This is a genomic window from Sulfitobacter sp. SK011, from assembly GCF_003352065.1.
Lineage (GTDB): Bacteria > Pseudomonadota > Alphaproteobacteria > Rhodobacterales > Rhodobacteraceae > Sulfitobacter.
Genome location: NZ_CP025803.1, coordinates 1997661 through 2110845, shown reverse-complemented (window position 1 = coordinate 2110845; position 113185 = coordinate 1997661). Strand labels below are relative to the sequence as shown.

Genomic DNA, 113185 nt, shown 5'->3' with positions numbered 1-113185 from the left:
TGTCGGACAGGTCAGTTTTCATCCTCATCGCCTTGAGATGCGCACGCACCCGGCTTGGGTCCTCTTGACTGCACAGGCCTAGCCGCGCTGACAATTCAAACGCCAGCGCACACCCGATCGCGACGCCCTCGCCGTGCAACAAACGGTCCGAATATCCGGTTGCCGCCTCAAGCGCATGACAGAACGTATGGCCAAGGTTCAGCAATGCCCGATCGCCCTGCTCTGTCTCGTCGCGCATCACAATGTCGGCCTTCATCTGCACCGACCGCCGCACCGCTTCGACCCGAGCGGCCCCATCACCGGCTGCCAATGCCGGGCCTTGGGCCTCAAGCCAGTCAAAGAATGTCGCATCCCCCAGCAGCCCGTATTTGACCACCTCACCGTAGCCCGCCAGAAAATCGCGGGCCGTGAGCGTGCCCAGAACGGCTGTGTCCGCCAGCACCAATGACGGCTGATGAAACGCCCCGATCAGGTTCTTGCCCTGTGCTGCATTGATCCCGGTCTTGCCACCAACAGAGCTGTCGACCTGTGCCAGCAGCGACGTCGGGATTTGCACAAACCGCACCCCACGCCGCAGGATGGCTGCGGCAAAGCCCACCAGATCACCCACAACGCCGCCGCCAAAGGCGATCACCAGATCGCGGCGTTCCACCTTTTGATCCAGCAGCCAATCACAGCAGATGTTCAGCTGTTCCCAGCTTTTCGTCGCCTCGCCGGGCGGCAGCGTCATCGCCGCCATCTCAATCCCGGCGGTCGCCAATCCAGCACGCAGCGTTTCCAGATGCAGGGCCGCGACATTTGCATCCGAAATCACCGCGACCTTTTTGCGGGCCAGCATCGGGGCGAGATATGCGCCCGCCTCTGCCAACAGATCAGGGCCGATCACCACATCATAGGCGCGGCCCGGCAGATTGACGTTCACGGTCTCACGCATCGCGTCTCTCCAACACATCCGGCCTGCTCAGCAACGTCTCAATCACCCGTTCCGCCATGGAATCAATGGTAATTTTCGGCGCGCAAAGCACGGAAAGATCTGACTTTTCATAGATCGGCACCCGCACCTGATAGAGCGCCTGAAGCGTTGCTTTGGGGTCTTTCGTGTGCAGCAAAGGCCGGGTGTCCTTGTGGCGCACCCGGTTCCACAGCAGATTCAGATCAGCATTCAGCCACAGCGAGACACCGCGCGCGCCAATCATTTCGCGGTTCACCTCAGCCAGAAAAGCGCCGCCGCCGGTCGACAGGATACAAGCGGTCCCATCCAACAAGCGCGAAATCACCTCTGTTTCGCGCTTGCGAAAAAAGGCCTCGCCATCCCGGGCAAAGATTTCGGGAACACTCAGGTTTGCTGCCGCTTCGATCTCACTGTCGCTGTCCAGAAATGGTACGCCGAGCTTTGTGGCGACGGCACGGCCCACGGCGGTCTTGCCAGCACCCATCATCCCCACCATGGCCACGGTCTTTTTCAAGACGTACCGGGGGGCGGACTTGCCTGCATCGGCTTGTGTTTGCTCAATTCCGCTCATTTTTATCTGAATGACGTGATATTGGGGAAAAGGCCATATATAGAATGGGTAAAGAATACAAAAAACGAACGGGCATTTTTCATGGGCAAACTGATCAAGCTGCTGATAATTCTATTGATTCTGGGCTTTATCGGGCTTGTTGGATATGCGTATCTCGGTCCGTTCTTTGGTGTCGATTTTTCCCCCGATCAGGTAGAAACGCGTGAACCCGTGACATTGATTGCGCAATAACATGCGGATGATGCGGATGGCCAATCTGGGAATTTGGGTGTTTGTACCGGCATTTATGGCCTTTAGCGCCCACGCCCAGACGCAAGAAATGCCGTCCGGCCAAACCCCGCTGTCGGTGATTGACTGGCTGGGCACGCAAGGCCCTGCCACGACGGGCCAGCTGCCCTCGCAGATCCCTGAAGGGCAGCAATCAACCGAACCGCCCGTGACCAAAAGCGGCACGCCACCGGTCGTGACAGTCGCACCCCTGGGCGAAGGCAGCCCGCGCGAAATCGGATTGGTGCCAACGGCCGTGACCGGGTTGCCAACCGACATCTGGGCGGGCAGCGACGCAGATCAGATCATCAAGAAAATCAAAGACCTTGCCGATCCGACCCTGCCTGCCGCACAGGCGCTGCTTTATACGGTCTTGCTGGCCGAGGCGCAGGCCCCGCGTGGCGGTGTGGCGGCGGGGGACGCCCTGGCGCTGGCGCGTGTTGAAAAGCTGGTGACGCTGGGCGCGCTTGATCCGGCCTTGTCGCTGATCGAACAGGCCGGGGTGACGACGTCGCCTGATCATTTCGATTTATGGATGCAGATCAGCCTGTTGAACGGAACAGAAGACCGCGCCTGTGCCACCTTGGCAGGTGCACCGCATCTGACCCGCGACTATGGCACCCGGATTTTCTGTGCGGCACGGGCGGGCAACTGGGACAATGCAGCGCTTACATTTGGGTCGGCGCAGGCACTGGGGCTGATGAGCGACGAAAAGCTTGATCTGATCGACCGGTTCCTGAACCCCGATGCCTATGAGGGCGCGCCGCCCCTGCGCGCGCCACGGAAAATGGACCCGCTCAGTTTTCGGTTGTTCGAAACCATTGGCGAGCCTTTGCCAACAGGCAATTTGGCCCGCCCATACGCTGTTGCAGATCTGCGCGATGTTGCGGGGTGGAAGGCGCAGTTGGAGGCCGCAGAGCGTTTGACGCGGCTGGGTGCCTTGCCGGACAATCGTTTGCTGGGCCTTTACACGGATCGGCAAGCCGCCGCTTCAGGGGGCATCTGGGACCGGGTTTCCGCCCTGCAACGGTTTGAAACAGCGCTTAACACCGGCAGCGCCGAGGCTGTGGCAAAAACCCTGCCAACGGTCTGGGCCGCGATGCATGAAGCAGGGCTTGAGGTGTCATTTGCCACGTTGTTTGCCGATCCGCTTGCGCAGATACCCCTGACCGGTCGCGCCGCTGACATCGCTTTTGAGATTGCCCTGCTGTCACCCGCCTATGAAGTGGCATCGGTCAATGCCCAGCAGAAATCACTGCTCACCGCGATTGGCATTGGTGAAATGCCCGAAAAAGCGCCGGATGATGTGATGGAACGGGCGGTGTTCGAGGCGTTTACAACGGCAACACCGCGCGCCGATCTGATCGCCGGTACCCGCCAGAAGCGGCTGGGCGAGAGCATCCTGATCTTGCTTGACCTTCTGCACGACGGGGCGGGCGGGGATGCCGGTGCGCTGCGCGATGCGCTTGCGACGTTGCGCGCTTTGGGTCTTGAGGACACGGCGCGCCGTTTAGCGTTGCAAACCCTTTTGCTGGAGCGGTGAGATCATGCAGACGCAGACTTTTCATTGGATTTCCAGCTTTCTAGAGGCGCAGGCGGCCGAATTGGGTGCCGCAACCAACACGCTGCTGGCGTATGGCCGCGATCTCAAGGATTTCGATGCGTTTCTGTCGCGCCGTGGCTCTGATTTTATGCAGGCCACAAAGGCGGAGGTTGAGGCATATCTGGTGTATTGCGATGCGCAAGGTCTGGCCAAGTCCACCCGCGCCCGACGGCTATCTGCAATCAAACAGCTGTACCGCTTTGCTTTTGAGGAAGGGTTGCGCACCGACAATCCCGCGATCCAGATTGCAGGCCCCGGTCAGGATAAACGCCTGCCCAAGATCCTTTCAGAGGCCGAGGTGGACGCCCTGCTTGAGGCCGCACGCGCCTCTGGCCGGTCACAAGCCGACCAGACCCGCAATACCTGCCTTATGGAACTGCTTTATGCGACGGGCATGCGGGTCAGCGAATTGGTCGGTCTGCCGATCAGTGCCACGCGCGGTGATCCACGGCTGTTGTTGATCATGGGCAAGGGTGGCAAGGAACGCATGGTGCCGCTGTCGCCCCCTGCCCGCACTGCGCTGGCTGAATGGCTGCTGATTCGCGACAAACAGGATGAGGCCGCGCAGGCCAAGCGTCTGCCTGTCTCAAGGCATCTGTTTCCATCGCGCGGCGCGTCAGGCCATCTGACCCGGCATCGGTTTTATCTGCTGATCAAGGAATTCGCGGTGGCCGCGGGCGTTGACCCTGCCAAAGTCACCCCGCACACGCTGCGTCATGCCTTTGCGACGCATTTGCTGGCGCATGGTGCAGACCTGCGCGCCATTCAGACCATGCTGGGCCATGCGGATGTGGCCACCACGGAAATCTACACCCACGTGCTTGAGGAGCGGTTGTCCGAACTGGTGCTCGAACATCATCCCCTTGCCAAAGAGGGCAAACGCAAATCGGCAGGCAGAATATCTTCGGACGGCCAATAGCCCGACTGCAATCCGCGCCTGTACCCGTCGGGCAGACCGGCATCCGCCATGTCACGCATCGCACCTGCCACGTCGTAATCCAGCCGATGGATCTGGACCTCACCGCCATCGAGTATCGCAAAGCGCGTCTGTTGACGCCCGTCATGGGGCGGCATCCCGATCACGCCGGCATTGATCCACCGGCCCTTCGGCGTCTTGCGGATAAACGGGATGCCACAATGGCCTGCGATGATGTGATCGACCGGGCCGATGTGATCCTCCAATGCCTGCCATTCGTGATCAAAGACAGAAGCATCCGAGCTGCCCCAGATAAATCGGGAAACATCAGTGACGCCACCATGTATCGCGGCGTACCGCGCGCCCTGATGGATGAAGGTGATGAAATCCGGCAATTGGCCCATCCATGCCTTGTCATCGGCCGAGAGGGCGGATGCCGCGAAACCATACCACCCCACGCTCAGCAGATCACAGGTTGATCCCGCGTCAAATCCGCATCCGCAACCCGGTGCACCGCTGGCCAACTGCACCTCGCAATTGCCCGCCACCACCGGGCAGGCCAGATCCCGCAGGCGCTGCACGCAGGGGCCGGGCGCGCCGCAATAGGCCGCAATATCGCCCGTACACATCATATGCCCGCGATCAATGCCACGTGCCGCTGCTGCCGCAATCACCGCATCCAAAGCCTGAACATTCGAATACGGCCCCCCAAACAGCAAAACAGGGCCATCCAATGCGCCCAGATCAGCATGTTTCATCGCCATCTACCCCGCCTGAACCCTTGAATGACACCGGTGGTATGCCCATAACCACATGTAAATTATATCACATGGATACTTTCACAAATGGAAACCGGCACTGCAATGTTTGATGGCGCTTTTTGGTTCAGTTCCGGGATCATTCTGTTTCTGCTGATCCTGTCAGGATTCTTTTCAGGCTCCGAAACGGCGCTGACCGCTGCGTCACGCGGCAAACTGCGCGCGCAGGCGGACAAGGGATCGCGCGGCGCAACCCGTGCACTCAAGATCACCGAAGACAACGAACGCCTGATCGGGTCGGTGCTCTTGGGCAACAACCTTGTGAACATTCTGGCCGCATCGCTGGCCACCGCAATGTTTACCCGGATGTTTGGCGAATCCGGTGTGGCACTGGCCACGCTGGTGATGACCCTGCTGGTGCTGATCTTTGCCGAGGTGCTGCCCAAAACCTATGCCATCACCAATGCCGAACGCGCCGCCGCGCTGGTGTCGCGGCCCATTGCGATTGTTGTGTTGGTCTTTTCGCCGCTGGTGGCGGCGGTTCGGTTTCTGGTGCGGGGCATCCTTGGCCTTTTTGGCGTGGCGATTGATCCTGACAGTAACATTCTGGCGGTGCGCGAAGAGATCGCCGGTGCCCTGCAACTGGGCCATTCCGAAGGCGTGGTGGAAAAAGAAGACCGCGACCGCATTCTGGGCGCGCTTGATCTCCGCGAACGCGCGGTTGAGGAGATCATGTTGCACCGCTCCGGGATTGAGATGATCAATGCGGCCAGCAATCCTTCGGAAATTCTGGGGCAATGTCTGGATTCCAACCACACCCGTCTGCCGGTTTACCGCGATGATCCCGAAAACATCATCGGCGTGATCCATGCAAAAGACCTGTTGCGCGCCATGTACAAGCTGATTGGCGGCCCCGAAGGCGATGCCGCCGCCCTCAAGGATTTCGACATCGCCGCCGTGGCGATGAAGCCGTATTTCGTGCCTGAAACCTCAACACTGGACGAACAGATGCGCCAGTTCCTGCGCCGGCGCACGCATTTTGCGCTGGTTGTTGATGAATATGGCTCGCTGCAAGGGTTGATCACGCTAGAGGATATTCTGGAAGAAATCGTCGGCGAGATTACGGACGAATTTGACCCCGACGCGGATCACCCTGTCAAAACCGCCGAAGACGGCCATCTGATCGTTGACGGGGCCATGACCATCCGCGACATGAACCGCGCCACGGACTGGTCGCTGCCCGATGACGAGGCCAACACAGTTGCAGGCCTGGTGATCCATGAGGCGCAGATGATCCCGACACCGGGTCAGGTGTTTTCGTTCCACGGCTACCGGTTTGAGGTGTTGGCGCGGGAAGGCAACCGGATCACGCAGTTGAAAATCAGACCACTGTAGCTTTCGCGGTGTAGTGCATGTTCAGGCAGCCACTACGCCACGAGGGGCGAACTTTCAGCCCGTTCTCAGGCGAATGCGCTTTCCGGCTCCCAAACCTCTGCCATAGGACAGTCGTGCGATTCCACCATTTCAATAATGGGCCCTTTGGGAGACTCGACAAAATAGAGAACCATATCGGATTGCGAAACAACGTCGCCCCGCCCGTCGATCTGGCTATAGCGGCCCGACACCCTGAAACGCTTGTTCTTGGGCAAGTCCATCGAAATCACGTCAACATCCAGCCGCACCACACCTCTGGAGGTCAGCACAGCCGCAATTCTTGCCAAGGCGTCAATGACCTCTGAATGTTTTCTTACATAAACAGGAAAACCATCGTGGTAGGCAACAAACGGCAAGTGGTAGTGCTTTGCCACCTCTTCAAATTGACCCTTGCACAGCAGCTCTGCGCGCTTTTGCAACAGGTTCTGAATATCGGCGTACATATGGAATTGCTTTCTTATTAATCCGTAATGAATATCTTTACAGTACGTAACCGCACCCCTGATCTAGTCAATGGCGTGCGGTGCGAAACTCTACGTCACAGCCGCATTGCCGTTATGCAGTGCCAGCATATCGACGATGGGGGTCCGCCATTCTGCGCCTTAAACAGGTGAAACTCTATCCACCGCGCATCCATGATGGGGGTCGGGGCAACAGACGCGTGCATGGGGCGCAGACGGCCCCATGAACAGCGTCACAACTACGCGCGCAGTTTTTCGCCCTTGGGATCGAAGGGCGGCTCGGCCAAAACCACTGCCTTATGGGACGTGCCCAGCACCATCACTTCAACCTCTTCACCTGGTTCAACACCCTTCACGAACCCAAGCGCCAGCGATTGCCCGACAGAATAGCCATAGGCCCCGGAGGTCACCCGCCCGATGCCCTTGCCGTCCTTGAAAATTGGCTCCCCCCCCGTCGCATCGGCATTTGACGCATCGGTCTGGGCCGGGTCCAGGGCCAGGATCACCAAATGTTCACGCGGCGCTTTGGCCAGGGTTTCGGCCACGGCTGCTTTGTTCAGAAACTCTTTTTCCATCTTGCACAACCGATCGAGGCCGACTTCCTGAGGCCAGTATTCAGGAGAATACTCGCGGCTCCAAGAGCCATAGCCTTTTTCGATGCGCAGCGACATCAGCGCGCGCGATCCGACAGGGCCTGCGCCCACGTCCTTGCCCGCCGCAATGAGTGCTGCGTAAAGCCGCGCCTGATCTGCGGTCGCACAATGCAGCTCCCACCCCAGATCGCCGGTGAATGACACCCGCAGCGCCAGAACATTGACACCCGCCAGTTCGATCCATTTGGACCGCATGAACGGGAAATCCGCGGTGGCCAGCGAGGTGTTGGTCAAACGCTGCAACATGTCCCGCGACTTTGGCCCGGCGACGTTAAAGCCGCACATCTTGACGGTCTGGCTTTCGAATGTTGTGCCGTCAGGCAGCGGTACCTCCTTAAAGAACCTCTGGTGATAGCGTTCGGCCATCCCTGATCCGATGATCCAGAACTCATCCTCGCCCAGACGTGTGACTGTAAAATCACCCGCAATGCCACCGCGCACACCGATCAGCGGCGTCAGGCAGGACCGGCCCACCGTTTTGGGCATGGTGTTGGCAAAAAGCGCATTCAGCCACGCCTCGGCCCCTGCCCCTTTGACCCGGTATTTGGCAAAGTTCGAGATGTCGATGATGCCTGCGTTATCGCGCAACATCTTACATTCGCGCCCGACAATATCCCACCAGCCCTGACGGGTGAAGCCATGGGTTTCATCCTTGGCCCCCACCGTATCACCGAAATAAAGCGGATGTTCCCAGCCATAGTTCAGGCCAAAGACGGCACCCATGTCCTTTTGCACCTCATAGACAGGTCTGGTACGCACCGCGCGGCCTGCATCGCGTTCTTCGTTCGGGAAATGGATTTTGAAGCGGTTGGCATATTGGTCGCGTACCCGCGCTTTGGTGAACGCCGCATCGGCCCAGTTGCCAAAGCGTGCCATATCCCAGGCGAACATGTCATAGCGTGTCTCACCGGTGACAATCCAATCCGCCGCCAGCAACCCCATGCCACCCGATTGCGAAAATCCCGGAATGATCCCGTTGCAGCAGAAGTAATTTGACAACTCCGGCACTGGCCCAAACAACACGTTGCTGTCAGGCGACCAGATCATCGGTCCGTTGATCACCCGTTTGATCCCCGCCTCGCCAACTGCCGGCACTCGGTCAATCGCGCGCATCATGTTGTCTTCAATCCGCTCCAGATCATCGGCAAAAAGCTCGTGGCCAAAACCCTGCGGCGTGCCGTCTTCGGCCCAGAACCGCATGTCTTTTTCATAGGCACCGACGAGCAGGCCCTTGCCCTCCTGACGCAGATAATATTCGCCGTCCCGGTCCGCGACGGACGGCAATCGCCGGTCCATCCCGGCAATCTCGGCAATCGTTTCGGTCACGAAATACTGGTGTTCGGTCGGTTGCAACGGCAGCTTCAACCCCGCCATTGCCGCCACCTCGCGCCCCCAGAGGCCTGCCGCATTGACCACCCACTGCGTTGCAATATCGCCCTTTTCAGTGCGCACAATCCACGACCCGTCTGCCTGTTGCTCGGTCCCTGTCACCGGGCAAAAGCGAATGATCTCAGCCCCGTTCTGGCGCGCACCAACCGCATAGGCATTGGTCACGCCCGAGGGGTCCACATTGCCGCCGTTTTCTTCGAACATGATACAGCGGATGCCATCGTAATTGACCAAAGGATGCAGTTCCTCGGCCTCTGCCCGGCTCACTTCGCGAAACGGCAAGCCGTAGTATTTCGCCTTGGCCGCCTGCAGGCGCAATTGATGTTCGCGCGCTTCGGTCTGTGCCAGATAAAGCGATCCGGGTTGAAAGACGCCGCAGGACTGCCCGGTCTCTGCCTCAAGCGCATTGTAGAGGTCCATCGTATAATTCTGAATGCGGGTGATGTTGTTGTTGTCATGCAGCCCGTGAATGTTGGCCGCCGCATGCCAGGTCGACCCCGACGTCAGTTCAGACCGTTCCAGCAGCACTACATCCGTCCATCCCATTTTGGTCAGGTGATACAGGATCGAGCAGCCGATTACGCCGCCTCCGATGACAACGGCTTGGGCATGGGTGCGCATGGGGATGGGTCCTGAGTGAGGGTTACGTTGCCTCGCAATCTGAACCCGTCACGTGCCGTCAGATTGCCCATCCGCGACATGTCTCGTCGCAGCGGGGCAAGTTGCGGTCCGAGATGTCACTCCCCCGCTTGGTCAAGCACTTCTTTTCGCAGTTCAGTGCACAAATCTGACGCCGCCGAGGACAACACACGCTCCCGGTCCGGTTCAAAATCAATAGCGCCTAACGTGCGGCGCAAATGCACCTCGGCTGCGTCGCGTGCGGCTTTGCACAACCCGTCATCTGGGTGCCGCATCAGGCCCGCCAACACCGATTGCAGGCGCTGTTGTACCTCAACAACCGCGACCCCATCGCGCGCAAGGGCGGCAAAACCATCCTCGACCAGGTCTTTGGGGTCTAGCGGAGCAACATAAAGCCGGTCCAGTTTGGTGTCTCGGTCTTGCGATTTTTCATCGGTATAGGCCGACAGGATACGGCCAATCCGGGTGATCACATCAATCGCTGTGCCGGGATCATTGACGCCGGGTGACAGGGCCTTTGACGCGACCTCGCCCATCACCACAAGACCAAAGCGGGGATCCTGATCATAGGTGCGCAGGTCGCCGAGCCGAACGTTGGCGCGCACAGCCGCTACAAGGCTGTCCCAGTCGTGGTCATCGTCTTCAGGCTTACCCCGATCGGCCACCATCAGCATCGGTTCATTGACAAAGGAAAAGTGGCCGATGTTCTTGATCAGATAAAGCTCGACACCATGCGCCTTGGCCGCCGCATCAAGCGCCTCAGGATAAATGTGCTGAATATAGCCGCTTTCCCAGGCGTGCAGTTCCTTTGCGCCTTCCGGCACCTCGCCGGTAAAGGCATTCGCCCCCAGACAGGGATTGTCCAACCGATCCTGAAACTGCGCCCGCGTCACGTCTTCGATCTGGCGGGTCGTGTCGATCAGGCTGCCAAAGGTTTGCAGATGCAAAACCCAGCGGATCAAATAGATCACAATCACCGCCAGCACCAAAACCGTCATCACGAACAGCACCAGCGCACGTTCATCGACATAAATGCCAAGCTCGCGCAGGATGATGGCGACCAGCGCATAGACATAGGCACCGATGAACACTGCCAATGTGTTCTGTGTCGTGCGGTCCTGAATGATCAGGCGATGCACCCGCGGCGTCCATTGTGTTGATGAGGCACGATAAACCGTGACCATCACGGTGATGGAAAACGTGGTAACGGCCAGCATTGCGTTTGCAATGATCTGCAACAGGCGGTCAGCGGCAGCGCCCGTCAGCGTCGTTCCCAACTCTTTGGGGATCAGCGCCTCGATTACCTGCGTGACCCCAAGGGCGACAAAGGCCAAGAGGCCCAGGAACACCACGCGCACCCATAATCTACGCGAATATTCGCGGGCTTTACGGATCAGGGTGTGCGGGATCATGGAATCAAAATTCATGATGCCAAGCTAGCGTGCTTTGCGCGCGCACCAAGGCCTTATTGTGGTCTAAAATACAGCCAGCGTGTAGTGTCTTGCCGCCCATCGCGATGCTGACCCGCACCGCGTCCCGTCATAAAAGCCAAAATCGACAGATCGTGTCGGAAAACCACATGAACGTTGCGCCCTGCTCGCGCAGTTTCGGGCAAACAACCGACCGGAGTTTCCCATGAAAACCACCACCCGCGCAGTGATCATCGGCGGCGGCGTCGTTGGCGCATCCGTTTTGTATCACCTGACCAAACTTGGCTGGTCTGACGTGATGCTTGTTGAACGCTCTGAGCTGACATCGGGGTCCACATGGCACGCTGCGGGCGGGTTTCATACCCTTAACGGCGACACCAACATGGCCGCGCTTCAGGGCTATACCATTCGTTTATATAAGGAATTGGAAGAAATCACCGGCATGTCCTGTGGTTTGCACCATGTCGGCGGCGTCACTTTGGCCGACAATCAGGACCGCTTTGACATGCTGCTTGCCGAACGGGCCAAGCACCGTTTCATGGGGCTTGATACCGAAATTGTCGGCCCCGAAGAGATCGCAAAAATCGCGCCCGTGACCAACCTCGATGGCATCATTGGCGGGCTTTACGATCCGCTGGACGGGCACCTTGACCCGTCCGGCACCACACACGCCTATGCGCGCGCCGCAAAAATGGGCGGTGCGACGATTGAAACCCACTGCATGGTGCGCGAAACCAATCAGCGGGCGGACGGCACCTGGGACGTGGTGACCGACAAGGGCACGATACATACCGAACATCTGATCAATGCCGGCGGCCTGTGGGCGCGCGAAGTGGGGGCGATGGCGGGCATATACTTTCCGCTGCACCCGATGGAGCACCAGTATATCGTCACCGAAGAGGTGCCGCTGATCGTTGACATGATGAAAGACGGCCATGAGCACCCGCATGTCATGGACCCGGCGGGCGAATCCTATCTGCGCCAAGAGGGTAAGGGGCTGTGCATCGGGTTTTACGAACAAAGCTGCCGCCCCTGGGCCGTTGATGGCACCCCGTGGAGCTTTGGTCAGGACTTGCTGCAAGACGATTTTGACAAGATCGAGGACAGCATCACCTTTGCCTACAAACGCTTTCCCGATCTGGAACGCGCGGGCGTCAAAAACGTGATCCACGGCCCTTTTACCTTTGCCCCTGACGGCAATCCGCTGGTGGGTCCGGTGCCGGGCGTGCGCAATTATTGGTCCGCCTGCGGCGTGATGGCCGGGTTCAGCCAGGGCGGCGGCGTGGGCCTAACGCTGGCGCAATGGATGATCGAAGGCGAGCCGGAACGCGATGTGATGGCGATGGATGTCGCCCGTTTCGGCAGCTGGATTTCACCCGGCTATACGCTGCCCAAGGTGATTGAAAACTATCAAAAGCGGTTCTCGGTGTCTTACCCGAACGAGGAACTGCCCGCCGCGCGCCCCAACCGCACCACGCCGATGTATGACATTTTCACCTCGATGGGTGCCGTCTGGGGGCAGCAATATGGCCTTGAGGTGCCAAATTATTTTGCCACCGGGAATGAGCCGACGTTCGAGACACCCTCGTTTCGCCGTTCTGATGCCTTTGCCGCCACGGCCCGCGAGGTGACTGCGGTGCGCAACGGCGTGGGCATCAATGAGGTGCAGAATTTTGGCAAGTACCGTGTCACCGGACCAAACGCGCGGGCGTGGCTTGATCGGATCATGGCCGGGCGCGTGCCAAAGCAAGGGCGACTTTCCCTGACACCCATGTTGTCGGAAAAGGGCAAGTTGATTGGTGATTTCACCATCTCCTGCCTGGGCGAAGAAGACTTTCAACTGACTGCTTCTTACGGCGCGCAGGCGTTTCACAGCCGCTGGTTTGAACAGCATCTCGAAGAGGGTGTGCAGGTCGACAATATCTCTGACCGCCGCACCGGGTTTCAGATTGCCGGACCGCATGCGCGCGATGTCTTGCAGGCCTGCACCCGCACCGACATTGGCGACATGAAATTTCTCGACGTGTGGAAAATGACCGTTGGCATGGTCGACTGCATCGTGCAGCGGGTCAGCTATACCGGCGATCTGGGGTATGAGATTTATTGTGATCCCATGGGCCAGCGGGCGCTTTGGACGGCGCTTTGGTCCGCCGGGCAACCACATGGCATGGTGCCTTTTGGCATGCGCGCGATGATGTCACTGAGGCTGGACCGGTTCTTTGGCTCTTGGATGTCAGAATTTTCGCCGGATTACACGGCGGCGGAAACCGGGTTGGACCGCTTTATCAGTTTCAAGAAAAACACCGCCTTTATTGGTCGCGCACTGGCCGAGGCGGAACGTGCCACGCCCCCAACCCGCAAGCTGACAGCTTTTGAGGTCGATGCAATCGACGCAGATGTGCATGGGTATGAACCGATCTGGCTGGGTGGCGAGGTGGTTGGGTTTTGCACCTCCGGGGGCTATTCGCACCATGCAGCCAAATCCATTGCACTGGGATTTGTGCCCACCGCCGCAGCCCAAGATGGCCTGCAGGTCGAGATCGAGATTTTGGGAAAAATGCGCCCTGCCACGCTCATTTCCACGCCGCTCTTTGATCCGGACGGAACCCGGATGCGGGGATAGCTTTCCCACCGTGCAGTGACAACATAAGGTGGCTTCATGGCCCATCTCATGTCCTTTCCAATTATCATTCTGGCCGCCGGGCAATCGCGCCGGATGCGCGGGCGTGACAAATTGCTGGAAGAGATTGACGGCGTGCCTCTGCTGCGACGTCAGGCGCAGATGGCCCGCGCGGTCACAGATGGAAAGGTGATTGTCGCGCTGCCACCGGCACCGCATCCGCGCTATGACGCATTGTCGGGATTGCAGGTGACCACGCTGCCAGTGGCGGATGCAGATGAGGGCATGAACGCCAGTTTGCGGGCAGCGATCATGGCGCTGCCGGCGGGTACAAAATGTGCGATGGTGCTGCTGGCGGATTTGCCTGACCTGACTGCGGACGACCTGATCACCGTCGCGCAATCCGTTGATTTAAAGACACAAAAATTGATCTGGCGTGGCGCGACGCAGGACGGTGCGGCGGGTCATCCAATTGTCTTCAAGGCTGATGTGTTTGCTGAACTCGCAGCATTGCGTGGCGACAGCGGCGGGCGCGAAGTTGTCGCCGCACATCAGGACCAGATGGTTTTGGTGCCCCTGCCCGGCACCCGTGCCCGTGGTGATTTGGACACGCCCGAACAATGGGCGATCTGGCGCACGTCGCGACAGGATCCCCCTTGATCCACAACGATCATGTCCCAGATTTTTGCGTCACGGTTCCTGCTAAGCCGTGAGCAGCTTTGCCTCATGGGCCCGCAGCAACCGGCGTGCGGCAAAATAATTGTTCAGACCTTGCGGGTTTTCCAATTCCGGGAACAGGTCCAGAATCTCGCGGCGCTGTTGCGATCGGATACCTGCCATTGAATGATCCCCCGGCTGAAAGCTTTCGGCCCAACACCCATCTGCCAGGATCACCTCGTGATTGTCGAACATCAGGTGAATATAGCTGACTGCAGGCACCTGAACGCTGTCCACGCCGTCAAGTCCGGTCAGATGTTTTGCCGCGACCAGCACTTCGCGTTCGCCAAACATAACCTCGGCCAAGTGCGACGTTATCAACATGCGGTGGTTTGGACTGACAAGCATATCGCGCCGGGGCGCGTCCTTGCCCAAGGCAGAATGCCGGATCAGGACGGGGCAATGTGACGGCATATGTGCCAGTTCAACCCGGTTCAAATCACGCCGCCCGATCCAGCGTAGCGGGCGCACGCCATTGTCGCGGGTGATGATCTGATCCCCTTCTTTCAACGTCTCTACCGCCACTTCGCCGCGAATGGTCGCGATGCGCGTGCCGGGGGTAAAGCAAATGATCACCTCTTCGATTTCAGAATAATCCGTGCGCCCGACGACGTTGCCCTGGGTGTCCAGAAATTCGATGCGACCTGCCTCGGGTGTTCCGGGGATGATCCGGTAGGTGCTGCGGTCAACGCCGGTGAGGTCCAGCGTGTCGATGTCAGATCCATCCGCGTCTTCGCCACCGATGATCACATGGTTGCCCGCCGCATCAAACGTGAACGTATCGCTGCCAAAGCCGCCCTCGGCCCGATCGTTTCCGGCACCTGAAACAATCGTGTCCATGCCAGCGCCACCAAAGATGCTGTCATCGCCGTCTCCGCCGACCAGCACATCGTCGCCATCCCCACCATCAAGGGTGTCGTCACCCTGACCGCCATCCAGACTGTCTGCGCCGCGCTGACCAAAGATCAGATCCTGACCATCGCCACCCAGAATAGTGTCGTTGCCGCCCGGCAGAGATGTCACCAAAGGATTGCCAATCGATTGGCCAGAGAGGGTAAACCCAGATCCCGATGACCGTGCCTCTAACGTGAATTCGATAAATTCGCGGTTTTCAAACTCTAGCGAAAACCACGCATCCTGATCGGATGGTCCGTTGATTTCTGTGCCTGCGGCGTTGACCGTGCCATTGCCCGTCGTGACGTTCAGCGATGTTCCGGCGCTGGTCGCAAAAGCGGTATAGCTGCTGGCGACGATGGACACCGATTCCTGATCGCCGGGGCTGTCCCGATCGAGATCGACAAATGTCCCTGTCGCATTCAAAGAGACGGGATTGCCCGTGGCAGGATCAAAGAATTCCAACCTGAAGGTCGCTGTTTCACCCTGATACCGCGATCCGCCGCCCCGATTGAGCAGGATTTCCGCGCCTGTACCGCCGGTCAGGTCGATGGGCATTTTGTCATCAGAGGTCGCAACCAGAACCAGACGGCCCCAGACCGATGTGCCATCCGCAAGGGTCGCCACGTCGCGGTACACCACACTGTCCCCAGCGTCGGCGCTGTTGCCAGTGTTCGCGGTGCGGTTGCCAAAACTCAGATTGAGCGGTGATGCGTTCTGACCCGGTGCGGTGCCTGCGCCAGTGTCCCCATAAAGCGTGTCATTGCCCGCGCCACCGTCAATCAGATCATCAGCGCCCAGCCCCGAAACGCGGTCGTCTCCGGCCCCGGCTGTGATCTGGTCATTCTCGAAAGTACCTTGAAGCGTGTCGGAACCCGGGGTTCCGTTAATGGTGGCCATGGCAGTGGCACCCCTCAAATTGGATCAACATTTACTCATGCGGGAAAAGGCTGCACTTCCACAACTTTTACAATATTTTTACATATATTTCAGGGGAAAAGACGGATATCGGCTGCAGATCGCTTAGAATGACCCGGTTTTCAACACAATCCTGTATCATTGTTTCGCTCTTGGATACAATCCATGATTGAATCTGCAAACCCGTTTCAAAACTGTCAAAAAACAGGGCAAAGGCTGGGCACCCCAACTGGATGGCCCGTTAACCATTCCCTCCGATAAGGAGATTCGGCGCAAAGGCACCTCACGGCCTTCCAATGACCTGATTGCGCAGGAATGTGGCACTCCGCCCCGTGTTCTATAAATTCTACTCCCCAATTGGACAGGGCCATCTCTATTCCCCGAGATCGATCCAACAAAGAATAAAATAGCCGAAAAATAATGGTAAATGCCGTGAACTTGTCCGGTTCTTTTTGTGAGAGATTCTGACCGTCAACGAGGAATAAGGTTAATTGTTTCCAAGTCCTCCGGGGCCCAGCTTCGCTCAGTTCGTTCATTTCTTGATAGAGACCCTGAGTGCGGTCACGCGACGCCAAACGCAAACTTGGTTAAGTGTGCTAAATCGGGAAACGGCCAACGGCACTCCTTGATCAGCTAAACTGTGATTTCTGCTTGGTCAGATTCTAGAATTATTCATCTCAACCGAAACAATGCTGCGAAACCGCCGATATTGGTTCTCGTTTCGCGCGAATGCTGAAATATTGTTTCCACTCAAATCGTAAACCCTCCCGCATCGCCAAAGAGTTTCTGCACCGCGGTCTGCTCATGCCTGATGGAAGGATATTCAATGGGGGATTGGCACATCCGGGCTGATCAATGCTCTTCAACCGACTGTCCGTCAAAGCAGGAATGTCTAATCAGAACGGAGACCTGAAAAACAGGGTGGTACCCAAGGCCGGACTCGAACCGGCACGCCTCGCGGCGGGAGATTTTGAATCTCCTGCGTCTACCATTCCGCCACTTGGGCACGAGGGGCATGTATCGCGCATCGCAGGGCTGGGCAAGAGTAATTTCATTCAAATGCCACGCGCCACTTGACCCCGGCCACCGCGCGTGCTGTTCCATCATCCAGCATAATCGGAGCCACCAACATGATCCAACGCTTGTATAATTGGACGCTCAGCCTCGCCCAGCATCCTCATGCGCTTTGGGCGCTGGCCTGTGTCGCGTTTGTGGAAAGTTCGGTGTTTCCGATCCCGCCGGATATCATCATGATCCCGATGATCATCGCACAGCCGCGTCGGGCATGGCTGATCGCCGGAGTGGCGCTGGTGGCCTCCGTTTTGGGCGGTTTGCTGGGGTATGCGATTGGGGCGCTGGCGTTTGATACCATCGGTCAGCCGATCCTTGCCTCGCTGGGCAAGGCCGACGCCATGGCCGAATTCTCTGAGCGGTTCAACGATATGGGGTTCTGGGCCGTTCTGGTCGCGGGCATCACGCCGTTTCCCTACAAGGTCATCACGATCATGTCCGGTTGGACAGGTATGCCGCTGGCGACGTTCGTGGCCACATCCGTGCTGGCGCGGGGACTGCGGTTTTTCATTGTTGCGGGCCTGCTGTGGCATTTCGGTGCCCCGATCCGGGATTTCATTGAACGCAGACTTGGGTTGATGTTTACCCTTGCTCTTGCGCTGCTGATTGGCGGCTTTGTTCTGGTAAAGTACCTATGACCCGCACGACCCTGATCGCACTTGCCACGCTTGGTTCTGCAGCGCTTTTGCTGGGGGCCTACGGATTTCAGCATATCGGCGGCCTGCTGCCCTGCAAGATGTGCCTGTGGCAACGCTGGCCGCATGCGGCTGCCATCGCGATAGGTGTGGTTCTGATGATTGGCGGACCACGGCCGTTGATCTGGGCGGGTGCCTTGGCCGCCGCAGCCACCAGTTTGATCGGATTTTACCACGCAGGCGTCGAATGGCGCTGGTGGCCGGGGCCATCGTCGTGCACCGGGGGCGGCCTTGATCTGGGTGCGATGGGCGGCAGCGATCTGTTGTCGATGGATGCGCCCACTGGTCTGGTGCTTTGTGACGAGGTTGTCTGGTCACTGATGGGCCTGTCGATGGCCGGTTGGAATGGGGTGATCTCGCTTGGCCTGGCGGCGATCTGGGTGCTGGCGGCGCGCCGCACATAAAACTTTCCTTCCCCGCCTGCTGACCCTAGGCTGCACGGGGGGGGCAAATCATGATCAATTCATTTCGCGACCTGCACGGTGGCCCCGGTGCCTTTGTCATTCCCAACCCGTGGGATGTCGGCAGCGCACGGATGCTCTGCGCCATGGGCTTTGCTGCGCTCGCCACCACAAGTGCTGGAATGGCATTTGCCATGGGCCTGCGCGAAGGTCAGGTGGACCGCGACGCTGTGTTGAACCACTGCCGCGACATTGTTGGGGCCACGGACCTGCCTGTGTCTGCTGATCTGGAATATGGGTTCGGCCACGATCCGGCCAATGCTGCCGAAACGATCCGCGCCGCTGCCGACATCGGACTGGCGGGCTGTTCGCTTGAGGATCACACAGGTGATCCCGACGCGCCGATCTATGATTTCAATCATGCCGTCGACCGGATCGCCGCCGCCAGCGACGCCGCCCGCGCCTTGTCCGATGATTTTGTCCTGACCGCACGAGCCGAGGGGCTTTTGTGGGGCAGCACCGATGTGGATGACATCATCCGCCGTCTTCAGGCCTTTGAAGCGGCAGGGGCGGATGTTCTCTATGCGCCCGGTCTGAAGGATCTCGACGTGATTTCCACCGTCTGCGCCAGCTTGAAAAAACCCGTGAACGTGGTCATGGGCATGCCCGGTGCAACTTTTACCGTGACAGAACTGTCAGATGCAGGCGTGCGCCGGATCAGCGTTGGCTCCGCGCTGGTGCGGCGCGCCTATGGGGCGTTCATTGACGCCGCGCGTGAGATTGCCGGTCAGGGGAGCTTTACCTATTCAGACAAGGCCATGGGATTTGCCGAGATTGAGGCGCTGTTACCGCCTGCGGTCGCGGGCAGACCGTAACCGACGTCATGCCGACGGTGCAAAGACGTCCCATTTACCCCGATTTGCGGGTTTTCAGAAACAGGCTTGTTTCGCTGGCCACCACACCATCCAATCGCCGGATGCGCGCCAGAACTTCGTCAAAGTGCTCCAGAGTCTTGGTGCCTATTTCCACGATCACATCCCAGCGTCCGTTGGTCGAATGGACCGCGCGCAGTTCCGGCATCAGGTTCAGTTGCCGGGTGATCCGATCCGCCCCGCGCCCTTCGATCCCGATCATCATCATGCCACGCACCGGGTCGCGCATCACATCCGAGCGGGTGACAACCGTAAACCCCACGATCTCACCACGTTCACGCAGCCGCGCGATGCGGGCCCGTACCGTGGTGCGCGACAGGTTCAAGGCCAGCGCCAGATCCGAAAGTGCCGTACGTGCATCGTGGCGCAGGGCCGCGATCAGCCGATGATCCGTTTCGTCCATAAGTTTTATCCATTTTGGTCAACCTCTCCCCAATATGGTCAGTTTGATCAATTGTCCACGGCCCAATATGTCGGATATGACAGTTCAACAGTTTCAAAGGAGCAGATGGATGACACAGCAAAACTGCATATTGGTGGGCGCGCCCATGGACAGTGGCAAGCGGCGCAAAGGCTGCCTGATGGGACCCGATGCCTACCGCACCGCGGGTTTGGCGGATGCGCTGCGCGGTCTGGGTCACACCGTCACCGATCAGGGTGATGTCGCCCCTGCCCCTTTTGAGGCCAAAGAACATCCAAGGCTGGTGCAGTTGGAGGAAACCATCGCCTGGACGTCCAGCCTCGCTGATGCGTCTGAGGCCGCGATGAATGACGGCTTGCCGATCTTCATGGGTGGCGATCATGCGCTGTCATTGGGCACTGTGCTGGGTGCGATGCGTCATGCGGATGCGGTGGGGCGCCCGCTTTTTGTGCTATGGCTGGATGCGCATACAGATTTTCACACACCCGATACCACCGACAGCGGCAATCTGCATGGCACACCCTTGGGCTATGTCACCGGTCGCGACGGATTTGTCGGGTTCCCAGAAATCGACGCCCCGCTGGCCGAGGAAAACATCGCCATCATCGGTCTGCGCTCGGTCGATGCCGCAGAACGCGCGGCACTACAAGACAGCGCCATTACCCATGTGGACATGCGCGAGATTGACGAAAGCGGCATCGCGCGTCCGTTGTCCGCATTCCTTGATAAGGTTGAGGCGGCGAACGGGTTGCTGCACGTGTCACTTGATGTGGATTTTCTCGATCCTTCTGTCGCCCCTGCGGTTGGCACCACTGTCCCCGGCGGTGCAACCGTGCGTGAAGGTCATCTGGTCATGGAAATGATCAGCGATTCAGGGTTAATGAGCTCGCTTGATCTTGTTGAGCTGAACCCGTTTCTCGATGAACGGGGCCGCACGGCAACCTTGATGGTTGATCTGGCCGCATCCGCATTGGGACGTCGGGTGTTCGACCGTCCGACACGCGCGTATTGATCAGATTGAAGGAACATCACATGACCAACCTCAAACCCTCCGCCAAAGCTCTTGTGCCCTTTGTCTCTGTCGAAAACATGATGAAGCTGATCAACCACATCGGCATTGAACCGATGCTGATCGGTCTTGCCGATTATATCGAGGCAGATTTCAAACGCTGGGAACTTTTTGACAAAACCCCTCGCGTGGCCAGCCATTCCGATGTCGGCGTGATCGAATTGATGCCCACCTCTGACGGGGATGTTTACGGGTTCAAATACGTGAATGGCCATCCTGACAACACGGCCGACGGGCTTCAAACGGTGACCGCCTTTGGCCTGCTTGCCGATGTTGCCACCGGTTACCCGGTATTGCTGACCGAAATGACCATCCTGACCGCCATGCGCACGGCGGCCACCTCCGCCGTTGTGGCGCGGTTGCTGGCCCCGAAGGGCGCCCATATCATGGCGATGATCGGCAATGGCGCACAGTCAGAGTTTCAGACCATGGCGATGAAGGCGATTGCGGGCATCGACGAGGTGCGCCTTTACGATATTGACCCTGCTGCCACCGCCAAATGCGCCGCCAACCTTGCGGGTCACGGCATCACTGTTGTGAGCTGCAAAACCGCAGAGGATGCGATGCTGGGCGCGCAGATCATCACCACCTGCACCGCCGATAAACAATATGCCACGATCCTGACCGACAACATGGTTGGTGCAGGCGTGCACATCAACGCCATTGGCGGCGATTGTCCCGGCAAGACCGAATTGGCCCCGGCTATCCTGCACCGGGCTGGCATTTTTGTGGAATACCCCGAACAGACACGGATCGAGGGCGAAATCCAGCAACTTGATGCCGATCACCCCGTTACTGAAGTCTGGCAGGTCCTGACCGGTCAGGCCGCAGGGCGGACCGACGACAAACAGATCACTCTGTTTGACAGTGTCGGCTTTGCGATCGAGGATTTCTCGGCGCTGCGTTATGTGCGGGACCAGATTGCTGAGACCAAGCTTTATCAACCACTTGACCTGCTGGCCGACCCCGAAGATCCACGTGATCTGTTCGGGATGGTCAAGCGCGCCCAGTGATCACGGCCTGCGGGTCACATCGTGCCCGTAGAGCCAGTTGAAGGCACCGATCATCCGTCCCGGCCCCAGTTTGCTGGCCAGCCGCAGCCCCAGATGGGCTGCGGTCCGCACCGGGCCGGGGCGCAGATGATATCGCGTGGCATTGCTTTGTGCGGCCGCAATCACCCGGCGCACGCGGGCCTCGCGGGTGCGCTGATACTGCGCCAGTGCGGCATCGCGCGGCAGCCGCGCAAGGTGATCGGCCAGCACCCATGCATCTTCGAGCGCCATGTTCGCGCCCTGTGCCAGAAACGGCAGGGTTGGGTGCGCGGCATCACCCAACATGACAACGCCATCACGCTGCCAGGTCGCGGCCACCGGATGACGGTGCAGCCCCCAGAGGGTCACATTTTCAACTGCGCTCAACATCTCCTTGGCTTCGGCACCAAATTCGGCAAAGGCCGCGCGCAGTTTTTGTGGGTCATCGCGATGGTTCCATCCTTCGGCGGCCCAGTCCGCGCGTTCCTCGACAGCGACCAGATTGATCAAATTGCCGCCGCGCACCGGATAGCTTACCAGATGTCGGCCCGGCCCCATCGTCACATGGGCCTCGTCAGGATGATTGGATGTGTTTGGCACAAGCGCACGCCACGCCACCTGCCCGGTGAAAGCTGCGGTATCAGCCCCGTTCAGCACGGGACGCGCCATTGAATGGATCCCGTCTGCTGCGACGACGACTTCGGCGCGCCGTGTTGACCCATCGGACATCTGCACAACCGGCAGTGCCCCCGGACGCAGCGTTGCCGCTTGAGCGTTAAGCTCGAAACTCACGTTCGCACGCTTGGCCGCCGCCACCAGCACTTCAATCAGATCGGCCCGGTGGACAAAGTAATACTGCTGATCTCTTGCCAAGCGCATCAGATCGAGGCGCGCAACGGTTTCGCCCGCCACATAATCGCGCAGGACAACCGCCTGCCCCCGGACAGCCCCGCGACCGCGCAGCGCGCCGTCAAGCGCAAGCGCGCGCAACACCGCCAGACCATTCGGGCTGATCTGCAATCCGGCCCCCACTTCGGCGATGTGTGGCGCCTGTTCCAGAACCGTCACCGCAACGCCCTGCCGCGCAAGCACCGTGGCCACCGCCAAGCCGCCGATGCCCCCGCCCACCACAATGGCGTTTGAAATGTCCACGCTCGTCCCCCAAAACAAAACGCCGGAGCATCCACCCCGGCGTTTCAAAAATCCTTGTCAGACCGAAAAAATTGCCCCGGCCTTACTCGTCGCGGTGGACTTTTTCGCGCCGCTCATGCTTTTCCTGCGCCTCAAGGCTCATTGTCGCAATGGGCCGCGCGTCCAAGCGCTTGAGCGAAATCGGATCGCCGGTGACCGAGCAATAGCCAAATTCGCCTTCGTCGATCCGGCGCAGGGCAGCTTCGATCTTGGTGACCAGTTTGCGTGCCCGGTCGCGGGTGCGCAGTTCAAGTGCCCGGTCGGTTTCTTCCGAGGCGCGGTCGGTCACATCAGGGATGTTGCGCGTACCGTCCTTCATCGTCTCAATGGTGTCACGGCTGCCGGCCAGCAACTCGGCTTTCCAGTTCAGCAACTTGCGGCGAAAGTATTCGACCTGCTTGTCGTTCATGAATGGTTCGTCCTCTGCCGGAGCGTAGTCGTCCGACAGGAAAACTTCCTGCTTCATAGTGTCTCCCTCGACAAATTTTGGACCTGGCATTTGAGGTTACTCCTCATTGATTGCCCCCTTGCCGCAGCGTTTAACTCAGCATTTGACGATTGTCACTACACAATGCTTGTGAATTTTGCTTAAAGGCGAGGCATCAACGCTGCGGCATGAGAGGTTGAAAACGCTATGAAATTCCAAGGTACCGCCGATTATGTCGCAACTGACGACCTGACGATCGCTGTAAATGCCGCTGTCACGCTGGAACGGCCCCTGCTCGTTAAAGGCGAACCTGGAACCGGCAAGACCGAATTGGCCCGCCAGGTGTCCAATGCCTTGGGTTTGCAGATGATCGAATGGAACATCAAATCGACCACCCGCGCGCAACAGGGCCTTTATGAATACGACGCAGTCAGCCGCCTGCGCGACAGCCAACTGGGCGAAGAGCGTGTGCATGACGTGAAAAACTACATCCGCAAGGGCAAGCTCTGGCAGGCATTTGAAGCGGGTGAAAAAGTCGTCTTGCTGATCGATGAAATCGACAAGGCTGACATCGAGTTTCCCAACGATCTGTTGCAGGAACTCGATAAGATGGAATTCTTTGTCTATGAGACCGGCGAGACCATCAAAGCGGTCAATCGCCCCATCGTCATCATCACATCCAACAATGAAAAAGAACTGCCGGACGCGTTTTTGCGGCGGTGCTTCTTTCACTACATCCGATTTCCAGAAATGGAGACGTTGAAAAAGATCGTCGAAGTGCATCATCCGGGCATCAAGGAAGCTTTGCTGACCACGGCGCTGACGCAATTTTATGAAATTCGCGACCAGCAGGGCCTCAAGAAAAAACCATCGACGTCAGAAGTGCTGGACTGGCTCAAGCTGCTGCTGGCCGAAGATATGGATGTTGCTGATCTGAAGAAAGACGGCACATCTGCGCTTCCCAAGTTGCATGGTGCCTTGCTCAAGAACGAACAGGATGTGCATTTGTTTGAACGTCTGGCGTTCATGGCGCGCGGTCAGCGATAACGCGCGGGACAGGTGTTTTCTGATCTGGGTCGTTTTTGAAACGCCCGACTAAGTCCTCAGATATTTTTTGTCGAAAATTTGGCTTTGGCGCTCCAAAAAATTTCAACGAGAATGCGGCTTTTTCCCCGTTTCCGGATGCCTTTTCGGAGTCGTCCTGACAAGAAAAACACCTTTACTTTTTCTCTGCCCAATTTGCCTCTTTTTTGCCTTAATTGCTCCCTACAAAGGTCGAGAAGGCGGGCAAAAAGACCCAAATCAAGACGCTCAAAAAGGGCAGGCAGGCAAGTATGATGATCCAAAACACACATTCCGTGTGCACGCCTTGCGTGGCAGCGCTACGCAATTCACTTTGCCAAACCCCTGATTTTATGGAAATTTCTGAATGAGAGCGCGCATTGTTCTGCCGCTTGTGATGTTGTTGAACGCCTGCGTTCCAGCCTCCCAGCCCGAGGTCGCGACACGCGCAATCAGCAGCACCAGCACCCTGCCCCCAATGAAGAGTTTTGGCGCAACACAGCCTTCGGCCCCGGTGCGATCCAACAAAGATCTGGCAGCCGATTTCATTGAATTGTCCTTCCAGATGGAAAGCGGGCGCGCCTTGCCGGTGCTGACCCGATTTGAAACACCCGTCACCGTACGCGTCACCGGTGCGGCACCTGCGACACTTGGGTCTGACCTAAGCCGCTTGATTTCACGCCTGCGCTCTGAGGCGAAAATCGACATCACCTATACCACGAATTCAAGCGCCAATATCACAATCCAGGCGGTCAGCCGCGCGGACATCCGCAGGGTCTTACCGCAGGCGGCGTGTTTCGTGGCCCCCAATGTCAGCACCTTGTCTGAATATCGCTCAGCGCGCAGACAGCCACGCACCAACTGGACGCTGCTGCAAAAGCGCGAACGAATGGCGATATTCCTGCCCAATGATGCAAGCCCACAGGAAGTGCGCGATTGTTTGCACGAAGAACTGGCGCAGGCGCTGGGACCGCTCAACGATCTTTACCGCCTGCCCGACAGTGTATTCAACGATGACAATGTGCACACGGTTCTGACCGGTTTCGATATGATGATCCTGCGCGCCTACTACGATCCAGCGTTGCGATCAGGCATGTCGCGGGGCCAGGTGGCTGCCGCCCTGCCCGAAATCTTTTCGCGTATCAACCCACGCGGCAATTACCGACCTGCCCGCGTCAGTACCCGCACCCCGCTGGCGTGGAGCCGCGCGATTCAGATCGCACTGGGACGCTCGGTTTCCTTTTCCAGCCGTCATGCAGCCGCAAGAGAGGCAATTCGCATTTCCACCGCGATGGGCTGGCAAGACAACCGCCGGGCGTTTGCCCATTACGCCATGGGCCGTGTCCTGCAAAACACCGACCCGCAAGGCGCACAATATCATTACGCAACCGCAGACCGCTTTTACGCGCAGACACCGGGTACGGCGTTGCACCGGGCCTATGTCGCGACGCAATTGGGCGGCTATGCCGTCAGCCAGGGTCAGGGGGATGCGGCCCTGCGTCTGATCGCGCCCCACATCGACATCGCACGCAAGAGCCAGAACGCAGCACTGCTTGCGACATTGCTGCTTTTGCGCTCCGAGGCGCTTGAGTTGGAGAACCGCACAGCCGAGGCGCGCAGCGTCAGGCTGGACAGTATCGGCTGGGCGCGTTACGGCTTTGGTCCAGACTGGGCTGTGCGGGCCAAGCTGCGCGAGATTGCATCGCTGAACCCGCTCAAAGGATAAAGCGGGCAAGCGTCATGATAGTAATCATATTGGGTATTCTTGGCGCATTTCTGGGTGGGCGCACGGCTCAAAAACGCGGCGGCAACCGCAAGGATATCGCGCAATATGCTGTTGGCTATGCCATGGCATTTGTGGTCGTCGGTATGATCCTGACTGTCATTCTGGACCGCCTGCTCAGCGGGACGTAAAGCGCATGTTCCTGCCCTTTTTCGAACAGATGCGCAAACATGGGTTGCCCGTGTCGATGCGGGAATTTCTGGCATTTCTGGATGGCATGGCAGCCGGGCTTGCCACCTATGATGTTGAGGGCTTTTATTATCTCGCACGGACCGCAATGGTCAAAGATGAACGCAACATTGATAAATTTGACCGCGCCTTTGCCGCAGCCTTTAAAGGCTTGGAAAACATCAGCTTGGATGACGTTCTTGAAGCCGTTGATATTCCCGGCGACTGGCTGAAAAAGATGGCGGAAAAACACCTGAGTGCTGCGGAAAAAGCCGAAATTGAAGCATTAGGTGGCTTTGATAAGCTTATGGAAACGCTCAAGAAACGGCTTGAAGAGCAGAAAGGCCGACATCAAGGCGGCAACAAATGGGTGGGCACGGCTGGCACCTCGCCGTTTGGGGCCTATGGGTACAATCCCGAAGGGGTGCGAATTGGGCAACAGGCATCGCGGCATCAACGGGCCGTCAAAGTCTGGGACAAGCGTGAATTCAAGAACTTGGACGACACAGTTGAACTGGGAACCCGCAACATCAAAGTTGCGCTGAAACGCCTGCGCCGCTGGGCGCGCGATGGCGCAGACGAAGAGTTGGATTTGGGCGGCACCATCCGTGCCACGGCCGAACACGGTTATCTCGATGTCAAAACCCGGCCCGAACGGCGCAATGCTGTCAAGGTGTTGTTGTTTCTGGATGTGGGCGGGTCAATGGACCCTCACATCAAGGTGGTTGAAGAACTGTTCAGCGCCGCCAAATCCGAGTTCAAGCATCTGGAATACTTCTATTTCCACAATTGTCTTTACGAAGGTGTGTGGCGCGACAACCGCAGACGGTGGGACGCACAGCAGCCTACCCATGAGATATTGCGCACCTATGGTCCTGATTACAAATGTATATTCGTTGGTGACGCGTCGATGTCCCCCTATGAGGTCGCCTATCCGGGCGGGGCCAATGAGCATTGGAATGCGGAGGCGGGATCGGTCTGGCTGAGCCGGGCGCGCGACCAGTGGCAAAGCAACCTGTGGATCAATCCCTTGCCCGAGAAGTACTGGCCTTACACACAGTCCATCGCGATGATCCAGGAGATTTTCGGCGCGCAGGCCATGGTTCCAATGACGCTAGAAGGATTAACGCGCGGGATCAAGGAACTGACCCGCTGATCGTCCCTTGCCCCTTTGTTACCGCGACCCCGGGAAAACCTGCTTTCATTTCACCCTTTCTTAAATACCGCTGCACACCGCTTGCCCCGCTCCCAAACGCCCCCATATTAAACCTATGATCCGTGTCCTCCCCATTTTGCTTGCCGTCCTCTACGCCCTCGCCATGTACCGGTTTTCCGCCTGGCGCACCGCCAAGGAGCTGGATGCAAAATCATCGCCTCTGATGGATCCCGCGCTGCGCGACATGAGCGCCAAGATGGCGACCGCCCTCGATCTGCCGCGCATCAAGGTCCATATTTACGAGATTGAACCGGTGAACGGGCTTGCCGCGCCGGACGGGCGCATCTTTATCACCCGCGGATTTTACAAGAAATTCAAAGCGGGCGAGGTCAGCGCCGAAGAACTGGCCAGCGTGATAGCGCATGAGTTGGGCCATGTCGCCTTGGGCCATTCGCGCCGCCGGATGATTGATTTTTCCGGTCAGAATGCCATGCGCACCGTGCTGGCGATGGTGCTGGGCCGCTTTATTCCGTTCTTCGGCATCTGGATCGCCAATTTGCTGACCACGCTTTTGGCAGCCCGTCTGTCGCGCAGCGATGAATACGAGGCCGACGCCTATGCCGCTGCGTTGCTGACCAAGGCAGGGATCGGTGTCGCCCCGCAGATATCCTTGTTCAACAAACTTGAAGCATTAACCCAGACCAATCACGGGACGGCCCCGGCATGGCTGTTGAGCCATCCAAAAACAGAGGAACGTATTGCCGCCCTTACCCGTCTACAGCAGCGGTGGAATACCTAGGAAGACAAGGCTTTCGCCAGACGTGGCAGCCGCGCTTTTTTGAGCAAGGCACGGATGTTCCAATCCTGTCCGGACAAACGCCGCGCTTCGTTCAGCACACGATCGCCAACACCTGCCACCATGTCAGGTTCGGCCTGCCAATGGCCCAACAGGAACGCATCGGGGTCAGCGCGCGCGATGCCTTCCTCGGCCAGTATGCCACGGGGAAAATCCTTGGCATTGGCGGTCACGATTACATCTGCATGACCCGCGATCGCGGCAGCTAGGACATGAATGTCGTTGTCATCAGGCAACCACAACCGCGCCTCAAGACCCGGTGCGGGCTTTACAGTTGCGTTTGGAAAATGGCTGCTGACAAGTGCAACATCGCCCCGTGCCAGCGCCTCGCCCTCAGGGCCAAGCTTGCGGGCGGCCAGCGCCCATTCCTCCAATATCCGTGCGGACCAGCGGGGTTCAAAAGCGCCAGTCGCGGCAACCCCTAACAGCACTTCACGCATCACCGTTGGAAACAGCACGCAGGCATCCAGCACGACCCGCATGGATCAGAGACGGAAGAACAGGGCTTTGAGGTATCCGCTTTCGGCAAGTTGCGGCAATTGCGGATGATCTGCCCCGGCAAATCCGGTGTGCAACAAGGTGGCCCGACGCCCTGCCCGTCCAATGCCGCGCACAGATACGGTTCGGAATTGCGCCAGATCAGCGGCATGGGAGCATGAACAGAGGCCCAGAATACCGTTTTCAGCGACCAGGGGTGCCGCCAATCGTGCGATGCGTTCATAGGCGCGCAGTCCGGCCTCCATCGCCTGACGGTTTGGGGCAAAGGCGGGCGGATCACAGATCACCACATCAAATTCCGCGCCCTCAGCCCTGAGCGCGGTCAGCGCGTCAAAGGCGTCGCCCTGACGGGTGGCGAATTTGTCGCTCATCCCCATGGCGGCGGCCCCTTGTGCCGCCAGTTCCAGTGCTGGTGCAGACCCGTCCACAGCCACCGCACTTTGTGCGCCTGCGGCCAATGCGGCCAGTGAAAAACCACCGACATGCGCGAACACATCCAGCACCCGTGCACCGCGCGAAACGCGGGCTGCAAAGGCATGGTTGGGGCGCTGGTCATAGAACAATCCGGTTTTCTGGCCGCCGATCAGGTCGGCCATATAGGTCGCGCCGTTCATCGGCACAGGGATCGGTGCTTCAGGTGCATTGCCCACCAAAACCGCAGAAACATCATCAAGACCTTCCAGCGTGCGGGTGCGCCCAGCTGCGTTCTTTAACACGGTGCTGACGCCTGTTACCGCGACAAGGGCGGCGCAGAGCGGTTCAAGATGCACATCAGCCCAGGCCGCGTTTGCCTGTACGACACAGGTATCGCCGAAGCGGTCAATAATCACGCCGGGCAAGCCGTCAGCTTCTGCGTGGATCAGACGGTAATAAGGATCGTCATAGATCAGCGTGCGCAGGGCCAGCGCACGGGTGATCTGGGCCTCGAACCACGCCTGATCAATCACCGCGTCGGCGTTTTGATCCAACATGCGGGCGATGATCTTGGAATTGGAATTCATCGCAACCACACCCATCGCCTGACGGTCGCTGTCTTCGAGGCGGGCAATGGTGCCGGGTGCCAATGCCTTGGTCCGGCGGTCGGTCACCAGTTCGTTGGCATAGACCCAAGGGAAGCCGTGACGGATGGCGCGCGCGTTGGCTTTGGGCAACAGGCGCACAACCGGAAGGTCGGGCGCGGGTGAGGCGGATGTGTTAAGGGGCGCTGTCATAGCGCCCCCTCTAGTCGTTTCAAAGCTTTTGTGAAAGCACAGATTTCCTATTTGACGCGAAAGGCCAACCGCCGCGCATTGTCCGGTTAGACCGGTTTTTGCAACTCCTGGCGGATCACCTGTGCCAGATACCCGGTCACACGGACCTTTTGTGTTTGGCCGCGGCGTTCTTCGGCAATTGCCTGCGCACCGCCAAAGGCCGGCAGGTTCGCTTCAATCTGACGTGTCGGGGCCAGTGGAAGGCCGGTCACAGCATTAAACGCCGTCAGACGGAATTCCATGTTGTGCACGCCGCCGACTGTATAACGGGTCTTTTCAGTCACCGAATGAAAACGGACAATTTCAACGTCAAGGATGACATCGACAGGACCTGTCATGTCACTGGTGCCTTGCGCAAACGCGGTTTCAAAGATCGACTGGATCTGGGCATGACGGTCACCGATTGGGTCACCGCGCCACACGATGTCTGCGCGTGGATAAAAAACATTCGCCTCTGACACCTTGAGAGTGCGCGGGACGCGGACGTTGATTGCAGTCACACGCATGGCCTGCGGCAACTGGGCTTGAACCTCAGGGGCAGCCAATGCTGCACCTGTTGTCTCAAACGGCGCATTACGGCTGGCGATATCGGGAACACTACCACAGGCCGACATAAGCGTGCCAAGTCCGAGTAGAGTTATCAGTTTCAATATGTTCATTTCGTCCTCGCTCCGTGCCTCGGTTGATGCCCATTCATTTCTTGATCAGGCTTTATTATTGTTCTGAGGATGGCCGGGAATTATGGCAAATTTGAGACAAAAAAGGAGTTTTCCGAAGGTCACTCAACAACCTTAACGTGTGCTCTCAGGGCTTCGAGGCTGTCAAAATGACGCGAAAAGACGTTTGCCAAAGCGTAGAATGGCCTTGGGATCCGTGTTTCCAGGTGCTGTAAACAGCATGGTTAGATGCTGATTTGATCGCCTTTTCGACAACGCCTTTATGCCGTGAAAAGTGCCAGACAGGGTCTCACCGACAGTCTCGACAATGCGCACAACACGCTAGAATTCCGACGCGGCCAGGTACCTGCGGTCCTCCGACTGCTTCAGATTTTCGGACATGCGCGCAACGATGAGTTTGGTCAGAAACATGCCAAATGCCGGGTCCTGAAGACAAAGCTGCAGGATATCATCATGATCAATCTCATATATTTCGCAGTCTTCTGAGCAGACGGCAGACGCCATACGCTTTTGGTCCAGCATGAAAATCCCGATCTCACCAAACAGGGTCCCAGGCTGAAGGTATTTTCCGATCTCTGGCACCAGAACCTGCCCGGTGTGCAACAGGAATATCTTGTGGGCCGCGTCATCCTTGAGAAACAGCACCGTGTCCCGCGGATGGCTCTTGAGCGTCATAAAGGGCAAGAGCGCGTCAACCTTGGCGCGGGCGGTTGAGGCATGTCTGACGCGCCGAAACAGATTTATCTGCTGGGTGGTGCGCCATATGTTCAGCGGCAGCAGGATCGCATGAAGCAATAGGACAGGCATCAGACCTGCAGTCAGGCCGTAGACGATAAATGCAATATTCGAGGCAATCGCAAGCATGCGCAGCGGGACGATGGTTTTCATCCAAAAGGTCAAAAAGACGAGGACAGAGGCCAGATAGCCTGCCATTTCGCTCCAATTTCCAAAGGATTGATTGACTTGCGTTATGAGCCAGTCGAGTGACATTCGTTTTGATATTTCCGTTCGTTGGTAGATTTTTGCCTGTTGCGATGAAGAACAATTCGGCCACTTGATGCCTGAGCCAGCGCCCGCCTCAACCTACAAGAGAAGCACGCAAAAACGCAAAAGGCTTTTGACACATCTGTTTGTGGCGGTGATTTAACGATAGGGCTTCGACCAAAGGCGCGTATCCCGGATGGCCGCATTAGTTCCGCGTGCGGCTCCGCCATCCGCCGCGCCTGCGCGGTGCGGCCATGCTGACAAGGCCCTCGTTCAGAACCTCGGTCATCGGGTGGTCTGGATTGTCTGGGCCGTATTGCGTCAAAAGATGCGAGATCGTCTTGCCGGTGTCATTCTCAATCGGCAGGCTCAGCGCCCAATCCAGGAATATCGTACGACACTCGGACTTCGAAATGCCGTCGATCCGGTAGGATTCGAATATCAACCCCTTGGGGTCATGCGCATCGCCCTTGATCATGCCGTGTCCTTCGTCTGGGGTCGTGTCTTTGCCTCTGCTTTGGGGCGCAGTGCGGCTGTGATGATCTGACCTGCTGCGGCGTAGGTCTGGTTCATCTGCGCCTCAAGTGCATCAAGGGTGTCGCAGTCAAGTGATCTGCACAGAAATGCCGCCCCCGCCTGACCCAGGGTGGCGCTGTCAATCGGGTTTGCTGACAACAACCGCGTGACGCATTGCAGCGCCCAACATTGCCGATAGGCCAGGACCAGCACGTCGCAGTCCGTGGACGAGATCACCCCGGTATCACGCGCTGCCGCAAGGCCATTTGGGATGTCGCGCGCGCCCTGCCCGGCGATCAATGCACCTGCCTGTGCCAGCAATTCGATATCCTGCAGCCGCCCAGGCCCGATCTTGGCATCCCAAACCCCATCAGGTGTCTTGGACGCCGCAATCCGGTCGCGCATTTCGGCGACGTCGCTCAGAACCTTGGCGCGGTCTTGATCGGTGGTTAGCACCTCCTGGCGCATCTTTTCAACGTCATCTGCCAGGGCCTTGGGCCCGGCGACCACCTGCCCTCGGGTGAGGGCCAGATGTTCCCATGTCCATGCTTCGGTCTTTTGATAGCTTTCAAAACTAGCAAGGCTGGTCGCTACAGGCCCCTGATTGCCCGAGGGGCGCAGCCGCATGTCGATCTCGTAAAGTCTGCCTTGCGACATCGGCGCGGTCATCGCGGTGATCAGCGCCTGCGTGAGGCGCGCATAATACAAACGGGACGCAAGGGGCCGTTTGCCATCCGAGCTTTCAACGCCATCAGCGTCATAGATCACCAGCATGTCCAGATCAGAGGTCGCAGTCAGCTGCCCCGCGCCCAGCGACCCCATGCCAAGGATCACCGCACCGCGCCCCGGTGGCGGGCCATGCCGGGTGGCGAACTGTTCAATCACCACCGGCCACAGTACTGTCAGAACAGCACTTGCAAGGTCGGCATATTGCACACCTGCCGTCTGCGCGTCGGTCAATCCACGCAACAGGTGCACGCCTATCCGAAAATGCCATTCGCGCGCCCAGCGTCGCGAGGCATCAAGGCGCGTCTCATAATCCGCCTCTGCCGCCAGTTCTTCTTCCAGGAGCTTGATCAATGCATCCCGCGCCGGCCAATCGCTAAAGAAGTCACCGCCGATCACGGCATCAAAGACCCCGGCATTGCGCGACAGGTGCTGTGCCAATGCCGGGGAGGTGGTGACGATATCGATCAGCAGGTCTGCCAGTTGCGGATTGGCCTTGAGCAGCGAGAAAAGTTGCACGCCGGCGGGCAGTCCGGCCAGAAACCCATCGAAGGCCTGCAAGGCCTCATCCGGTTTGGCCGATGTGGCAAGGCGCGCCAGCAAACCGGGTTTGAGCCGTTCGAAAATCTCGGCCCCCCGATCACTGCGCAGCGCCGGATAGCTGAGCCAGCGGTCAATCACCTGTGCATCAAATTGATGTGGGGCCGCATCCGGTTTGTCACCGGGTGCGCGTGACGCGGCAAAGAAACCTTCGGTCAGCTCATGCACCGCACTCAGACGCGCGCGAATGTCGTCCTGCATCGCTTGCGTGTCCATGTCCACCATACAGGCCAAGCGGTCAAAGCCTGCATCGGTTTTTGGCAAGGTGTGGGTCTGCGCGTCCTGAACCATCTGCAAACGGTGTTCTATGGTGCGGTGATGGCGGTAGTGATCGGTCAGGGTTTCGGCCACATCGCCGGGCACCCACCCCTTTTCAGTCAGCACACTCAGCCCGTCACAGGTGCCACGCACCCGCAGGTCCGGGTCACGGCCACCGGCGATCAATTGTCGCGTCTGGGTGAAAAACTCGATCTCTCTGATGCCGCCGCGCCCAAGTTTCATGTTGTGCCCCGGCAAGGTAATCGGCCCCCCCAGCCCTTTGTGTTCGCGGATCGCAAGGCGCATGTCATGGGCGTCCTGTATCGCCGCAAAATCAAGGTGCCTGCGCCAGACAAAGGGGCGCAGCGTCTTGAGAAACGCGTTCCCGGCTTTCACATCCCCCGCACAGGGCCGCGCCTTGATGTAGGCGGCCCGTTCCCATGTCCGGCCCAGCGATTCATAATAACGCTCTGCCGCTTCCATCGCCATGCAGACGGGTGTCACGGCCGGATCAGGCCGCAGGCGCAGATCGGTGCGAAACACATAGCCTTCGCCGGTCAGATCACTCAGCGTGCCGCTCATCGCGCGGGTGGCACGCACAAATGCCGTGCGCGCGTCGTGAAAATCAGCCGCATCAAAACGGGTCTCGTCAAACAGACAGATCAGGTCGATGTCCGAGGAATAATTCAGCTCTCGCGCGCCCATTTTCCCCATGGCCAGCACCACCATGCCTGCCGCATCATGCAGGTCATCTTCGGTCATGCCGGGCAGTTTGCCGCGTTTGATCTGTGCCGCCAGACCCGCCCGCAACGCCGCAGCGCAGGCAGCGTCAGCATAATCTGTCAGCGCCTCGGTCACCTGCTCCAATGACCACGCCCCGCCCAAGTCCGCAATCGCCGCCATCAGGGCGACCCGACGTTTGCCCTGTCGCAGACCATCTGCCAGAGTGGCTGCATCAAAACCCGCCGCATCCGCGATCACCTGCGTGACCGCCTCTTGGGGGGCCTCTGCCGCCTTCAGGAACCAATCCGCCTCTTTGGCCAACAGTCCCAGCAGATAGGGTGCGCAGGACGCCGCAGCGCTGACAAGGTCGCGCACCTCAACCTCAGCACCGGCAACATGTGCTGCTGCTTCGGCGGCGCGATCTTGGTGATAGGTCCGCGGGGTCTGGGTGATTTGAGCGGCGAGCGTTCGTGTTGTCATGCCCACAGCTTTGCGTCAGTGTCGCGCAATGAGCAAGAGCCTGAAACGTGTACGCGCCAGCCTGCAAGGCGCAGGGATTGACCCGGATATCCGCGAAACCGCCCTTGCCCGCACAGCCCAGGATGCTGCTTCGGCCCTTGGTTGCGCCGTCGATCAGATTGCCAAATCGATCATCCTGCGTGGTGAGAGGTCGGGCGCGGCCCTGCTCTTTATCACGGCGGGCGGCAATCAGGTTGATTTGAGCCGCGCCACCGCCCTTGCCGGGGAACCCTTGGGCAAAGCAGACGCGGCCCTGATCCGTGCCAAGACCGGGTTCGCGATTGGCGGTGTCGCCCCGATCGGGCATCTGACCAGACCACGTGCGTGGTTCGACCGCAGATTGCTGGATTTCGACGTTATTTGGGCGGCTGCAGGCACGCCGCACCATGTTTTTGGTCTGTCACCGCAAAAAATCGTCGAAATATCTAGCGCGGAAATATTTGATTTTACGTCATAAAATAGATAAATGTAAAAAACATTCACATTAGCCCTTGCAAGCTCGCCTGCAAATGCCAATCTTGGTGATGTGAAAGACATTCACATTCATAATCCCTCAGGGCCACACGGCCCATCCCTCTTGACCCGAAAGGCACCAAACAGATGACCACACTTACCTCCGAGCAAGGCTTTGCCCCGCGCGCCAGCTGGTTTGCCCGCGCAGAGGGTTGGCTTGATGACAAAGGCAAAGGCGCATGGATCGCCGCGATGGTCCTCGGCTTTGTCTTCTTCTGGCCTGTTGGCCTCGCCTTTTTGATGTACATGATCTGGAGTAAACGCATGTTTTCTGGTAAATCCTGCGCAACCCGCAGCCGCAGCTTTTCAATGCCGACACGCAGCACTGGCAACGCCGCTTTTGACGCCTACAAGGCTGATACCCTGCGCCGGTTGGAAGAAGAGCAAACAAACTTTGAAGCTTTCCTCACCCGTCTGCGGGAAGCCAAGGACAAGGCAGAGTTTGACCAGTTCATGGACGAACGCGCCAAGCGCAGCGAAGGCCCAACCGAGGCCTGAGCCAAACCAAACCTCCCCCCGCCTCCCGACCTTTGGTTGGGGGGCAAAACCATGTCAGAGATGTTTTTAGATGCCCCATACGCCCGACCCGGATACGCAACCTGAATTCTACGATGGTGTTCCCACCAAACGCTTGCTGGCGTGGGTGGTGGACATGATTGTGATCGTTGCAATGTGCCTGATGATCCTGCCCTTTACCGCATTCACCGGTATCTTCTTTTTCCCGTTTCTGATGCTGGTGATTGGCTTTATCTACCGGGTCATCACGATAACCACGGGGTCCGCCACCTGGGGCATGCGCCTGATGGGGATGGAATTGCGCGATCTGCGCGATCAGCCCTTTGATTTTGGCACTGCCCTCTTTCACACGCTTGGCTATTCCTTTTCATGGGCGGTGGCCCCGCTGCAATTGATATCGGTTGTTTTAATGTGTGTGTCCGCGCGCAAGCAAGGACTGTCGGATATGGTGCTTGGCTCGGTTGCCGTGAACCGCCGTCGCGGCGTGTAACCATTTGGCAAAACGTTACTTGGCGGCTGGCGGGTGGGTTGTTATCATCTGACATCTAACGACGGAATCTCATGCGCCACACGCTTCCCTTAACGCCACAGTTCTATGTGACAGCCCCCCAGCCCTGCCCTTATCTTGAGGGCCGGATGGAGAGAAAGTTGTTCACGGCGTTGCAGGGTGAAAATGCTGCCGAGCTGAATGACAGCCTGTCTGGTCAGGGGTTCCGACGCTCACAAAACGTGCTTTATCGTCCGTCCTGCTCTGACTGCGCCGCGTGCCTGTCCGCACGTATCGATGTGGCCGCGTTTACCCCCAGCAAAAGCCAGAAACGCACGCTTAAGCGCAGTGAACACCTGATCCGTCGTGCCACATCGCCTTGGGCGACCGAAGATCAATATGCGCTCTTTCGCAGCTATCTCGACAGCCGCCATGCAGACGGCGGTATGGCCGACATGGATGTGTTCGAATTTGCCGCAATGGTCGAGGAAACTCCCATTCGCAGCCGGGTGATCGAATATACCGACCCCGATACACGGGAATTGATCGGCGTTTGCCTGACAGATGTTCTGGGCGATGGCGTCAGCATGGTCTATTCGTTCTATACGCCCGACCGTCCCCGCGACGGCTTGGGCAACTACATCATTCTCGATCACATCGAAATCGCGCGTGCGGCAGGCCTGCCGTATGTCTATTTGGGGTATTGGGTGCCCGGCAGCCAGAAAATGGGCTATAAAGCCAAGTTTTCAGGGCTTGAGATCTATATGGGCGGTGCCTGGCAAAAGCTGAAAGACCCTGAGAGTTTTGAACCGGACAGCCACCCGCTTGGCAATGATCCGATTTCGGAACAGGTCGCCAACATCGCCCTGCCCGACATGGCCCGCCGCTAGGCGCAGGCAGGCACCCCCTCATTTTTCGATCATGTACGTGCCGAAGAAACGGCAATCAGGCGCGGTCATGCCCTGAAATGTATGAGGGTGCCCAGAAGCTATGGGCACCCTCATGATATTCACAATGGCCGCAAGGATCAGTTCGGGATCAGATCCGGCACGATTGTCACGATCGCCGGGAACAGCCACAGGATCGCCAGCCCCGCCACCTGGATCAGGACAAACGGGATGATGCCGCGATATATATGCGCGGTTGTTACGCTGGCCGGTGCGACCCCGCGCAGATAGAACAGCGCAAAACCAAAGGGCGGCGTCAGGAACGAGGTTTGCAGGTTCACCGCGATCATGATGGTCACCCATTTGGGGTCAAACGTGCCGCCATAAATCACCGGCCCGACAATCGGCACCACGATGTAAATGATCTCAAGGAAGTCGAGCACAAAGCCCAGCACGAAAAGCACCAGCATCACGATCAGGAACACCGTCAATTCATTGTCGAAGCTTTTCAGGAATTGCTGGATGTAATGTTCCCCGCCAAAGCTGATCACCACAAGGTTCAGCAGTTGCGACCCGATCAGAATGGTGAACACCATGGATGTCACCTTGGCCGTTTCACGCACAACCGGGCTGAGCACGCCGGAGGTGTACAAAATCCAGCAGGAAAACAGCAGGCCAAAGACCGCATAGAGATAGGCCGCATAGGCCACAAAGAAGGCGATCCAGGATTCGAAGCTCACACCGGCCTGATTGATCCGCAGATCAAAGTTCACGCCGACGAGAATACAGATGATGATTGCCAGCGTTGACCAGATGATCACCTTGGGCGACCTGTCCTGATCCTTGAGCTTGCGATAGGCCGCCAGCATCAGCGCCCCACCGGCACCCAAAGCAGCCGCAGGGGTCGGGTTGGTGATCCCGCCCAGGATTGAACCCAGCACCGCAATGATCAACACCAGCGGTGGAAACACCACACGGATCAATTCGTTACCGACACAAAGCTTGGTCGCATAAACGACACCGTACATCACCAAGGCAAAGGGGAGTGCCATCAGCACAACCATGGTGCCCGACGTCGTCTGCGGCCCCACCAGCAATATATCAACCAACACGGTCAAAACGACGCCAATTGCCCCGATGATCAATGGCCGCGCATCCGATGACGGTGATACGCCCCGCGCTGTTGTCATAAAGAGCGAAAGCAGGATCAGGATGATCGCTACGCCCGTCCCAATCGGTGCGGCATCCGAGATTTTCAAAGCCTGCTTTTCGGCCAGAGCTTCTTCGCTCAGCTTTTCGCTTTGCACGATGCCACCGGCGGCATCGATTGTGGCCTGTTCGGCTAGTGCTGCATCCCATTTTTCCTGACCATGCAGATCAATCATCGCCGCCTGACAGTCTGGCCCGACATTGGTGCGCAGGCTGGCTGCATCGCCGATGTCTGAATAGCTTGATACCGTTGTGGACTGGCTGCCGACAATGCCAAGGTTGCCAAGGAAAATTGTGCCGACAATCAAAAGGACCGGCGCACCAAGGAACCATGTGAACGCCTCGCCGCGTGTCACAGGCTCTGCATTGGTGGAGCCCATGGGCACCGCAGGGGCCTTGTCGGGGTTCAGCAGCGCATATCCAAAGGCATAGAGCGCATAAAGGAGCGCAAGCAGGATGCCCGGCAACAAAGCCGCCTGAAACAACGTGCCAACAGAGACGACCGCAGGCTCCCCCAGGAACGTCAGCGCGTCGGTACAGCCCGCAGCGGTTGCGCGTGCTTCCTGTGCTGCGGAATAGAGGTCGCCGGCCAGCGTGCCGAGCAAAACAATCACGATTGAGGGCGGAATAATCTGGCCCAAGGTGCCAGAGGCCGCAATGACGCCGGTCGACAATTCGGGCGAATAGCCGTTGCGCAGCATTGTGGGCAGCGCCAGCAGGCCCATGGTTACAACCGTGGCCCCGACGATGCCGGTCGACGCCGCCAGAAACGCCCCAACCACAACAATCGAAACAGCAAGACCACCCGGCAGCGGGCCAAACACCCGCGCCATTGTGGTGAGCAGATCGTTGGCGATTTTGGAGCGTTCCAGCGTGATGCCCATCAAGACGAACATCAAAACCGCCAGCAATGTCTCAATCGACTGGCCCGCCAGCACGCGTTCATTCATGCGGTTCACGATAAAGCTGACGTTGCGGTCCAGCGCCACTTCCCAGCCTTGCGGAAACACCGATTCTGCCATGCGCGGCAGATCAGGGTACCTGAAAACAGATATCGTATCCTGCTTGATCCCGGAGTTTACCAGATCACGGTAAGCGGCACTTGAGGTGTCAATCGCCTGATGGATCAGCAACCCTGCGCTGTCCATCGCGGCAATGATGCCAAACGAGATGATGCCCGCGCCGCCAATGGCAAACGCCACCGGGAAACCAGACAGGATGCCGCCAAACAGACAGACAAAAACGATGATCAGGCCGACTTCGACCCCGTCGAGACCAAACAGCATCAGTGGGTTCCCTCATAGGCTTCTTCGCCCTCGCCAAGTGTGTCCTTGTCGAGATATTTGTTTTCGCTCTCTGGCCCTTCGCGGAATTCACACCAGCTGCGGTAAAAGACCGCCACCGCTTGCAGCATCACCATCAGGCAGAATGCGATCAGCAGCAGCTTGAACAGGAAATAGCCATTGAAGCCATTGGGTGAGAAGCCGATGGTTTCGACGTTCCACTTGAGCAATTTGGATTTGCGCAACAGCAGGTCCAGCCTGTCGGACGCCGATGGATTTGGCGTGACCAGATGGCGCCACATGAAGAACCATCCGTAAAGCCATGTCACCACTGCAAAAGGGATCATGAAAAACAGCGCGCCGAACATGTCGACGAACTTTTTCGTGCGGAATTTCGCGCCTGCGTAAAACAGGTCAACCCGGACATGCCCGCCCTGCACAAAGGTGTAGGATACACAAAGACAGACCACCAAAGCATTGAAAAGTTTCAATTCTTCTGCAAACCACGAGATGTCAAATTGCAGCGGAATGCCAAAGCCAATCGAGATGTCCGGCCGGGTGAAAATCCGCTGCATAAAGACGATAATGATCTGTTGCAGCACCATCAGCAGGCCGGCCCAGGCAAAGAGCCTGCCCACTCCGTTCACGAAGCCCTCAAGGCCCCTCACACAGCCCCACATGAAGGCACGGTTATACATGCCATATGCGGTGATGATGATCATCAGGGTCAGCGAGACGAAGAAAAGTTCAACCGATGCACCGTAATAAATGAACCGCATCAGCGATTCACCGTTCGACCAGTTGAGCCACATACCGGGGTTCAGCAGTGCGGCGAAGAAATTATAGAAGGCTTCCAGTATGTTACCGAAGAAGAACTGGATCATGCCGCTATCTTGGAATTTATCAAGACAGCTGAGCTTTGCGCCCTCAGCTGCGCGGAAAAATCCCGAACATACGATTTCATCGGCCATTAATGTCCCCTCCCATGCGTGCCGGGCTTGATGCCCTGCTTGCGCAGACGACCATCATCCCAATGATGGTCTGTTCGTGTGCCCAGAGGCCGCAAGAACTGCGGCCTCTGGAATAGTATGGTGGCAGGATTAGCCTGCGTTCCGCACGCGCTCGCGCTGCTCAACATAGAATGCGTCAGACTTGGACAGCCATTCAGCGGACGATGTCAGCGAGGCTTCAAAGCTTTCGCGTGTGCGTGCAAAAAGCTCATCGCCCATGTTTTCGTCCATCACCTTGGAAGACGCCGCACCGAAGGCATCCCAGACGTCGTCAGGGAACTGAAGGGTTTTCACGCCCTGTGCCTGCAAACGTGTCAACGCCGCACCGTTGTTGGCCAGTGTTTCGGCAAGCTGGGTGTGTGTTGTCGCCATCGCTGCGTATTCGATGATCTTCTGGTGCGCCGGGGACAGCTCGTTGAAGACATCAAGGTTCACTGCAGCCGCAAGGCCGGAGCCCGGCTCGTGGAAACCAGCGGTGTAGTAGACTTTCGCGACTTCCTGGAAACCCGCGCGTTCATCCGCGAAGGGGCCAACCCACTCAAGACCGTCGAGCGCGCCGGATGACAGCGCCTGATAAAGTTCACCGCCGGGGATGTTCTGAACAGAAGCACCCAGTTCACCCAGCACTTTGCCGCCAAGGCCCGGCATGCGGAATTTCAGACCATTGAAGTCTGCGGCGGAATTGATTTCATTGCGGAACCAACCGCCGGACTGTGACCCGGAGTTCCCTGCAAGGAAAGACTTGAGGTTAAAGATCTCGCCCAGTTCGTTGTGCAACTCGTGGCCGCCACCGTGGTGGTACCAGTTTGTCAGCTCTTGCGCTGTGCCGCCAAAAGGCACGGCTGTATAATACGCGTAAGCAGGGTGCTGACCGATGAAGTAATAGTCAGCGGAGTGGTACATGTCGGCCTGACCAGAGGAAACAGCGTCGAATACTTCGAACGCACCAACCAGTTCACCGGGGGCTTTTTTGTCGATGGTCAGCGTGCCGTCAGACATCTCATTGACCATGTTGTTGAGGTATGTGGCCGCATCGTCCAGAACGGCAAAGCCGCGTGGCCATGATGTTACCATTGTGAGTGTGCGCTTGCCTTGAGCATATGCAGGTGCGGCCAAGGTTGTCGCGGCAGCGGCTGTGCCGCCCAGTGCAGACGTCTTCAGAAATGAACGACGGTCCATAGAGATACTCCTCCCAGATAGAGTGCCCGCTTCGCAATCATGGCGCGCGGGTCGTTTCAGGTGTCGCCACTCTATCAACACCTTTGGAATTGGGAATACCTAGTACTACGTAGTGCGGGCTTTGATCTGCCGGTTTCAAAAGGAAATGCATACCCAAAACCACGCAGATGGCGCTAACATCGTTGTCTATGGCCCTCCAATAGCCGCGAACCGGCTTTGATTCGCTGCTGAATGGGGGTATCGAATCGTGTTATGTTTCGTTTCCCCCGATTCAATCCCAGTTATGGTCAAAAGCTGACCTTGCTAGCGGCTGTGCCGCTGATCCTGGCAGTGGCCGCAATTGCAATATTGGTGGCTTTGCAGTCCCGCGCGCTGGCAGAACGTGAAATCGCAACCCTTGAGACCCAGTTGATCGAGGCCAAGAAAGCCGAACTGCGCAACTACGTCACGCAGGCGCGCAACGGCTTTTACTTTATCTACGGGTCCGCCGCACCCGATGATGAAACGGCCAAAGCGCAGGTGGCACAGATACTCGCCGCGATGATCTATGGCGATGACGGCCAGTTCTTTGTCTATGATTATGACGGAAACGCACTGGTCAGCCCGCGCCAAACCGAGCGGATCAACCAGAACTGGACCGGACAGACCGACAGCGAAGGCACGCCTGTGGTTGACGCATTGATCCGCATCGCGCGCGATGGTGCGGGCTATCATTCCTATATCTGGCCCAAGCCCTCAACCGGAGAAGAGGCGCGGATGATCACTTATGTCACCTCCTTTCCGTCATGGCGGTGGGCGGTTGGCACCGGCGTTTTTATTGATGATGTGGTGGCGTCGGTCGCAACGGCGCGCGCGGATGTAGAGGCGCGGGTGCGGCGCACGTTTATCTATATCGGTGCGATCACGCTGACTGCGCTTCTGGCCGTGTTTGGCACCGGGATGATCATCAATTTGCGCGAACGCAGGCTGGCCGACGCCAAACTGAAAAAGCTGACGCAGCGGGTGTTCGACGCCCAGGAAGAAGAACGCGGACGCGTGGCGCGCGAATTGCATGACGGGATCAGCCAGATTCTGGTTGGTGTCCGGTATGCCCTTGATAATGCGCGCCGCCGGTTGGAGCGCGGTGACAACACTGCGGCAGCCCCATTGGGCAAGGGCATTGCGTCACTGGGCGAGGCCATCTCGGAGGTCCGCAGGATCAGCCGCGACCTGCGCCCCGGTGTGCTGGATGATCTGGGTCTTGGGCCGGCCATCAAGACCCTGGCCGAGGAATTTCAGACCCGCACCGGGATCACCTGCCATTTTGACACCGTGGTCTTTCGCAATCGGTTGGACAATGACGCCAAGATCGCGCTTTACCGCATTGCCCAAGAGGCGCTGACCAATATTGAGCGCCATTCAGGGGCGACCAAAGTGCAGATTGATCTGCGTGGTCATACCCGCGGGGCAACGCTCAAGATCAGCGACAATGGCAACGGCTTGGCCGGGCGTAAACCGGCCACCAATCCGGGGCTGGGCCTGCGCAACATGCAGGAACGGATGGAGCAGCTTGGCGGCACCCTGCGTCTGTCTGATGTGCTTGGCGGCGGCACTGCGATTGAGGCGACCGTGCCATTGACCCATCTGCTGCCACCTGAAAAGACAAAACCGCCCCAACAGAAAGTCGCTGCACAATGAGTGAACCGATCAAAGCTGCCACCAAAGTCGCGATCGTTGACGATCACCCGATGGTTGCCGAGGGTATTCAGTCGATCCTTGAAAGCTATGACGATATCGACGTTGTTGCCACGCTGTCAAATGGCCGTGAGCTGATCGACAACCTCAATGCGCTGGCCCCTGACGTGATCTTGATGGATCTCAACATGCCTGAGCTTGGGGGATTATCCGCCACCGAGATCGTGCTGGAACAACGGCCCCAGACCCACATCGTGATCCTGACCATGCACGACAATGCGGAATACATCGCCTCTGCACTCAGCCACGGCGCGATGGGGTATCTGTTGAAAGACGTGCCAACGGATGAGATCAAACTGGCCATTGATACGGTCATGGTGGGTGAGCAATATCTGTGCACCGGCGCAAAAGGGTCCATCGCTCCAAAACAAGGCGGTGCCCGCGAGGCGCTTACCGAACGCGAACAGACGATCCTGCTGGAACTTGCCCAAGGTAAATCGAACAAGGACGTGGCACAGGCGCTGGAAATTTCAGTCCGCACGGTTGAAACCCACCGCAAGAACATCAAACGCAAATTGGGCATCTCCAGCACCGCTGGCCTGACACGTTATGCCTTGGAACATGGCGTATTGCAGGGCACGGGCAGCGCATTCTGATTTCTGCGGGCCAATCGCAAGGGAAAATTTACCATTGCAGGCTAGACCAGTGCAAAATGGAATTTTCGCTGTGCAAACATCTGCCACCGCCCACCAGACCACGCCAAGCGCCTATACGCCTTTGACCCCACACCTTGATCAGGATCAACATAATCTGCGGGTACTTATTGATGAGGTCGCTACCACGCGTGGCTTGATCCTTCAGATGGCGATGCGGCTGATGGCCTATCACGCCGCGCCCGATGAACGATCACGCGACGTTGTTCGGGATGAGTTTCTGGGCATTGCCCGCCAGTTTGAACGCCATGTGACGCTGGTTTTTGGCAAGGGTCCTTTTGCAGGCCAGCCGCAATCGCATGTTGATATGATCCGCACGGCGGCAGCGCAGGATCCACAACGCAATCTCCAGATGCAAACGGTGCTTTTGGAAGTCCAACGTATTGCAAAGGGCGTTGCTGCCGGCACTCCGCTGCGTTTTGATCAGGCACGTGCGTTTCTGGAACAGAACTGGCCGGTGGTCAGGGACCAGATGACTCAGGTGATTTCAGATGTCTGGGCCAACATAGATGCCGGGCGCAAAGCAGAAATCGAAACAGCCAAACAGGCCGCCAATGCGCTGGGGACCCGACTTTCGCGCCTCGAACACATCGGTAGACATGTGCGGCTGGTGTCCTTGAATGCCAGTGTCGAGGCGGCGCGCGCCGGGGATGTGGGCAAGGGTCTGCTGGTGATCGCCCAGGAATTCAAATCCCTGGCCGAAGAGATTCAGACGCTGGCAAAGGATGCCCGCTGCGATATGGCCCTGATTTCCTGACATCCCCCACTCCAAAATTTGTTAAATTGCGTCAAACCGCCGCACTGTGAAATAATATGTCCAATTTTTTCACACTGGGGACATAAATTTCTGTCAATTGCCTGTTGACCCGCCTGCGCACCGCTCATAATGTCGCGCCACGCTTAAAGGAGCCTCACGTCATGACCGGCGTCGTCGTCATTCTAGGAAATACGCGCATGGGCCGGTAACGGACAACCATAATCAATCCCATGCGCCCCCGTCAGAACCGGGGGTTTTTTTATGCGCCCAGACCAAAACAGATCCAAACCAAATCACTTACGGAGACATGCGATGTCACGCCAAATGACCGGAGCCAAAATGATCGTCCAAGCCTTGATTGATCAAGGTGTCGATACTGTATTTGGATACCCCGGCGGCGCTGTCCTACCGATCTATGATGAGGTTTTTCAGCAAAACAGCATCAAGCACATTCTGGTGCGCCACGAACAGGGCGCGGTGCATGCCGCCGAAGGCTATGCGCGCTCAACCGGCAAACCCGGTGTGGTATTGGTTACATCTGGTCCCGGTGCCACCAATGCGGTGACCGGTCTGACCGACGCTTTGCTTGATTCCATCCCGCTTGTGGTTCTCACCGGGCAGGTGCCCACTTTCATGATCGGGTCCGACGCCTTTCAAGAGGCCGATACCGTTGGCATCACCCGCCCCTGCACAAAACACAACTGGCTGGTAAAAGAGACCGACAAACTGTCCGGCGTGCTGCATGAGGCATTCCATGTGGCCATAAGTGGCAGGCCTGGTCCGGTGCTGGTAGACATCCCCAAGGACGTTCAGTTTGCAACGGGAACCTATACACCGAAAAGGCCCTCGACCTCGCATTACCAGCCGCGCGTCAAAGGCGATATGGAAGAAATCACCGAACTGGTGGCCGCAATGGAAAAGGCCAAGCGTCCGGTGTTTTACACCGGTGGTGGCGTGATCAACTCTGGTCCGGGTGCCTCGCAATTGCTGCGTGAACTGGTTGAAGCCACCGGGTTTCCGATCACCTCAACCCTGATGGGGCTTGGGGCCTATCCGGCGTCCGGCGACAAATGGTTGGGGATGCTGGGCATGCATGGTCTTTATCAGGCCAACATGGCGATGCATGACTGCGACCTCATGATCAACATCGGCGCGCGGTTTGACGACCGTATCACCGGCACAATCCCTGATTTCAGCCCCAAGTCCAAAAAAGCGCACATCGACATTGATCCGTCATCGATCAACAAGGTCATCCGCATCGACATCCCGATTGTAGGCGATGTGGGTCATGTGCTGGAGGACCTGTTGAAAGTTTGGAAGTCGCGCGGCCGCAAGACCAATGGTGTGGAGCTGGCCAAGTGGTGGACCAAGATCAACGAATGGCGCAGCATTGATTGCCTGAAATTCAAGCAGTCCGGCAAGATCATCAAACCGCAATACGCGCTGTCGCGCCTTGAGGCGCTGACCAAGGATCATGACCGCTATATCACCACAGAAGTGGGCCAGCACCAGATGTGGGCGGCGCAATATCTGGGCTTTGAAGACCCCAATCGCTGGATGACATCCGGTGGGCTGGGCACGATGGGCTATGGCTTTCCCGCCTCCATCGGGGTGCAGATGGCGCACCCTGAAAGCCTTGTGATCAATGTCGCGGGTGAAGCCTCATGGCTGATGAACATGCAGGAAATGGGCACGGCAATGCAGTACAATCTGCCCGTCAAACAATTCATCCTGAACAACGAACGCCTTGGCATGGTGCGCCAGTGGCAGGAATTGCTGCACGGTGAGCGGTATTCGCAAAGCTGGTCAGAGGCCCTGCCCGACTTTGTGAAACTGGCCGAAGCCTTTGGGGCCAAAGGAATATTGTGCACCGATCCTGACGATCTGGACGACGCGATCATGGAAATGTTGAACCATGATGGCCCGGTCATCTTTGATTGCCTCGTTGAAAAGCATGAGAATTGTTTCCCGATGATCCCGTCCGGAAAAGCGCATAACGAGATGTTGCTGGGTGAAGCGGACACTCAAGGTGTGATTGACGCAAAAGGGTCAGTGTTGGTGTAATCGCGTTCCTTCAAGGAAGGCGGGCCGGAATTCCTGCGGAATTCCAATGCGAAACGAAAGGTACGAAGAACATGTCAGCTCTCAAGCTCAAAAAAGGTGCGACGTCGCACTCTGCTTACAACCTGCGGCCCAATTTCTCGGACGTGATTGAAAAGCACACGCTCGCGGTGCTGGTTGAAAACGAACCGGGCGTTCTGGCGCGGGTGATTGGCCTGTTTTCCGGACGCGGGTTTAACATTGACAGCCTGACAGTGGCAGAGGTCGATCACACCGGGCATCTGAGCCGCATCACGATTGTCACCTCGGGCACGCCGCAGGTGATCGAGCAGATCAAGGCACAGCTGGGCAGAATTGTCACCGTCCACGAGGTGCATGACCTGACCGTCGAAGGGCCGAGCGTTGAGCGGGAGTTGGCGATGTTCAAAGTGGCCGGCAAGGGCGATCACCGGGTCGAGGCGCTGCGGCTTGCAGATATCTTTCGGGCCAATGTTGTGGACAGCACGCTGGAAAGTTTTGTGTTTGAAATCACCGGCGTGCCGGACAAAATTGATGCGTTTGCCGATCTGATGCGGCCTCTGGGCCTGACCGATGTTGCACGCACGGGCGTCGCCGCCCTTTCCCGCGGGGAATGAGGCGGCAGGCCCTGCCCGTTTAGGCTTTCATCGCGCAAACAGGCATTGCGACATCCCGTTGCTTTAGACTGAAGGCAATAATCTTGGCTGACTGGGGCTGCTGGGATGGCGCGGGGGTGCGCATCAGCGTTTCGGGCAACCCGGCGCATGCCTGTTCCTGCACCATGCGCGGGTTAAACGCCTTGCGCAATCTGCTCTCAACAGCGACATCAAATTGCACCATATCGCCTGCATCGAAAAAGGCGGATCCTTCAGCAACTTTATCCGCAGCTTCGTAATAGGCAAGATCACCATGGTCTTCGCACCAGAAAACCGCTTTGCGATCATCCTGATCGCTCCAAAGAACCACGCCTATCATCTAGTGTGCAACCTCCATAGTCAGCCTACCTTTGCTATCAACAAGGTGCGGTAGAGTGACACGGTAAAAACCGCAACGTACGCTTGCAATTTGTGTCGTAATCCATAGGGTGTTGCTGCGTATTAGCGTCGGCTATGATGCGCACTAGCGTCAACTGAGATGATTAGCAGTTGATTTCCTCCACCCCCATTGCCAAAATCCAAAATGGGCACAATTTTAGGCGGATCATGGCCCCAAATACCCAATCACCTGCACAATTACGCAATATGTTTGGTCTAAACTTACGTACACTTGCGACCGGTTATGATTCCATTTCGGACCTTGCACGTCAGCTGGGGATCAACCGCACACAATTCAATCGCTACCTGTCCGGAGAGAGCTTTCCGCGGCCTGATGTCTTGTCGCGGATCTGTCTGTTTTTTGGGGTTGATGCGCGGGTTTTGTTGCAGCCGGTTGATGAAATTGGCAGCAATCAGGACCCAATCGCAAACCCGTTCCTGCGCGATTTTGTGGGCTCTGGCGCGCGCGATGTGCCAGAAGAGCTGTTTCCGGCGGGGTTTTATCGGTTCTCCCGCCGCAGCTTTGTCACGGAAGATTTGTACATCGTGGGGCTGGTCCATGTCCGGCGCGACGCAAGCAATACATATTTGCGCGGTTTTGAAACAAAAAAGGCAATGAAACTGCAATTCTTGCCAACGCATGCGTCGGCCCGTGAATTCCGCGGCCTTGTCATGCAGCAAGAAGATGGTCTTTCGATCTTGGCAAGCCGCAAGAATGCAATGACATCTTCGTTTAATTATCTCAGCCGGGTTGCGTCATTCGACAACAACTTTTGGCTTGGGTACGTAACACGTACCGTCCCTGAGAGTGTCGGGGGGTTGCGCGCCACGCGGTTGGTTTATGAATACCTTGGAACGGCAATGACCGATGTTTTGCCCGCCGCGCGCAGTGCCGGGTTTTGCACAAGTGATGAATTGCTGCCCTATCACCGGCGCTTGCTTCGCCCCGGTGAAGCTTTTACCTGATGGGCCATGTCGCCAGTGATAAAGTCGCGTCGCTTGCGGTGACGAACTGGCATGCGGAATTGCCTAGGGTGATCTTACCATCAGGAGAGCACCCATGGATCATTCCAGCACCGATCTAAGCAGCGTCCATCGCCCCATCGCAGAAGCGAACGGACTGCCCAACGCCCATTACATTGACGCAGGTGTTTTTGACGAAGAAAAACACGCCGTGTTTTTTGAGAATTGGTCCGGCCTGGCTGTCGCTGCCGATGTGCCTCAGATCGGTGATGCCAAACCTGTCACATTCCTGGGCATGCCGCTGTTGATCGTGCGCGACAAGCAAGACAACGTACGGGTGTTTCAGAACATCTGCCGCCACCGCGGCATGATACTGGTCGAAGAACCCCGCAAGATCGAAGGGGCGATCCGTTGCCCCTATCACAGCTGGTGCTATGCGACGGACGGCCGATTGGTCAGCACCCCGCATGTGGGTGGGCCAGGTCAGAACGTACATGATGCCATCGACAAGGCGACCCTTGGTTTGATCGAAGTGCGCAGCCATATCTGGAATGATGTGATTTTCGTGAATATTTCGGGCAACGCTGATCCATTTGAGGTCGTGCATGCCGATCTGCTGGCGCGATGGGCGGAATTTGATATGCCGGTGTATCATGGCGGTGCCGACAGTCGCATTCAGCTTGACCTCAAGACCAACTGGAAACTCATCGTTGAGAATTATTGCGAAAGCTACCATCTGCCCTGGGTCCACCCCGGCCTGAATTCCTATTCACGCCTTGAAGATCATTACCATATTGAAAACGTCGGAAAATTTTCTGGGCAAGGGACGCATGTGTACCGCCAGATCAAAGATGAAGACGGGTCTGTTTTCCCTGATTTTCCGGGCCTTTCAGACAAATGGCAGGCAGCGGGCGAATACCTTACGTTTCTTCCCAACGTCATGGTCGGCGTGCAACGTGACCATATCTTTGTGATCCTTCTTGATCCCATCGCGGTGGACCGCACGGTTGAAACGGCGCATCTCTATTACGCGTCGCCTGAAACCTCGGCCAATTTGCGGGCCAAAAACACCGAACAATGGCAGGTGGTATTCGTAGAGGATATCATGGCCGTTGAAGGGATGCAGCGGGGTCGGCACGGTGGCGGCTTTGATGGCGGACGGTTCTCACCGGCGATGGATGGGCCGACGCATCTGTTTCACCAATGGGTCGCGTCATGTATTGAACGTGGCCGCACCGCAAAAGCAACGGCGGCAGAGTGAACGATCTGAACGATCGCCTGCTTGCCGCCCATGCGGCGGGCGATCTGGCGGCACTTGTCACCCTTTATACCGCAGCAGCGGACGCGACGGATGATCCACAAGCGCGAGGGTTTTTCCTGACTCACGCCCATGTCTTTGCCATGGAACTTGGTCACCCAGACACCCAGATCTTGCGGCAACGGCTTATTGATGATGGTCGCGAGGTGCCGCTGCACGCGCCAAACCCGCCCCTGCGCTAGGCCCGCGCGCCCGCCTGCCGCAGTTGATCGTAAAGGTGCCATGAGGCATGCCCGAGCCAGGGCAAGACCAGCAAAAGGCCCAGGAACCCCGGCAACATCGCCAGAAACAACGCGACAGCGACCAATGCAGCCCAAGCCAACATCGGTACCGGGCTATGGATGACCACACCGACCGAGCGGATCATGGCCGTCACATAATCGACGTCCCGGTCCAGCAGCATCGGCAGGCCGATGACGCAGACCGCATAAAACAAAAGCGCAAAACAGCCGCCCACAAAGGTGCCCATGGCCAGCATCGCCAGACCATTGGGACTGAGAAAAACCTCGCCCGATGACATGATATTGGTCATCGGCTTGAGGCCCAGAAACAGCGCAAAGATCATGTGCCCCAGAAAAAACCAGAACAGCAGAACAACAACCATCAGTCCGTTCAGCCAAGGCAACTGGCCGCCGCGTTCGGCCCAGAGCACCTTCAGGATGTCCTTGAACCCGGTTGATGCCCCGCGTGCGAGTCTGCGCGACACCTCGTAGGTGCCAAATGCTGCAAAAGGTGCCGCCATCGGAAAGGCAAACACCGCCAGCACAAACCAAAACGTGTTGCCTGAGGCGGCAGTGATTGCCACCATCACCCACCCGGCAAGAACGCAGGCTGCACCAGCGACCAGGCCAAACGTCGGTGCAGCGAGAAAATCACGCCACCCAGCTCCGAGTGCGGTGCGCAACATCGCCAAGGTTGGCATGGCAAGGTCGGGTGGGCCATGCGGGCGGTCGGGGCTTGCCTGAATTTGTTCCATGGGATCAGGATGCCAGTCGATGTCTGATCACGTCAAGATTTTAGGCGGGTGTTTTTGCGGCCATGTCGTCGCAGCATGCCAAACCTGCGCCAATTGCAGCAACCGGGCATCGCTGCCGCGGCGGCCAATAAGTTGCAGCCCCGCTGGCAGACCGTTTGCGCCAAAACCAATGGGGATGTTCACGACCGGCAGTCCCAAAAGGCTCGCCGGGATCACCACCTGCATCCAGCGATGGTAGGTGTCCAACTGCACCCCCGCAATTTCCGTGGGATAGGTCATATCAACATCAAACGGCCAAAGCTGTGCCGAGGGCAGCGCCAGCACATCGACCTGCTCAAAAAGGTCTGTTGTGCGCCGGAACCAATCTGACCGCACCTCGCTGGCGTGCTGCAGCGTCATCGCATCCATCGCCAGACCACGCTCAACCTCCCAAATCGCGGCGGGTTTCAGGTGATCACGTTTGTCTGGATCATCATAGAGTGCGCGCAACCCTGCCGCGACGGAAAAGGACCGCAAGGTGATCCAGCTGTGCCAAAGATCATCCGCCTCAAAGCCCGGCGCAATCCAGTCGACGTCATGGCCCAACGCGCCCAGTTGACCCAAGGCCAACTCGCTCAATTCCTTGATCCCGTCCGCGTAAGGCAACGCGCCCTGCCAATCCTCCAGCCACCCGATACGTTGTCGCGGCAGATCTCGCGCAAGCTGAGGCAACGTATCAGCGGGGCTGAACCCATGCGGTTGATGCGGGTCTGCGCCAGTCATGACATCCAAAAGGGCGCCCAGATCCGTCGGGCTGCGTGCCATCGGGCCGGACGTCGACAGTTGATGCAGGAACATGTCGCCCTCGGCCTCTGACGGCACAGTGCCCCATGTGGGCCGCATGCCATAGACATTGTTCCAGCCCGCCGGATTGCGCAGTGAGCCCATCATGTCTGACCCATCGGCCACGCACAGCATCCGCGTGGCCAGCGCCGCCGCCGCACCACCCGATGATCCGCCAGCGGATTTGCCCAAATCATAGGGGTTGCGGGTGGCCCCGTGCACCGGATTGAAGGTATGCGAGCCAAGGCCGAATTCCGGCGTGTTGGTCTTGCCGATGATCAATGCCCCTTCCGCCCGAAGCCGCCCTACCATCAGATCGTCTTTCGCAGCGATATGCCCTGCAAACAAGGGCGATCCCTCAGAGGTTGGTAACCCGGAAGCTTTGGCGAGGTCTTTGATGGCGATGGGAATACCGTGCAGCCAGCCCTTGCGGGGCTCCGTATCTGCGCGTGCCGCTTCGGCAAACAATTCATCACGGTCACGCAAAGACACAATGGCATTTACGTCGGTGTTCACCGCATCAATTCTGGTCAATGTCGCTTGCATGACCTCAACCGCACTTACGGTCTTGGCATCAATTGCTGCTGACAAGGCCAGTGCGTCCATGTCAATTATATCCATAAAAGCAGCAAACCCACATTTACCAGCCCACGCAAGAGCCTGATTCTTTTCGCCTAAAGTACTCGGGGGTTTGGGGGCCAAGCCCCCAATCGTCTCTTAGTCGCCCTGCGCCTCAGCCCGGCTTTTGCCGCTCACTGCAAGCGCCAGCGTGGCCCCCATCAGACCGTCAAGATCACCGTCCAGAACACCCTTGGTGTCCGAGGTCTCATAATTCGTGCGCAGATCTTTGACCATCTGGTACGGCTGCAAGACATAGGACCGGATCTGATTGCCCCAGCCCGCATCGCCCTTGTTTTCATGCATTTCGTTCACGGCGGCATTCCGGCGGTCCAGTTCCATCTGATACAGGCGCGATTTCAGGGCTTTCATCGCAATTTCGCGGTTCTGGTGCTGCGATTTCTCGGATGAGGTCACGACAATGCCGGTCGGATGGTGGGTGATGCGCACAGCGGAATCAGTGGTGTTCACGTGCTGACCACCCGCACCGGATGACCGGTATGTATCGATGCGGATGTCGGACGGGTTCACCTCAATCTCGATGTTGTCATCGACCACCGGATAGACCCCGACAGAGGTAAACGACGTGTGCCGTTTGGCTGCGCTGTCAAACGGACTGATCCGCACCAGACGGTGCACTCCTGATTCTGATTTCATCCAGCCATAGGCGTTCGGGCCGCTGATCTTGTAGGTCGCGGATTTGATGCCTGCCTCTTCCCCCGCAGATTCCGATTGCAGTTCAACCTTATAGCCCTTTTTCTCGGCCCAGCGGACATACATCCGCGCCAGCATGCTGGCCCAATCGCAGGATTCAGTGCCGCCCGCGCCAGAGTTGATCTCAAGAAAGGCGTCATTGCCGTCGGCCTCGCCATCGAGCAGCGCCTCAAGCTCTTTCTGGGCGGCTTTCTCGGCCAGCGATTTCAACGCGGCTTCGGCGTCGGCGACAACTTCGGCGTCGTCTTCCATTTCGCCCAACTCAATCAGTTCGACGTTGTCGGCCAGTTCCTGTTTGATGCCCTCGTATACCGCAATTGAATCCACCAGCATCTGACGGTCACGCATCAGTTTTTGCGCGGCATCCGGGTCATCCCACAGGTTTGGGTCCTCAACACGGGCATTGAATTCTTCCAACCTGTGGGGGGCCGTTTCCACGTTCAGCCGCTGCGCCAGTAAATCCAGCGACTTTGCGATCTGATCTGCGGTGTTTTGTGCCTCTGCGCGCATGTTTATCTGCCTTTGATTGGATCAAGATCAGATAAACCAGCGCGCCCTGCTCAGCAAGCGGTAGGGTGGATGAAACCCACCCCGGCGGTTAATAAAGACCGCCCGACGACAGGGTGCCAAAGCTTGCCTTTGGGCCCACGACCGCTTTCTTGCCGGTCGATGTTGTGATCTGGCGCGACAATTGCCCGACCTCTTCAACCAGTGGCAGATCAGCACCCATCGCAAAGCCGCCATCAAACATGATGCCAAAGATCGGCTCTTCGCCTTCGCGGAAACATTCAGGCACCACGTTGTCCCCGGATGCCCCATCGCTCAATCGGGCCCCTGTGAAGCGGTCGATCTTGATAAAGGTACAGCCCGGAGGCACGTCAAATGGCCCGCCGCCGTATTTCTTTATCGCCTGGCTCATGAAGCGCTGGAAAACGGGTCCACACATGCCCGCACCATAGGCACGCTTGCCCAGCGAGCGGGGGTTGTCAAAACCAATGTAACATCCGGCGACAATGTTGGATGAGAAACCGACAAACCAAACGTCTTTGGCATCATTGGTGGTCCCGGTTTTGCCCGCGATCGGCACCGGCAGGTTGATCGCCCCTGCGGCGGTCCCGCGGTCCACAACACCCTTCATCATCGAGGTCAGCTGATAGGCCGTCACAGGGTCCATCACCTGCTCACGGTTCGAGATCACCCGCGGGGCGACGCCCGGTTCAAGACTGGCCAGTTGGCAGTCGTTGCAGATGCGTTTGTCATGGCTGTAAACGGTGCGCCCATAGCGATCCTGCACCCGGTCCACCAAGGTGGGCTCCACCCGTTCGCCGCCATTGGCAAACATCGCATAGGCCGCAACCATTTGATAAAGCGTGGATTCCTGTGATCCCAGCGCATTGGCAAGCACTGGCGACAGATAGTCATAAACACCGAACCGTTCGGCATAGCTGCCCACGGTTTCCATTCCGATCTCTTGCGCCAGACGGATGGTCATCAGGTTCCGGGATTGTTCGATACCGGTCCTGAGCGGCGTGGGGCCGTAGAACTTGTTCGACGAATTTCGCGGGCGCCACACCCCTTGCGGCGTGTTGATCTCAATCGGGGCGTCGACGACGATGGTCGCCGGGCTATACCCGGAATCCAGTGCCGCCGCATACACAAAAGGCTTAAAGCTGGAGCCGGGCTGGCGTTTGGCCTGCGTGGCGCGGTTAAACACCGATGCCTGATAGGAAAACCCGCCCTGCATTGCAATCACGCGGCCTGTGTCCACGTCCATCGCCATGAAACCGCCCTGCACTTCGGGCACCTGACGCAGGGTCCAGCGGATAAATTCGCCGGTGCCATCGGCGGTCATGCGGCGCACCAGCACAACGTCACCCACCGACACCAGATCGCCTGCGGTGCGTGCCTTGCTCGCCAGTTTGCCGTCAGCAAGCCGTTTGCGGGCCCATTGCGCATCTTTGGCCGGTATCCAATGGCCGTCTTCGTCGTCTTCCACGCCCTCGATGCCGATCCGGGCGTCGTTTTCGCCCACCTCAAGCACAACCGCCGGATACCATTGGTTATCCAGATCTACATCGCGTGGCACCTTGATGTCGGCCAATGCGGCGCGCCATGTTTGCTCATCGCTCAACTGGTCAGCCGGGATTGTCTTGCCGGTCCCGCGCCACACCCCGGCACCGCGATCGTATTCTTCAAGCTGCTGACGCAGCGCATTGGCGGCAATCGGTTGCATTTCATTGTCGATGGTGGCGCGCACTGTCAGACCACCGGTGAAAAATTCGCCCTCACCAAAGTCCTCGGACAATTGGCGGCGGATTTCATCGGTGAAATAGTCTCGGGGCGGCAATTCTGCCTTGAAGCTCTCAAAGTCGCCGTTCTGGACCGAACGTAAAGCCGCGGCCTTTTCGGTCTCATAGGCCGCGTCGGTGATGAACCCATTCTCGTTCATTTCGCGCAGCACGAAATTGCGCCTGGCCATCAGACGGTCCTTTTGCGTCACCGGGTCATAATCAGAAGGGGCCTTGGGCAAAGACGCCAGAAACGCGGCTTCATGAGGCGCAAGATCGTCCAGCGTCTTGTTGAAATAGGTCTGACTGGCCGCCGCCACCCCATAGGAATTTTTACCCAGATAAATCTCGTTCAGATAAAGTTCGAGGATTTTTTCCTTGGTCAAAGCTTCTTCGACACGGGCGGCCAGAATGATCTCTTTGATCTTCCTTTCAGCGCGGCGGTCACCAGACAAAAGGAAGTTCTTCATCACCTGCTGGGTGATCGTCGAAGCCCCACGCACATCTTTGCCGCGCGTGCGCACCGCATCGACAGCCGCCGCCGCGATACCGCGCAGATCGTAACCTTCATGGGTATAGAAATTCTTGTCTTCCGCAGAAATGAACGCCTGCTTCACCAGATCAGGAATTGTGTCGGCAGGCGCAAACAGCCGCCGTTCCTTGGCGAATTCATCAATCAGACGCCCCTGCCCCGAATAAATCCGGCTGATTGTGGGGGGGGTGTATTGCGCCAGCGATTCGTGACTGGGCAGGTCGCGGCCATACATCCAGAAAATCGCACCAATGGTCAGCGCTGCCATGCCGATGCTCATGGTCAGGGTGGTAAAAATACCCCCCAGAAAAGACAGGACAAATCGGAACACGCAGATACCACCATTTTGGAACTTATTATTGCTCTGGCTATACAGGAAGGCGGCGACAGGGTCAAAACACAAGGGCTTCATTTTGGGGCGGATTATCGCGCAAAATGAAGCCCTGAATTATTGACGGATCAACGGCTTGCGCGCCGCATCCTGATCGCGCCACGCAAGGATCGCATCCGCCATCGCGTTCACCATGACCGCGCGCCAGACCGGGTCGCGCAGATTGGCCAGATCGCGCTTTGAGCTTAGAAACCCAACTTCGACCAGAACCGATGGAATGTCGGCTGATTTCAGCACCGAAAAGCCCGCTTTCCTTAACGGTCGGCGGTTCATCGGTCCGCCCGCCTTGCTCATCCCCGCAACCATAACCTCAGCAAGGGCAGCTGAGCGCGGCTCTGTCTCTTGTCGGGCCAGATCCAGCAGGATACCGGCGACCTGATCATCCGACCCTGTCAGGTCTGCACCTGCAATTATATCGGACCGGTTGTGCCGGGCCGCGAGATGTTCGGTGGCCGCATCACTGGCGTCATCCGACAAGGTATAGACGGTGGCACCATGGGCACCACCCTGGCTCAGGATGTCGGCATGCAGGGACAAAAACACATCCGCACGCATCTGATGCGCAATGGCGACCCGCGTTTCGAGGGCCACGAAAATATCGTCATCACGGGTCAGGATCGCGTCAACGCCGCTGCGCTTGAGCACATCCTGCAAGCCGCGCGCAAAGCTGAGCATCAAGTCCTTTTCGGCCACATCATCACGTTCTGCGCCCGGATCAATGCCGCCATGGCCGGGATCAATGACAACGACAAATGCATCGTCCTTTGGCAATTTTGGCTTTGGCGGCTTGGTCAGCGCGGCCGTCCAGGCCGGGTCAACCGGTATCCCGGCCTTGGCGGCGTAGGTTTCGGCATCGGTGGTCTTTAGCGTGATCTCAAGACTGGCCGCACCGCTTGTTTCATCGACGGGCATGCCAATTTGCACCGGCAACATAGGTTCGGCCAGATCTGCAACCAACCGGGACCACCCCGGCTGAAACGCCCCAAAGCGCACCGCGGCAATGCGCCCCGGCTCGGCCAGCAATTGGCCGGGCTTGACCCCGGCCCAATCGGCCTCGCGAAAATCGACAACCAAACGGGCCGGCGCATCAAGCAGGAACACGCGAAACGGCACGCCCTGGCTTAACCCCAGCGTCATGGAGGTTTTACCAAACCAGCCATCACTGATCTCACTGCGCGCCGGATCAACGCGTGCGAGTGCCGTCAAATCCTGCGCTGCGGCCCCCGTGGCGCAGATCAGCCAAAGCGTCAGTATTTTCAGAAGTGCCCGCATTTGGTCCACCATTTCGGCGCGTTGTTGTGCGTGTCTCTATCACCTATCGCCGGTGCAAACCAGCAATTCACCGCGCGGCCATGAAACGCACCAACCGCGCCAGACCTTCCTTGATGTCGGCACTGCTGCGGGCATAGGAAAAGCGCAATGTGGTATGACCCCGCGCAGGATCAAAATCGAGGCCCGGTGTGACCGCCACCCCCGCTTTTTCAAGAATTTCAGCGGCCAGCGCGCGGCTGTCATCGGTAAGATCGGACACATCTGCGTAAACATAAAAAGCCCCATCCGGTGGCGCGAAATTGGTAAAACCTGCAGTTTTGAGACCTTCGAGCATCATCGCACGGTTGGCGCGGTAAACGTCCATGTTTACCTGCAATTCATCATCGCAATCCATCGCGGCAAGTGCGGCAATCTGGCTTGCATGCGGCGCGCAAATGAACATGTTTTGCGCAATCCGTTCAACAACGCGCACGTGATCCTGGGGCACCACCATCCAGCCGACGCGCCAGCCGGTCATTGAGAAATATTTGGAAAAAGAATTGATGACATAGCAATCATCGGTCACCTCAAGCGCCGTCACCGCCTTTTTCTGATACTCAATGCCATGATAAATCTCGTCCGAGATAAAGGACGCGCCCTTGTCCGCGCAGGCATCAATCAGCGCGCTCATCGCGCCACGATCCAGCATGGTGCCGGTCGGATTGGCAGGTGATGCGACCAACAGACCTGCCAGATCCATGCCCGAAAAATCTTCCGGCACGGGCTGGTACCGGTTTTCAGGCGCAGTGGGCAAATCAACGGGCTGCAATGCCAGCGCCTTGAGAATTTGACGATAGCTGGGGTATCCCGGCGCACCGATGCCAACCTTGTCGCCCGTATCAAAAAGCGCTGTGAAGGCGAGGATAAAGCCACCCGACGATCCCGGCGTGATCACCACCCGCGCAGGATCAAGATCGACGTTGTACCAGTCGCCATACATCTTTGCGATGCGCGCACGCAAAGCAGGCAATCCAAGTGCCACAGTGTAGCCCAAAGGCCCCTTGGCCATCGCATCTGACAATGCGCGCACTGCCCCTTTGGGTGCCCCGGTGCCGGGCTGCCCCACTTCCATATGGATGATGTGACGCCCGGCGGCTTCGGCTGCTGACGCGGCCTGCATCACGTCCATCACAATAAAGGGATCAACGGCGGACCGGGTTGATATGCGCATGGGCTTGCTCCTATTGTTGGGATGTGTTTCACCGTGTCAGGCCACAGCCGTCAACCCGTACTCCCCATTCAAAGAGGTTTTTGTCATAATGCACCGCCTGATTGCCCCCGCTCTTGCCGCAGCATTTTCCGTTGCAATGGCCCTGCCCGCCGATGCGATGGACCTGACGGAACTGACCGATGCCGAACGCGCACAGTTTCGCGCCGAAGTGCGGGCCTATCTGATGGATAATCCCGAAGTGATCATGGAAGCGGTCGAGTTGCTACAGGCACGCGAAGCAGAGCAGCAGGCGCAGGCAGATTTTACCCTGGTAACTGACAATGCGGCGGCAATCTTTGATGACGGTTTTTCATGGGTGGGGGGCAACCCTGACGGCGATATCGTGTTGGTTGAATTTCTCGACTACCGCTGTGGGTATTGCAAAAAGGCCCATGGTGAAGTTGCCAAGCTGTTGGAAACAGATGGCAATATCAAATGGATTGTCAAAGAATTCCCCATTCTGGGCGAACAGTCGGTTCTGGCCTCACGCTTTGCCGTGGCCACAAAACAGGTTGCGGGCGGCGACAGCTATCATGCGCTGAACGACGCGCTGATGGCGTTCAATGGCGACGTTACCTTGCCCGCGCTGCGCCGTTTGGGAGAGACCTTTGGCCTGGATGTCGACGCCATCGAAGCGCGGATGGACAGTGAAGAGGTGACGCGCGAAATCGCCGAAACACGGGCGCTGGCGCAAAAGCTGAAAATCTCTGGCACGCCGACGTTTGTGATGCAGGACGAACTGCTGCGCGGCTATCTGCCCTATGACCAGATGCAGGCCGTCGTCGCCGAAAAGCGCGGCTAAAAAGACCCTTACAGAAACGTTTGGTGGTATTTGATCAGCCGCTGAAAATGCGCGTCCAAGGACACCTTGAGGTGCGGCGCATTTTTGACGGTCAGTATATAATCCACCAACAGGTTATACTGCTGGATTTGCCGCGGCAGGCGCTGAGACGGGGTCAGGCGGTTGCGCCGTTCCTGTTCTTCGATGATCTGTATTTCTTGTTTCTCAGGGACGGTCACAGGCGTGGCATTGACCACCAGCCCCTTGCCATTCATCAACGGCTGCTGCCGATTGAACTGATCAAAAAGGGTGTTTTCCAAAGGTGCCACATCGGCCTTGTCGTCGACAGGCCACGCCCAGACAAAGGCGATTTCCCACACGTCAATCTGGCGGTTTGCAATCACATCCGATCTGGCCGAGGTCAGATGCCGCCGCACACGAGTGCGGATGCCGTCAATGGACTGGCCAACATAAATCGGCTGACCGTCCAGATCACACAGCGCATAAACACCAATCTCGTTGGTCAGCTGCGACAACGCCCTGCTTCGAAAATCCTGCGCCGCACTCACGCGACGTCCCTGAGGCGGGCCAGTTGCAATGCGGGCTGAAAAATCTGCTGATCGAGGTATCTGACCACCGGCACCACAACCCCGTCACCCGCCACCTTGTAGGCATTGTTATAGCGCGCGGGCATAACATAGCTGTCTTCCAGCCCCATCAGACGCGCCGCCTCTCTTGAGGACAACAGCCGCGCACGGATTTTGTCACCTTCAACAAACAGGACCGTCTGACGCGATGACCCGCCGCCCGGCGTTCTGAGACATCCGGCAATCCCGTCAAAGCGCACCTCTGCGCGCTGATGGGTGCTGCCATTGCCATCGGGGCGCCCGCGTTTGTAAAGCATACCAATCTCGGGGTGCCCGGTCCGTTTGGCGGTCTCGATCCGGGAAAGGCTTGGGGGTGACATCATCGACAAAAGCCGTTTCGTTTCACGCGCCGTCAGCCACGCGGTATCCGGCGCATGGTCAATCATTTGCACCAGCAGTTTGGGATCGGACGCGACGGGCGCATGTTTCCACCACATCCAGTTGCGCGCGATATCACGGGGGGCCGAGGCAACGAAACTCATCAGTTTCCTTGTGTGAAACGGACCTGTTGGCTGCGGCGTTGTCAGCCCTTTGATCAGCAGATCATCGCGCAGGCACACCACAAAAAGCCGTGACCGGCTTTGTGGCAGAAACGCCGTTGCGTCGATTTCAAGGGCACCGACACGGTACCCCAGTTTTGCAAGACGCCGGATGACGGCCGCAAAATCAGCGCCCCGGTTGCGTGCGATCAGGCCGACGACATTTTCAAATGCAATGATGCGCGGTGCATACCCGTCTTGGATCGCATGTTCGATCAGTGTGGCCCATGTTGAAAACGTCCCACTTCGTGAGCCTGCCAGCCCCAGCCCCTTGCCCGCCAGTGAAAAGTCCTGGCACGGGCTTGAGGCCCAATACATATCAATCGGTTGGCGCAATAGGTCCGGATCCAATTGACCCACGTCCGCCTGCACAAGGCCGGCATCCCCCCAGTTGCGCGCATAAACCTCGCATTTCATCGGGTCGATGTCGTTTGCCAGACGGCAGTCCCACCCATCCGACAGCGCGGCACGCACCATGCCACCGCCGCTGAAAAACTCAGCATATGTTGGTTTTTTCTGGACCTCGGATACCATATCTATTTCTAACCAAGGCCAGATGGGCTGTCGACAGCAAAGAGGTCGCGTCCGCTACTCTGCTGCCTCATTCACGGTTTCAGCCTCAATCGCCGCCGCCCGCTTTTCAACCTGTTCGACGATGTGCTCTATCATCCCGTCATTGCCAAGCTTGTGACTTTGCTTGCCCGCCAGATAGACCATGCCGGACCCGGCACCGCCGCCAGTGAACCCAACATCTGTCATCAACGCCTCGCCGGGTCCGTTGACCACACAGCCGATGATGCTCAGGCTCATCGGCGTCTTGATGTGTTCCAGCCGCTTTTCCAGCACTTCAACGGTTTTGATCACATCAAACCCCTGCCGTGCGCAGGAGGGACAGGAAATGATGTTCACACCGCGATGCCGCAGGCCCAAAGATTTGAGAATCTCAAAGCCCATCTTGACCTCTTCGACCGGGTCCGCCGACAGGCTCACCCGGATTGTATCGCCAATCCCCATCCACAACAGATTGCCCATCCCGATGGCGGATTTGACCGTCCCGCTGATCAATCCACCCGCCTCGGTGATGCCAAGGTGAATCGGCGCATCTGTGGCCTCGGCCAATTGTTGATAGGCTGCGGCGGCCATAAACACATCCGAGGCCTTGCAGCTGATCTTGAATTCATGAAAGTCGTTATCTTGCAGCAGCTTAATGTGATGCAAACCGCTTTCCACCATCGCGTCCGGGCAGGGTTCGCCGTATTTTTCAAGCAGATGTCTTTCCAGCGATCCCGCGTTCACCCCGATGCGGATCGAACAATTGTGATCGCGCGCCGCCTTGATCACGTCGCGTACGCGTTTTTCATCGCCGATGTTACCGGGGTTTATCCGCAGGCATGCCGCACCTGCCTCTGCTGCTTCAATCCCGCGTTTATAGTGGAAATGAATGTCCGCAACGATCGGAACGGTAACTTCGCGCACGATCTCTTTCAACGCTTTGGAAGACGCTTCATCGGGGACGGAAATGCGAACGATGTCGGCACCCGCATCGGCCGCTGCCTGCACCTGTGCGATGGTGCCCGCGACGTCGGTGGTCAGGGTGTTGGTCATGGTCTGGACGCTGATCGGTGCGTCGCCACCAACCGGCACATTGCCCACCATGATCTGTCGCGATTTGCGGCGATAGATGTTGCGCCAGGGGCGGATGTGATTGAGTGACATGAGCGCACCTTTTGGCGAGGGTTGTCGTCCCCTTTACCTAGTCTTCCAAGGTCAAAATCGCAATGGCAGGATTAGCGGGTTTGGCAGGGCATCGCGGCCAGAACGGCTGGGTCAATTTCCGACGTCTGCAGGTCCGCAAACATCCGGCTGAGCGATGTGTCGGCCAGCGGGTCGACAGGGTCGTAAAGCTCGGCCAGGGCTTCGTGGTGAAGAGGCAGGTTGGATGTCACACTGCCGCGGGCACCAACGGGGCCATAGCATCCGTCGGCCATGGCAAAAAACAACGCCCCGGATTCGCCAGTGCGCAATGTTGCCGGTTCCTCAGTCGCGGGAACATCCCACATGTCGCCTTTGTTCATCACACCTTCAAAGATGACAGTCCCGTCCGCAGCGCTGACCCGAACCCACGATGGATAGGCCGCAACCATGCGCACCATATCTGCTGGTCCTTCAAGCACTTGCGGGACGTCGTTAACGGGGGCTGCATCGCTCTGGGCTGTCAGAACAGCACCGCCTGACGCTTCATTAGGCGATGGGATGCTGGGTATCAGAAAGTTGCCGACAGACCGCGGATCAATGGTGGCGATGGGGGCATCACGCGCCACCAATACCGGCACATCCAATGCCTGTGGGCGGTAAAGCCGGTCCAGCGCATCTGCGCGCGGCGTGTCCATGACGCGCGGTGCAGAGGAATCACTGCTGGCCTCGGGGGCCGAGGCCAAAGCGCCGTCCAACGGATCCAGATCAGACAACACAACCGGCGTCTGATCCACCGGGGCCACCTGCACACGCTGCACTTCCTGCAGCACGCTCCAACCGCCAAAGCCAATGGCACCGATCAGGGCGATCAGCACCAGCATGGAGCCAATTGCACTGGGCTCAATATGGCTCAACAGGCTGTCGCCTGCCGGTGTAAAGGGCGTGTTCGGGCGCGCGAAAAGGTTCTCTTCCGAGGGACGTTTCTTGCGTTCTTCAAAGCTCGGTTTTTTGATCACAGATGCTTTGGCGGACATGCCGTGCGCAACGGAGAAACCGGATTCGGCGCAAAAGCCCGCGAATGCCGTGTCGGGATCCATGTTCAGGTACCGGGCATAGGACCTGACATAACCGGCAATAAAACCGGGAGTGTCAAATGCATCGGGATCACAGTTTTCAATGGCGGCAATGTAAGAGGCTTTGATTCGCAGTTCGCGCTGCACGTCGAGCAGGGATTTACCCAAGGTCGCGCGTTCGCCACGCATCACATCGCCAAGACGCAATTCAAAAGCATCAAACCCTTTAGGTTCGACAGCCTCATCCACAGCGATCTTGGAGGACCAACGCCCGATCATACCCAATGCCCCGTCATTTCACTTACCTGCAGCCTTAACCCAAAATCAAAACGTCGATTCGGATTTGGCCTTTTCTTTCGATAACGCTAGCATAAGGCAACGGAAATTACGAATAGTAACGTTTTACCCTGCGGCCTCGGCACGATTCAGCGCACAATGTGACCACAGCCCATCCATCGCATGCACCAGTGCATCCATTTCATCAGGTCCGTGCACCGGTGACGGTGTAAAACGCAGCCGTTCCGTGCCGCGCGGCACCGTTGGAAAGTTGATCGGCTGGGCGTAAATACCGTATTCCTGCAACAACATATCCGACAACAACTTGGTGTGCACAGGGTCGCCCACCATCACCGGCACGATGTGCGAGCCATGATCAATGAGCGGCAGCCCCAGCCCTTTGAGCCGCAGCTTCAGCGCCTTGGCCTGTGCCTGATGCTTTTCGCGCAGTTCCGGTGACCGCTTTAGAAACGCCACGGAGGCTGCGGCACCAGCGGCGACTGCAGGTGGCAAAGAAGTGGTAAAGATAAACCCGGGCGCATAGGACCGGATCGCGTCACACATTTTCGCCGATGCCGCGATATAGCCGCCCATCACGCCATATGCCTTGGCAAGCGTGCCGTTGATGATGTCCAGACGGTGCATCAACCGGTCCCGTTCCGCGACCCCTGCCCCGCGTGGCCCATAAAGGCCAACGGCGTGCACTTCGTCGATGTAGGTCAATGCGTTAAACTCATCCGCCAGATCACAGATCGCCTCAATCGGGCCAAAATCGCCGTCCATCGAATAGATTGATTCAAAAGCGATCAGCTTGGGCGCAGCGGGATCGTCAGCCGCAAGCAGTTCGCGCAGATGGTCAACATCATTGTGCCGGAAAATCCGCTTGGCCCCGCCATTGCGGCGCACGCCTTCGATCATGCTGGCGTGGTTAAGCGCATCAGAATAGATGATCAGACCGGGAAAAAGCTTGGGCAGCGTCGAAAGCGTCGCGTCATTAGCGATGTAGGCAGAGGTGAACAGCAAAGCGGCCTCTTTGCCATGCAGATCGGCCAGTTCGGCCTCAAGGCGCTTGTGATACACTGTGGTGCCCGAAATATTGCGGGTTCCGCCAGAACCCGCGCCGGTGGCCTGCAATGCTTCGTGCATCGCCTCGATCACAACGGGGTTTTGGCCCATGCCCAAATAGTCATTGCCGCACCACACAGTGATGTTCTGTTTCGTGCCGTCTGGCCGGGTCCAGACCGCGTGCGGAAACTGGCCATTGCGGCGTTCAATGTCGATAAATGTCCGGTAACGACCTTCTTCATGCAGGCGCGCAATCGCCTCATCAATTTTGTCTGAGTAGTCCATTGCGCCTCTCCATCTGGCAGTCATGAAAACGGCAAAGGCCCCCGCATTCACATTCTATTCTTAGAATACCTATAGAAAGCGCCGCTTGCGTTCAATGCTTTATAGCGGCACGCAATGTCGCAGCCTTGATCTGGATCAAGCTTGGCTGGGCCGCATGTTCGGGGGGGTACGGATTACCTGACTTGCACCAAAAGCCAAACCGGCGCATGCTTTCCTTATTTGCACCATCCGTAATCAGTCACTTTTGGTACCAATACATTTTACACACGCATTATTTTTGCCGTGTGGCTTTTTATTTTATAACTGAATCCGTCACAGGGAAATTATGTTCCATGACACATTCTCTACATCTATTTACCGCCGGCCTTTTGATGGCCATCACCGCAGCAGGCTATGCCTTTGCTACAATCGGCATGCAGGTCTATTCACAAAGTGATGACAAACTGCCGACGTTGATCATCATCACGGGGCTGTCCGTGGCCGCGATCGCCGAGATCACGCTTTTGCGGCAGGCGAGCCTGCCTGTTGTCTATCTGGGGATCATGGTCACAGAAACCATTTTAGTGCTTGGATATGCTGCCTGGGCGCATCACGGGCTCAACCTGTCGCAGATAAGCGGCGGCACATTGGTGGTGGCAGGCTTTGCACTGGTGTGCAGCCAGGGCTGACCCTTTCGTCGTTGCGCAGCGACCGTGAATACGGCACATGGCGGCATGACCACTATCCAACCCGCGCAGGTTTCGCGCACCGAATTCATTGTCCTGATCGCCTTCATGATCTCGCTGGTGGCGATGACCACCGACGTGATGTTGCCAGGACTGGTGCTGATTGCCAGCGATCTGGGCCAAAGCGACCCGAACGCCGGGCATCTGGTCATCTCGGTTCTCTTTGCGGGTTTTGCGATCGGGCAGCTTGTTACCGGTCCTCTGTCTGATTGTTACGGGCGCCGTCCGGTGATCCACGCCAGCTATGCGGTGTTTTGCGTCGGTTGTGCGCTGTCCTTGTTTGCGTCCAGTTTCGAGATGCTGCTTGCGGGGCGCGTCTTGCAAGGTTTGGGGATGGCTGGCCCGCGTATTGTTGCGATTGCCATTGTGCGCGATGGATTTGAGGGGCGCGCGATGGCGCGGATCATGTCCTTTGTGATGGCGGTGTTTATTCTGGTTCCCGCAGTGGCACCGGCCATTGGCCAGGTGGTGATCGCGCAGTCAGGGTGGCGTGCGACCTTTACCCTGTTGCTGGTGATCGCCGCGATCAGCTGGGCGTGGTTTGGTCTGCGCCAGCCTGAAACGCTCTTGCCCGCGCACCGCCGCAGCTTTTCGCTCAAAGGCATCTTTCAGGGCATTGGCATCATCTGCCGCATCCCCGCAGCATTGGGATACACGTTGTGTGCAGGCGTGATCTTTGGTCCGTTTTTAGCATACCTCAGCCTGGCTCAGCAGATTTTTCAGGGCAGCTATGACAAGGGCGATGGCTTTGCGCTGTGGTTCGCGGTTGCGGCCCTTTCCATCGGTGCAGCGTCGATCCTGAACTCTGCGCTGGTGGAAAAGTGGGGCATGCGGTTTCTCTCCAACCTCGCGCTGTTCGGGGTCATGGGGGCATCGGCGATTTTTATGATTGCCGTGATCCTTTGGGGTGGGCTGCCGCCCTTCACGCTTTTCATGATCTGGATCATGAGTACGTTTTTCGGCATGGGGTTGCTTTTTGGTAATCTCAACGCGCTGGCGATGGAACCATTGGGCAAAATGGCAGGGCTTGGCGCGGCCGTGGTCGGAGCCTTGGCAACGGCTGTGGCAATTCCCATCGGGTTTGTGATCAGCAACGGCTATGATGGCAGTGTTGGCACCCTTGTCACAGGATTTGGCGTTGCAGCCCTTGTGGCCCTGCTGATTGGCAAATGGGCCAGCGGCACCTCTGGACAAGTCGCTGCTGGCTGATACGGTCCGGGCCAAACCTCGTTTGTCCCTGATCAAAGGAATGCCTCCATGTCACTTGATGATGTTCTCGCCCGCATCGACGCCGACCTGCCCGCCGCCACCGACCGATTGCTCGATCTGCTGCGCATCCCGTCGATCTCAACCGATCCTGCGTTCAAGGCCGATTGCGATCGCGCCGCGGATTGGCTGGTGGCCGACCTGAAAGCGCTTGGCGTTGACGCGTCAAAACGGCCCACGCCGGGGCATCCGATGGTGGTGGGTCATGTGGGCAATGCCAATAATTCCGGGGCCCCGCATCTGCTGTTTTACGGTCACTATGACGTGCAACCGGTTGATCCGCTTGATCTTTGGGACCGTGATCCGTTCGACCCAGAGGTGCAGGATACCCCCAAAGGCCCGGTGATCCGTGGCCGCGGTGCCGCAGACGATAAAGGCCAGTTGATGACCTTTATCGAGGCGTTGCGCGCATGGAAGGCCGTCAAAGGCGACTGGCCCTGCCGGATCACCTTTTTCCTCGAAGGGGAAGAGGAAAGCGGATCGCCTTCACTTGTCCCGTTCATGAAGGAAAACGCCGACGAGTTGAAAACGGATATCGCGCTGATCTGTGACACGGGTCTGTTCGAATCCAAGACGCCGGCCATCGTGACAATGCTGCGCGGCCTGCTGGGCGAAGAGGTGACTGTTACCGCGCCCAAGTTTGATCTGCATTCGGGCATGTACGGCGGCATCGCGATGAATCCGATCCGGGTGCTGTCAAAAATCATTGCATCGCTGCATGACGATACGGGTCGCATCACCGTGCCGGGATTTTATGATGGCGTGCCGGAACTGTCAGACGCGCTTGAGGCCCAGTGGCAGGGCCTTGCCTTTGATCATGCAACATTCCTCGGCGACGTGGGTCTTTCTGAGCCTGCAGGTGAACAGGGCCGCACCCCGCTTGAGATGATCTGGTCGCGGCCCACCTGCGACGTGAATGGCATCTGGGGTGGCTATACCGGCGCTGGGTTCAAAACCGTCCTGCCGTCCAAGGCCCACGCCAAAATCAGCTTTCGCCTTGTCGGGACCCAAGACCCCGACGCCATCCGCGAAAACTTTCGCAAGATGGTGACGGAGGCCCTGCCGGTCGATTGCACCGTCGAATTTGCCCCCCATGGGTCAGGCCCCGCCTCTGGTGCCGATACCAGTGATCCGATGTTCGAAGCCGCCCGTCAGGCGCTGTCCAATGAATGGAACATCCCGGCGGCCTATATCGGCTGCGGTGGGTCGATCCCAATTGCGGGCTATTTTCAGGACATCCTGGGGACAGAACCGATGTTGATCGGTTTTGGCAAAGACGATGACGCGATCCATTCACCGAATGAAAAATACGATATGGAATCATTCCACAAAGGCATCCGCAGCTGGGCGCGTATCCTGGATGCGCTGACATGACGCGAGGTGTGGACCTATCGCCCCTTCCCGCTGCACGGTGAAGCGCTTGAGCACGATCCCCGGCTTCACCTTTGATACCGCAGCGGTAAATGGCCAGCAGATCGCCTTTGCGCGGGGCGGTTCCGGCCCGCCGCTGATGGTGCTGCATGGCTTTCCGCAAACCCATATGATGTGGCACGCCGTGGCCCCCAGACTTGCCGCGCATTTCACTGTCATCGCTCCGGACCTGCGCGGTTATGGTGCCAGCAGCAAGCCGCAGGGCACTGAAAACTATAGCTTTCGGGAAATGGCGGCGGATCAACTGGGTTTGATGCAGCATTTGGGTTTTGACCAGTTCCACCTTGTTGGCCATGACCGGGGCGGGCGCACGGCGCATCGTCTGGCGCTGGATGCACCAAAAGCGGTGCAGACGCTCACGGTGATGGACATCGTGCCCACGCATCTGTTGCTCAATGACCTGACCCGGCACGTCGCGAAAGCCTATTACCACTGGTTCTTTCTGGCACAGCCACGCCCGTTTCCTGAAACCCTGATTGCGCATGACCCCGATGCCTATTTCGTGTCCTGCCTGCTGGGCTGGGGTGCCGCAAAGATCACCGATTTCGCGCCCGAAGCCCTTGCCGCCTATCGCACCGCATGGCGCGATCCCGACACCATTCGCGGCATGTGTGAAGATTACCGAGCCGCACTTGCCTTTGATTTCGACCACGACGCGGCTGATCTTGACCGCCGCATCACCTGCCCCGCGCTGGTGATGTGGGGTGCTGATGGCGCGATGGGCCGTGCCTATGATGTGGCGGCAACATGGGCGGACCGTCTGTCAGATATCACGCCCGCTCCGATGCCCGGGGGTCATTTTTTTGTCGATCAGCACCCTGATGAAACGTCGGCGGCGTTGCTGGCATTTCTGCGCCCATAAAATGGTGGACCCCGAGCGTTTGATCTATCGTATTCAAAGCCTGCGGGAATAGTGGCGCGGTTGACGGGGCTCGAACCCGCGACCCCCGGCGTGACAGGCCGGTACTCTAACCAGCTGAGCTACAACCGCGCGTTGCGGGTCGGATAGGCCAAGCGACCAACGGCGTCAACACGATTTGCCGGTTGGACGCCTGGCACCATGGGCAAATGTGCCGCGCGAGGTAAAGCCCTCCCGCTTAGACTGCCAAAATACCCCAATTTTGCGTTGTTTTGTGGTATGTCTTGCCATCGGCACCAATTACGGCTGCCGGGAATAGGAAGGAAAAAGACATGTTTGCAAGAGTAACGCATTTTAGAGTCAAACCAAGTTCAATTGAGGAAGCTAAGGCGCTTACAGAAAAATTGAAACCTCAAATCATGGCGCTGCCGGGTATTCATTCGTTCATCAACATGATCGACGACGACGGCAAAGGCTGTGTTGTGTCATTGGTGGAAAGCCGTGAAACCTCAGAAGGCAATGCGCAGGCGGTTCAGGCATTGTGGGCGAACTTTGCCGACCACCTCACAGAGGCCCCAACCGCAGATGGATTTGACGTGATTGCCAATTGGTCAGCCTGACGTCAGGTCCACCAAACAAAAAAGGCCCGCGACAGCGGACCTTTTTCAAGCAGTGATGGCGCGGTTGACGGGGCTCGAACCCGCGACCCCCGGCGTGACAGGCCGGTACTCTAACCAACTGAGCTACAACCGCCCACTGCGCGCTCGGACGTGTCTGAACGTTGGGCCGTATTAGGGTGCTGTCCCTGCCCCGTCAAGCGTGATGGTGGCCATTAATGCGCCTTTTTTTCCACTGGGGCAAAAAACCTTAATTCTATCGCAATTGGACGCGGCCAAGTGAGGAGCCAAGAGGCTCACCAAAAAGGCCACGATCACTGTCCTCATTGGCCCGTCTAAGCCGCCTTTGCGACGGCTTGAGGCCGTCGCGTATTTGTGCGTCACTGGTCAGAACGGGATAGTCTTGTGGCGTTTTTGATAACAGGATCGTGCGGGCTGCTGTAGACCTATCCAACCGGTACATATGCATGTCATCCCAGTCAAAATGCCCACCATTCCAGAGATTATCTATATCGCGGACAAAGTTATGGCATTGCTGATTTTCCATCAGCAAGACAAATTTGTTGGCGGTGTTGACCATATTCGCCAATCCCAAAAAATGACTAACTGCCGTGTGGATGTGCATAAGAACTGTCTGGATATAAACCAGATCAGCGCGCCGCCAATGGCGGGACAGCGGCATGGTAATATCCTGTATTGACAGGTTTTGCGACAATTCAGGATGGCGGTCAGCGGCAAGATCAAGTTGCGTCTGCCCTCGGTCGGTTCCTGAAAATGTAATGTTCGGGATTTATTAAGAAAATCGGCCCAGCAGAGACTTTTGTGAGACCTCCATTGTTTGGCTCAAAAGGTGTGCCGGGACCGGCACTTAATCCTGCATAGCATCTGAGCCTGGCTGGGTCACCGCCTTGATGAGACGCGGATAAAGGTTTTTTCGGAAAGAGCAGAAAATCAGCCAATATCGTTAGCGAACCCTGAAACAACAGCTATGCAGACCCGAATAGCGAAACGTGTCTCATTTCCAATGGCTGTTACGAAGCAGCCTCTTCAGTTACGGGGGGGAATGGTGGGTCGTGAGAGGCTCGAACTCCCGACATCTTCGGTGTAAACGAAGCGCTCTACCAACTGAGCTAACGACCCGCTGCGGGTCTCTTAGCGCAAGGCGGGGGCAGGCTTCAAGCCCCTATTGTCAATCTATTTTGCTGGCCGGCTTCCAGGTGAAACACAACGCCCTGCCCGCCGGGCAAATCGCGCAATGCGGCGTCTGGCAGGCCCAGCACGATCAAACGAAACATGCGTGATGTGATCCCATGCGTGACAAGGACGGATGGCCCATCCAGTTCCTCCAAAAAAGCAACGCAACGCATCCGCAAGGCGTTGAACCCTTCACCGCCCGGCGCGCGTTCATATAAATCAAAGGTATCATGGGCGTCGGGTGCCAATGCCATCACATCAGCGCGCGCGCGCCCGGCCCAGTCGCCCACACCGATTTCACGCAATCGATTGTCGGTTTCGATGCCGTCCGTCAGGCTCTCAAGCGCAATGGACGCGGTATGAAAGGCGCGCCCCTGTGGGCTGGTGAAGGCGCTGAAACCAGTCAGATCCCGGGTCTTGAGAATGCTGCGCTGTGACCGCGCCTGTGCCTTGCCAACCGACGTGAGCGGAGAATCAAAGCGCCCCTGCAAACGGTTCTGGGCATTCCATTCGGTTTCGCCATGCCGCAAAATATATAGTGCGGGAAAGGCTTTCACGGCTCCCCCTCAAGAAGTGTCTCTGTGCCGTTTTCAAGCAAATAGACGCAACCCTGTTGATTGGACAATGCCCCGGCGGCGCGCGGGTCCATTCCGCGCACAATCGCGCGCAGCACCTGCCCCAGCAGTCCATGCGCAACAATCACACTCGGGCCTGTCAGGTCCCCGAGAAAGTCGATGATGCGCGCCTCAAAGGCATTCAGCCCCTCGCCCCCTTCGGCCGCCTCGTAAATTTCGAGCGCAGAGGGCCCGGTTGACGCCCAATCGGGGCGTGCCGCCATGATATCGGCCCGCAGCATGCCTTGCCACGCGCCCGCGTGGATTTCCATCAGGCGCGGATCGGTTTGATATGGTGTGTGTCCCAGCGCGATATCCGCCGTTTGCCGCGCACGGCCCAATGGTGACACGAAAATATCAGGTTTCTGGGCCAGTATCGGCGGCAAGATCAGCGCCTGTCGCTGAGCCTCGGCAATGCCCTGGCTGGTCAGGGGCGAATCCAGCTGTCCTTGCAGGCGATATGCCCTGTTCCATTCCGTTTGCCCATGCCGGAGGAACCAGATTTTCGGATGGCTTTGAGGCACGTGTTAAGCGGTCCGTTCAGTTTGCGAATAGGTGGTGGGTGATAAGAGATTTGAACTCCTGACATCTTCGATGTGAACGAAACGCTCTACCACTGAGCTAATCACCCGTCTTTCAGCCGATTAGCCAATTGAGCGGCGGTGCGCAAGGGTATGGCATGCCGATAAGCAACGCCGACAAGGGTGCCGGGCGTACCTTTTGCCTTGCGGGTCGGAAATCAGGTTTCTTCTTTGGGGGTGAGCGGCGCTGTCTGCCGGACTTTGACAGTCAATACACGGCCATTCGGCAATTTCTTTTCCCGGCGAATTTTGATGCGACCCAGTGGCGGCAGAATCAAATCGCGATTGTCGGCCAATGCATCTCCCAGCACCGCCAGCATGGCGTCTACAACGGGTTTTGCGTCTTTTTTCTTAATGCCAGAACGGGTCACAACGGTTTCGATCAGCTCTTTCTTGCGCAACACCGGGCCAAGGATGACGGCCTGAGGGCCATCCACGACAGTGGCTGCGGGGGCGTTTTGAACCGGTGGCGTCTTGCCGCCCGGCGCAGAGATGGGCGCGCGCGTTTCGGTTGGCTTTGTTGCTGTGGGTGCCGAGGCTTGTGTTGCTTTCGGTTTGGCACCGGTTGGTTTCGCAGACGTGGCTGTGGATTTGGTTGTGGATCTGGTTGTCTTAGCCTTCGACGGGCTTTTTGTTGTCGTGCTCATGTCTGCCTCACACTTATGATTGTTTCTCGCTTGGAAACAGCGTAGGGCCAAAACACCTCAAATACTAGTCTGGGCCATAGTCTGCGTTGCTTAGTGCAGTTTTTGAGCGACAGGCATCCTGCTCAAGGCTTCGACATGCAGGCCTGAAAAAAGCCCAAAAAAAAACGCCCCAATTTGGGGCGCTTTTGATTTGGTTGACGGCCTGACTAGTGGGCCGTTGCAGTGTCGCTGTTGCCTGACTTGCCCGCCAATGCCGCCGCTGCAGCGGCATCTTCGGCGTCCTGATCCCATTCAATCGCTTCGGGTTCACGGATCAAAGCATGCTGCAACACTTCGGATACGTGGCTCACCGGAATGATGGTCAGCCCCTCTTTCACGTTATCGGGGATTTCGGGCAGATCCTTTTCGTTTTCTTCCGGGATCAAGACCGTCGTGATACCGCCGCGCAAGGCCGCCAACAGCTTTTCCTTCAGCCCGCCGATGGGCATCGCATTGCCGCGCAAAGACACCTCACCCGTCATCGCGATGTCCTTGCGGACCGGGATCTGCGTCAACACAGAGACGATGGAGGTTACCATCGCAAGACCGGCCGATGGCCCGTCTTTCGGGGTTGCCCCATCTGGCACGTGCACGTGAATATCAATCGTATCAAACTTTGGCGGTTTGACCCCGATTTTGGGGCTGATCGACCGCACATAGCTTGATGCCGCATCAATGCTTTCCTTCATCACATCGCCCAGCTTGCCGGTGGTCTTCATCCGGCCCTTGCCCGGCAGGCGCAATGCTTCGATCTGAAGCAATTCGCCGCCGACAGACGTATAGGCAAGCCCGGTCACAACACCGATCTGGTCGTCTTTTTCAGCCAAGCCATAGCGGTACTTCTTCACGCCAAGGAATTCATCCAGATTGTCGCCGGTCACCGTGATGCTGTCGGCTTCTTTCTTGATGATCTTGGTCAGCGACTTGCGCGCAACCTTGGCGATCTCACGTTCAAGGTTCCGCACGCCCGCTTCGCGGGTGTAATACCGAATCATCCCGGTCAAGGCACTGTCTTCAATGGCAAATTCCTTGCCCTTCAAGCCGTGGTTCTTGATCTGTTTTTCCACCAGATGCTGCTTGGCGATCTCGCGCTTTTCGTCCTCGGTGTAGCCTGACAGCGGAATAATCTCCATCCGGTCCAGCAAAGGCCCCGGCATGTTATAGCTGTTCGATGTGGTCAGGAACATCACGTTACTGAGGTCATATTCGACCTCCAGATAGTGATCCACAAAGGTGGAGTTCTGTTCCGGGTCCAGCACCTCAAGCATCGCCGATGCGGGATCACCACGGAAATCCTGACCCATCTTGTCAATCTCATCGAGAAGGATCAGCGGATTGGTGGTTTTCGCCTTTTTCAACGCCTGAATGATCTTACCGGGCATCGAACCGATATAGGTCCGACGGTGACCGCGAATTTCGCTTTCGTCGCGCACGCCGCCAAGCGAGATGCGGATAAATTCGCGCCCCGTTGCCTTGGCAACAGATTTACCAAGCGACGTTTTACCCACACCCGGAGGGCCGACCAAACACATGATCGGGCCTTTCATTTTGGTGCTGCGTTGCTGCACGGCCAGATATTCGACAATCCGTTCCTTGACCTTTTCCAGGCCATAGTGGTCGTCATCCAGCACCTTTTGTGCCTTGCTCAGGTCCTTTTTGACCCGTGACTTCACACCCCACGGGATCGACAACATCCAGTCAAGATAGTTGCGCACGACGGTCGCCTCGGCGGACATCGGGCTCATGTTCTTGAGCTTTTTGACCTCTGCATCAGCCTTTTCACGGGCTTCCTTGCTCAGCTTGGTTGCAGCAATTTTCTCTTCCAGCTCGGCAACTTCGTTCTTGCCATCCTCGCCATCGCCCAGCTCTTGCTGGATCGCTTTCATCTGTTCGTTCAGATAATATTCGCGCTGCGTGCGCTCCATCTGCGATTTGACGCGGGTCTTGATCTTTTTCTCGACCTGCAGAACAGACATTTCGCCCTGCATCAGTCCATAGACTTTTTCGAGCCGTTCAGACACCGACAGCGTTTCAAGCAAATCCTGCTTCTGCTCGACTTCAATGCCCAGATGTCCCGCAACCAGATCGGCCAAACGCGCAGCTTCAGTGGTTTCACCGACGGCTGTAAGTGCCTCATCGGGAACGTTTTTCTTGACCTTGGCATAGCGTTCGAATTCATTTGCCACAGAGCGCAGCAGCGCCTGGGTGGTTGCCGCATCGCCGGGCATTTCTGTCAGATATTCGGCCCGTGCCTCAAAGAAGTTATCATTCTCAAGGTACTCGGTAATCCGCACCCGCGCCTGACCTTCGACCAGCACCTTGACGGTACCATCGGGCAGTTTCAGCAGTTGCAGCACATTGGCCAACACCCCGGCTTTAAAAATACCGGAGGATTCAGGTTCGTCCTCGCCGGGGTCAATCTGGCTCGACAGCAATATCTGCTTGTCGTCAGCCATCACTTCTTCCAACGCGCGCACCGATTTTTCGCGGCCCACAAACAGCGGGACGATCATGTGGGGGAACACAACAATATCGCGCAATGGCAATACTGGATATGACGCGTTTAAAGGCTCTTGCATGCTCATTTCCTTATCTTGGCAAAACAACTTCGGTCCCTCATGAGGCAACCACTTTGTCGTTTCCTGTTCTGGGTTAGGTATCTGTGCACCCTGCCCGCCTGTTTCAATCCCTTATCGTGCGGAACCTGCGCGCATCATCGCGCGTGCCGCGCGCAAGGGCAACCACCGTTTTGATCGTGTTTGAACGAAATGGTTCGCGCCTGACGCGACCATGTGCCAGAAAATCCTGCGCTAAGTCGACTGTGCCACGCGCGGAATTTTTCCACTGGTTCAACGTATTTGCGCCACAAAACCGCCGGAACGATGGGCCTGAATACCCGCGACAGGAAAAAGGGATCGACATGTTCCGACTGATTTACAGACAAAGACGCAGGCTGTTGTTTGGCGGTTTCTTTGGCACGCTCGGCATGATGATGATGGCCGTTCATCTGAATGGCGGCATGGCGAGCTATCCTTTCGAAGAATGGATTTTTGTCGCAGCATTTATCGTTGTTTCTTTGATTGTTGCGCTTGTGATCATGTGTACGGCGGCGCTGCTTATCCTTGTCTTGCCAAATTGGCGGCTGTTGATTGAACTGTTTACGATCAACATCTTTGCCTATGCCACGATCAGGATCGCAGTGCCGGGCGTGTTCGATATCCCCTATCTTGGCGCGATCCTTCCTTTTGCTTTGTACATGATGCTTTTTTCGCTGATCTATGGCGAATTCTCGGACCGTTTCCGCCTTTTCGTCGACCACCGCGAAATCAGACGGTTCAAATCACCAAGAACGGCAGAGGCGCTCTGGGCTGAACTTGTTCCCGACGCCGGGAGCCTTGAAGAGCATTGGGATATCTTGCTCCGCGATCTTGAACCCGAAGAAGACGATCCCGACAGCCTGCAGGCCAAATATACGCACGGGGGATCACTGTTTGAATTGCAGACAATGACATTTCTGGAAAAGCAGGAACCGACCCATGCGAAATACCATCATTTTGGTGAGGTTGACCCCAAGAATCGAAGCCTTGTCGAAGGCACCTATGAAATTCAAATCTCGCCTCTTGCAGATGAAGACGGGTGTCTTGTCACACTCATATCGCACCGCAATTCCATGTTGTTGCGGACCGCGTTGATGAATTGGTTCGACGATGAGCTGGGGGACAGAACAGATCACCTGCGCGCACAGCATTTTGACCGCCGGGACTGGTCCATGACCGGTCGCTATCGCCGCAAAGTGCTGAAATTCGCCTGATTTTCAAAGAGGGTCAATGTCACCCTGCGCGCGACTTGCGTGGAAATCCGATTGCCAATTCGAAAACGTCCCGCTGGCGATGGCCTTGCGCATACCGGCCATAATATCCTGATAATAATGCAAATTATGCCAGGTCAGCAACATGGAGCTGATCATTTCCTGGCTTCGGAACACGTGGTGCAGATAGGCGCGGGAATAACTGCTGCACGCGGGACAGCCACAGTTTTCGTCCAAAGGGCGCGGATCATCAGCATGGCGCGCGTTTTTGATGTTCAATACCCCGTGGCGGGTAAACACCTGACCTGTGCGGCCTGACCGCGATGGCAATACACAGTCCATCATGTCGATGCCGCGCGCCACGGCCCCCACAATGTCATCGGGCTTGCCCACCCCCATCAGATAGCGTGGCTTGTCCTCGGGCAGCATGTCGGGCGCATAATCAAGGCACTCGAACATGGCGGCCTGCCCCTCGCCCACGGCCAGCCCGCCCACGGCGTAGCCATCAAATCCGATCTCGCGCAGGGCCTGGGCACTTTGCGCGCGCAGGTCTTGTTCCAATCCACCTTGCTGAATGCCAAATAACGCATGCCCCGGCCGGTCGCCAAATGCCTGCTTGGACCGCGCCGCCCACCGCATCGACAATTGCATGCTTTCGGCAATGCGCGCCCGATCCGCCGGCAAGGCCGGACATTCGTCAAAACACATCACAATGTCCGACCCCAGAAGCGCCTGAATCTCCATCGACCGTTCCGGTGTAATCTCGTGCTTTGAACCGTCGATGTGGCTTTTGAACGTCACGCCGCGTTCGGTAAGTTTGCGCAGATCGGCAAGGCTCATCACCTGAAAGCCGCCCGAATCCGTCAAGATCGGCTTGTCCCAGTTCATGAACTTATGCAGCCCGCCCAGCCGTGCAATGCGTTCCGCGGTTGGCCGCAACATCAGATGATAGGTATTGCCCAACAGCACATCCGCGCCCGTCGCCGCAACGCTTTCCGGCAGCATCGCCTTGACGGTGGCCGCCGTGCCCACGGGCATAAACGCCGGCGTGCGAATGTCACCGCGCGTGGTGTGGATCACGCCAACGCGCGCCTTGCCGTCCTGCGCAAGCTTGTCAAATGAGATACGTTTCATGGGATCGTCCTTTGCACGTGTCCAAGGGCGATAAACCAGAGCGGGAAAACTTGCAATCAGCGCAAAAACCCACCACATAAAGCTGAATTAACACAAACTTAGGGACGGAAACCTTGGACATCGAACAAATGCTCTTGGATGCGCTGCAAAACAATCTGGCGTGGCTGTTGCTGGCCGTTTTGGTTGTCATTCTGATTTTCAAGGCGGTCAAAATCGTCCCGCAGTCAGAACAGCATGTGATCGAACGTTTTGGTCGTCTGCGCGCAGTGCTTGGGCCGGGCATCAACATGATTACGCCCTTTATCGACCGGGTCGCGCATAAAATCTCGATTCTGGAGCGCCAGTTGCCCACCGCATCCCAGGACGCGATCACCCGCGATAACGTGTTGGTACAGGTCGATACATCGGTGTTTTACCGCATCACAGAGCCGGAAAAGACCGTGTACCGCATTCGCGATGTGGATTCAGCGATTTCAACCACGGTGGCAGGGATTGTGCGCGCCGAGATCGGCAAGATGGACCTTGACGAGGTCCAAGCCAACCGCAGCCAGCTGATCACCACAATCAAAGCGCATGTCGAGGACGCCGTGGACGATTGGGGCATTCAGGTGACCCGCGCGGAAATTCTGGATGTGAACCTTGATCAGGCGACCCGCAACGCGATGATGCAGCAGTTGAACGCCGAACGCGCGCGTCGCGCACAGGTGACTGAGGCCGAAGGCAAGAAACGCGCCGTGGAACTGGGGGCTGACGCCGAACTTTACGCGTCAGAACAAACGGCCAAGGCACGCCGGATTCTCGCCGACGCAGAGGCTTACGCAACCCAGGTTGTGGCGCTTGCCATCAACGAAAACGGTCTCGAAGCGGCGCAGTATCAGATCGCGCTGAAACAGGTTGAGGCGCTGAATGTGATGGGCAATGGATCTGGCAATCAGACGATCGTCGTGCCCGCACAGGCACTTGAGGCCTTTGGCGATGCATTCAAGCTTTTGAAAGGGCGTGGCTGATGGAAAACTATCTGACACTCTGGTGGGTCTGGATCTGTGCGGCACTGGCACTTGGCGTGATCGAACTTTTGGCCCCCGGCTTTATCTTTCTGGGTTTTGCGATTGGTGCGCTGGCCATGGCGGTCTTTGTCTTTGTGATGTCTGCCACAAATGTGCCGGCACTGATCGCGATGTTTGCGATCCTGTCGCTGATTGCCTGGATGGGTTTGCGGCTGGTGTTTCGCCGGCAATCCAGCGGTGCGCGTATCGTGAAACGGGACATCAACGAAAACTAAGCCTGCGCCAGCACCCGCAGTCCGACCCAAATCTGCGCCCTCTCTCCATATTGTGGCTTGAGCCTGATCTGGCGGCTTGATACGTCGACGCTTCACCAATCGGAGAAATTACATGGATAAGCTGACCTTCGGTTGGGAGGAATGGATTGCCCTGCCTGATCTGGGATTGCCGGCGATCAAGGCAAAGGTTGATACCGGGGCCCGCACATCAGCGCTGCATGCGCATGATATCGAAGTGTTCGGCCCCCCGGCTAAACCCAAGGTACGTTTCAATGTGCACCCGATTGCGGGGCGCGATGACATTTCCATCACCTGTTCTGCGCCGCTGATTGATCGCCGCGAAGTGACATCGTCGAACGGCGAATCCGAGCAGCGTTTTGTGATCTCGACAACGCTGTGCGTCGCGGGCCAAAGCTGGCCCATTGACGTCACCCTGACCAACCGCGCGGGGCTGTCGAGCCGCATGTTGCTGGGGCGTCAGGCCCTCAGTGAACACATCAACATTTCCGCCACCGAGCGCCGGTTGCAGCCTGATCTCAACTATGACGTTTACCATACGGCCGCGATGCGCAAGACCGCGCCGAAACGGGCGCTGCGCATCGCCGTGATGAGCCGGGAGCCCAACACCTATTCCACCCGCCGTCTGGTCGAGGTCGGCGAGGCGCGCGGGCATACGGTTGAGGTGATCGATACCGCACGTTGTTACATGGCGATCAACCAGCTGGCACCGGAAGTGCATTATGATGGCAAACGCCTGCCCCGCTATGATGCGGTTATCCCACGCATCGGGGCGTCGATCACGCCCTATGGCTGCGCGGTGATCCGGCAGTTTGAAACCATCGGCACCTATTGCGTGAACGGCAGCGCGGGCATCACTGCCAGCCGTGATAAACTGCATGCCCATCAGGTGCTTGCCTCCAAACGCATCGGCATGCCCACAACCGCTTTTGCGGCCTCGCCCAAGGACACCTCAAATCTGATGGCGCTGGTGGGCACCGCCCCCTTGATCGTCAAACTGCTGGAATCCACCCAAGGCAAAGGCGTGGTGCTGGCGGAAACGAAAAAGGCCGCTGAATCGGTGATCGACGCCTTTCGCGGACTCAAGGCCAACTTTCTGGTGCAGGATTTCGTGAAAGAAGCGGCAGGCGAAGACGTCAGATGTCTGGTGATCGCAGGCAAGGTTGTCGCATCGATGAAACGCACCGGGGCAGAGGGTGATTTCCGGTCCAACCTGCACCGGGGCGGGTCGGCCAAGGTCGTGCGCATTTCCAAGATCGAACGTGATACGGCGGTACGTGCCGCGCGCGCCTTTGGATTGGGGATGGTAGGCGTGGATCTGCTGCGTTCTGATGCGGGGCCCAAGGTGCTTGAGGTAAACTCGTCGCCGGGGTTTGAAGGCATCGAAAAGGCCAGCGGCAAAGACATTGTCGGCAAGCTTTATGACGAGGTTGAGGCGCGGGTGAAACCACAGCCCTCGCGACGGCGCAAAACGAGTGCCTGAACGCGGTTGATGCTTGCTATGCGGGCCTGTCGGATTATGCTCATGGGTATATTGTTCTTTATTTCAGGAAATTTTGCGATGCGCCCATTTGTTCTACTTGCCGCCCTGATCACACCCGGCCTCGCCTTTGCCGATTGCGCCACGGATGCTGAAATCGCTGCGTTTGTCGCCTCTGTCACGGCCAATGAACCGGCCCTTGCGTTGACTGCAAATGGCACCATGGAAGACGCGCTTTGCACCCAGGCCAAACTGGCAACCGCGCTGGAACCCACGATGGGTCCGGTGATCGGCTATAAGGCCGGGCTGACCAGCAAGCCAGCTCAGGAAAGGTTTGGGGTGAGCGAACCTGTGCAGGGCCTGCTGTTTGAAAAGATGATGCTGCCAAGTGGTGCATTGGTGCCCGCGAAATTTGGGGCGATCCCGATGGTGGAATCCGATCTGGTGTTTGTGGTTGGCGACGACGCGATCAACGAGGCCACAACACCGGGTGATGTGCTGTCAAACATCAGCGCTGTGCATCCGTTCATCGAATTGCCCGATATGACGTTGGCCAAAGGCGAGCCGATTAATGCGGTGACCCTCACCGCCATTGGCGTGGCCCCAAAACTGGGTGTGCTGGGCGCAGGCATTGCCGTTGATGATCCTGCTGCGATGGCACTGGCGCTGGAAGAGATGATCGTGACCTTGCGCGATGGGTCCGGCGAGGTGGTCGTCTCTGCCCCCGGTAACGCGGTTCTGGGCAACCCGGCAAATTCGGTGCTTTGGCTGATGTCCAAGGGCATCACGTTAAAGAAAGGTGATCTGATCAGTGTCGGATCGTTCGGTCCGCTGACGCCATCGGCCAAAATGAAAGGTGGGGCGCGTGTCACCTATTCCGGTTTGCCGGGTGATCCTGCGGTGTCAGTGACCTTTACCAACTAGGTCAGAGCCGCCCACTGGACGGCGGCCACCTCAAACCCTATATAAACACTCAGGAACATAAAAGAGGCCAAGATGACCGACCAGACACACCCGCTTGAAGGCACACCGCTGATTGCGCCGTCATCGACCGATCATCCGCTTTACGAAGCTGTTGTTGAGGCCTGTCGCACCGTCTATGACCCTGAAATCCCGGTCAATATTTACGAACTTGGATTGATCTACACCATTGATATAAATGACCAAAATGAAGTTGATATCAAGATGTCGCTGACCGCGCCCGGCTGTCCTGTTGCGGGCGAAATGCCCGGTTGGGTGGCCGATGCTGTTGAGCCGCTGGCCGGGGTCAAACAGGTTGATGTGGCCCTTGTCTGGGAACCGCCCTGGGGTATGGACATGATGTCGGATGAGGCGCGGCTTGAACTTGGGTTCATGTAAACACCGCCTCACTTGTGTCGTTCCTCTGCATTTCCTTACCCATGTCTTTACGCCAAGCGTCACGGTTGCGCGGCGCGTTACTTCCTGCGACATTGTGTAAAACGAGGGACGACAGATGACGAAATGGGCCGTTTTTACAGGTGACATTGTGAAATCGTCAGACATGACGTCAGATGAATTATCGCTTATTTTCAAAAACCTGGATGCCGCCGCCGCGGATATTGGGGCTTGGCAGGGCATGGCCGCGCCACTGACCCGGTTTCGGGGTGATGGCTGGCAAATGGCTGTGACGCCGGGCTTGTGTTTTCGGGCCGCAATTGCGGTGCGCGCAGCGGTTCAGCGGGCGGGCAAAGGGTTTGAAACCCGCTTAGGCATTGGTCTGGGCACCGGTTATATCACCGGGGATGACCTGTCCGGGGCTGAGGGCACGGCTTTTGTCCGCTCCGGTCATGCACTTGATGGGATGAAACGCGGCGTGCTGCTGTCCGCCCCTGACGCGCCCCTGCCCCTGCGCACCGCGTTGCCCCTAGCGGATCACATCATCAAAGGCTGGACCCGCCGACAATCCGAAGTTGCCTATCTGATGCTGCCGCCTGCCGGCCCCACCCAAATGGAGGTTGCTGCGACACTGGGGTTGACCCAGCAAACCGTACAGCAACAAATAGACAGCAGTGGCATCCTGCGCCTGCTGGAAGTCTGTGACGTGATGGAGGAGGATCAATAACAGGTTAATATACCTGTATTTTGCATTAACAGGCTAATTAACCTGTATTTCAGGTGATCATGCCCACCCCGTTTTCACCTCATGCCCCTTTCCACCACCAAACATTGACCCGCAAACCGCATCGGACCCCCACATGCCCGACCTTTTCATGCAAACGGCAATTGCGCTGCTCACCGGCCATGTATTCGCTGATTTTGTGTTTCAAACCAATTGGATCATCAAACATAAACGTAGACCAGCGGTCTTGGCGCTACATGCTGCCATCGTGTTTTTTTGCACGGCGATTGCGCTGGGCGGCAGTCTGCAACTGGCGCTTATCATTGCGGTGATCCATTTTGTGATCGATGCGGTCAAAACCTATAAACTTCCCGACACCCTCTGGGCCTATCTCAGCGATCAGATGGCGCATCTGGTGACCATTGCGGTCGCCGCATGGTACATCCCCGATGCCGTGGCGATGGGATATTGGGCAGATCATACCGATACCTTCTTGATGATTGCGGTTTTCACAACCGGGCTTATCGTCGCCACCCGCGCCGGGTTTCCGGCAATCGGTTACCTGATGGCAAGTTTCTCCGTTAAGGACAACTCGGAGGGCCTTGAAAATGCAGGAAAAATCATCGGCATTCTGGAACGCACACTGATCTATCTGATGGTGATCATCGGGGAACCGACAGGCATCGGATTCCTCATCGCTGCCAAATCCATCCTGCGGTTCGACACCGTCTCAAAGGACCGCGCGATCAGTGAATATGTCATCATCGGCACGCTTGCCTCGTTTGGCTGGGCGCTGGTTGTTGCCTTCATCACCCAGACGGTTATGAAATCGCTGTGAACCGCTTGAGAATGCACCGCGCCGCGCCTATCTTAGGCGCATAGGAGTACACACCATGTTCGGCATCCCCGGCAAACAAGCGGTCACCATGACCCCAAAGGCCGCCAGCCAGATTGCAAAGCTCATGCAATCGGCAGGCCATGCAGGGCTGCGCATCGGCGTCAAAAAGGGCGGCTGTGCAGGCATGGAATACACCATGGAATACGTCGAAGCGACGGACCCCAACGATGAAGTTGTCGAACAGGATGGCGCGCGGGTGATGATCGCGCCGATGGCACAGATGTTTCTCTTCGGCACCGAGATTGACTATGAAACGACGTTGCTCGAATCCGGCTTCAAATTCCGCAACCCCAATGTGACCGAGGCCTGCGGCTGCGGAGAGTCGATCAAGTTCGACGACGCGCTCGCCACCAAGTGAGCCTGGCTGAGGCGGATATCGCCTTTGCCAAAGAACTGTTCAGCGCCTTGCCAGATATCACGACCCGCCGCATGTTCGGCGGCATGGGGATTTATGCGGACGGCGTGATCTTTGCACTCATGCGGTCCGATGCGCAGATATTGATCAAATCCCAAGACAGCGCCTTTGACGCCAAACTCAGCGGAATGGGCGCGCAAAAATGGACGTATACCCGCAAGAACGGTGCGGAGTCCTCTATGCCATACTGGACATTGCCCGATGCCGCTGTTGATGATCCCGACCTTGCCACAGCGCTTGCCCGCGAGGCGCTTGCGCTGCTGCGCTGACGTCTACCGCTTTTGCAGGTGCACGTAGGTCTCATTATAGCGACGCGACAGATGATCGCCTGCCAGCACCACCTCATCCGACCCCAACGGGGCCACGTTGGTTTCATGGCTTGGGTTAAAGAACAACGGCACCGAAATACGCTCTGCCTTGCCGCCGACCACGCGGTGCGGCGTGGCGCGCACCACGCCGTCGCTCCAAAACTCCATCATCTCGCCAAAGTTGATGATGAACTCACCGGGTTCGGCACTCAGCTGGATCCAGCCGCCCCCGCGCCTGCGCACCTCCAGCCCCGGTGATCCATCCGTCGCAAGCAGCGTCAGGCAGCCATAATCGGTATGGGTGGCAATGCCAAAGTCCTTGGCCCCGGCCCACACCGGGCGCGACGGATAATAATTGCCCCTGAGCAAGGCCATCGGCGCATCAAATGCCCCGTCAAACACATCACGCGGCGCATCAATTGATTGCGCAACACCGCGCAGCACCGCCATCGCAACAGCACAGGCATCGGTGTAATAGCGCCCAATAATCTGTTCAAAACCTTTCGGTTTGGCTGGCCACCTGTTCGCGGCATAAAACGGATTGCTCAGCCGCGGATCATCCTTGGGCAGGCTTAAACCGCTGTCAAAGAACTGTTTGTAATCAGGGTTCGCATCCGGGTCGACCTGTTCGGACCCTGCCGCGCCCCATCCCCGGTTCGAGCCGGTCTTGGACATGTCATAGGGGGCCTTATCCGCCTCAGGCAATTTGAAAAACTCGCGGTAAGTCTCAATCACCTCGCGCACGCGCGCGCCATCCAGAGCGGTGTTATGGACCGTCGCGAAGCCAATTTCGGTTGCAGCCACGTGCATGTCGCGCAGCGCCTGCGCATCACCGCCGCTCAAGCGAACCAAATCGATTCTCGGGATCATTGCAGAACTCCTCGTTTCGCGCATTCCCTAACGCGCATCGACGGGATGCAAAACCCTATTCGTTGCCGTGATCTGCCACGGGTGCTATTCAGGCATTCAACACTTTAGAAAAAGGCACCTCATGCGACGCAAAATAGCCGCCGGAAACTGGAAAATGAATGGCACTGCTGCCGCACTGGCAGAGCTTGGGGCGCTGGCCCCTCATCTGGTCCAAGATGGTCCCGACGTGGTGATCTGCCCGCCCGCGCCGCTGCTTTACCGGGCGGCAGAAGTGGCCAAGGCGTCAGGCATCCATATCGGCGCACAGGATTGCCACATGCAGGCCTCTGGCGCATTCACGGGCGATATTTCTGCCGCGATGGTTGCGGATACAGGTGCCACATTTGTGATTGTCGGCCATTCCGAACGGCGCGACGCCCATGAAGAGACCAACGGCGATGTGCGTCAAAAGGTCAAATGCGCATGGGCCGCGGGCCTCACCGCGATCCTGTGCATCGGTGAAAGCGGAGAGGACCGCGCGGCCAACAACACGCTGGATATCATCGGTGGCCAGCTGTCAGGGTCCCTGCCCGATGCGATGACCGCCACCAACACCGTCATTGCGTATGAACCGATCTGGGCCATCGGCACAGGGCTGGTCCCAAGCCTTGAGCAGATCATCGAAGTGCATGATTTCATCCGAACGCGGCTGATCACCCGGTTTGGCGATGACATTGGCAATGCCATCCCCCTGCTCTACGGCGGGTCGGTCAAACCCGACAATGCGGAAACCATATTCCAGGCGGAAAATGTCGACGGCGCGCTGGTTGGCGGTGCCTCCCTCAAGGCCAGCGACTTTGCCCCCATCATCGCGGCCCTTGCTGCGTCTTAACAATTCACCCTTTCTTAAATACCGATGCACCACACAGGCAAAAGGGCGGCACGTCGATCTGACATGCCGCCCTTTGAAATTGTCCTGCGCAACCGCGCTATTTGGTGATCAGTTCCGGCCCCATCATCAACGTCGGCAGCCATGTGGAGATGATCGGGATGTAGGTCACCATGATCAGGAACACAAAGAGCACGGCGGTGAACGGCAGCGCTGCGCGCACCACCGACATCATCGGCATATTGGCCACGCCTGAGGTTACAAAGAGGTTCAGACCCACAGGCGGCGTGATCATCCCGATCTCCATGTTGACCACCATGATGATGCCCAGATGGATCGGATCAATGCCAAGTTCAATCGCAATCGGGAACACCAGCGGTGCCACGATCACCAAGAGGCCAGATGGCTCCATGAACTGACCGCCGATCAGCAAGATCACATTGACGATGATCAGGAACATGATCGGGCCGAACCCGGCATCCAGCATGGCGGCTGAAATCTGCTGTGGGATCTGTTCGTCGGTGAGCACGTGCTTGAGGATCAGCGCGTTGGCGATGATGAACATCAGCGTGACCGTCAGCTTGCCCGCCTCAAACAATGTATTGCGCACATCGCGGTGCCAGAAAACCGACACCAGCGCCATTGGCTTGTTGATCAGGGATATATTGGTGCCGTCACCTTTGACGTGCAGCGGCCCCATATCGCGATAGACAAAACACGCGATGAGAAAGGCGTAAATCGCCGCCACTGCTGCCGCTTCTGTGGGGGTAAAGATACCGCCATAGATGCCGCCAAGGATGATCACGATCAGCATCAGACCCCAACCGGCGTCCTTGCCTGCCTCAAATGCCTCACCCCAACCGCGCCATTCACCCTTGGGCAGGTTCCTGACCTTGGCCATGATGTAAATGGTCACCATCAACATGGTGCCGGCCATCAGCCCCGGAATAACCCCCGCGAGGAACATCCGGCCCACCGACACATCCGTTGCGGAGGCATAGACCACCATCACGATAGACGGCGGGATCAGAATGCCCAAGGTGCCGGCGTTGGCGATGACACCTGCCGCGAAATCCTTGGTATAGCCCACCTGTCGCATCCCTGCGATCACGATGGAACCAATGGCAACCACTGTCGCGGGCGATGACCCAGAGAGGGCGGCAAAAAGCATACAGGCAAAAACACCGGCAATCGCCAGACCCCCGGGCAAATGGCCCACAAGTGCGATGGAAAACCGGATGATCCGTTTCGCCACACCCCCGGTCGACATGAACGACGACGCGAGAATAAAGAACGGGATCGCCAGCAGCGTATAGTGGCCTGCCATTGCCTGAAACAAGGTCTGGGCAATGGATGCCAGCGAGGTGTCACTCAGAACCAGCAAAAACAGAATCGACGACATGCCAAGCGACACCGCAATGGGCACACCGATCAGCATCAGGCCGACAACCATCGTGAAAAGAATAAATACTTCCATGATCTTATCTTTCCGCGTTCATGTGTTTGACGGCGTCGACATCATCTTCGGCCTCGTGGCTCACGATCATGCTTTCTTTTTCGCCCGATAGGATCCGCAGTGTCGCCTGAACGAACCGAAACAGCAACAATGCCATGCCAATGGGCAGGATTGCATAGGGAATGAAACGCGGCAGTTTTTCGTAGGTTTCACCTTGGTTCATCAAAGGCTCAATAAAGCGCAGCCAATCCGGGATCGGCGTTTCTGCCACTTCGTACCATGCCTGATCGCGGCTGTTTTCAAACCCGGTGGGGAACCAGCGGCCTGATGTGGCATCGAGCCCCGCAAAGGGTGCCCAGTAATCCCACGCGCCCTTCAGCAGGAAGATCGAGTAGATGATACAGATGACACCCACCAGCACCGCCAGCACCTTGCGCGGACCCTTGTCAAAAAGGTTGATCACCGCGTCAACGCCCAGATGCGCTGTGACTTTGACCGCATAACTCACGCCGAACAGCACCAGCCAGGCGAACAGGAACGTCACTGCCTCAAGACCCCAGATGATGCCGGTATTAAACCCATAGCGCAGCACCACGTTGATGAATGTGATGATCGTCATGATGCCAAGGATCAGCGCAATTGCGGTTTCCTCGAATTCGTGCACGAAACGGCCCATAGGCCCCCGTGGCTCATAATGAGAAGACATGGCCCCTCGCCCCCTTTGAATGACAGATATGTCAAATCGTCCGGCCCCACGTATATGGGGGCCGGACAATATCGCAAAACGAATTTGGCTTAGAACCCGGCGTTGATCGCCTGTGCGGCGTCGATGTTTTCCTGACCGATATCACCGACAAACTGGTCCCAGACCGGCTTCATCGCATCAACCCAAGCCTGACGCTGTGCATCGTTAAGCTCAACAATCTTGCCACCGGCGTCCAGAATGGCCTGACGGGCATCCATGTCCACCTGGCCAACGGCCGCGTTACGCTCGATGGTTACCTCTTCGACGATGGTCGCCAATTGTGTGCGCACATCTTCTGGCAGGCTGTCCCACCAGTCGGTTGACACAACCAGCATGTAGTCAAGCACACCGTGGTTGGTTTCGGTCGAGCCGTCCTGCACTTCAAAGAACTTCTGGCCATAGATGTTCGACCATGTGTTTTCCTGTCCGTCCACAACACCTGTCTGCAGTGCGCCGTACACTTCAGAGAATGCCATCGGCTGTGGTGACACGCCAATTGCTTCCATCTGTGCTTTGATTACTTCAGATGGCTGCACGCGGAATTTCAGGCCTGCGGCATCTGTTGGCAGAACCAGTGGCCTGTTGGCCGACATCTGCTTCATGCCATTGTGCCAGAACGCCAGACCTATAAGGCCGCGACGCTCCATCGACATCTTCATGTTTGCGCCAGCTTCAGAATTCTGGAACTCGTCCACGGCTGCAATGTTCTTGAACACGAAAGGCAGATCGAAAATGCGGAACACTTTGGTGAACTGTTCGAATTTCGACAGCGACGGTGCCGCCATCTGAACGTCGCCCTGCAACATCGCTTCCAGCACTTTATCATCGTCATAAAGTGTCGAGTTCGGGAACACTTCCATGCAGGCTTTACCGTTCATTTCCTCGTTCACACGGCTCTCAAGCAGCGATGCAGCAAGACCCTTGGGGTGTTTGTCAGAGTTTGTAACGTGGCTCAGCTTGATGACAATCTCGCCATCATCACACGCGGCGGCAACAGCACCGGCGCTGACGGAAAGGGTCAGGGCCACAGTGGCAGCGGTCAAAAATTTCATGGTGTCTCCTCCCAGAGTATAGAATCAGTCGGTTCGGCATCCGAATGAATGCGCTGACAGCATAAGATCGTGATAAACCGCTGGTCACAAGGTTGTGTTGGACGCAATGTGGGCGCGATCGATTCATATGGCAATTCAGATGGATACGCGGACTTCTTAACATACGTCCGGCGCATAAATTCACCGTCTGTGCGAAAATCCGCACGAACGAGCCGTCCTTTGTGCGGGATTCCGCACAGGTTCAGTCGCGAAAGTCTTCGGTCTTGATCCCATAGCGCGTGAGCTTGTCATAGAATGTCTTGCGCGGCAGCTTGAGCGCCTCTGCGGCCGCACTGGCCTGACCGTGTGCGCGGCGCAAGGCAGCCTCAAGCAGGGATTGTTCCACATGCGCCATCTGTTCCGCCAGACCAAGGGCAGCGTCCTGTTCGCCGTCATCAGGCAGGCCCATCACAAACCGCATCGCTGCCGACATCAATGCGCGTGCATTTCCGGGCCAGTCGCGCGCCATCAGCCCACCCACAATCTGCGGGGTAACCTCCGGGGCGCTTTGGCCAGATTGTTCGGCGGCGATGTCGACATAGCGGCGAAACATCACCGGAATGTCTTCGGGCCGCTCTGCAAGCGATGGAATACGCACGGTCAGCACCTCCAGCAGGTAATAGAGATCGGCATTAAAACGTCCCGCGCTGACCTCTGCCGCCAGATCCTGCGTGCTGCCCGCGATCAGGCGCACCGGCGTGCGGCCTTCCACCGCTTCGCTCAGGGTAAGTTGAAGTTGCGCGGGCAACTGTCCAATTTCATTGATGAAAAGGCTGCCGCCTTCTGCCTCATTTAAAATGTCGGTCAGAGCGTCCGGGCTTAAACCGGCTGCGGCGCGTTTGACAAAAGGTGCTTTGGACCGGATCGAACTCAGATGGATCACTTCGGCGACCTTTGACACCCCCGCACCGGCCGCGCCCGTCACCAGCACATCCCCATCGGTCTGTGCCACCAATCGCACTTGTTTGCGCAGGGCATTGGCCAGATCAGAGGTGCCAAAAAGCATCCGGGCCGCCGGATCACCGGTTTCAACCAAGCGCCGCAGCCGGCGATTGTCGAGCACCAGCGCCCGGGTTTTCAACGCCCGTTCCAGAACGCTTAGCAATTCAGCAGGCGCACAGGGTTTTTCCAAAAACCCAAACGCGCCCTGGCCCATTGCCTCGACCGCCATGGGAATGTCGCCCTCGCCCGTCAACAAGATGACGGGCAAATCGGGGTCTTGTTTGCGCGCATAGTCCAACAGATGAAACCCATCGCGCCCCGGCATCCGCATGTCTGACAGGATCACGCCCTCAAACTTGTCGGTGATCCGATCCTTGGCGGCCACAAATGACCCTGCCGTAAGCGGCTTTATGTCCGCCAATTCCAATGTCTGCGCCAGTGCCTCGCGCACTGCCGCATCGTCATCGACCAACAGAACGGTGCGTATCATGCCGCTTTTGCCCCTTCTAACGACCGCTCAAGCGTCACCGAGAACAACGCGCCACCCTCAGACATATTGCTGCCGCTGATCTGCCCGCCAAAGCTTTGAACGATCCCATAGCTGATGGACAGGCCCAGTCCCATGCCCCCGGTGCTGCCCACTGATTTCGTTGTGTAGAACGGGTCAAAAACCTTGTCCGGCATTTCAATGCCCGGTCCGGTGTCCCGAAAATTGACGGTCAAAGGATCCGCGTCGCTAACGGTGACAGTCAGGGTCTTGACCTCACTTGCGGCCATCGCATCAACCGCATTGGTGATCAGATTGACAAACACCTGACCCAACCGCACCTCGCCGCCACGCACCATCAGCGGTCTGTCAGGGGGCACATAGTCCAGGCGCACCCCTGCGTCTTCGATATGTCCTTCGGTCAGGTCCAATGCCGATTGCAGAACCGCACCCAGATCAACATTTTCCTGCGGCCCGTTTTCCTGACGGGCAAAGGCGCGCAGGTTCTGAATGATCCGCCCCATGCGCCGGGCCATATCCGAAATCCGGGTCAGGTTTTCGGTGGCCCGCTCGGGCGCGCCACGCTCCATGAACTGCACGGCGTTTTCGGCAAACGACCGGATCGCCATCAGCGGCTGGTTCAATTCATGGCTGATGCCCGCAGACATCTGGCCCAAAGCACTGAGCTTGCCCGCCTGCACCAGATCGTCCTGCGCGCGGCGCAATGCCTTTTGCGCCTCTTCGCGCTCAGCGGCCTCACGCAGCAGCTTTGCATTGGTTTCGCGCAAGGCCAGTGTGCGCTCTGCCACCCGGCCCTCAAGCTGCACGTTGGCCCCGGCCAAGGCGCGCCTGCGCTCTGCGGCCAGGAACAACAGCGACCCAAAGGCAAGGCACAGCGCCGCAAACGCAAGCGCCTGTGACAGCGCAAAGGCACGGACCTGACTGACATCCAGCAACACCTCGCCGCGCATGCCAATGACCGGCAACTCCCGCGTCAGGTGCAGTGCATCACCGGGCAAATAGCGCCCCCAGCCCAGATGCCAGACCTCATGGCCGCCGGGGTACGTCTCCGAAAATTCGGGGGGCGCACCAACAGGCGGGACCAGGCCTGCCATGCCTTCGGGCCTTTGCCAGAACAACAACTCGGACCTGTTTGAGATATAGACGATGCCCTGATCATCGGTAAAGAACGCCGCCGGGTTGGTGCCGCGCCAATTGTAGTCAATGCCGTTGAGATCGGTTATGACCACCACCGCGCCCTGCACCTGGCCCGCCGCATCAAAGACCGGTGCCGCATGATAAAACGCCCGTTTGGTCAGGGGCAATCCCGGCCCATGCCCCCACCCCAACGCGCCCCGCAAGGCGCGCTGAACATGGGCTTGATCGCTCATGTCGCGGGGAAATTCATTTTGCGCCGCAACCCTGACCCGGCCTGATTTGTCCAGCACCGCAACATCCAGTGCTGCGGTTTTGTCGGCCACCTCTTGCAGCAGCCGCGCGGTTGCACGCGCATCCGTGCCTGCCAGCTGTGCCTTGATCTGGGGGTGATCGGCCATCAACACCGCCAGATCCCGGTAGCGCTGCAATTGCCCGACCAACCGGTCCCCCGCCAATGCCAGATCGGCCTGACCGCGCGCGTCAAGCTGATCAAGTCCCTTCACGTAGCCATAGCGCCAAACTGCGCCAGCAAGGACCAGCACAACCGCAAGGAAAGCCAGCACAAGGGCGGCTCTTTGGCGCATCGAATTATTCATGCGCCAAGTTTGCACGAGCCCCCTTGCAAAGACCAGTCCCAGCGGGTTCATGTGGCCCCATGAAAATGCTCAACCTTTCCCCGCTGGACCCTGATTTTGTCCAAGACCCCTATGCCGCTTACGCCCGCGCCCGCCGGGATGGACCGGTGCTGTTCTGGCAAGACTACGGGATGCTGGCGGCCTTTGATGCGGCCACCGTGCAGGCGCTCTTGCGGGATCGGCGGCTGGGCCGCGAGGTGCCGGAGGACATGCGCAAACCTTACCCAGCGCATCTGTCCGACTGGGGAAAGGTCGAGGCACATTCGATGCTGGAGCTGGAGCCCCCCCGCCACACCCGCCTGCGTGGTCTGGTGCTGCGCGCCTTTACCTCGCGCCGGATTGCCGGGCTCAAACCGGACATTGAACAGGTCACAGCCGAATTGCTGGCCACTTTGCCGTCTGAACCATTTGATCTGATCCCCGCCTTTTGTGCACAACTGCCTGTGCGGATCATCGCGCGCCTGCTGGGCGTGCCAGAAGACATGTGGCGCGATCTTTTGCATTGGTCCAACACCATGGTCGCGATGTATCAGGCGGGCCGCAGCCGCGCGATCGAGGATGCCGCAAATCAGGCATCGCGCGACTTCACTACGTTCCTGCGCGGCTATATTGACCAGCGCCGAAATGACCCGCGCGATGATCTGATCACCCATCTGATTGCGGCCGAGCAAGACGGTGAGAAACTAAGCACGGATGAATTGATCGGCACCTGTATCTTGCTGTTGAATGCGGGCCACGAGGCAACCGTGCACAGCCTTGGCAATGCGGTGAAATGTCTGCTGGACCATCGCACACCCGTCGCGCTGCTGAACCCTGATCATATCGCAGCAACTGTCGAGGAACTGCTGCGCTTTGATCCGCCATTGCATATGTTCACGCGATTTGCCTATGAGGATATTGCACTGGGGGATATCACCTTGAAAAAAGGGGATGAAATTGCCCTGATGCTGGGTGCTGCCGGTCGCGACCCGGCGGTGTTCGAGAACCCCGATACATTTGATCCGACACGCCCCGCCAAACCCCATGCGGCTTTTGGCGGCGGTCTGCATTTTTGCGTCGGCGCGCCGCTTGCACGGCTGGAATTGCAGATCGCCCTGCCCGCGCTTTTTGCGCATCTGCCAAACATGACGCTGGCAGAGGTTCCGCACTATGCCAACGCCTATCATTTTCACAAGTTGGACCAATTGGTGATCCGGCCATAACCGAAACCCTTAGACGACCGTCAAACTTGGGCATTTCGCCAAATGATTGACCCGCAAAGATGTGCTGCCCTGAAGCAAGGACCCAACTGCCCCAAGTCCGCGACGGCCCGTCACAATCAGATCGGCACCGCAACCTTCTGCGCAGGCGACAATATGGTCAGCGGGATCGCCGCTTTCGCTGTAGGTCTGCTTGATCGTCTGGTTGTGTTCTTTCGCAATGGCTTTGCCAGCGTCGAGAATCTTGTCGGCGGCTTGTTGAACTTCTTCGGCAGATGGCATTGTCGTCGCCGCGTGATACCCGGCAACCGCCCCCATCGCAAAGGCAACCGTGTGTGGCTGCGGCGTGTGCACCAGATGTATTTCTGATCCGAATTTTTCAGCCAATTGGCATGCCAGCCGAAGCGCATGTTCGGACATCTCGGACCCGTCAAAACCGACAACTATTTTCTCAAACATATTCGTCCCCTCTTGGTTCATTCACCAAACACTAGAGGATTTCGCCAAGCCTTCCCTTGATTTGCATCAATGCCGAATTGATGTGGAATTTCGGGGTGAGACAGCTTTGTTCTACCGGCACCCCGGACCGGTCCCCGTTACAACGGCAACATCACAGTCGACTTGATCTCTTCCATCGACAACAGTGCGGTTACATTGTGCACGCGCACTTCTGAAATCAGCGCCTGATAGAACGCATCATAGGCCCGCGCGTTCTTGACCCGGACCTTGAGGATATAGTCGATGTCGCCCGCCAATCGGTGCGCTTCCTGCACCTCGGGGCGGTCTTGCAAAGCTTTCAGAAACCGCGCCTGCCATTCCGCCTCATGTTCCGATGTGCGGATCAGAACAAAAAAGCACGCCTCAAACCCCAGCGCCTCGGCATCCAGCATCACTGTCTGCTGTCCAATCACCCCAGCATCCCGCATTTTGCGAATCCGGTTCCACACCGGCGTCTTGGAAGAGCCCACATTTTTGGCAATATCGTCCAAGGACTGGCTGGCGTCGCGTTGCAGCTGGGCCAAAATCTTCCGGTCTGTGTCGTCGATCCGAACGCTCATCCTGTGCTTCCTTCAATTATGGTCCTGCTGTTCCGAACCGCGCATCAGATAGAACAAGCGTTCTTATCTGTCCAGACATCTGGCGCATTATCGGGATAATTTCCTATATATGAGATCAAGAGTAACGCTAAAGCAGGTGCCGATATGGATCATTTTCCCATCTTTCTGTCCACAAAGGGCCAGCGCATCGTGCTGTCCGGGGGGGGTGATGCAGCATTGGCCAAACTGCGGCTGCTGATGAAAAGCGAGGCAAAGATCAGCGTCTTTGCTGCAAACCCCGCCCCCGAAATCACCGCCTGGGCCGACGCTGGCAAACTGGCCCTGCACCCCCGCGCGCTGCAAAGCGGTGATGTCACAGGTGCCGCCCTCTTTTATGCAGCGGACGAGGATGCGCCCGAAGACGCGCGCACCGCCGCCATTGCCCGGTCCGAAGGCGCGTTGGTCAATATCGTCGATAATCTTGCTGACAGCGCCTTTATCACCCCCGCAATAGTCGACCGTGATCCCGTGACCATCGCAATTGGCACCGAAGGTGCGGCCCCCGTGCTCGCCCGTGCGATCAAGGCCGATTTGGAAGCGCGCCTGCCCGCCACGCTTGGCACCCTTGCGCGCATCGGCAAGACCTTTCGCAATGCCGCAGACGCCCTGCCCTTTGGCCGCGCCCGCCGCGATTTCTGGCGCGACTACTATTTCAACACCGGCCCCAGGACGATTGCCGATGGCGAGGCCGGGGTCAGACCGGCGCTCGACACGCTGCTGGATGACCACCTGGGCAAAACCGCCCGTCCCGGTCATGTGGCCTTTGTTGGCGGCGGTCCGGGCGATCCTGAGCTTTTGACGCTCAAAGCCCGCCGTGCGCTTGATGAGGCGGATGTGGTGATTTACGACCGTTTGATCAGCCCCGAAATCCTCGAACTTGCGCGCCGTGAAGCGGTGATGATTGACGTGGGCAAAGAGGGCTTTGGCCCGTCCACCGCGCAAGGCACAATCAACGATTTACTGGTTGAGCATGCCCTGAAAGGCGCGCAGGTCGTGCGCCTCAAATCCGGCGATGCCACGGTCTTTGGCCGTCTCGACGAAGAGATCGACGCGGTCGACGCCCATGGCATCGGATGGCACATCGTGCCGGGCATCACATCGGCATCTGCCGCCGTCGCCACGATTGGCCAAAGCCTGACGCGCCGGGGCCGCAACGCGTCTGTCCGGTTCCTGACGGGCCATGACATGAACGGCTTTGCCGATCACGACTGGGCCGCACTTGCCCGCCCGAACGAAGTTGCCGCGATCTACATGGGCAAAAAATCCGCGCGCTTTGTGCAGGGTCGCTTGCTGATGCACGGCGCAGACCGCGCTACGCCCGTCACGGTGATCGAAAACGCCTCTCGCCCCGACCAACGCATTTTGGAAACCTCGCTGGCGCAGTTGCCCACCGATCTGGCAGCGGCGCAGATGTCCGGCCCGGCGCTCACCTTCTACGGTCTGGCCCCACGGGCCGCCCTCGCGTCACACCGCCGCAATACCGACGTGATACCGACGCAAAATCAACAGCCCTGTTCCTATCAGGAGGCCCTTTGACATGGCCAAGCCTTTTACCCCCAAAGTCGTCACCGCCAACGCCCTTTTGGAAGGCGATGTGATCTATCAGACCGCAACAGGCTGGACCCGCCATCTGGCAGAAGCCGAGGTTCTGACCGATGAGGCCGACGCCGACCTGCGCCTGATTGATGCCAGTGCGCAGCAAGACCTCGTTGTGGGTGTGTATCTCGCCGATGTGACACTGCAGGATGACACGCCCCACCCCACCCATTTTCGCGAAGATTTTCGCGCCAAAGGCCCGTCGAACTACGCGCACGGCAAACAGGAGACCCTGTAATGTACCACTACACCGATTTTGATGCCGAGTTTCTCGCCACCCGCAACGCACAGTTTCGCGCACAGGTTGAACGCCGCATTGACGGGTCGTTGACCGAGGATGAATTCAAACCTCTGCGCCTGATGAATGGTCTCTATCTGCAATTGCACGCCTATATGCTGCGCGTGGCGATCCCTTATGGCACGCTGAATGGCGCGCAGATGCACAAGCTCGCGGATATCGCGGACAAATGGGACAAGGGCTATGGCCACTTCACCACCCGTCAGAACATCCAGTACAACTGGCCCGAATTGCGCGATGTGCCGGATATGCTCGATGCGCTGGCAGAGGTGAACCTGCACGCGATCCAGACCTCGGGCAACACGATCCGCAATGTCACGGCGGACCACTTTGCCGGGGCTGCAGCAGATGAGGTTGCCGATCCGCGTCCGGTGGCCGAACTCATCCGCCAATGGTCCACGGACCACCCGGAATTTCAATTCCTGCCGCGCAAATTCAAGGTGGCGGTCACCGGTTCGGCCAATGACCGCGCGGTGATCAAGGCACATGACATCGGCCTGCGTATTCTGGAACGTGATGGTGAGATTGGGTATGAAGTGATCGTCGGCGGTGGCCTTGGCCGCACCCCGATGATTGGCAAAGTCCTGAATGAATTCCTGCCACAGGCCGACTTGCTACCCTATCTTGAGGCCATCGTCAGCGTCTACAACCTGTTGGGTCGGCGCGACAACAAATACAAGGCCCGCATCAAGATCACCGTGCATGAGAACGGCATCGACGATATCCGCGCGCGGGTCGAAGAACGCTTTGCACTGATCCGTCCGCAGTTTACCGGCGTGGATCAGCAGATGCTTGCCCGGATTGAGGCGGATTTTGCCCAGCCAACGTATAAAACCGCGAGCGAAGACCCCTTTCGCAACGCCTATCAGCATGATCCTCTGTTTCGCAGCTGGGCCGACACCAACATCAGCGAACACCGTGCGCCGGGATATGCGATTGTGTCGATCAGCCTCAAGGCACATGGCAAAACGCCGGGTGACGCCAGCTCAAGCCAGATGCGGCTGATGGCGGAGCTTGCCAAACGCTATGGCCACGATGAACTGCGCATCAGCCACGAGCAGAATGTGATCATGCCGCATGTGCACCGTGGCGATCTGCCATCGGTGTTCTCGGCGTTGCGCGCGGCGGGACTTGGCACCGCCAATATCGGGCTGATCAGCGATATCATCGCCTGCCCCGGCATGGATTATTGCGCGCTGGCCACGGCCCGTTCGATCCCCGTCGCCCAGCACATCGCCACGCGCTTTGATGAACTGAAACTGGAACATGACGTGGGCCCGCTCAAGATCAAGATCTCAGGCTGCATCAATGCCTGCGGGCATCACCATGTGGGCCACATCGGCATTCTCGGTCTCGACCGCGCAGGTGTGGAAAACTATCAGATCACACTGGGCGGGGACGGCACCGAAGACGCAGCATTGGGCGAACGTGCGGGCCCCGGATTCTCAGCCGAAGCGATTGTTCCGGCCATTGAAACACTGGTGCTGGCCTATCTTGAGCTGCGCAGCGAGCCATCCGAGACCTTCCTGCAAACCTACAGACGCCTCGGTCTGGCCCCGTTTAAGGCAGCCCTCTACCCTGAGGATCAGAAAGACCGGGCAAATGCCGCTTGATCACCCTGATCTTCACCCTTTTAAAAATACCGATGCGCCGGGGCCTGTAACGGGTGCCGCGCTGGTGGAAAGGGTTGCCCGCCTCAACACGGACCTGCGCCATCACAGCGCCACAGATGTGTTGCGCGCCGCCGTGCGCGAGGTGCCAAACCTTGCCTTGGTATCCAGCTTTGGCGCGGAATCGGTGGCGCTGTTGCACCTCGCCTCAATGGTGAAACGCGATCTGCCGGTGCTTTTCATCGACACAGAAATGCTTTTTGCCGAAACGCTGGTCTATCAACAGGAACTTACCGAACGGCTGGGGCTGCACAATGTCTCTATCCTGCGGGCTGCTGATATCGCAAAGCATGACCCGGATGGCACCTTACATCAAACCGACCCCGATGCCTGCTGTGGCCTGCGCAAAACCGCGCCTTTGGCTAAAGCCTTAAAGGGTTTTGACGGCTGGATCACCGGGCGCAAGCGGTTTCAGTCTGGCGCGCGCGCCGCTTTGCCGTTCTTCGAGGTTGAAGCCGTCAGCGCGGACGCGCCAGCGCGGATCAAGGTTAATCCGCTGGCATTCTGGCATGCTGGGGACGTGTCTGACTACATCGACGAAAACCGGCTGCCGCGTCATCCTCTGGTCGCGCGCGGCTTTCCCTCCATTGGGTGTGCGCCGTGCACTTCACCGGTCAGATCAGGTGAAGACCCCCGCGCAGGCCGTTGGAGAGACACACCAAAAGATGAATGTGGCATCCATTTTGTGAATGGTAAAATGGTGCGAACAGGAGCGAACACATGACACAACTTATTAACGATACCGGTTTCGTCGCGGACGACTGGACCCAAGGGTTCTGCAATCAGGGTGCTGCAAACGATTGCGTGGCACTTGACCTGCCGTCTGACGCGGACCCCGGCACAATCAATTTGACGGGTCTCAAGATGATCCGCGTTGATTTTCCGTCCTCCGCAGATGGCCGCGGCTTTACCATCGCGCGGGCGCTGCGGTTGCGCGGATACACCGGGCGTCTGCGCGCGCATGGCGCGGTGCTGGCTGATCAATATGCCATGGCGCGGCGGGCCGGTTTTGATGAGGTCGAGGTCGACGGTGCCATCGCTGCGCGCCAGCCTTCTGATCAATGGTTGTTCCGCGCTGATTGGCAGCAGAATGATTACCAATCCCGATTGCGCGGCGCTGCGACCTAAAGCTGCGTTGCCCTCACCCCTCCCTTCTTTTAAGACAAGGCCGCAGGCATCCGCTTGCGAGATGAATAATGACTGAGCAAACACCTGTGAACCAAACAGCCGCCAAACCCGTACCGACCCTGCCGGACGCGCAGACAGTGACTTCTGTGAAACACTGGACTGACCGATTGTTTTCCTTTCGCGTCACCCGGCCCGCCTCGTTGCGGTTCCGGTCGGGTGAATTTGTGATGATTGGCCTGATGGGCGATCCCGACCCGGTGACCGGCAAGCAAAAGCCGCTGCTGCGCGCCTATTCCATTGCGTCACCGGCATGGGACGACGAGCTGGAGTTCTATTCGATCAAGGTACAGGACGGGCCGCTGACCTCGAAACTGCAGCATATCCAGCCCGGCGATCAGATCATTCTGCGGCCCAAACCTGTCGGCACGCTGGTGCATGACGCCCTGTTGCCCGGCAAGCGGCTGTGGTTCTTTGCCACCGGCACAGGCTTTGCACCTTTCGCGTCGCTTTTGCGTGAACCGCAGACCTATGAGGATTACGATGAGGTGATCATCACCCATACCTGTCGCGATGTGGCTGAGCTGGAATACAGCCGCACCCTGATTGCAGATCTGCAGGCGGATGAGATGATGCAGGAACTGATCGGTGCCGAAAATCTGGCCAAGATCCGCTATTATCCGACCACCACCCGTGAACAAAGCCCCAAGATGGGCCGGATCACCACCTTGCTCGAAGACGGTACGTTGTTCAGCGATCTGGGGATTGACGGCATTTCAGCCCCGACAGACCGGGCGATGGTTTGTGGATCCATCGGGCTGAACACCGACCTCAAGAAGATCCTCGAAGGGTTTGGCCTTGAGGAAGGGGCGAATTCAGACCCCAGGCATTATGTCGTTGAAAAGGCCTTTGTCGGCTAAAATCAACGGACTTTAGAAAAGTGCCAAAGAAAAAGCCGCGCCCTTTTTCAAGGACGCGGCTTTCTTTTATTGATGTGATTGACGTCTGATCAGATCAGAGGTTCATCGCTTCGCGGATCTGTTCCAGCAAGGCCTTGAGCAGGTCCGGATCGTCCTTTGCGGCCTCAACACCGTTGGTCAACGTGGTTTTCTGCAGTGGACCAAGATCGGACTCTTCGATCATCGCTGTCACTTTATCGAGGTCAAAGCCTTCAACGGTCAGCAGCTCATCTGCCATGGCGGCGTCTACTGATTGGGTTGCGGTTTCGGTGGCTTGAGTTGCTGCATCAGCAGCCTCATCTACCGCCTCGGCCGCGTCAGTCGCTGCCTCGGTTGTGGCTGCTGCCGCCTCTGCCGCTGCTGCCTCCGCTTCTGCTGCGGCTTGTGCCGCTGCCGCTTCCACTTCGGCTGCTGCCGCTTCGGCTGCCGCTGCTGCTTCAGCTTCTGCCGCTGCTGCTTCTGCCGCCGCGGCTTCCGCCGCTGCTGCTGCTTCGGCTGCTTCAGCTTCGGCTGCTGCTGCCGCTTCGGCGGCTTCTGCTTCGGCTGCCGCCGCTGCTTCTGCCGCTTCCGTTTCAGCTGTCGTATCAACCGGCTCTGGTGCTGTCACAGCCTCGGCCGTGTCTGTCGCCATTTCGGTGGCGGATTTGCCCGAATACAGCATATAACCGCCGATCGCGATCACGGCAGCAACGATAATCCAAATAATATTTTTCATGTTTTAGTCCCCTCATGGCGAGCCTTGGTGGTCTTGCATGTGCATCCCGGCCCTCTGATGGTCCAAATGCGCATCAAACCCAGAAGGTTCAAGAGGAAATTCTTTTTGCATGCCTCCTTAGGCTGAATTTTGCGGCTTGAAGATGTCCGGTACCGCGTCTACCTTGCAAATTCGAAAATTGTGAACAATCAAAGGACAATCACCATCGCTCGCAGACCCCATAATGCGCCGCCGCAACGCGACACCGGCCCGCGCGTCAACGAAAATATTCGTTCCCCTGAAATCCGCCTGATTGGTGCAGACGGCGAAAACGCCGGCGTCGTGACCCCGACACGTGCCATGGAAATGGCCGAGGAAGCCGGACTTGATCTGGTTGAGATTTCGCCAAACGCCAATCCACCCGTGTGCAAGATCATGGATTTTGGCAAGTTCAAATACGAGACGCAGAAACGCGAAGCCGAAGCGCGCAAGAAGCAAAAGATCATCGAGATCAAAGAGGTCAAGTTTCGCCCGAATACGGACACGAATGACTACGATGTGAAGATGCGCAATGTTTTCAAATTTTTGGAAAATGGCGACAAGGTGAAAATCACCCTGCGTTTCCGGGGCCGTGAGATGGCGCACCAGAATCTGGGCCGCGAATTGCTGGAACGGGTTGCCGAAGACACCAAAGATGCGGGCAAGGTCGAGAACTTTCCAAAGATGGAAGGCCGCCAGATGGTCATGCTGATTGGACCTTTGCCAAAAAGCTGACCATACGCGCCTCCCTCTGCCATTTGGCTGAGGGGGTAAACGCATAGAGCCCGTCGATAAAAAAAGCCCCTGCTGTGACGCAGGGGCTTTTGTTCGTTTAAAGGGTCGAACTTAGCGCAGCAATCCGGTGATATTGCGCACAACGGCCCGGCGGTTCGCCGCCTCTGCGGTCAGCGTCGGTATTTTCAGCGCAGATTCACCGTAGCCTTGGGTGATCATGTTTTCCGGGGGCACATTGAAATATTCCGTCAAGGCCAGTGCCACCGTTTCCGCACGCCGATCCGACAGGGCCAGATTATAGGTCGCATCGCCCACGGCATCTGTGTGCCCTTCGACCAAAATGACCGTGCGCGGATCCTGGCGGATCAGTTCACGCAAGGTGCCGCCAATACGCGCCAGGCTGCGCGCCTGCTCTGGCAAGATCGCCGCTGACCCGGTTTGAAAGCGGACCGCATCCAATTCAAGCTCCGGAGCCAGTGAACGCACCTGACTTATCTCGCGCACCTGACGCAACGAGAACGTCCGGTTCTGCGGCACCGCTGATTGCATTTCCAAAGCAGCACGCAGGGCATCCTCGGACTGGGTGCCCACAGATGCAGAACGTTGCTCGATCTGTGGCAGTTCATTTACCACAATTTCCTGCTCTTCCACGGTGGTGTCATCAAACAGAATGTATTCGCGACCCTGAGGATCGACATTCACCCGGCGCAGAACAGACCCATCACGGGCGCGGATGGTCACAATCCTGGATCCGTCCGGCTTCACGACCGTGCTGCGGCTTGATCCATCACTGAATGTCTCGGTGCGCACCTCATCGCCGGGGCGGCGGATCAAGGCATCGTCGTCTTTCAAGACCCGCAAATCGCCATTTGGATCTTGTACAACGACGCGGTCACCAGATCGGCTGACAATCTTGTCGCCATTTTTCAGCACAGAGCCGACCACGACCGCACCCAGACCCAGCAACAGAGCTTTTTCAAATTTGCTCAACCCGCTGTCTTCGGCCGGGGCGGCGGCGGGCGCGGTTGCCGTGGCTGCCGCCGTCGCTGGTGCCGCTGCCGCGGACCGGCTGGCAACAGATGTGTCGAACTCTTCATCCGACGTCCGCACTTCATCCGCTGTGACTTCCTCGGTCACAACGGTTGCCGTTGCCGTGCCTGCATCAGCCTCGGCTGCAGCCGCTGCTGCCGCTGCCCGCTCTGCCTGACGCTCGGCACGACGCTCCTCGCGACGCGCGGCACGGCGCTCTTCACGCAGGGCTTCTTCAACCGCCGCTGCTTCGGCTGTTTGGGCGTCGGTGGCAGCCTGTGCATCCAAAGCAGCCTGCGCCTCAGCTGCTGCCGCTTCTTCCGCCAATTGTGCTTCCAGCGCGGCCTGTGCTTCCGCGTCTGCTGCTGCGTTCGCTGCCGCGAGGTCAGCCGCTGCCTGATCTGCTGCTGCCTGATCTGCTGCTGCCTGATTTGCCGCCGCGAGGTCCGCTGCCGCTTGATCTGCTGCCGCTTGGTCTGCCGCTGCCTGATTTGCCGCCGCCAGGTCCGCTGCCGCTTGATCCGCAGCCGCTTGGTCTGCCGCCGCCTGATCTGCGGCCGCTTGATCCGCAGCCGCCTGATCTGCCGCCGCTTGATCCGCTGCTGCTTGGTCTGCAGCTGCTTGGTCTGCTGCCGCTTGATCTGCTGCAGCCTGATCTGCCGCTGCTTGGTCTGCAGCCGCTTGATCCGCTGCCGCCTGATCTGCAGCCGCTTGGTCAGCCGCTGCCTGATCCGCTGCCGCTTGGTCTGCCGCAGCCTGATCCACCGCCTCATCCGAGGCATCCTCGACGGCCTCCAACATGTCTTCGGTTATGGCTGCACCACTATCTTTGGCTGCCTTCAGAGCCTGCCGCAGCGCTTTGCGGGCCTCCCTCAAATCCTTCTTGGACTCGATCAAATCGCCGGATTTCAAAGCACAGGGGAATTCGACCTGCTCCTTGGTGGGGCCGCAGGACACGGCCTCAGCCTGAGCAAAACCTGTCGTCGGCATCGCCAAAGCGATGCTGATGCTCAGAGAGGTTGTTGATTTTAGAAATTTTTTCATTGATGCAGTCCTTGCCGTTTTCTGACGCCATTCGAGCAGCGCTTGCGTAATAACGCATATATCGCCAGCGGGTTCCGCTATCCAATATCAACGACGGCAGGCACTGGGGATTGCGGCTCATCACCCAACGCGACTGCATCTAACCATCTCATAAAAAACAAAAAAACCGCCCCCAAGGATGAAGGCGGTCTTTCGCTGATTCCAATGGCTTGTTATCCGATAGCAGCCACTGCGCGTTTTGTCATGACACCCACCAGATGGGCGCGGTATGCCCCGGTGCCATGCAGATCGCTGATCATGTCCGTGCCATCGACACTCAGACCTGCCAGCGCATCCGCCGAGAAATTCGAAGTCAGTGCGGCCTCTGCCTCCGTCCAGCGAAACACACCATCATTGGACGCCCCGGTGATCGCGACACGCACACCGTCGCTGAACTTTGCCACGAACGCAGCCACAAGCGGGAACCGCGATGCAGGCTGAATGAACTTCTCATAATGCGCGGCGTCCGGAACCGGGAATTTAACTTCCGTGACGATCTCACCTTCTTCCAAAGCGGTGGCAAACATGCCCTGAAAATAATCGTCTGCAGCAATCTCGCGACTGTTGGTCACAACGGTAGCCCCGCTCGCAAGCACCGCTGCGGGATAGCAGGCTGACGGGTCGTTGTTGGCCACCGATCCGCCGATGGTGCCACGATTGCGCACCGCCGGATCGCCAATGCGCGCTGCCAGACCGGCCAGCGCCGGATAATGGGACGCCGCCTCGCGCATGACTGTGGCGTGGGTTGTGGCCCCGCCGATGCAGAGCCGTCCCTCATCGTCCGTACACACCCCCTGCATCTCATCAATGCCGGTCAGTGACACCAAAACCGACGGTGCCGCCAGCCGCGCCTTGAGCGTCGGGATCAGGGTCTGCCCGCCGCTGATCGGCTGCGCCTCGTCACGCGACATCGCCTGAACCGCGTCTGCGATCGTGGTGGGTCTTTCAACGTCAAAATTGTACATCTTGTTTCCTTCAACCTCGGGGCGATCGGCACGATCCCTGCCGCCTTCCCTTTCATTGTTCCATAAATACTACCGGGGGTCCGGGGGTTGGCCCCCGGTCCTGTCGGTGCAACTCAAGAATTCATCGCCGCCCAGACCCGCGCGGGCGAGACGGGCATGTCGATATGCGCCACGTCATGTCCCCCTGACCGCATGGCATCCAAAACCGCATTGACCACCGATGGCGGCGATCCGATGGCACCTGCCTCACCACAGCCTTTTACGCCTAAGGGATTGTGTGTGCAGGGTGTCTGGCAGGAATGATCAACATCATAAAACGGCAGATCACTGGCCCGCGGCATCGCGTAATCCATATAGGACGCGCTGAGCAACTGGCCGTCGCTGTCATAAGAACAGTTTTCCAGCAAGGCCTGACCGATCCCCTGGGCCAGTCCACCATGCACCTGACCCGTCACGATCATCGGGTTGATGATGTTGCCAAAGTCATCTGCGGCCGAGAACCTTTCGATCGTGACCTGACCCGTTTCGGGGTCAAGCTCGACCTCGCAGGCATAGGCGCCGGATGGATAGGTAAAATTGGACGGATCATAGAACGCCGTCTCCTCCAGACCCGGCTCAATGTCATCAAGCGGATAGTTATGCGGCACGTAGGCGGCCAGTGTCACATCGCCCCAGGCCACGGATTTATCCGTCCCTGCCACACTGAATACGCCATCCTTGAGCTCAATGTCAGTCTCGGACGCCTCCAGAAGATGCGAGGCAATCTTTTTGGCCTTGGCGATGATTTTTTCGGTCGCCCGCACCATAGCCGATCCGCCCACTGCAATAGAGCGGGACCCGTAGGTGCCCATGCCCATCGGCCCGCGCCCTGTATCGCCGTGCACGATCTCAACCATGTTTTCGTCAATGCCGATCATCTCTGCCACAACCTGCGCAAAGGATGTCTCATGCCCCTGCCCGTGGCTGTGGCTGCCGGTCATGACGACCAGACCGCCAGTGGCGTTGACACGCACCGTCGCAGATTCGTAAAGCCCCGCACGTGCGCCCAATTGCCCAACGAGGTTTGAGGGCGCGATGCCACAAGCCTCAATGTAGCAGTTCATGCCAAAGCCACGCAGTTTGCCTTTGGCCTCTGACGCTTTGCGCCGTGCGGCAAACCCCGCGATGTCGGCCATCTCTTCGAGCTTGTCCATGGTGGCCACATAGTTGCCGGTGTCATATTCTACCGCCACCGGCGTGGCATACGGGAATTCGGTGATAAAGTTCTGCCGCCGCAGGGCTATCGGATCGACACCCAGTTCATGCGCCGTCTTGTCAATCAGCCGCTCCAATTGGAACGTGGCCTCTGGCCTGCCGGCACCGCGATAGGCGTCCACCGGCACCGTGTTGGTGAACACCGCCTTGACGTTCACATAGATCAACGGCGTTTTGTAGTTGCCTGCCATCAATGTGCCGTGCAGCCATGTTGGCACCGAAGGTGCAAAGGTGCTGAGATAGGCCCCCATGTTGGCATAGGTGTCGGTGCGCAATGCGGTAAAGTTGTTGTCCCCATCCAGCGCCAGTTCAATCTTGGTCACGTGGTCCCGGCCGTGCGCATCCGAAATGAACGCCTCAGACCGGCTGGATGTCCATTTCACCGGGCGGTTACAGGCTTTGGCGGCAAATGTGCAAAACGCCTCTTCCTGATAGTGAAAGATTTTGGTGCCAAACCCGCCGCCCACATCCGGGGCCACAACGCGCAGTTTGTGTTCGGGAATGCCCAAGACAAACGCCCCCATCAACAGCCGGATCACATGTGGGTTCTGCGAGGTGGTATAAAGCGTATGTTCTCCATCGCCGCGCGCATAATCCGCCACTGCCACCCGCGGTTCCATTGGGTTGGCGACCAGCCGGTTGTTGACCAGTTCCAGCGTCGTTACATGCGCCGCATCCTTGAATGCCTGATCCACAGCGCCTTTGTTTTCCTCAACAAATCCCCAGTCATAACAAAGGTTTGAAGTGAGATCATCATGTACCTTGGTTGCCCCGTCCTTGACTGCGTCTTTCATGTCGATGACGGCGGGCAGTTCATCTATGTCAACCACAATGGCTTCCGCGGCATCGCGGGCCTGCTCAAGTGTATCTGCGACCACAGCGGCAATCGGTTCGCCGACATGGCGGACTTTTCCATGGGCCAGCACAGGGTGGCGCGGTTCCTGCATCGCTTCGCCATGTCTGTCGGTCACCTGCCAGCCGCAGGGCATCCCGCCCACTTCGGCGAAATCCGCACCGGTAAAGACCTTGACCACACCAGGCATGCCCTCGGCCGCGGATGTATCGACATTTGTCAGTGTGCCATGGGCCACGTCAGAGCGCAGGAAAAATACATGGGCCTGCCCCCGGATGTTGATGTCGTCTGTGTAGTTGCCTGCCCCGGTCAAAAACCGAACGTCTTCGCGCCGCTTGCTGCTGGCACCAATTCCACTGTCCTTAGGCATTATTTATTCCTCCCCAATATGTGGGTTTCACCCACCCTACGTTTCCTCCCCGTAGGGTGGGTGTAACCCACGCTTTGATTTGTCTATTCAGCCGCCAGCGGACCCAAGTCCTGACCGGATGCGGCCATGATCGCCTTGACGATGTTGTGATAGCCGGTGCAGCGGCAGATATTGCCGTCCAGATAATGACGCACCTCAGCCTCTGTTGGTTTTGGATTGTCCTTAAGCAGTGCGGCGGCGGACATCACCATACCCGGTGTGCAGAACCCACATTGCAATCCGTGATGGTCCTGAAACGCCTGCTGGATCACGTTCAGCGATCCATCTGCATTGGCCTGACCTTCGATGGTGGCCACGTCGGCACCTTCAGCCTCGATGGCCAGCATAGTGCAGGCTTTGACTGCCTCGCCATTTACATGGACCACGCAGGCACCGCATTGGCTGGTGTCGCATCCGATGTGAGTACCGGTCAGCCCCTGATCCTCGCGCAGGAAGTGCGACAGCAATGTGCGGCCCTCCACCTCGCCAGACGCGGCTTTTCCGTTCACGGTCATGTTGACCTGTGGCATAATATCCTCCCGGTTCATTGTCTTGTTTGAGGGGAGTTAAGCACGACACCCGCACGTTGAGAACTGAAAAATGCGCCAACTCTGCGAACAGGCACAATAATGCACTAAATTCTCAACTGCCGCGCCTTGGTTGGGGCCGGGTTGGAATTTCCTTGAGCAGGCCACCTACGCCCATTGCGGCAATATCGCGCGAGGTCACCTCAATCCCGCAGACCACACGGGACAAAACCCAATCGGCACCGTTGAGGGCCGGTGAGCGCGCGCACCCCGGCAGACCAATCACGTGTTGGTCGCCAATATCCCCGATAAACAACAGGTTACCGGGATCAACCGGCATGCCAAATCTGTGGACCTGCCCGCCGGCAAGCCGCAGCGCACTGGGGGCCACATCATGATCATCAGAGGTGGCGGAGCCTGTGAGGACCAGCACCAGATCGCTTTTGGCATCTTTGATCGCATCGGCCAGTTTCTGGGTCTTGTGTGGCACCATCACCACCGCCTCAAGGCCAACGCCAAGTGCTTCCAGTCGGGCTGCGATGGCAATTCGGCCTTTGTCACCGACGCCGCCGGGAATTTCGGTGATGATCAAGGTGGCTGTTCTGAGTTTCGGCGCGGCAAGTCTGATCGCGCCTGCTCCCGCGGCGGCACAGGCCAAGTCCAGATCGGCTTGTGGCACCGCATAAGAGATGATCTTGATCGTTGCGGCCATGCCCCCCTTGGCCAGCTGTTGCCAGGGCGGCACTGTCGCGATGGTGATCATCGGGTGAACCCTGTTAACATGTTCAATCGCTAAAACGTCCAGAACCGCAACCCCCGGACCATCGGCAATCAGATTGACGCGGCCCGTAAAGGCAGAGGTGGCGCTTAACCCCGCGCCGTTGCCTTTGATCGCACCCGCCAAGTGCGCCGCTGCGGTGTTTTCATCCACATCGCCGGGTTCAAGCCGCGCGACAATCACCTCGACAAGGCCGGCTTCGCGGATCTGGGTCACATCCTCGGCGCTCAGCACCCGCCCTTTGCGCAACCTGCCCTCTGCAACAGCCACCGAATGCGCCAATACCGCACCTTCGGCATCTGCCAAAAGAACCGGGCCAAACCTCATCCCTGCCTCAAGGTCTGGATCATCTGGGCCAAAATGGAGACTGCGATTTCAGCAGGCCCCGACGCCCCGATGTTCAGGCCGACAGGGGCGCGAATGCGCCCGATCTGGTCGGGCGAAAACCCGGCTTCGGTCAACCGCTCAACCCGCGCTGCATGGGTGCGCGTACTGCCAAGAGCGCCGACATAAAACGCGTCCGAGGCCAGCGCGATGTGCAGGGCCGGATCATCCAGTTTGGGATCATGGGTCAACAGCACCACCGCGCAGCGGGCATCAATTCCGATGGTCTGCAACGCGGCATCCGGCCAGTCATTGATGATCGCGGCATCTGGGAACCGCGCCTCTGATCCAAACGCCTCGCGCGGGTCCACGACCAGCGGATCAAATCCCGCAGTTTGTGCCATGCCCACAAGTGCTTGCGCGATATGCACCGCCCCCACGATCACAAGACGCAAGGGCGGATTGTGGATGGCAATGAATTGCTGACCATCTTCGCTGAGGCCCGAGCGGTCCATGCGAAAGCGGTCTGCGTGACCTTTGTCCGTCAAGGTGCGCGCAGTGCCGTCCAGCGCCACCTCATAGGCCACGGCGCGGCGCGCGGCACGGGCGTCCACCAGATCGCGCAGCATTTGCACCGGCATGCCCGCCTCACCCACGGGTTCAACGATAATACGGATCGTCCCGCCACAGGCCAGACCGACGGCAAAGGCATCGCCATCGCTGACACCATATTCCAACAGACGTGGCCGCCCGTCCTGAAGTGCCTCAATCGCCTCAACCACCACGGCACCTTCGACACAGCCGCCCGATACGGAGCCCTGCATGTCGCCCTGCCCCGATACCACCAGTTGCGCACCCACACGGCGCGGGGCCGATCCCCATGTTTCAATGACCGTGGCCAGCGCTGCGCCAAGGCCAGCATCGACCCACGACAGGGCCTGTTCCGGTATGCGTTCTGGCGATTGCACGTCTTGGTCCCCCTGATTTGAATGGCCCTAGGCTGGCTGACCGGGCCGTGATTGCCAAGCGAAATCCGCGGCACCCAGATGTTACCGCTTCCCCGTTGCACCCCGCGCCAAGCGCCACTACATCTAGGATAACAAAACCATGCCTGACCGGAGCGCCCCTATGCCGATGCAAGCCAGCGAAATCGAAGACCTGATCCGCGCCGCATTCCCAAATGCGCAGATTACCGTGGAAGGCAGTGACGGTGTGCACATGGCCGCGATGGTCATCGACGAAAGTTTTCGTGGCCAGAACCGCGTGCAACAACAACGCGCCGTTTACGCCGCGCTGAAGGGCAAGATGGACGGGGCCAATGGCGACCTGCATGCCCTCGCACTGACCACCAAAGCACCGGACTGATCCCAGATATCCCACTCGAAATACCAAGGACAAAGCACATGACAGACGCCAGCAACCAGATCAAAGAAACCATCACCGCCAATGACGTGGTGTTGTTCATGAAGGGCACCAAAGAGATGCCGCAGTGCGGGTTTTCATCCCGCGTGGCGGGGGTGCTGAACTACATGGGCGTCGATTTTTCAGACGTAAATGTGCTTGCAGACGACGGCATCCGTCAGGGGATCAAGGACTTCTCTGACTGGCCCACCATCCCGCAGCTTTACGTCAAAGGCGAATTTGTTGGCGGCTGTGACATCATCACGGAAATGACCTTGTCAGGTGAACTGGACACGCTCTTTGCCGAAAACGGTGTGACATTCGACAAAGATGCCGCCGACAAGATTCGCGAAGCGAACGGTTAAGGCCACGTGTTCGCTTGGAAAAACTGAACCGGAATTCTCAAGGAATTCCGGTTCGCCAAATATGCAGGCCTAGCCCACCTTTTCTTCAATTTCTGCCGCCAGAGATTCCGCACGCGCGGCAAGTTCGGCCAGAGTGTCTGTCACCGCCTGCGGCACCACAGGCACCTCAATGCGCTCGGGTTCGATCGTGACATTGCGCAGACCGGCCAGTTCAGCCTCGCGTTCTGCCAGTTCGGCGCGCACTTCGGTGATGCGGTCCTCAACGGATGCGGTTTTGTCGGCCAACAGCAGCCCCGCCATCAACAGCATCCGCGCTTCGGGCATCCGGCCCACCTGATCGCTGAGCACCTGGGCCTCGTCATCCAGCATCTTGGCGGCGGAATGCAGGTACCTTTCTTCGCCGTCCTGACAGGCAACTTCAAACTGCCGACCACCGATGGTGATTTGTATCTCGGGCATTATGCGGTCTCCTCTGCACTGGCACCATCCATCAGCGGGGTGAGCGCGGACAAGATTGCAGTTGCTTCAGCCACATCAGCGGCGCGGGCGGCGCGCAGGGCTTCGAGTTCGGCCAGCATCGCTTTGTTGATCAGGTGCGGATCACCCACCCCTTCTTCATTCGCATCGCGCAGCGCGGCACAAGCCTCGGTCAGTTGGGTGTTGGCGCGGCGCACCCGCTGCAGTTCCACGTCCAGTTGCGCCATGCGGGCATCAGAGTCTTCGACCTGCGTGCGCACTGTGGCCATTTCAGAGGCAAATTTGATCTTGAGCGCACGCACCCGTTCGGTGAGCTGGGCATTCGCGGTGCGCTCATCCTCCAGCGCCTGCGCCATTTCGGGATCAGCGTCGCCGGTTGCAGTACCGAGCTTTTCGACACCAAGTGCCACCCGGTCCATGGCGGCGGTGATGCGACGCTGTAATTCGTCGATGTTACTCATGACTGGAAAAGTCCCCTCATCTACGGCTTGGTCCTTGTTGTCTACTTAACCTGCATGACAGCGAATCGCCAGCATGCCAGCATTTGTGCCAATCCTACCCAAAGAAATAACCAAATGC

At 57.9% G+C, this 113185-nt stretch carries 110 protein-coding genes and 5 tRNA genes (1 of these 115 running past the window's edge); 55 read left to right on the top strand and 60 right to left on the bottom strand.

Annotated features, from left to right (window positions below; all coding sequences use genetic code 11):
• Both aroB and C1J02_RS10385 read right to left on the bottom strand, forming a co-directional pair.
• Nucleotides 1-934, bottom strand: the 5' portion of a protein-coding gene (gene aroB, locus C1J02_RS10390) for a 3-dehydroquinate synthase (RefSeq protein ID WP_114878514.1). It extends 179 nt beyond the left edge of the window; only the first 934 of its 1113 coding nucleotides appear in the window; the start codon lies at nt 932-934; the stop codon falls past the left edge of the window.
• Complete coding sequence (locus C1J02_RS10385) at nt 927-1523, bottom strand: shikimate kinase (protein WP_114878513.1); 597 nt, start codon at nt 1521-1523, stop codon at nt 927-929. The genes aroB and C1J02_RS10385 overlap by 8 nt, the downstream gene beginning before the upstream one ends.
• Nucleotides 1524-1604: 81 nt before the next feature.
• Between C1J02_RS10385 and C1J02_RS21060 the strand changes: the two genes are divergently transcribed.
• The 3 genes from C1J02_RS21060 to C1J02_RS10375 are packed head-to-tail and all read left to right on the top strand — an operon-like array spanning nt 1605 to nt 4312.
• Nucleotides 1605-1754, top strand: a complete 150-nt coding sequence (locus tag C1J02_RS21060; protein WP_205389794.1) for a hypothetical protein — start codon at nt 1605-1607, stop codon at nt 1752-1754.
• Between the two features lie 16 nt (nt 1755-1770).
• On the top strand, nt 1771-3333 hold the full coding sequence (locus C1J02_RS10380) for a hypothetical protein (RefSeq protein ID WP_254693082.1): 1563 nt from the start codon (nt 1771-1773) through the stop codon (nt 3331-3333).
• A gap of 4 nt (nt 3334-3337) precedes the next feature.
• Nucleotides 3338-4312: a site-specific tyrosine recombinase XerD gene (locus tag C1J02_RS10375; protein ID WP_114878511.1), complete on the top strand. Its 975-nt coding sequence runs from the start codon at nt 3338-3340 to the stop codon at nt 4310-4312.
• On the opposite strand, the gene C1J02_RS10370 is transcribed toward C1J02_RS10375, so the two are convergent.
• Nucleotides 4249-5073, bottom strand: a complete 825-nt coding sequence (locus tag C1J02_RS10370) for a metallophosphoesterase (protein WP_368073752.1) — start codon at nt 5071-5073, stop codon at nt 4249-4251. The two genes, C1J02_RS10375 and C1J02_RS10370, sit on opposite strands and share 64 nt — an antisense overlap.
• Nucleotides 5074-5154: 81 nt before the next feature.
• Here C1J02_RS10370 and C1J02_RS10365 point away from each other — a divergent pair, with 81 nt between their 5' ends.
• A complete protein-coding gene (locus tag C1J02_RS10365; protein ID WP_114878510.1) occupies nt 5155-6462 on the top strand; it encodes an HlyC/CorC family transporter in 1308 nt (435 codons plus the stop codon).
• A 65-nt stretch (nt 6463-6527) separates the two neighbouring features.
• Here C1J02_RS10365 and C1J02_RS10360 read toward each other — a convergent pair whose 3' ends face one another.
• From C1J02_RS10360 to C1J02_RS10350, 3 genes are all read right to left on the bottom strand, one after another.
• Nucleotides 6528-6944, bottom strand: coding sequence for a hypothetical protein (locus tag C1J02_RS10360; RefSeq protein WP_114878509.1), 417 nt, complete (start codon nt 6942-6944; stop codon nt 6528-6530).
• A 257-nt stretch (nt 6945-7201) separates the two neighbouring features.
• Nucleotides 7202-9625 carry an FAD-dependent oxidoreductase gene (locus C1J02_RS10355; RefSeq protein WP_114878508.1) on the bottom strand — a complete coding sequence of 808 codons (2424 nt, stop codon included), beginning with the start codon at nt 9623-9625 and terminating at the stop codon, nt 7202-7204.
• Nucleotides 9626-9741: 116 nt separating this feature from the next.
• Entirely contained in the window at nt 9742-11070 is a 1329-nt protein-coding gene (locus tag C1J02_RS10350) for a DUF2254 domain-containing protein (RefSeq protein WP_114878507.1), read from the bottom strand.
• A gap of 208 nt (nt 11071-11278) precedes the next feature.
• Between C1J02_RS10350 and C1J02_RS10345 the strand changes: the two genes are divergently transcribed.
• Both C1J02_RS10345 and C1J02_RS10340 read left to right on the top strand, forming a co-directional pair.
• Complete coding sequence (locus C1J02_RS10345) at nt 11279-13696, top strand: FAD-dependent oxidoreductase (RefSeq protein ID WP_114878506.1); 2418 nt, start codon at nt 11279-11281, stop codon at nt 13694-13696.
• Nucleotides 13697-13732: 36 nt separating this feature from the next.
• Nucleotides 13733-14353, top strand: coding sequence for an NTP transferase domain-containing protein (locus tag C1J02_RS10340; RefSeq protein ID WP_114878505.1), 621 nt, complete (start codon nt 13733-13735; stop codon nt 14351-14353).
• Between the two features lie 42 nt (nt 14354-14395).
• Here C1J02_RS10340 and C1J02_RS10335 read toward each other — a convergent pair whose 3' ends face one another.
• Both C1J02_RS10335 and C1J02_RS10325 read right to left on the bottom strand, forming a co-directional pair.
• A complete protein-coding gene (locus tag C1J02_RS10335; RefSeq protein WP_114878504.1) occupies nt 14396-16204 on the bottom strand; it encodes a Hint domain-containing protein in 1809 nt (602 codons plus the stop codon).
• A gap of 940 nt (nt 16205-17144) precedes the next feature.
• Nucleotides 17145-17228, bottom strand: a tRNA-Leu gene (locus tag C1J02_RS10325).
• A 124-nt stretch (nt 17229-17352) separates the two neighbouring features.
• Here C1J02_RS10325 and C1J02_RS10320 point away from each other — a divergent pair.
• Genes C1J02_RS10320 through C1J02_RS10310 form a run of 3 tightly spaced genes read left to right on the top strand, consistent with a single transcriptional unit; the run spans nt 17353 to nt 19264 of the window.
• Nucleotides 17353-17931, top strand: a complete 579-nt coding sequence (locus tag C1J02_RS10320) for a YqaA family protein (RefSeq protein ID WP_114878502.1) — start codon at nt 17353-17355, stop codon at nt 17929-17931.
• Nucleotides 17928-18392 carry a disulfide bond formation protein B gene (locus C1J02_RS10315; protein WP_114878501.1) on the top strand — a complete coding sequence of 155 codons (465 nt, stop codon included), beginning with the start codon at nt 17928-17930 and terminating at the stop codon, nt 18390-18392. The genes C1J02_RS10320 and C1J02_RS10315 overlap by 4 nt, the downstream gene beginning before the upstream one ends.
• A 50-nt stretch (nt 18393-18442) precedes the next feature.
• On the top strand, nt 18443-19264 hold the full coding sequence (locus tag C1J02_RS10310; RefSeq protein WP_114878500.1) for an oxaloacetate decarboxylase: 822 nt from the start codon (nt 18443-18445) through the stop codon (nt 19262-19264).
• A 34-nt stretch (nt 19265-19298) separates the two neighbouring features.
• Here the strand turns inward: C1J02_RS10310 and C1J02_RS10305 are convergent, their stop codons facing one another.
• On the bottom strand, nt 19299-19724 hold the full coding sequence (locus tag C1J02_RS10305; protein WP_114878499.1) for an Lrp/AsnC family transcriptional regulator: 426 nt from the start codon (nt 19722-19724) through the stop codon (nt 19299-19301).
• 109 nt (nt 19725-19833) lie between these two features.
• On the opposite strand from C1J02_RS10305, the gene rocF reads away from it, so the two are divergent.
• Nucleotides 19834-20754: an arginase gene (rocF, locus tag C1J02_RS10300; protein ID WP_114878498.1), complete on the top strand. Its 921-nt coding sequence runs from the start codon at nt 19834-19836 to the stop codon at nt 20752-20754.
• Between the two features lie 20 nt (nt 20755-20774).
• Nucleotides 20775-21824 carry an ornithine cyclodeaminase gene (locus C1J02_RS10295; protein ID WP_114878497.1) on the top strand — a complete coding sequence of 350 codons (1050 nt, stop codon included), beginning with the start codon at nt 20775-20777 and terminating at the stop codon, nt 21822-21824.
• On the opposite strand, the gene C1J02_RS10290 is transcribed toward C1J02_RS10295, so the two are convergent.
• Together C1J02_RS10290 and dksA are read right to left on the bottom strand one after the other, a co-directional pair.
• The gene (locus C1J02_RS10290; protein WP_114878496.1) at nt 21825-22994 is read right to left on the bottom strand and encodes an FAD-dependent monooxygenase; all 1170 of its coding nucleotides are present in this window, start codon (nt 22992-22994) and stop codon (nt 21825-21827) included. It lies immediately after the preceding gene.
• An 82-nt stretch (nt 22995-23076) separates the two neighbouring features.
• Nucleotides 23077-23499, bottom strand: coding sequence for an RNA polymerase-binding protein DksA (gene dksA / locus C1J02_RS10285; protein ID WP_114878495.1), 423 nt, complete (start codon nt 23497-23499; stop codon nt 23077-23079).
• A 168-nt stretch (nt 23500-23667) separates the two neighbouring features.
• Here dksA and C1J02_RS10280 point away from each other — a divergent pair, with 168 nt between their 5' ends.
• Entirely contained in the window at nt 23668-24507 is an 840-nt protein-coding gene (locus tag C1J02_RS10280; RefSeq protein WP_114878494.1) for a MoxR family ATPase, read from the top strand.
• 56 nt (nt 24508-24563) lie between these two features.
• Here the strand turns inward: C1J02_RS10280 and C1J02_RS10275 are convergent, their stop codons facing one another.
• Entirely contained in the window at nt 24564-24806 is a 243-nt protein-coding gene (locus C1J02_RS10275) for a hypothetical protein (RefSeq protein ID WP_162798300.1), read from the bottom strand.
• Nucleotides 24807-24889: 83 nt separating this feature from the next.
• Here C1J02_RS10275 and C1J02_RS10270 point away from each other — a divergent pair, with 83 nt between their 5' ends.
• From C1J02_RS10270 to C1J02_RS10255, 4 genes are all read left to right on the top strand, one after another.
• Nucleotides 24890-26248, top strand: coding sequence for a DUF2927 domain-containing protein (locus tag C1J02_RS10270; RefSeq protein ID WP_114878492.1), 1359 nt, complete (start codon nt 24890-24892; stop codon nt 26246-26248).
• A 14-nt stretch (nt 26249-26262) separates the two neighbouring features.
• Nucleotides 26263-26436 (top strand): apolipoprotein acyltransferase, encoded by a 174-nt coding sequence (locus C1J02_RS10265; RefSeq protein WP_114878491.1) that lies wholly within the window; start codon nt 26263-26265, stop codon nt 26434-26436.
• Between the two features lie 5 nt (nt 26437-26441).
• Nucleotides 26442-27629, top strand: coding sequence for a VWA domain-containing protein (locus tag C1J02_RS10260; protein WP_114878490.1), 1188 nt, complete (start codon nt 26442-26444; stop codon nt 27627-27629).
• A gap of 115 nt (nt 27630-27744) precedes the next feature.
• Entirely contained in the window at nt 27745-28428 is a 684-nt protein-coding gene (locus C1J02_RS10255; RefSeq protein ID WP_114878489.1) for a M48 family metalloprotease, read from the top strand.
• Here the strand turns inward: C1J02_RS10255 and C1J02_RS10250 are convergent.
• The 6 genes from C1J02_RS10250 to C1J02_RS10225 all read right to left on the bottom strand — a co-directional run bounded on the left by C1J02_RS10250 (nt 28425) and on the right by C1J02_RS10225 (nt 35197).
• Nucleotides 28425-28967 carry an RSP_2648 family PIN domain-containing protein gene (locus C1J02_RS10250; protein ID WP_114878488.1) on the bottom strand — a complete coding sequence of 181 codons (543 nt, stop codon included), beginning with the start codon at nt 28965-28967 and terminating at the stop codon, nt 28425-28427. The two genes, C1J02_RS10255 and C1J02_RS10250, sit on opposite strands and share 4 nt — an antisense overlap.
• 3 nt (nt 28968-28970) lie before the next feature.
• The gene (locus C1J02_RS10245) at nt 28971-30194 is read right to left on the bottom strand and encodes an RSP_2647 family RNA methyltransferase (protein WP_114878487.1); all 1224 of its coding nucleotides are present in this window, start codon (nt 30192-30194) and stop codon (nt 28971-28973) included.
• Nucleotides 30195-30280: 86 nt separating this feature from the next.
• A complete protein-coding gene (locus C1J02_RS10240) occupies nt 30281-30892 on the bottom strand; it encodes a DUF6778 family protein (protein WP_114878486.1) in 612 nt (203 codons plus the stop codon).
• A 339-nt stretch (nt 30893-31231) separates the two neighbouring features.
• Entirely contained in the window at nt 31232-31900 is a 669-nt protein-coding gene (locus C1J02_RS10235; RefSeq protein WP_114878485.1) for a Crp/Fnr family transcriptional regulator, read from the bottom strand.
• Nucleotides 31901-32099: 199 nt separating this feature from the next.
• A complete protein-coding gene (locus C1J02_RS10230; RefSeq protein WP_114878484.1) occupies nt 32100-32372 on the bottom strand; it encodes a hypothetical protein in 273 nt (90 codons plus the stop codon).
• Nucleotides 32369-35197: a glutamine-synthetase adenylyltransferase gene (locus C1J02_RS10225; RefSeq protein WP_114878483.1), complete on the bottom strand. Its 2829-nt coding sequence runs from the start codon at nt 35195-35197 to the stop codon at nt 32369-32371. Before C1J02_RS10225 ends, C1J02_RS10230 begins: the two co-directional genes overlap by 4 nt.
• 28 nt (nt 35198-35225) lie before the next feature.
• Between C1J02_RS10225 and C1J02_RS10220 the strand changes: the two genes are divergently transcribed.
• The 4 genes from C1J02_RS10220 (at nt 35226) to C1J02_RS10205 (ending at nt 37642) form a co-directional block, all read left to right on the top strand.
• A complete protein-coding gene (locus tag C1J02_RS10220; protein WP_114878482.1) occupies nt 35226-35693 on the top strand; it encodes a YbaK/EbsC family protein in 468 nt (155 codons plus the stop codon).
• A gap of 143 nt (nt 35694-35836) precedes the next feature.
• The gene (locus tag C1J02_RS10215; protein WP_114878481.1) at nt 35837-36247 is read left to right on the top strand and encodes a DUF2852 domain-containing protein; all 411 of its coding nucleotides are present in this window, start codon (nt 35837-35839) and stop codon (nt 36245-36247) included.
• Between the two features lie 70 nt (nt 36248-36317).
• Nucleotides 36318-36755 carry an RDD family protein gene (locus C1J02_RS10210; RefSeq protein ID WP_114878480.1) on the top strand — a complete coding sequence of 146 codons (438 nt, stop codon included), beginning with the start codon at nt 36318-36320 and terminating at the stop codon, nt 36753-36755.
• Nucleotides 36756-36826: 71 nt separating this feature from the next.
• A complete protein-coding gene (locus C1J02_RS10205) occupies nt 36827-37642 on the top strand; it encodes an arginyltransferase (RefSeq protein WP_114878479.1) in 816 nt (271 codons plus the stop codon).
• 137 nt (nt 37643-37779) lie between these two features.
• On the opposite strand, the gene C1J02_RS10200 is transcribed toward C1J02_RS10205, so the two are convergent.
• The 3 genes from C1J02_RS10200 to C1J02_RS10190 form a co-directional block, all read right to left on the bottom strand.
• Nucleotides 37780-40134 carry a TRAP transporter large permease subunit gene (locus C1J02_RS10200; protein WP_114878478.1) on the bottom strand — a complete coding sequence of 785 codons (2355 nt, stop codon included), beginning with the start codon at nt 40132-40134 and terminating at the stop codon, nt 37780-37782.
• Nucleotides 40134-41102 carry a TRAP transporter small permease subunit gene (locus tag C1J02_RS10195; RefSeq protein ID WP_114878477.1) on the bottom strand — a complete coding sequence of 323 codons (969 nt, stop codon included), beginning with the start codon at nt 41100-41102 and terminating at the stop codon, nt 40134-40136. The genes C1J02_RS10200 and C1J02_RS10195 overlap by 1 nt, the downstream gene beginning before the upstream one ends.
• Nucleotides 41103-41231: 129 nt before the next feature.
• The gene (locus C1J02_RS10190; RefSeq protein WP_114878476.1) at nt 41232-42320 is read right to left on the bottom strand and encodes a TRAP transporter substrate-binding protein; all 1089 of its coding nucleotides are present in this window, start codon (nt 42318-42320) and stop codon (nt 41232-41234) included.
• Between the two features lie 252 nt (nt 42321-42572).
• Between C1J02_RS10190 and C1J02_RS10185 the strand changes: the two genes are divergently transcribed.
• The 5 genes from C1J02_RS10185 (at nt 42573) to ilvN (ending at nt 48160) form a co-directional block, all read left to right on the top strand.
• Nucleotides 42573-43997 (top strand): cache domain-containing protein, encoded by a 1425-nt coding sequence (locus tag C1J02_RS10185; protein ID WP_114878475.1) that lies wholly within the window; start codon nt 42573-42575, stop codon nt 43995-43997.
• Nucleotides 43994-44650: a response regulator transcription factor gene (locus tag C1J02_RS10180; protein ID WP_114878474.1), complete on the top strand. Its 657-nt coding sequence runs from the start codon at nt 43994-43996 to the stop codon at nt 44648-44650. Before C1J02_RS10185 ends, C1J02_RS10180 begins: the two co-directional genes overlap by 4 nt.
• Nucleotides 44651-44720: 70 nt before the next feature.
• Complete coding sequence (locus tag C1J02_RS21225) at nt 44721-45464, top strand: methyl-accepting chemotaxis protein (RefSeq protein ID WP_162798299.1); 744 nt, start codon at nt 44721-44723, stop codon at nt 45462-45464.
• Nucleotides 45465-45776: 312 nt separating this feature from the next.
• The gene (locus tag C1J02_RS10170; protein ID WP_114878472.1) at nt 45777-47528 is read left to right on the top strand and encodes an acetolactate synthase 3 large subunit; all 1752 of its coding nucleotides are present in this window, start codon (nt 45777-45779) and stop codon (nt 47526-47528) included.
• 71 nt (nt 47529-47599) lie between these two features.
• The gene (gene ilvN / locus C1J02_RS10165; protein WP_114878471.1) at nt 47600-48160 is read left to right on the top strand and encodes an acetolactate synthase small subunit; all 561 of its coding nucleotides are present in this window, start codon (nt 47600-47602) and stop codon (nt 48158-48160) included.
• A 19-nt stretch (nt 48161-48179) separates the two neighbouring features.
• Here the strand turns inward: ilvN and C1J02_RS10160 are convergent, their stop codons facing one another.
• Nucleotides 48180-48518, bottom strand: coding sequence for a hypothetical protein (locus C1J02_RS10160; RefSeq protein ID WP_114878470.1), 339 nt, complete (start codon nt 48516-48518; stop codon nt 48180-48182).
• A gap of 227 nt (nt 48519-48745) precedes the next feature.
• On the opposite strand from C1J02_RS10160, the gene C1J02_RS10155 reads away from it, so the two are divergent.
• The 3 genes from C1J02_RS10155 (at nt 48746) to C1J02_RS10145 (ending at nt 51040) form a co-directional block, all read left to right on the top strand.
• Nucleotides 48746-49543, top strand: coding sequence for a helix-turn-helix domain-containing protein (locus C1J02_RS10155; RefSeq protein WP_254693261.1), 798 nt, complete (start codon nt 48746-48748; stop codon nt 49541-49543).
• A 94-nt stretch (nt 49544-49637) separates the two neighbouring features.
• Nucleotides 49638-50801 carry an aromatic ring-hydroxylating dioxygenase subunit alpha gene (locus tag C1J02_RS10150; protein ID WP_114878469.1) on the top strand — a complete coding sequence of 388 codons (1164 nt, stop codon included), beginning with the start codon at nt 49638-49640 and terminating at the stop codon, nt 50799-50801.
• On the top strand, nt 50798-51040 hold the full coding sequence (locus tag C1J02_RS10145) for a hypothetical protein (protein ID WP_114878468.1): 243 nt from the start codon (nt 50798-50800) through the stop codon (nt 51038-51040). The genes C1J02_RS10150 and C1J02_RS10145 overlap by 4 nt, the downstream gene beginning before the upstream one ends.
• Here the strand turns inward: C1J02_RS10145 and C1J02_RS10140 are convergent.
• The 6 genes from C1J02_RS10140 to C1J02_RS10115 form a co-directional block, all read right to left on the bottom strand.
• Complete coding sequence (locus C1J02_RS10140) at nt 51037-51834, bottom strand: DUF2189 domain-containing protein (RefSeq protein WP_114878467.1); 798 nt, start codon at nt 51832-51834, stop codon at nt 51037-51039. The two genes, C1J02_RS10145 and C1J02_RS10140, sit on opposite strands and share 4 nt — an antisense overlap.
• A gap of 27 nt (nt 51835-51861) precedes the next feature.
• Nucleotides 51862-53277, bottom strand: a complete 1416-nt coding sequence (locus C1J02_RS10135; protein ID WP_114878466.1) for an amidase — start codon at nt 53275-53277, stop codon at nt 51862-51864.
• Nucleotides 53278-53373: 96 nt separating this feature from the next.
• Complete coding sequence (prfB, locus tag C1J02_RS10130) at nt 53374-54498, bottom strand: peptide chain release factor 2 (protein ID WP_114878465.1); 1125 nt, start codon at nt 54496-54498, stop codon at nt 53374-53376.
• An 88-nt stretch (nt 54499-54586) separates the two neighbouring features.
• Nucleotides 54587-57139 carry a penicillin-binding protein 1A gene (locus tag C1J02_RS10125; RefSeq protein WP_114880502.1) on the bottom strand — a complete coding sequence of 851 codons (2553 nt, stop codon included), beginning with the start codon at nt 57137-57139 and terminating at the stop codon, nt 54587-54589.
• 117 nt (nt 57140-57256) lie between these two features.
• On the bottom strand, nt 57257-58471 hold the full coding sequence (locus C1J02_RS10120; RefSeq protein ID WP_114878464.1) for an N-acetylmuramoyl-L-alanine amidase: 1215 nt from the start codon (nt 58469-58471) through the stop codon (nt 57257-57259).
• 67 nt (nt 58472-58538) lie between these two features.
• Entirely contained in the window at nt 58539-59681 is a 1143-nt protein-coding gene (locus tag C1J02_RS10115; RefSeq protein ID WP_114878463.1) for a pyridoxal phosphate-dependent aminotransferase, read from the bottom strand.
• Between the two features lie 88 nt (nt 59682-59769).
• Here C1J02_RS10115 and C1J02_RS10110 point away from each other — a divergent pair, with 88 nt between their 5' ends.
• Entirely contained in the window at nt 59770-60522 is a 753-nt protein-coding gene (locus C1J02_RS10110) for a DsbA family protein (RefSeq protein ID WP_114878462.1), read from the top strand.
• 8 nt (nt 60523-60530) lie between these two features.
• Here the strand turns inward: C1J02_RS10110 and C1J02_RS10105 are convergent, their stop codons facing one another.
• The 5 genes from C1J02_RS10105 to hemA form a co-directional block, all read right to left on the bottom strand.
• Nucleotides 60531-61070 (bottom strand): GIY-YIG nuclease family protein, encoded by a 540-nt coding sequence (locus C1J02_RS10105; RefSeq protein ID WP_114878461.1) that lies wholly within the window; start codon nt 61068-61070, stop codon nt 60531-60533.
• Complete coding sequence (locus C1J02_RS10100) at nt 61067-62221, bottom strand: DNA cytosine methyltransferase (RefSeq protein ID WP_114878460.1); 1155 nt, start codon at nt 62219-62221, stop codon at nt 61067-61069. The genes C1J02_RS10105 and C1J02_RS10100 overlap by 4 nt, the downstream gene beginning before the upstream one ends.
• Before the next feature lie 54 nt (nt 62222-62275).
• Complete coding sequence (ispG, locus tag C1J02_RS10095; protein ID WP_114878459.1) at nt 62276-63403, bottom strand: flavodoxin-dependent (E)-4-hydroxy-3-methylbut-2-enyl-diphosphate synthase; 1128 nt, start codon at nt 63401-63403, stop codon at nt 62276-62278.
• A gap of 71 nt (nt 63404-63474) precedes the next feature.
• A complete protein-coding gene (locus C1J02_RS10090) occupies nt 63475-64734 on the bottom strand; it encodes a RodZ domain-containing protein (RefSeq protein ID WP_114878458.1) in 1260 nt (419 codons plus the stop codon).
• Nucleotides 64735-64857: 123 nt separating this feature from the next.
• The gene (hemA, locus tag C1J02_RS10085) at nt 64858-66081 is read right to left on the bottom strand and encodes a 5-aminolevulinate synthase (RefSeq protein ID WP_114878457.1); all 1224 of its coding nucleotides are present in this window, start codon (nt 66079-66081) and stop codon (nt 64858-64860) included.
• Between the two features lie 332 nt (nt 66082-66413).
• Here hemA and C1J02_RS10080 point away from each other — a divergent pair, with 332 nt between their 5' ends.
• From C1J02_RS10080 to C1J02_RS10065, 4 genes are read left to right on the top strand one after another with little or no spacing between them, the layout of a single operon-like run.
• Nucleotides 66414-66749: a 5-aminolevulinate synthase gene (locus tag C1J02_RS10080; RefSeq protein WP_114878456.1), complete on the top strand. Its 336-nt coding sequence runs from the start codon at nt 66414-66416 to the stop codon at nt 66747-66749.
• 45 nt (nt 66750-66794) lie between these two features.
• Entirely contained in the window at nt 66795-68015 is a 1221-nt protein-coding gene (locus C1J02_RS10075) for a multidrug effflux MFS transporter (protein WP_114878455.1), read from the top strand.
• 48 nt (nt 68016-68063) lie between these two features.
• Nucleotides 68064-69446, top strand: a complete 1383-nt coding sequence (locus C1J02_RS10070) for a M20/M25/M40 family metallo-hydrolase (protein ID WP_114878454.1) — start codon at nt 68064-68066, stop codon at nt 69444-69446.
• Between the two features lie 46 nt (nt 69447-69492).
• Nucleotides 69493-70365, top strand: a complete 873-nt coding sequence (locus C1J02_RS10065) for an alpha/beta fold hydrolase (protein ID WP_254693260.1) — start codon at nt 69493-69495, stop codon at nt 70363-70365.
• A 52-nt stretch (nt 70366-70417) separates the two neighbouring features.
• Here C1J02_RS10065 and C1J02_RS10060 read toward each other — a convergent pair.
• Nucleotides 70418-70494, bottom strand: a tRNA-Asp gene (locus tag C1J02_RS10060).
• Nucleotides 70495-70766: 272 nt separating this feature from the next.
• On the opposite strand from C1J02_RS10060, the gene C1J02_RS10055 reads away from it, so the two are divergent.
• The gene (locus tag C1J02_RS10055; protein ID WP_254693259.1) at nt 70767-70982 is read left to right on the top strand and encodes a hypothetical protein; all 216 of its coding nucleotides are present in this window, start codon (nt 70767-70769) and stop codon (nt 70980-70982) included.
• 56 nt (nt 70983-71038) lie between these two features.
• Here the strand turns inward: C1J02_RS10055 and C1J02_RS10050 are convergent.
• From C1J02_RS10050 to lon, 8 genes are all read right to left on the bottom strand, one after another.
• A tRNA-Asp gene (locus tag C1J02_RS10050) sits at nt 71039-71115 on the bottom strand.
• A gap of 120 nt (nt 71116-71235) precedes the next feature.
• The gene (locus tag C1J02_RS20890) at nt 71236-71661 is read right to left on the bottom strand and encodes a hypothetical protein (RefSeq protein WP_162798298.1); all 426 of its coding nucleotides are present in this window, start codon (nt 71659-71661) and stop codon (nt 71236-71238) included.
• 382 nt (nt 71662-72043) lie between these two features.
• Nucleotides 72044-72119, bottom strand: a tRNA-Val gene (locus tag C1J02_RS10040).
• Between the two features lie 35 nt (nt 72120-72154).
• Nucleotides 72155-72730, bottom strand: coding sequence for a histidine phosphatase family protein (locus C1J02_RS10035; RefSeq protein ID WP_114878451.1), 576 nt, complete (start codon nt 72728-72730; stop codon nt 72155-72157).
• Nucleotides 72727-73311 carry a histidine phosphatase family protein gene (locus C1J02_RS10030; protein WP_114878450.1) on the bottom strand — a complete coding sequence of 195 codons (585 nt, stop codon included), beginning with the start codon at nt 73309-73311 and terminating at the stop codon, nt 72727-72729. Before C1J02_RS10030 ends, C1J02_RS10035 begins: the two co-directional genes overlap by 4 nt.
• Before the next feature lie 32 nt (nt 73312-73343).
• Nucleotides 73344-73418, bottom strand: a tRNA-Val gene (locus tag C1J02_RS10025).
• Between the two features lie 108 nt (nt 73419-73526).
• Nucleotides 73527-74015 (bottom strand): HU family DNA-binding protein, encoded by a 489-nt coding sequence (locus C1J02_RS10020; protein ID WP_114878449.1) that lies wholly within the window; start codon nt 74013-74015, stop codon nt 73527-73529.
• Nucleotides 74016-74221: 206 nt separating this feature from the next.
• Complete coding sequence (gene lon / locus C1J02_RS10015; protein WP_114880500.1) at nt 74222-76633, bottom strand: endopeptidase La; 2412 nt, start codon at nt 76631-76633, stop codon at nt 74222-74224.
• Between the two features lie 341 nt (nt 76634-76974).
• Between lon and C1J02_RS10010 the strand changes: the two genes are divergently transcribed.
• Nucleotides 76975-77865, top strand: a complete 891-nt coding sequence (locus tag C1J02_RS10010; protein WP_162798297.1) for a hypothetical protein — start codon at nt 76975-76977, stop codon at nt 77863-77865.
• A 3-nt stretch (nt 77866-77868) separates the two neighbouring features.
• On the opposite strand, the gene tgt is transcribed toward C1J02_RS10010, so the two are convergent.
• Complete coding sequence (tgt, locus tag C1J02_RS10005; RefSeq protein ID WP_114880499.1) at nt 77869-78996, bottom strand: tRNA guanosine(34) transglycosylase Tgt; 1128 nt, start codon at nt 78994-78996, stop codon at nt 77869-77871.
• A gap of 128 nt (nt 78997-79124) precedes the next feature.
• Between tgt and C1J02_RS10000 the strand changes: the two genes are divergently transcribed.
• The 9 genes from C1J02_RS10000 to C1J02_RS09960 all read left to right on the top strand — a co-directional run bounded on the left by C1J02_RS10000 (nt 79125) and on the right by C1J02_RS09960 (nt 85438).
• Nucleotides 79125-80003 (top strand): SPFH domain-containing protein, encoded by an 879-nt coding sequence (locus C1J02_RS10000; protein WP_114880498.1) that lies wholly within the window; start codon nt 79125-79127, stop codon nt 80001-80003.
• Nucleotides 80003-80278, top strand: coding sequence for an NfeD family protein (locus C1J02_RS09995; protein ID WP_114878447.1), 276 nt, complete (start codon nt 80003-80005; stop codon nt 80276-80278). Before C1J02_RS10000 ends, C1J02_RS09995 begins: the two co-directional genes overlap by 1 nt.
• A gap of 112 nt (nt 80279-80390) precedes the next feature.
• Complete coding sequence (gene rimK / locus C1J02_RS09990; RefSeq protein ID WP_114878446.1) at nt 80391-81779, top strand: 30S ribosomal protein S6--L-glutamate ligase; 1389 nt, start codon at nt 80391-80393, stop codon at nt 81777-81779.
• Nucleotides 81780-81821: 42 nt separating this feature from the next.
• Nucleotides 81822-82700 carry a 2-keto-4-pentenoate hydratase gene (locus C1J02_RS09985; RefSeq protein ID WP_254693258.1) on the top strand — a complete coding sequence of 293 codons (879 nt, stop codon included), beginning with the start codon at nt 81822-81824 and terminating at the stop codon, nt 82698-82700.
• 72 nt (nt 82701-82772) lie between these two features.
• Nucleotides 82773-83135: an SUF system Fe-S cluster assembly protein gene (locus tag C1J02_RS09980; RefSeq protein ID WP_114878445.1), complete on the top strand. Its 363-nt coding sequence runs from the start codon at nt 82773-82775 to the stop codon at nt 83133-83135.
• 115 nt (nt 83136-83250) lie between these two features.
• Complete coding sequence (locus C1J02_RS09975; RefSeq protein WP_114878444.1) at nt 83251-83859, top strand: hypothetical protein; 609 nt, start codon at nt 83251-83253, stop codon at nt 83857-83859.
• A 133-nt stretch (nt 83860-83992) separates the two neighbouring features.
• Nucleotides 83993-84694 (top strand): DUF3307 domain-containing protein, encoded by a 702-nt coding sequence (locus C1J02_RS09970; protein WP_114878443.1) that lies wholly within the window; start codon nt 83993-83995, stop codon nt 84692-84694.
• Between the two features lie 55 nt (nt 84695-84749).
• Nucleotides 84750-85112 carry an iron-sulfur cluster assembly accessory protein gene (locus C1J02_RS09965; protein ID WP_114878442.1) on the top strand — a complete coding sequence of 121 codons (363 nt, stop codon included), beginning with the start codon at nt 84750-84752 and terminating at the stop codon, nt 85110-85112.
• Nucleotides 85109-85438 carry a TfoX/Sxy family protein gene (locus C1J02_RS09960; RefSeq protein ID WP_114878441.1) on the top strand — a complete coding sequence of 110 codons (330 nt, stop codon included), beginning with the start codon at nt 85109-85111 and terminating at the stop codon, nt 85436-85438. The genes C1J02_RS09965 and C1J02_RS09960 overlap by 4 nt, the downstream gene beginning before the upstream one ends.
• Nucleotides 85439-85441: 3 nt before the next feature.
• On the opposite strand, the gene C1J02_RS09955 is transcribed toward C1J02_RS09960, so the two are convergent.
• The gene (locus C1J02_RS09955; RefSeq protein ID WP_114878440.1) at nt 85442-86347 is read right to left on the bottom strand and encodes an isopenicillin N synthase family oxygenase; all 906 of its coding nucleotides are present in this window, start codon (nt 86345-86347) and stop codon (nt 85442-85444) included.
• Nucleotides 86348-86468: 121 nt separating this feature from the next.
• On the opposite strand from C1J02_RS09955, the gene tpiA reads away from it, so the two are divergent.
• Entirely contained in the window at nt 86469-87218 is a 750-nt protein-coding gene (tpiA, locus tag C1J02_RS09950; protein ID WP_114878439.1) for a triose-phosphate isomerase, read from the top strand.
• Nucleotides 87219-87315: 97 nt separating this feature from the next.
• Here the strand turns inward: tpiA and C1J02_RS09945 are convergent, their stop codons facing one another.
• The 5 genes from C1J02_RS09945 to C1J02_RS09925 all read right to left on the bottom strand — a co-directional run bounded on the left by C1J02_RS09945 (nt 87316) and on the right by C1J02_RS09925 (nt 93678).
• The gene (locus C1J02_RS09945) at nt 87316-88692 is read right to left on the bottom strand and encodes a TRAP transporter large permease (RefSeq protein WP_114878438.1); all 1377 of its coding nucleotides are present in this window, start codon (nt 88690-88692) and stop codon (nt 87316-87318) included.
• 4 nt (nt 88693-88696) lie between these two features.
• Nucleotides 88697-89377 carry a TRAP transporter small permease gene (locus C1J02_RS09940; protein ID WP_114878437.1) on the bottom strand — a complete coding sequence of 227 codons (681 nt, stop codon included), beginning with the start codon at nt 89375-89377 and terminating at the stop codon, nt 88697-88699.
• 89 nt (nt 89378-89466) lie between these two features.
• On the bottom strand, nt 89467-90468 hold the full coding sequence (locus C1J02_RS09935) for a DctP family TRAP transporter solute-binding subunit (RefSeq protein ID WP_114878436.1): 1002 nt from the start codon (nt 90466-90468) through the stop codon (nt 89467-89469).
• 241 nt (nt 90469-90709) lie between these two features.
• On the bottom strand, nt 90710-91939 hold the full coding sequence (locus C1J02_RS09930; RefSeq protein ID WP_114878435.1) for a sigma-54 dependent transcriptional regulator: 1230 nt from the start codon (nt 91937-91939) through the stop codon (nt 90710-90712).
• Nucleotides 91936-93678 carry an ATP-binding protein gene (locus C1J02_RS09925; RefSeq protein ID WP_114880496.1) on the bottom strand — a complete coding sequence of 581 codons (1743 nt, stop codon included), beginning with the start codon at nt 93676-93678 and terminating at the stop codon, nt 91936-91938. Before C1J02_RS09925 ends, C1J02_RS09930 begins: the two co-directional genes overlap by 4 nt.
• 71 nt (nt 93679-93749) lie before the next feature.
• Here C1J02_RS09925 and C1J02_RS09920 point away from each other — a divergent pair, with 71 nt between their 5' ends.
• A complete protein-coding gene (locus tag C1J02_RS09920; protein WP_114878434.1) occupies nt 93750-94931 on the top strand; it encodes a cytochrome P450 in 1182 nt (393 codons plus the stop codon).
• A gap of 9 nt (nt 94932-94940) precedes the next feature.
• On the opposite strand, the gene C1J02_RS09915 is transcribed toward C1J02_RS09920, so the two are convergent.
• Together C1J02_RS09915 and C1J02_RS09910 are read right to left on the bottom strand one after the other, a co-directional pair.
• The gene (locus tag C1J02_RS09915) at nt 94941-95387 is read right to left on the bottom strand and encodes a universal stress protein (protein WP_114878433.1); all 447 of its coding nucleotides are present in this window, start codon (nt 95385-95387) and stop codon (nt 94941-94943) included.
• Between the two features lie 137 nt (nt 95388-95524).
• A complete protein-coding gene (locus C1J02_RS09910; protein ID WP_114878432.1) occupies nt 95525-95986 on the bottom strand; it encodes an Lrp/AsnC family transcriptional regulator in 462 nt (153 codons plus the stop codon).
• A 144-nt stretch (nt 95987-96130) separates the two neighbouring features.
• Between C1J02_RS09910 and cysG the strand changes: the two genes are divergently transcribed.
• The 6 genes from cysG to C1J02_RS09880 all read left to right on the top strand — a co-directional run bounded on the left by cysG (nt 96131) and on the right by C1J02_RS09880 (nt 101634).
• Nucleotides 96131-97561: a siroheme synthase CysG gene (gene cysG, locus C1J02_RS09905; protein WP_114878431.1), complete on the top strand. Its 1431-nt coding sequence runs from the start codon at nt 96131-96133 to the stop codon at nt 97559-97561.
• Between the two features lies 1 nt (nt 97562).
• Nucleotides 97563-97859 carry a DUF2849 domain-containing protein gene (locus C1J02_RS09900; RefSeq protein ID WP_114878430.1) on the top strand — a complete coding sequence of 99 codons (297 nt, stop codon included), beginning with the start codon at nt 97563-97565 and terminating at the stop codon, nt 97857-97859.
• Nucleotides 97859-99532, top strand: coding sequence for a nitrite/sulfite reductase (locus C1J02_RS09895; protein WP_114878429.1), 1674 nt, complete (start codon nt 97859-97861; stop codon nt 99530-99532). Before C1J02_RS09900 ends, C1J02_RS09895 begins: the two co-directional genes overlap by 1 nt.
• The gene (locus C1J02_RS09890) at nt 99522-100313 is read left to right on the top strand and encodes a phosphoadenylyl-sulfate reductase (protein ID WP_114878428.1); all 792 of its coding nucleotides are present in this window, start codon (nt 99522-99524) and stop codon (nt 100311-100313) included. The genes C1J02_RS09895 and C1J02_RS09890 overlap by 11 nt, the downstream gene beginning before the upstream one ends.
• Nucleotides 100310-100717, top strand: coding sequence for a DUF934 domain-containing protein (locus C1J02_RS09885; RefSeq protein ID WP_114878427.1), 408 nt, complete (start codon nt 100310-100312; stop codon nt 100715-100717). Before C1J02_RS09890 ends, C1J02_RS09885 begins: the two co-directional genes overlap by 4 nt.
• A 68-nt stretch (nt 100718-100785) precedes the next feature.
• Nucleotides 100786-101634, top strand: a complete 849-nt coding sequence (locus tag C1J02_RS09880; RefSeq protein WP_114878426.1) for a ferredoxin--NADP reductase — start codon at nt 100786-100788, stop codon at nt 101632-101634.
• Between the two features lie 94 nt (nt 101635-101728).
• Here the strand turns inward: C1J02_RS09880 and C1J02_RS09875 are convergent, their stop codons facing one another.
• The gene (locus tag C1J02_RS09875) at nt 101729-102388 is read right to left on the bottom strand and encodes a hypothetical protein (protein WP_114878425.1); all 660 of its coding nucleotides are present in this window, start codon (nt 102386-102388) and stop codon (nt 101729-101731) included.
• Nucleotides 102389-102592: 204 nt separating this feature from the next.
• Here C1J02_RS09875 and infC point away from each other — a divergent pair, with 204 nt between their 5' ends.
• Entirely contained in the window at nt 102593-103141 is a 549-nt protein-coding gene (infC, locus tag C1J02_RS09870) for a translation initiation factor IF-3 (protein ID WP_205389912.1), read from the top strand.
• 111 nt (nt 103142-103252) lie between these two features.
• Here the strand turns inward: infC and C1J02_RS09865 are convergent, their stop codons facing one another.
• From C1J02_RS09865 to C1J02_RS09840, 6 genes are all read right to left on the bottom strand, one after another.
• The gene (locus C1J02_RS09865) at nt 103253-105214 is read right to left on the bottom strand and encodes an OmpA family protein (protein ID WP_114878424.1); all 1962 of its coding nucleotides are present in this window, start codon (nt 105212-105214) and stop codon (nt 103253-103255) included.
• 212 nt (nt 105215-105426) lie between these two features.
• Complete coding sequence (locus C1J02_RS09860; protein ID WP_114878423.1) at nt 105427-106218, bottom strand: xanthine dehydrogenase family protein subunit M; 792 nt, start codon at nt 106216-106218, stop codon at nt 105427-105429.
• A gap of 113 nt (nt 106219-106331) precedes the next feature.
• Entirely contained in the window at nt 106332-108695 is a 2364-nt protein-coding gene (locus tag C1J02_RS09855; RefSeq protein WP_114878422.1) for a xanthine dehydrogenase family protein molybdopterin-binding subunit, read from the bottom strand.
• 83 nt (nt 108696-108778) lie between these two features.
• On the bottom strand, nt 108779-109264 hold the full coding sequence (locus tag C1J02_RS09850; protein ID WP_114878421.1) for a (2Fe-2S)-binding protein: 486 nt from the start codon (nt 109262-109264) through the stop codon (nt 108779-108781).
• A gap of 112 nt (nt 109265-109376) precedes the next feature.
• On the bottom strand, nt 109377-110366 hold the full coding sequence (locus tag C1J02_RS09845) for a molybdopterin-binding protein (RefSeq protein WP_114878420.1): 990 nt from the start codon (nt 110364-110366) through the stop codon (nt 109377-109379).
• Nucleotides 110363-111331, bottom strand: coding sequence for an XdhC family protein (locus C1J02_RS09840; RefSeq protein WP_114878419.1), 969 nt, complete (start codon nt 111329-111331; stop codon nt 110363-110365). The genes C1J02_RS09845 and C1J02_RS09840 overlap by 4 nt, the downstream gene beginning before the upstream one ends.
• Before the next feature lie 160 nt (nt 111332-111491).
• Here C1J02_RS09840 and C1J02_RS09835 point away from each other — a divergent pair, with 160 nt between their 5' ends.
• Together C1J02_RS09835 and grxD are read left to right on the top strand one after the other, a co-directional pair.
• A complete protein-coding gene (locus tag C1J02_RS09835) occupies nt 111492-111728 on the top strand; it encodes a BolA/IbaG family iron-sulfur metabolism protein (RefSeq protein ID WP_114878418.1) in 237 nt (78 codons plus the stop codon).
• A gap of 38 nt (nt 111729-111766) precedes the next feature.
• Entirely contained in the window at nt 111767-112129 is a 363-nt protein-coding gene (gene grxD, locus C1J02_RS09830; protein WP_114878417.1) for a Grx4 family monothiol glutaredoxin, read from the top strand.
• A 69-nt stretch (nt 112130-112198) separates the two neighbouring features.
• On the opposite strand, the gene C1J02_RS09825 is transcribed toward grxD, so the two are convergent.
• Complete coding sequence (locus C1J02_RS09825) at nt 112199-112588, bottom strand: cell division protein ZapA (RefSeq protein ID WP_114878416.1); 390 nt, start codon at nt 112586-112588, stop codon at nt 112199-112201.
• Entirely contained in the window at nt 112588-113067 is a 480-nt protein-coding gene (locus C1J02_RS09820; RefSeq protein ID WP_114878415.1) for a hypothetical protein, read from the bottom strand. Before C1J02_RS09820 ends, C1J02_RS09825 begins: the two co-directional genes overlap by 1 nt.
• Nucleotides 113068-113185 lie beyond the last annotated feature (118 nt).

What these genes read in the sequence shown, in the direction of transcription:
- C1J02_RS10205 (WP_114878479.1), top strand. Translation starts at nt 36,827, where the DNA reads ATGCGCCACACGCTTCCCTTAACGCCACAGTTCTATGTGACAGCCCCC.
- C1J02_RS10020 (WP_114878449.1), bottom strand. Translation starts at nt 74,015, where the DNA reads ATGAGCACGACAACAAAAAGCCCGTCGAAGGCTAAGACAACCAGATCC.
- C1J02_RS10190 (WP_114878476.1), bottom strand. Translation starts at nt 42,320, where the DNA reads ATGGACCGTCGTTCATTTCTGAAGACGTCTGCACTGGGCGGCACAGCC.
- C1J02_RS09995 (WP_114878447.1), top strand. Translation starts at nt 80,003, where the DNA reads ATGGAAAACTATCTGACACTCTGGTGGGTCTGGATCTGTGCGGCACTG.
- lon (WP_114880500.1), bottom strand. Translation starts at nt 76,633, where the DNA reads ATGCAAGAGCCTTTAAACGCGTCATATCCAGTATTGCCATTGCGCGAT.
- C1J02_RS10375 (WP_114878511.1), top strand. Translation starts at nt 3,338, where the DNA reads ATGCAGACGCAGACTTTTCATTGGATTTCCAGCTTTCTAGAGGCGCAG.
- C1J02_RS20890 (WP_162798298.1), bottom strand. Translation starts at nt 71,661, where the DNA reads ATGCCGCTGTCCCGCCATTGGCGGCGCGCTGATCTGGTTTATATCCAG.
- C1J02_RS09895 (WP_114878429.1), top strand. Translation starts at nt 97,859, where the DNA reads ATGTACCACTACACCGATTTTGATGCCGAGTTTCTCGCCACCCGCAAC.
- C1J02_RS10120 (WP_114878464.1), bottom strand. Translation starts at nt 58,471, where the DNA reads ATGCGGGCACTTCTGAAAATACTGACGCTTTGGCTGATCTGCGCCACG.
- tgt (WP_114880499.1), bottom strand. Translation starts at nt 78,996, where the DNA reads ATGAAACGTATCTCATTTGACAAGCTTGCGCAGGACGGCAAGGCGCGC.
- C1J02_RS09885 (WP_114878427.1), top strand. Translation starts at nt 100,310, where the DNA reads ATGACACAACTTATTAACGATACCGGTTTCGTCGCGGACGACTGGACC.
- rocF (WP_114878498.1), top strand. Translation starts at nt 19,834, where the DNA reads ATGACACAGCAAAACTGCATATTGGTGGGCGCGCCCATGGACAGTGGC.
- C1J02_RS09965 (WP_114878442.1), top strand. Translation starts at nt 84,750, where the DNA reads ATGTTCGGCATCCCCGGCAAACAAGCGGTCACCATGACCCCAAAGGCC.
- C1J02_RS10305 (WP_114878499.1), bottom strand. Translation starts at nt 19,724, where the DNA reads ATGGACGAAACGGATCATCGGCTGATCGCGGCCCTGCGCCACGATGCA.
- C1J02_RS10075 (WP_114878455.1), top strand. Translation starts at nt 66,795, where the DNA reads ATGACCACTATCCAACCCGCGCAGGTTTCGCGCACCGAATTCATTGTC.
- C1J02_RS10385 (WP_114878513.1), bottom strand. Translation starts at nt 1,523, where the DNA reads ATGAGCGGAATTGAGCAAACACAAGCCGATGCAGGCAAGTCCGCCCCC.
- tpiA (WP_114878439.1), top strand. Translation starts at nt 86,469, where the DNA reads ATGCGACGCAAAATAGCCGCCGGAAACTGGAAAATGAATGGCACTGCT.
- C1J02_RS10135 (WP_114878466.1), bottom strand. Translation starts at nt 53,277, where the DNA reads ATGGATATAATTGACATGGACGCACTGGCCTTGTCAGCAGCAATTGAT.
- C1J02_RS10220 (WP_114878482.1), top strand. Translation starts at nt 35,226, where the DNA reads ATGAGCAAGAGCCTGAAACGTGTACGCGCCAGCCTGCAAGGCGCAGGG.
- C1J02_RS10340 (WP_114878505.1), top strand. Translation starts at nt 13,733, where the DNA reads ATGGCCCATCTCATGTCCTTTCCAATTATCATTCTGGCCGCCGGGCAA.
- hemA (WP_114878457.1), bottom strand. Translation starts at nt 66,081, where the DNA reads ATGGACTACTCAGACAAAATTGATGAGGCGATTGCGCGCCTGCATGAA.
- C1J02_RS10350 (WP_114878507.1), bottom strand. Translation starts at nt 11,070, where the DNA reads ATGAATTTTGATTCCATGATCCCGCACACCCTGATCCGTAAAGCCCGC.
- C1J02_RS09880 (WP_114878426.1), top strand. Translation starts at nt 100,786, where the DNA reads ATGACTGAGCAAACACCTGTGAACCAAACAGCCGCCAAACCCGTACCG.
- C1J02_RS10110 (WP_114878462.1), top strand. Translation starts at nt 59,770, where the DNA reads ATGCACCGCCTGATTGCCCCCGCTCTTGCCGCAGCATTTTCCGTTGCA.
- C1J02_RS09915 (WP_114878433.1), bottom strand. Translation starts at nt 95,387, where the DNA reads ATGTTTGAGAAAATAGTTGTCGGTTTTGACGGGTCCGAGATGTCCGAA.
- C1J02_RS09890 (WP_114878428.1), top strand. Translation starts at nt 99,522, where the DNA reads ATGCCGCTTGATCACCCTGATCTTCACCCTTTTAAAAATACCGATGCG.
- C1J02_RS10355 (WP_114878508.1), bottom strand. Translation starts at nt 9,625, where the DNA reads ATGCGCACCCATGCCCAAGCCGTTGTCATCGGAGGCGGCGTAATCGGC.
- ilvN (WP_114878471.1), top strand. Translation starts at nt 47,600, where the DNA reads ATGTCAGCTCTCAAGCTCAAAAAAGGTGCGACGTCGCACTCTGCTTAC.
- C1J02_RS09910 (WP_114878432.1), bottom strand. Translation starts at nt 95,986, where the DNA reads ATGAGCGTTCGGATCGACGACACAGACCGGAAGATTTTGGCCCAGCTG.
- C1J02_RS09860 (WP_114878423.1), bottom strand. Translation starts at nt 106,218, where the DNA reads ATGTACAATTTTGACGTTGAAAGACCCACCACGATCGCAGACGCGGTT.
- C1J02_RS09980 (WP_114878445.1), top strand. Translation starts at nt 82,773, where the DNA reads ATGACCGACCAGACACACCCGCTTGAAGGCACACCGCTGATTGCGCCG.
- C1J02_RS10360 (WP_114878509.1), bottom strand. Translation starts at nt 6,944, where the DNA reads ATGTACGCCGATATTCAGAACCTGTTGCAAAAGCGCGCAGAGCTGCTG.
- C1J02_RS10090 (WP_114878458.1), bottom strand. Translation starts at nt 64,734, where the DNA reads ATGATCGGGCGTTGGTCCTCCAAGATCGCTGTGGATGAGGCTGTCGAA.
- C1J02_RS10080 (WP_114878456.1), top strand. Translation starts at nt 66,414, where the DNA reads ATGACACATTCTCTACATCTATTTACCGCCGGCCTTTTGATGGCCATC.
- C1J02_RS09820 (WP_114878415.1), bottom strand. Translation starts at nt 113,067, where the DNA reads ATGAGTAACATCGACGAATTACAGCGTCGCATCACCGCCGCCATGGAC.
- C1J02_RS10280 (WP_114878494.1), top strand. Translation starts at nt 23,668, where the DNA reads ATGAAATTCCAAGGTACCGCCGATTATGTCGCAACTGACGACCTGACG.
- C1J02_RS09955 (WP_114878440.1), bottom strand. Translation starts at nt 86,347, where the DNA reads ATGATCCCGAGAATCGATTTGGTTCGCTTGAGCGGCGGTGATGCGCAG.
- C1J02_RS10070 (WP_114878454.1), top strand. Translation starts at nt 68,064, where the DNA reads ATGTCACTTGATGATGTTCTCGCCCGCATCGACGCCGACCTGCCCGCC.
- cysG (WP_114878431.1), top strand. Translation starts at nt 96,131, where the DNA reads ATGGATCATTTTCCCATCTTTCTGTCCACAAAGGGCCAGCGCATCGTG.
- C1J02_RS09975 (WP_114878444.1), top strand. Translation starts at nt 83,251, where the DNA reads ATGACGAAATGGGCCGTTTTTACAGGTGACATTGTGAAATCGTCAGAC.
- C1J02_RS10250 (WP_114878488.1), bottom strand. Translation starts at nt 28,967, where the DNA reads ATGCGGGTCGTGCTGGATGCCTGCGTGCTGTTTCCAACGGTGATGCGT.
- C1J02_RS09845 (WP_114878420.1), bottom strand. Translation starts at nt 110,366, where the DNA reads ATGAGGTTTGGCCCGGTTCTTTTGGCAGATGCCGAAGGTGCGGTATTG.
- C1J02_RS10345 (WP_114878506.1), top strand. Translation starts at nt 11,279, where the DNA reads ATGAAAACCACCACCCGCGCAGTGATCATCGGCGGCGGCGTCGTTGGC.
- C1J02_RS09930 (WP_114878435.1), bottom strand. Translation starts at nt 91,939, where the DNA reads ATGATACGCACCGTTCTGTTGGTCGATGACGATGCGGCAGTGCGCGAG.
- C1J02_RS09835 (WP_114878418.1), top strand. Translation starts at nt 111,492, where the DNA reads ATGCCGATGCAAGCCAGCGAAATCGAAGACCTGATCCGCGCCGCATTC.
- C1J02_RS10365 (WP_114878510.1), top strand. Translation starts at nt 5,155, where the DNA reads ATGGAAACCGGCACTGCAATGTTTGATGGCGCTTTTTGGTTCAGTTCC.
- C1J02_RS09945 (WP_114878438.1), bottom strand. Translation starts at nt 88,692, where the DNA reads ATGGAAGTATTTATTCTTTTCACGATGGTTGTCGGCCTGATGCTGATC.
- C1J02_RS10225 (WP_114878483.1), bottom strand. Translation starts at nt 35,197, where the DNA reads ATGACAACACGAACGCTCGCCGCTCAAATCACCCAGACCCCGCGGACC.
- C1J02_RS09855 (WP_114878422.1), bottom strand. Translation starts at nt 108,695, where the DNA reads ATGCCTAAGGACAGTGGAATTGGTGCCAGCAGCAAGCGGCGCGAAGAC.
- rimK (WP_114878446.1), top strand. Translation starts at nt 80,391, where the DNA reads ATGGATAAGCTGACCTTCGGTTGGGAGGAATGGATTGCCCTGCCTGAT.
- C1J02_RS09850 (WP_114878421.1), bottom strand. Translation starts at nt 109,264, where the DNA reads ATGCCACAGGTCAACATGACCGTGAACGGAAAAGCCGCGTCTGGCGAG.
- C1J02_RS10335 (WP_114878504.1), bottom strand. Translation starts at nt 16,204, where the DNA reads ATGGCCACCATTAACGGAACCCCGGGTTCCGACACGCTTCAAGGTACT.
- C1J02_RS10010 (WP_162798297.1), top strand. Translation starts at nt 76,975, where the DNA reads ATGTTCCGACTGATTTACAGACAAAGACGCAGGCTGTTGTTTGGCGGT.
- C1J02_RS09985 (WP_254693258.1), top strand. Translation starts at nt 81,822, where the DNA reads ATGGGTATATTGTTCTTTATTTCAGGAAATTTTGCGATGCGCCCATTT.
- C1J02_RS10200 (WP_114878478.1), bottom strand. Translation starts at nt 40,134, where the DNA reads ATGCTGTTTGGTCTCGACGGGGTCGAAGTCGGCCTGATCATCGTTTTT.
- C1J02_RS10230 (WP_114878484.1), bottom strand. Translation starts at nt 32,372, where the DNA reads ATGATCAAGGGCGATGCGCATGACCCCAAGGGGTTGATATTCGAATCC.
- C1J02_RS10170 (WP_114878472.1), top strand. Translation starts at nt 45,777, where the DNA reads ATGTCACGCCAAATGACCGGAGCCAAAATGATCGTCCAAGCCTTGATT.
- C1J02_RS09920 (WP_114878434.1), top strand. Translation starts at nt 93,750, where the DNA reads ATGAAAATGCTCAACCTTTCCCCGCTGGACCCTGATTTTGTCCAAGAC.
- C1J02_RS10155 (WP_254693261.1), top strand. Translation starts at nt 48,746, where the DNA reads ATGGCCCCAAATACCCAATCACCTGCACAATTACGCAATATGTTTGGT.
- C1J02_RS21060 (WP_205389794.1), top strand. Translation starts at nt 1,605, where the DNA reads ATGGGCAAACTGATCAAGCTGCTGATAATTCTATTGATTCTGGGCTTT.
- C1J02_RS10320 (WP_114878502.1), top strand. Translation starts at nt 17,353, where the DNA reads ATGATCCAACGCTTGTATAATTGGACGCTCAGCCTCGCCCAGCATCCT.
- C1J02_RS10370 (WP_368073752.1), bottom strand. Translation starts at nt 5,073, where the DNA reads ATGGCGATGAAACATGCTGATCTGGGCGCATTGGATGGCCCTGTTTTG.
- ispG (WP_114878459.1), bottom strand. Translation starts at nt 63,403, where the DNA reads ATGTCACTCAATCACATCCGCCCCTGGCGCAACATCTATCGCCGCAAA.
- C1J02_RS09940 (WP_114878437.1), bottom strand. Translation starts at nt 89,377, where the DNA reads ATGTCTTCTCATTATGAGCCACGGGGGCCTATGGGCCGTTTCGTGCAC.
- C1J02_RS10180 (WP_114878474.1), top strand. Translation starts at nt 43,994, where the DNA reads ATGAGTGAACCGATCAAAGCTGCCACCAAAGTCGCGATCGTTGACGAT.
- C1J02_RS10310 (WP_114878500.1), top strand. Translation starts at nt 18,443, where the DNA reads ATGATCAATTCATTTCGCGACCTGCACGGTGGCCCCGGTGCCTTTGTC.
- prfB (WP_114878465.1), bottom strand. Translation starts at nt 54,498, where the DNA reads ATGCGCGCAGAGGCACAAAACACCGCAGATCAGATCGCAAAGTCGCTG.
- C1J02_RS10160 (WP_114878470.1), bottom strand. Translation starts at nt 48,518, where the DNA reads ATGATAGGCGTGGTTCTTTGGAGCGATCAGGATGATCGCAAAGCGGTT.
- grxD (WP_114878417.1), top strand. Translation starts at nt 111,767, where the DNA reads ATGACAGACGCCAGCAACCAGATCAAAGAAACCATCACCGCCAATGAC.
- C1J02_RS10195 (WP_114878477.1), bottom strand. Translation starts at nt 41,102, where the DNA reads ATGGCCGATGAAATCGTATGTTCGGGATTTTTCCGCGCAGCTGAGGGC.
- C1J02_RS09925 (WP_114880496.1), bottom strand. Translation starts at nt 93,678, where the DNA reads ATGCGCCAAAGAGCCGCCCTTGTGCTGGCTTTCCTTGCGGTTGTGCTG.
- C1J02_RS10000 (WP_114880498.1), top strand. Translation starts at nt 79,125, where the DNA reads ATGCTCTTGGATGCGCTGCAAAACAATCTGGCGTGGCTGTTGCTGGCC.
- C1J02_RS10315 (WP_114878501.1), top strand. Translation starts at nt 17,928, where the DNA reads ATGACCCGCACGACCCTGATCGCACTTGCCACGCTTGGTTCTGCAGCG.
- C1J02_RS09865 (WP_114878424.1), bottom strand. Translation starts at nt 105,214, where the DNA reads ATGAAAAAATTTCTAAAATCAACAACCTCTCTGAGCATCAGCATCGCT.
- C1J02_RS10150 (WP_114878469.1), top strand. Translation starts at nt 49,638, where the DNA reads ATGGATCATTCCAGCACCGATCTAAGCAGCGTCCATCGCCCCATCGCA.
- dksA (WP_114878495.1), bottom strand. Translation starts at nt 23,499, where the DNA reads ATGAAGCAGGAAGTTTTCCTGTCGGACGACTACGCTCCGGCAGAGGAC.
- C1J02_RS09935 (WP_114878436.1), bottom strand. Translation starts at nt 90,468, where the DNA reads ATGAAATTTTTGACCGCTGCCACTGTGGCCCTGACCCTTTCCGTCAGC.
- C1J02_RS09875 (WP_114878425.1), bottom strand. Translation starts at nt 102,388, where the DNA reads ATGAAAAATATTATTTGGATTATCGTTGCTGCCGTGATCGCGATCGGC.
- C1J02_RS10235 (WP_114878485.1), bottom strand. Translation starts at nt 31,900, where the DNA reads ATGTCACTCGACTGGCTCATAACGCAAGTCAATCAATCCTTTGGAAAT.
- C1J02_RS10260 (WP_114878490.1), top strand. Translation starts at nt 26,442, where the DNA reads ATGTTCCTGCCCTTTTTCGAACAGATGCGCAAACATGGGTTGCCCGTG.
- C1J02_RS10215 (WP_114878481.1), top strand. Translation starts at nt 35,837, where the DNA reads ATGACCACACTTACCTCCGAGCAAGGCTTTGCCCCGCGCGCCAGCTGG.
- C1J02_RS10265 (WP_114878491.1), top strand. Translation starts at nt 26,263, where the DNA reads ATGATAGTAATCATATTGGGTATTCTTGGCGCATTTCTGGGTGGGCGC.
- C1J02_RS10210 (WP_114878480.1), top strand. Translation starts at nt 36,318, where the DNA reads ATGCCCCATACGCCCGACCCGGATACGCAACCTGAATTCTACGATGGT.
- C1J02_RS10270 (WP_114878492.1), top strand. Translation starts at nt 24,890, where the DNA reads ATGAGAGCGCGCATTGTTCTGCCGCTTGTGATGTTGTTGAACGCCTGC.
- C1J02_RS10380 (WP_254693082.1), top strand. Translation starts at nt 1,771, where the DNA reads ATGGCCAATCTGGGAATTTGGGTGTTTGTACCGGCATTTATGGCCTTT.
- C1J02_RS09825 (WP_114878416.1), bottom strand. Translation starts at nt 112,588, where the DNA reads ATGCCCGAGATACAAATCACCATCGGTGGTCGGCAGTTTGAAGTTGCC.
- C1J02_RS10245 (WP_114878487.1), bottom strand. Translation starts at nt 30,194, where the DNA reads ATGACAGCGCCCCTTAACACATCCGCCTCACCCGCGCCCGACCTTCCG.
- C1J02_RS10185 (WP_114878475.1), top strand. Translation starts at nt 42,573, where the DNA reads ATGTTTCGTTTCCCCCGATTCAATCCCAGTTATGGTCAAAAGCTGACC.
- C1J02_RS10140 (WP_114878467.1), bottom strand. Translation starts at nt 51,834, where the DNA reads ATGGAACAAATTCAGGCAAGCCCCGACCGCCCGCATGGCCCACCCGAC.
- C1J02_RS09900 (WP_114878430.1), top strand. Translation starts at nt 97,563, where the DNA reads ATGGCCAAGCCTTTTACCCCCAAAGTCGTCACCGCCAACGCCCTTTTG.
- C1J02_RS10100 (WP_114878460.1), bottom strand. Translation starts at nt 62,221, where the DNA reads ATGGTATCCGAGGTCCAGAAAAAACCAACATATGCTGAGTTTTTCAGC.
- C1J02_RS09970 (WP_114878443.1), top strand. Translation starts at nt 83,993, where the DNA reads ATGCCCGACCTTTTCATGCAAACGGCAATTGCGCTGCTCACCGGCCAT.
- C1J02_RS10295 (WP_114878497.1), top strand. Translation starts at nt 20,775, where the DNA reads ATGACCAACCTCAAACCCTCCGCCAAAGCTCTTGTGCCCTTTGTCTCT.
- C1J02_RS10115 (WP_114878463.1), bottom strand. Translation starts at nt 59,681, where the DNA reads ATGCGCATATCAACCCGGTCCGCCGTTGATCCCTTTATTGTGATGGAC.
- C1J02_RS10255 (WP_114878489.1), top strand. Translation starts at nt 27,745, where the DNA reads ATGATCCGTGTCCTCCCCATTTTGCTTGCCGTCCTCTACGCCCTCGCC.
- C1J02_RS10240 (WP_114878486.1), bottom strand. Translation starts at nt 30,892, where the DNA reads ATGAACATATTGAAACTGATAACTCTACTCGGACTTGGCACGCTTATG.